Origin of the sequence: Rhizobium sp. Leaf384 (assembly GCF_001424065.1) — a bacterium.
In the GTDB taxonomy this organism is placed as follows: domain Bacteria; phylum Pseudomonadota; class Alphaproteobacteria; order Rhizobiales; family Rhizobiaceae; genus Ferranicluibacter.
The window spans coordinates 454,153-569,495 of sequence record NZ_LMQE01000001.1; the positions used below are offsets into that span (position 1 = coordinate 454,153).

The following is a 115,343-nucleotide window of genomic DNA, read 5'->3' on the forward strand; positions in this document are numbered from 1 at the left end:
GGGTTGCCCCTCACCCTAACCCTCTCCCCGCCTGCGGGGAGAGGGGACGAGCCTGCCTTGCCCATGGGAGAACCGAACCGGCGMACCACGTCTCTTCTCCCCGCAGGCGGGGAGAAGATGCCGGCAGGCMGATGAGGGGCTACGCCGCCMAACAAACGGCCRTGCCMTCGGTCAGCGCCGCCGTGCCCTGGTCCAGCTTTWCRACGACCCTTTGCGCSTGCGGGYTGCCCCTCACCCTAACCCTCTCCCCGCCTGCGGGGAGAGGGGACAAGCAGGCCTTGCCCATGGGGAAACAAAGCAGGGAACCGCGTCTCTTCTCCCCGCACGCGGGGAGAAGATGCCGGCAGGCAGATGAGGGGCTACGCCGCCAAACAAACGGCCGCGCCATCGGTCAGCGCCACCGTGCGCTGGTCGAGCTTTACGACGGCCCTTTGCACGTGCGGGCTGCCCCTCACCCTAACCCTCTCCCCGCGTGCGGGGAGAGGGGACGAGCGTGCCTCGTCCTTTGGGGGAAACGAAGCGGCGCACCAACGTCTCTTCTCCCCGCCTGCGGGGAGAAGATGCCGGCAGGCAGATGAGGGGCTACGCCGCCAAACAAACGGCCGCGCTTCCGGGAAGCGCGGCCGTCGAGGGGTCGGGAGGATGAGGTCGAACGAGAGGGGACGTTACTGTGCCACGCCGCCGTCGAGGCCGTCGGTGACGGGTTCGATGCCGGTGGTGGTCTGCAGGGCCAGTTCCTGTTCGCCGTCCATCTGGTAGATGTCGTCGCGGAACTGCACGACGCCGTCCTTGGCGGCCCAGGCGGTGATGTACTTGAAGTACACCGGCACTTCGACCGAGAGCTTGATCGGGTTGTTCTGGCCCGAGCGGATGGTCGCCTCGATCTGCTGGCGGCTCCAGCCGGGCGTTTCCTTCAGGAGCCAGGTCGTGAGATCGCGCACGTTCTGCACGCGCACGCAGCCCGAGCTCTCGAAGCGCGCGAGCTTGTTGAACAGACCCTGCGAGGGCGTGTCGTGCATGTACTCGTTGTTCGGGTTGTGGAAGTTGATCTTGGTCGATGCCATGGCGTTGATCTTGCCCGGATCCTGACGGAACGTCAGGTTCGGCGCCTTGTCGGCATTCCAGTCGATCGTCTCCGGCGACACCTCGTTGCCCTGCCCGTCGATCAGGCGAATGGCATTCTTCTTCAGATATTCCGGATCCTTGCGCATCAGAGGCACGATGTCCTTCTCGACGATCGAGCGCGGTGCGGTCCAGTACGGGTTGAGAATGACCTCGTAGATCTTGGAATTGATGATGTGCGTCGGGCGCGACAGGCGGCCGACGATGGCCGTGTGGCGCTGGACGACGCGGCCGTTCTCCACCGCCTCGATCAGGGCCGCAGGGATGTTGACCACGACGTGGCGCATGCCGAGATCGCCCGACATGGACTGCAGGCGCACGAGATTGGTGTTGAGCTGCTGCAGGCGCACATTGGCGGAGATGTTCAGCGCCTTCAGCGAATATTCACCGAGAACGCCATCCGGCGGCAGGCCGTGGCGGGCCTGGAAGCGCTTGACCGCGCCGTCGACATAGCTGTCGAAATTGTCCGACATGCCGGCCGACTGCTCGAGATCGCCCGATGCCATCAGATGCTGGCGCAGCGCCCGCACCGCCGGGTCGGACACGCCGAGCTCCAGACGCTGCGACGGATTGACCTCGGGCCAGCCGCCGGCAGACACGATCCGCTGATACTGGCCGATCGCCGTCTGGGTGTTGTAGATGGTGTCCATGCTGAAGATCGGCGTGTTGGACGAAACGGCCAGCGCCGTGCGCGAAGCCTGCGCGTCGAACTGGTCGTCCCACACGCCGCGACGCGGTGCATTGATGATGTCCACCAGAGCGTCCTGCGCGAACGCGCCACCGGCCCAGGCTGCCGCACCGAGCGTGGCGGCGGAGCGCAGGAAGGCGCGGCGGCTGTGAGCATCAATTCCGTTTTTCTTCGACATGATCCCTACCATCAGATGCTGCGAGGCAATTCCGCCCTCAGCGCTATCACGATTACGGTTAACCAAAGCCAAACCGGCCCGCGGCGGGAAAGGCCTGACGGACCCGATCAGACCCCGATCGAACCCGCCGGAGCCCGCCATCGGCGGATCCCGGACATGCCGCCCGCGCGGACAGGCCTTGGCTTGAGCGTGCAGGCCCCAGACATGTCTGAGACCTTGCGGGCCTTTCCGGCCGCCCCGGCCCTGCGCGGTCGCGCCGAAACCGGTGTCCGACCCGCCTTGACAGGCCGGTTTTTTCTCCGTTTGACCTCCCATATCAATATGGCCAAACGGTGTCACACAACCAGAGGCAAAGCCCATCGACAGGCCGGGAATCAAGGCACTGCGTCCTTCCTGCCACAGCCCCACAACCGCCTTCCCCGATCCGGCACCGGTCCGGCGCGCCCCTGCCCCGCAGGGCCCGAATAGTACAGATTGGCCCGGCCCGAACCTGGCGGGCAGGACGACGGGCGCCCGAGCGACGTCGACACCCGAGGCCGCGGGCCGGATACCGGGCCGGACACCGGGCCGGACACGATCGCGTGACATCGCTCCTGAGCGCCTTGGGGCTTTCGACCGCCCGGAAGGCGCCGCCACCCGCTCGTCTGCGCCCTCGCTTACCCTTTGATCTGAATCAAGGACGTTCGCGCGCGTCCGCGCTACCGTCGGACCGCGCCAAAGAGCGACCGATGACGCACCGCAACAGCCGGCCTGCAGCCTTCATGACGACGCCGTCCCTGCGCCGCCGGATTTGTCTCCCGGACTGTCGCAAATCTGCGAATCCCGCCGCCGACGGCATCTCCGCCCGGCCGCGCGTTTACAAAGACTTTACTAATGCATAATATTTTTACCGATAGATCAGGATAGGAAAATGGCACACACATCACAGAATACCCTACATTCTTTTGAAGACGATCCCACCCGAATGGACAGTATCCTCCGCCTCCGGCTGGAGATGTGCAATGTAAACGCATTGCTGGCCTACGCCACCGTTCTTCTCTTGAATTTGCAGCTCTCTAATGAGGGTGGCGCGGATTCTCCAAATGCGCATCAGACAGCTGCGCATCAGACGTCTACTTTCTAACGCATCAGACGCATCGATCTTTTTCAAAACAAAATTCAAAAACACGTGCCTGAATTCCGACCGGACGCGGCATCTCGCCAAGATGCAGGCCGGACGTCGCATCCAGACCCTGCCCGTCACCGCTCTCGTGTCGACGCCATAGGGACTCTTCCACCTTATACTCGGATTCCGCAGATGACTGCGGCCTTGGAAACCTCGCTCATGACGGGCAAGAAAGGGTTCCTCGTCGTCAAACGATGGAGCAAGTCTTGTTGGACATGAGCAGCCCTCGGCGCGGACATGCGCCTTTTCGCCCCCGCCATCGGCCGGACCTTGACCGCCGTCGATCGGCCGGCGTCTCGGGGAATTGCAGCCTCCCCGCTGTCGCCTCGCCGCCGCTCGGGTGATTGATCCGCGTACGCCTTGAACCACGGCCTGTGCACGGGCCGACCGTAAGGTCGCGCGTGCACCTCAGGGGACGCGCGAGCGTCCCTCTCCCACCTTCTCCCGACATCGCCACCACTGCTGATCCCCGCCTTGAACCGAGGCCGGGCAGCCAACCCATGCGAGGATGACATGCAATTTCGATCCATCCAGATGAAGATAGCGTTGCTTTCGGGCATCTGCGTCCTTGCGGCGACAGGTGCTCTCGTCGGCTACAGCGTCGTTGCCGCCGGCAACAGCAAGGATTTCGTCGCCCGGTCGGTGAGCGACCTCACCGAACAGAAGACGAAGGACAGCCTGGCGACGCTGGCGTCCACCCAGGCCGGCGTCATCCGGTCGTCGCTCGACAGCGCCTTCGATTCCGCCCGCAACATGGCCCGGATGTTCGAGGTGGCCGCATCCGGCCTTCCCGCCGCGACGCCCGCGCAGGCAAGGCGAGCGCAGTTCAACGGCATTCTCCTCAACGTTCTCAAGGACAATCCGCGCTTCAACGGCACCTACAGCGCCTGGGAGCCCAACGCCCTCGACGGGCAGGACGAGGCCTTCCGGAACAACCGGAAAATGGGGTCGGATGCAACCGGCCGGTTCCTGCCCTACTGGACGCGTGACGCGGCGGGGACCGTCGATGTCCAATCGCTGGTGGAGTATGACAGCCACGAGCTGCATCCCAACGGGGTGATGAAGGGCGGCTGGTATATCGGCCCGCAGAACGACGGCGGCGAGAGCATCCTCGATCCCCTTCCCTACATCGTGCAGGGAAAGAACGTCTACCTCGCGACGATGTCGGTCCCGATCATGATCGACGGCAAGTTCGCCGGCGTCGCCGGCGCCGATTTCGACCTCGCCTTCGTCCAGCAGCTCGCCGAACAGGTCAAGGCGTCGATCTTCGGCGGCAAGGCCGGCGTCGAGATCGTCAGCTACAAGGGGCTCGTCGTCGCCTCGAGCGAACATCCCGAAACCATCGGCCAGCCGTTCGACAAGACCGATCCGACGCTGACCCAGTTCCTGCCGATCGTCCAGGGCGGAAACAGCCATGTGAAAGCCGATGGGCACTCCTTCACGGCCTTTGCGCCGATCCTCGTCGGACGGACGAAGACGCCGTGGTCCGTCCTGATCGATGTTCCCACCACCGTGGCCATGGCCGAGGCGACGGCGCTGGACAGCGCGCTCTCCACGCGCAACCACAATGACAGTCTGTTGCAGATCATCGTCGCCGTCGCCATTGCCGTCGGCGGTGTGCTTGCCATGTGGTTCGTCGCACGCAGCATTTCCCAGCCGATCCGCGCCATGACGACAGCCATGACACGTCTCGCCGGCAACGACACCAGCATCGAGATCCCCGGCCGTGACCGCATCGACGAGATCGGCGCGATGGCGGAGACCGTGTCCGTCTTCAAGGACAATGCGATCGCCAAGGCGACGATGGAGGCGGAGGCGGACGCCACCCGGACGATGAGCGAGGCCGAGCGCCGGGAGCGCGATGCCCAGAAGGCGCGGGACGCTGCCAACATACAGACGGTCGTCGATGCGCTGGCCACCGGTCTCGGCCGGCTTGCGGACGGCGATGTCGCCTACCGGATCTCGACGCCGTTCGTCGCCCCGCTCGATGCGCTGCGAACCGATTTCAACAACTCCGTGACCAAGCTTCATGAAGCGCTGCAGACCGTCCACGGCAATGCCCGGGCCATCGACAGCGGCGCAAACGAGATCCGCTCGGCGGCCGACGACCTTGCCCGGCGGACGGAACAGCAGGCAGCGTCCGTGGAGGAAACCGCCGCGGCGCTCGAGGAGATCACCACGACCATGAAGGACTCCACCAAGCGCGCCGAGGAAGCGGGAAATCTCGTGTCGAAAACGCGGGTGGGCGCGGAAAAGGCGGGAGACGTCGTCCGCTCCGCCGTCAACGCGATGCAGCAGATCGAGCGATCGTCGGGCGAGATCAGCAACATCATCGGCGTGATCGACGAGATCGCCTTCCAGACCAACCTCTTGGCGCTGAACGCCGGGGTGGAAGCCGCCCGCGCCGGAGAAGCCGGCAAGGGTTTTGCCGTGGTCGCACAGGAGGTCCGGGAACTGGCCCAGCGGTCGGCCACGGCCGCCAAGGAGATCAAGGCCCTGATCGTCACCTCCGGCGAACAGGTGCGGGTCGGCGTGTCGCTTGTCGGCGAGACGGGCAGATCGCTCGGCCTCATCGTCGACGAGGTCAACCAGATCAGCCAGCATGTCAGCGCCATCGTGGAGTCGGCGCGCGAACAGTCGGTCGGCATCCAGGAGATCAACACGGCCGTCAACACGATCGACCAGGGCACCCAGGAGAACGCGGCCATGGTCGAGCAGTCCACCGCGGCAAGCCATAGCCTTGCCGGGGAGGCCGAAGCGCTGAACAGGCTGATCGCGCAGTTCAATCTGGGCGCATCCTCCTCTGCGTCATCGGCCCATGCCCCGCAGGCGCGGCTCGCCACCGAACAGGCGCGGCCCGTGAACTCGCCGGCACGCGCGCTCGGCCGCAAGATCGCCAGCGCCTTCGGCGGCGCCGGCAACACCGCGACCGCATCCTGGCAGGACTTCTAGCGCTTCGCCGCAGAGATCCGGAACCATCACCCGGCAGAACAGACCCGGCGGACCCGCGTTCGCCGGGTCTGCTTGTTTGCGGCAAGGCGTGGGCAAGGGGCTTGGGTATGGGGCATGGACTTGGACTTGGGTATCGGCTGCGAGGTGTGCGAAGGCCGGAGGGGCCAGAAGCGGACATGCGAAAGGCCGGACGCCATTCCGCGTCCGGCCTTTTCAAGAGGATCGTCCTGTCCTGCCTTACATGCGGTAGGCGATGCTGTCGTTCCAGAAGCGGTCGAGGCGCTGCAGCAGCTTGTTCATCTGGCTGAATTCGTCCGTGCCGATGCCGCCGACCTTGTGGATCGAGCCGATGTGGCGTTCATAGAGCTTGGCGACCGTTTCGGCGATGTGCTGGCCGTCTTCCGTCAGGCTGATGCGGACCGAGCGACGGTCGATGCGCGAGCGCTGGTGATTGATGAAGCCGAGGTCGACGAGCTTCTTGACGTTGTAGGAGACGTTGGAGCCGAGATAGTAGCCCCGCGAGCGCAGCTCGCCTGCCGTCAGTTCGGAATTGCCGATGTTGAACAGCAGGAGCGCCTGGACGGCGTTGACGTCGGAGCGGCCCTGCCGGTCGAACTCGTCCTTGATGACGTCGAGCAGGCGACGGTGCAGGCGCTCGACGAGGTGCAGCGATTCCATGTAGAGGTTGCGGATCGCGTCTTCCTGCGGGTCCTTGTGGACGATCGTGTTGGCGGCAGACGTGGCGGAAGCGTGAGCCTTGAGCTTGGTGTTCATGATGACGGTCTCTCTCTGTTTGGGTGGCGGTGGTTATGTTTTCCCGCCTTGAGGAGACACTATCGAATACGTATAAAATTCTACTTAAACCGCAGCCTTAACATGAGCTTACCATTGGCGACTGCTGTGTCAGGGTGAATCAAATCTTGCAATACGTCCCTTACGCATGCGCTGATAGAGAATGAGAGCGCGGAAAAACACGAAGGTCAGGGCCGCGCCGCCGTGCAGGACGAGGATCGACGGCTTGGCGCCGAAGAGCTCGGGATAGAAGCCGAACATGACGATTTCGGTCGCTGCCGCCACCACCCAGATGACCGGCCCCCAGGACACGAGAAGCCACAAACCCAGGGCTGCCACGGGATAGGCCACCGCCAGCGTGGCCGCCGCGACGCGCCAGGGAACGGTCAGAAGATCGAAGCGGCCGGATCCGTTGAAGGAATAGCCGATCAGCAGCGCCCAGTAGTTCAGGCCGAACCAGAAGCACGAGATGGCCACGAGCCGCAGGAAGATGCCGAACAGCGTCTCCGTCACGGAAATCTTGGGGACATGGACAGAATCATCGGACATGACGGCGACCATAAGCGCGGATGCGGGCGACGGCCAGAGGAGGAACGCGCGGACGGCGCGCGCGAAGGCCGCGCAGAGCCGGCGGGCAACGTTCGGCGCGGGACGATCGGCGCGGCAGGCGGCAAGCGCCGGGCCGCCCCTCGAGATCGTTCGCGCCAGCGGCCCCCGAAAAAAAACGCCCTTTCTTTTCCCCGTTTCTTTTCCACGCCGGTTTTTCCGCCGCCATACTGGCCGCGTCCCGTTATCGGATGCACCGGAAGGCGTTCCGGCGAAGCGGGGCCGGTGCCGGCGATGGGGGGATGACGCATATCCCCGCCGCCGGGCTCGCGAAAAGGCCGTCCGCCGTTTGAGCTTGTAAGGCCGGCGGTGTGGCGATGACACAGAAGAGGCGGCGATCGTTGAAACCGCGATCGTCCTGTGAAACCCGGCAAGGCGGCGGCAAGCCGCGTCGTGACTGCCGGACGCGCTCCCGGGTAAAGCCGGGGGAATCCTCTTCGGGATGGCCGGGCTGCGGGAAAAACCACCGAACGAGGTGCTGGAAGATGTCGTCTTCCCTTCTACCCTTCACGTGGCAGCTTCCAGCGCCTCGTCCGAATGCCTGTCTCCACGGCGCGTCCCGCGTGCGTGGGTCTCGGCGCGTCCGCTGTTTACGTCCGTTCAGCGTGCATCACGTCAGCCCGCCCCCTCGCGTGACGACACGCCGCACCGACCCGATTTTGCCATGTCCGACAGCCATGCTAGAAGGCGCCGACATCCGGAAGGCAGCCGCGTGACGGCGGGATCCGCCTGCTGCCCGTCGCGGGACATGCGCGCGGTCGCGGCCCCACACGCCGCCACCGATCTCCGGCCTCGCACCTGCCCCGCCATCTTGGGGGCCGAGCCTTTGAAAGACGAGAGATGACCGACAAAACCGACATCGTGGACCTGATCACCGGACACCGCCGCATGCGCCGCAACCGCAAGGCGGACTGGACGCGGCGGATGGTGCGCGAAACGCAGCTGACGGTGGACGACCTGATCTGGCCGATCTTCGTCGTGCCCGGGACCAACATCGTGGAGCCGATCGCGGCCATGCCCGGTGTCATGCGCCTCAGCGTCGACAAGGCGGTCGAGGCCGCGCGCGAAGCCGCCGATCTCGGCATTCCCGCGCTTGCCACCTTTCCCAATGTCGACATGGCGCTGCGCGACGAAACCGGGTCCCACAGCCTCGACGCCGACAACCTGATCAACCGGGCGACGCGCGCCATCAAGACCGCGGTGCCGGGCATTGGCGTCATCACCGATGTGGCGCTCGACCCCTTCACCAGCCACGGCCATGACGGCATCCTGCGCCACGGCGAGATCGTCAACGACGAGACCGTATCCCAGATCGCCCGCGCGGCCGTGTCGCAGGCCGATGCGGGCGCCGATATCATCGCGCCCTCCGACATGATGGACGGCCGGATCGGCGTCATCCGCCAGGCGCTCGACGCGGCCGGTCATCAGAATGTCGGCATCATGGCCTATGCGACCAAGTTCGCCTCCGCATTCTATGGCCCCTATCGCGAAGCCATCGGCACCAGCGGGCTGCTGAAGGGCGACAAGAAGACCTATTACATCGACCCCGCCAACGGCACAGAGGCCCTGCGCGATGCGGCCCTCGACGTGGAGGAAGGGGCCGACATGATGATGGTCAAGCCCGGCCTGCCCTATCTCGATATCTGCTGGCGCATGAAGGAGGCCTTCGGCCTGCCGGTGTTCGCCTATCAGGTGTCCGGAGAATACGCGATGATCAAGGCCGCCGGCGCCAACGGCTGGATCGACGAGCAGCGCGTGATGATGGAAACCCTGCTCGCCTTCAAGCGCGCCGGCTGCGACGGCATCCTCAGCTATTTCGCGCTCGACGTGGCACGGTTGCTGGCCCGCAAGGGCTGACGGCGGCGGTCCTGCCACCGGACGACAGTGGTCGTGACAGCGCTTGAATCCGGATCGGTCCATCCCGATATGAGACTGGACCACTGGAGACCGACATGACCGTAAGCCATGATGACATTCGCTTCCCGAGCACCGACTGGCGCGCCTATCGAGGCGTCCTCAGCCGTCGGGTCATCGCGTTCTGCGTCGACTATCTGTTCGTCGCGCTGTTGTGGATTCCCGCAGCCGTCGTCGTGTTCTTCCTCGGCATCCTGACGCTCGGCTTCGGCTTCCTGCTCTATCCCGCGCTGTTTGCCATCGTGGCCATGCTCTATTTCGGCGTCACGGTGGGCGGCCGGTCGCAGGCCTCGCCGGGCATGACGATGATGGGTCTCGCCATCGCGCGGACCGACGGGCGGCCGATGGATTTCATGACGGCGATCGTGCACCTCGTGATCTTCTGGATCGCCAATGCGTTCCTGACGCCGTTCATCGTGCTGATCGGCCTCTTCACGGATCGCGGACGCCTGCTGCATGATTTCCTGATCGGCACCGTGACCGTGCGGCGCGACAGCTATCCGCTGCGCTGACAGCGCCCTTGCGGACACACCGCCGCATCAATCCGTCGTGTTTTCGACCGGCCGCGTTAACGGCCGGTTGACCTTTTCCATTCTTGGGCCATGCTAATGCATTATCGGAGATCGGAGTCGATCTCGGCAGGAGACGATGCAGCCGGCCTGCAAGCAAGATGCGGCCGGTCTGCAGCAGAGATGAAGGTGCGACGGCACGCCGGAGCGTCCCCAGGGACAACGGCACCGTCGCAATCCGTATGGTCTTGAACCCGTATGGTCATGAAGTGTGATTGCCGCCCCAGATGAACATGAACACCCACACAGCTCCGTCTCCGCAGTTCTATCTCACGGCACCGGCGGCTTGCCCCTACCTGCCGCAGGAGATGGAGCGGAAGGTGTTCACCCACATGGTCGGCGAGCGGGCGCCCGAGCTGAACGACCTCCTGACCCAGGGCGGCTTTCGCCGATCGCAGAATATCGCCTATCGTCCCGCCTGCGAGAGCTGCCGGGCCTGCGTGTCCGTGCGCATCGTGGCCGGCGAGTTCACGCCGACCCGCTCCATGAAGCGCGTGCTGGCCGAGAACACCGACGTCGTGTCCACCGAATATCCGGCCGAGCCGTCGAGCGAGCAATATGCCCTGTTCCGCCGCTATCTCGATCATCGTCACCAGAAGGGCGGCATGTCCGACATGTCGGTGCTCGACTATGCGATGATGGTCGAGGACACCCATGTGAACACCAAGATCATCGAATATCGCCTGCGCATCGAAGGCGACGGGATTGCCGGCCGGGCAAACGGCCCGCTGATCGCCGCCGCCCTGACCGACAAGATGGGCGACGGCCTGTCGATGGTCTATTCCTACTTCGACCCCGCCTTTTCCACGCGCTCGCTCGGCACCTTCATGATCCTCGATCATATCCGCAAGGCACGGGACCGCGGCCTGCCGCACGTCTATCTCGGCTACTGGGTCAAGGGATCGCGCAAGATGGACTACAAGACCAAGTTCCTGCCCCAGGAACATCTGATGGCGCGCGGCTGGGAGCGTTTCGCCGGGCCGGACGGCGCGGACGTTGCGGGCTGACGACACGCTCGGACGCGGCCAGCGAACCGTTGGCCGGACCCTCTCAAGACGGCCTCACCACGACCGACTCATGACCTAAGGTTCGTCGGCAACGCCCGTCCGACTCGCAGAGTCAGAACAGAAAGCCGCGGAGGTTGCGTCACATCGGTAAAACTCAGAGATCCGCGCCGGGCACCTGCTTCGGAACAGTTGCAAACGAGAGCCGCTGACGCATTGCCGGTCCAGTGACGAGTTGCCGGTCCAGAAAGACGGCGCTCGGCGTGGCTTGGGGACATGCCGAGGGAGACGATGCCCGATCTCTGCGCCCCGGCTCTCTCTGTCGGCGATTTTGCGAACGCAAGCGAAGGGCTCGCCGTCAACGACGAGGCCCCACCACGCCCCTCACCCCCCGAACTTCCCGCTCCGCGGAAAGCCCTTCGGCACAAGGCGACCGGCCGTGCCGCGGTCGCCGATCCATTCGGTGAGTTCGGCTGCGGATTTGGTGAAACTGCGGCCGGCGCTGTCGCTCCAGGTGAGGCCGTCGGCCAGCGCAAAGCAGCGGATGTCGGAAACGCCGCCATCCTTGTAGCGCTGCAGGCGCACGCCCTTGCCGCGGGTCATTTCCGGGATCTGCTGCAGCGGGAAGACGAGCATCTTGCGGTTTTCGCCGATGATCGCGACCTGGTCGCCCTTGGCGGTCACGACCATCTTGGCCTCGTCCGGCATGGCGACGTTGAGGATCTGCTTGCCCTTGCGGGTGTTGGCGACCATCTCGCTTTCCGCGATGACGAAGCCGTTGCCGGCGGCCGAGGCGATCACCACCTTGCGGGCGGGATCGTGGACAAAGGCGGTGAGCACGTCCTGGTCGTTTTCCATGTCGACCATGATGCGCAGCGGCTCGCCATGGCCGCGCCCGCCGGGCAGCTTGTCGCCCCCGAGCGTATAGGCCTTGCCGCCCGTGGTCACGATCAGGATGCGGTCGGTCGTCGAGGCCGGGAAGGCGAACTTCAGCGCATCGCCTTCCTTGAACTGCAGCGTCGCGGTGTCGGAAATGTGCCCCTTCAGCGCCCGGATCCAGCCCTTCTGGGACAGGACGACCGTGATCGGCTCCTTCTCGATCATCGCCTGCTGGATCGCCTCGTCGTCCGTTTCCGGCGCATCGGCAAACAGCGTGCGGCGGCGGCCGAGCTCCGTCGCCTTGGCGAACTTTTTCTTCACCTCGCCGATTTCCCAGGCGACCGTCTGCCACTGCTTGTCGTCGGAGGCGAGCAGCGCATCGATCTCGGCCTTTTCGGCGGTGAGCCCGTCGAACTCCTTGCGGATCTCGAATTCCTCCAGCTTGCGCAGCGAGCGCAGGCGCATGTTGAGGATCGATTCGGCCTGAAGGTCGGTGAGCGCGAACCGTGCCATCAAGGCAGGCTTCGGCTCGTCCTCCTCCCGGATGATGCGGATCACCTCGTCGAGGTTGAGATAGGCGATGAGGTAGCCGCCGAGAATCTCCAGCCGGCGCTCGATGGCCGCGAGGCGGAAGCGCGACCGCCGCTGCAGGACCTCGCGGCGATGCTGCAGCCACTCTGTCAGGATGTCGAAGATCGACATGACGCGCGGCACGCGCCCCATCGACAGGACGTTCATGTTCAGCGGAAACCGGTTTTCGAGATCCGTCAGCCGGAACAGCGATTCCATCATGATGGTGGGATCGACGCTGCGGCTCTTCGGCACCAGCACGACACGCACGTCTTCGGCCGATTCGTCGCGCACGTCTTCCAAGAGCGGCAGCTTGCGGGCGATCAGCAGTTCGGCGATCTTTTCGATCAGCCGCGATTTCTGCACCTGATAGGGAATTTCCGTGACGACGATCTGCCAGACGCCGCGGCCGAGATCCTCGACGGCCCATTTAGCCCGCACGCGGAAGCCGCCGCGCCCGGTCCGGTAGGCCTCGGTGATCGCAGCCTTGTTGTCGATGATGACGCCGCCGGTCGGAAAATCCGGGCCGGGTACCAGCTCCACCAGTTCCTCGATCGAGGCGTCGGGCTTGCGGATCAGGAGCAGCGCCGCATCGCACAGCTCATGCGCGTTGTGCGGCGGAATGGAGGTGGCCATGCCCACCGCGATGCCGGAGGCGCCGTTGGCGAGCAGATTGGGAAACGCGCCCGGCAGGACGACCGGCTCCTCGTCCTCCTCGTTGTAAGTCGCGCGGAAATCGACGGCGTCCTGGTCGATCCCCTCGAGCAGCAGCGCGGCGACCTCCGTCATGCGCGCTTCGGTGTACCGGTAGGCGGCGGCATTGTCGCCGTCGATATTGCCGAAATTGCCCTGGCCGTCGACCAGCGGATACCGCTGGGAGAAATCCTGCGCGAGCCGCACCAGCGCGTCATAGACCGACTGGTCGCCATGCGGGTGGAACTTACCGATGACGTCGCCGACGATGCGGGCGCATTTCTTGAAGGCGGTGTTCGGACGGATGCCCATCTCGCTCATCGCGTGGATGATGCGGCGATGCACCGGCTTCAGGCCGTCGCGGACGTCCGGAAGCGCGCGGTGCATGATGGTGGACAGCGCGTAGGCAAGGTAGCGCTCTTCCAGCGCCGCCTTGAGATCGACGGGTTGAATGTGATCGTCCCCGCCCGACGGCGGCAAAAGGCTCTGTCCCATGGGTCGTAGCTACCTCAACAAACCGTGAACATCAAGTTCTCTCGCCGGCCCTATCCCCAGCAATCTCTGCCCGGCCATCCGCCCGTCGCCTGCCCGTCGCCTGCCCAGCGCCTGGCCAGCGCCTGCCCATCGCCCACCGCGCCCCTGCGCTCGGCGGGAGACGGGCGACCCTTTTTCCCGGCGGCCAAATAATGCGTGATGCCGGCCTGACATTTGCGCGTCGCCCGCATATATTCCCGCCCCAATTGCCTTGGAGATATCGACCCCGATTTCAGAGGCTTTGCAAGGACCCATGATGATGCAGTTTCCAAGACTTCGCTTTCTGCTGGCGGGCGTTGCCTTCGCCGCCCTCGCCTCCCCCGCCTTCGCGCTCGACGGCACGGATTTCGTTGAAAAGCTGAATGCCGCCTATGCCATCAACGGGGCGACGCTCGCCTACGAGGATGTCGACGTCAACGACGACAGCGTGGTCCTGAAGGGCGCCAGCATCAAGAGCACCATGCAGAAGGCGGACGAGCTGCAGATCGGCGATCTCACCTTCGACGGCGTCGAGGAACTCGCCGACGGCGGCTACACGGTCGAAACCGTGGCCTTTCCTGACATCGATAAGACGTCCGACGGCGCGCGCCTGACCGCCAAGGACATCTCGATCGCCGGCCTGCGCGTTCCCGCCAAGGCGGGCGCCGGCGGCATCGACGACCTGCTCTACTACGAGTCCGCGGGAACTGGCCCGGTCGCGGTGGAGATCGGCGGCAAGACCGTGTTCTCGATCGAGAAGTCGGAGAGCAATCTGAGCCGTCAGGACGGCGACAAGGGCATCGATTTCGACGGCATCGTCAGCGGCGTGAAGGCGGACCTGTCCGAGGTCAAGGACGCCAAGACGAAGATGGCGATCGACAAGCTCGGCCTGCAGAAGCCGACCGGCGAATTTACCATGGAAGGCAGCTGGGACCTCGCCTCCGGCGTGTTCGACATTCGCGACAACTCGATCAATGTCGACAATGTCGGCCGCCTGTCGATCGGCCTCAACGTGTCGGGCTACACCCTCCAGCTCCTGAGCGCGTTCCAGGAAGCCTTCAAGGCTGCCGAAGCCAACCCGAACAAGGACGCCGCCAACCAGGCGCTCGGCCTGTCGGCCATGGGCCTCATGCAGCAGCTGAGCTTCACCTCTGCGTCCATCCGCTTCGAGGATGCCTCGATCACCAAGCGCCTGCTCGACTATTTCGGTGCGGAACAGGGCGTGACGGGCGAGCAGCTCGCACAGTCGATCAAGGGCCTCGCCCCGATCATGATCGCCCAGCTCAACCTTCCCGACCTGCAGAACCAGCTGACGGCGGCGATCAACACCTATCTGGACGCGCCGAAGAACATCACGATCACGGCCGAGCCGGCAAAGCCCGTGCCCTTCCCGATGATCATGGGTGCCGGCATGGGCGCGCCGAACACGCTGCCGAGCGTGCTGGGCGTCAAGGTCACTGCAAACGACTGACGCAAGCGCGCGTCCACCACGACAAAGCCCGCCGGCCTCCCAGAAACGGGCGGCCGGCGGGCTTTTTTATCGATCCGCGCCGTTAGGCCAGACGAAAGGCCCGGAAGGCGAGACGTGCCTCATGCATGTCGCCCGAACGTGTCCAGCCGTTTTCACGCAACGCGCTTTAATGCGAGGCCTGCGGCAGGGCCGGCGCGTCCGGCTTGTCGTGGACGGCAAAGCGGTCGAGCATGGTCGCGCTCGCCGCGTTGAGGCCGATCACCTCGACGGGCACGCCCGCGCGACGGAACTTCAGGACCACCTTGTCGAGGGCACCCACGGCCGTGATGTCCCAGAAATGCGCCGCGGACACGTCGATCGTGACGCTTGCGGCCGGCTCGGCGAAGTCGAAGGCGGCGATGAAGCTGTCGGCGGAGGCGAAGAAGACCTGGCCTTCGACGCGGTAGACCCGCGGCGTCACATCCCCCGAAGACACCACGCGGAACAGCTTGGCCACCTTGCCGGCGAAGAACACGCCCGACAGGAGCACACCGACGATGACGCCCTTGGCGAGATCGTGCGTCGCGACGACCGTGACGACCGTCGCCAGCATGACCACGGACGATGGCAGCGGGTTGGTGCGCAGATCGAGGATCGAGCGCCAGGAGAAGGTGCCGATCGAAACCATGATCATCACCGCGACGAGAGCGGCCATCGGGATGATGCGCACGATGTCGTCGAGGACGAGGATGAGGAAGAGAAGGAAGGCACCGGCGACGAAGGTCGAGAGCCGGCCGCGGCCGCCCGAAGACACGTTGATGACCGACTGGCCGATCATGGCGCAGCCGCCCATGCCGCCGATCAGCGCAGAGGCAATGTTGCCCGCGCCCTGGCCGACGCATTCCTGGCTCTTGTTGCTCGGCGTATCCGTCATGTCGTCGACGATCTGCGCCGTCAGCAGCGATTCGAGCAGTCCGACCGCGGCCAGCGTGACGGAATAGGGAAAGATGATGCGCAGCGTTTCCCAGGTCAGCGGCACGTCCGGCAGGCCGAAGATCGGCAGGCTGGAGGGCAGCTCACCGAGATCGCCGACCGTGCGCAGGTCGAGGCCGCCGAAGACGGTCACGGCCGTCAGCACCGCGATGGCGACAAGCGGCGATGGAATGGCCTTCGTCACGTAGGGGAAGAGGTAGATGATGCCGAGACCGACGGCGATCATCACATAGGTCAGGGCCGGCACGCCGAGCAACTCGGGCAGCTGCGCCATGAAGATGAGGATGGCCAGCGCATTGACGAAACCGGTGATAACCGAGCGCGACACGAAGCGCATGAGCCGGCCAAGCTTCAGAAAGCCGCCCGCAATCTGCAGGATGCCCATGAGGATGGTGGCGGCGAAGAGATATTGCAGGCCGTGGTCGCGCACGAGGCTGACCATGACGACAGCGGTGGCGGCCGTGGCGGCGGAGATCATGCCGGGCCGTCCGCCGGTGAAGGCGGCGACGCAGGCGATGGCGAAGGAGGCAAACAGCCCCACCTTCGGATCGACGCCGGCAATGACTGAAAAGCCGATCGCCTCGGGAATGAGCGCCAGCGCCACGACAATGCCGGAGAGAATGTCGCCGCGAATGTTGGAAAACCATTCATGGCGATAGGAGGACAGTGAGATCATGGAGGGTACGTTTCGCAAACAGGAATGCACCAGCCGGGACGAGGTCCCAAGCGGTCGGAAGGGCTGATGCTTTGCGTTGTCCGGCGGATCGGCGGCCGGAAGAGCCACCCGGGGATCGCACCCGGGTCCGTTGTGATGAACGTCTTGTAGCGATTGTGGACCAGCCTGACAATCGCGTGCCGACGTTTTTGCGCCCGAACGTCGACCTGGCCCCTATCGAGCTCACCGAGATCCTGCTGCCGATGGCCTCTGAGCAGCACGGGATATGGTTGCGGCGTTCGCTCCCGCCAACCCTCTCCCGACGGCGTGACGCGATCGCCGCGATGCGCTGAACGCAAAAGGGGCCGGCGTTGCACGGCCGGCCCCTTTTCGATTTTCGGCGTTGTGCCCTCAGTCCTTTTTCGGCTGCGGCACGACGCGCAGCGCCAGTTCGCGCAGCTGCGTCGGCGTGGCTTCACTCGGCGCGTTCATCAGCAGATCCTGGGCCTGCTGGTTCATCGGGAACAGCGAGATTTCGCGCAGATTCTTGGCACCGACGAGCAGCATGACCACGCGGTCGATGCCGAAGGCGCAGCCGCCATGCGGCGGGGCGCCGTACTGGAAGGCGCGGTACATGCCGCCGAAGCGGTCTTCCACGTCCTGCTTGGACAGTCCCACCAGTTCGAACGCCTTGACCATCAGCTCGGGCGACTGGTTGCGGATGGAGCCCGACGCGATCTCGAAGCCGTTGCAGACGGCGTCGTACTGATAGGCCTTGATCGTCAAGGGATCCTGGGTTTCCAGCGCCTCGAGCCCGCCCTGCGGCATGGAGAAGGGGTTGTGGGCGAAGTCGACCTTTTTTTCCTCCTCGCTCCATTCGTAGAACGGGAAATCCACGATCCAGCAGAGCTCAAACCGGTCGCGGTCGACGAGGTTCAGCTCCTCGCCGGCCCGCGTGCGGGCTTCGCCGGCAAACTTGTAGAACTTGGCAGGATCGCCGGCGACGAAGAAGCAGGCGTCGCCCGCTTCAAGGCCGAGCTGCACGCGCAGCGCTTCGGTGCGCTCGGGGCCGATGTTCTTGGCGAGCGGGCCGGAGCCTTCGACCGTTTCACCTTCGGCGCGCCAGAAGATGTAGCCGAGGCCCGGCTGGCCGGTGGATTGCGCCCAGGCGTTCATCCGGTCGCAGAAGGCGCGCGAGCCGCCGGTCTTGGCCGGGATCGCCCAGACCTCGACCTTGGGGTTGGACGCGATCATGTTGGCAAAGACCTTGAAGCCGGAACCGGCGAAATGCTCGGTCACGACCTGCATCTCGATCGGGTTGCGCAGGTCGGGCTTGTCGGAGCCGTATTTGCGGATCGCGACGTCGTAGGGAATGCGCGGCCAGTCCTTGGTCACCGGCTTGCCGTCGGCGAATTTCTCGAACACGCCCGTGATGACGGGCGCCATCGTGCTCCAGACGTCTTCCTGCTCGACGAAGCTCATTTCCACGTCGAGCTGGTAGAATTCGCCCGGAAGGCGGTCGGCGCGCGGGTCTTCGTCGCGGAAGCAGGGCGCGATCTGGAAGTAGCGGTCGAAGCCGGCCACCATCAGCAGCTGCTTGTACTGCTGCGGGGCCTGCGGCAGCGCGAAGAAGGTGCCGGGATGGATGCGCGACGGCACGAGGAAGTCGCGCGCACCTTCCGGCGAGGACGCCGTGAGAATCGGCGTCGTGTATTCGGCAAAGCCTTCCGCGTTCATGCGGTTGCGCATGTCGGCGATGATCTGCGTGCGCTTGACGATGTTGCGGTGCAGTGTCTCGCGGCGCAGGTCGAGGAAGCGGTACTTGAGACGCACGTCCTCGGGATAATCCGGCTCGCCGAAGATCGGCAGCGGCAGTTCCTTGGCCGCGGAGAGAACCTCGATGCCTTCGGCATAAAGCTCGATCTCGCCGGTCGGCATCGTCTTGTTGATCGTTTCGGCGGTGCGGGCCTTCACCCGGCCGTCGATGCAGATGACCCATTCGCCGCGCACGGCTTCGGCCGTCTTGAAGGCCGGGCTGTCGGGATCGACCACGACCTGGGTCAGGCCGTAATGGTCGCGCAGGTCGATGAACAGCACGCCGCCATGGTCGCGGACACGATGCACCCAGCCGGAGAGACGAACGTTTGCGCCGACATCGGTCTGGCGAAGGGCGGCGCAAGTGTGACTGCGGTAACGGTGCATGGGCGTTTCCTGGAACTGTCAATGTGCCGCACACGGGAAACCGTTCCACGGTCCCGGCGGCGTCGAAATCGCGCGGAAAAGCGCATGACAGGTCCGATTTGTCAAGGCCGGCAGGTCGGGGACAGCCGCCGCCGCACCTCTGCCGGAGCCGGCCGCGACCGGTGCGACGTCGCGGCCGGGCGGAAAGGCGGGCCCGCTGGGCGGAAAGGCGGGCGGGCAATTGCTGAACGGTGCAATCAAGTTTATGGAAGGGCGAAAATTGCCTGTGGACCGGATCATGCCTGCCCTCACCCGTCGAACGCTTCTCAAAGCCAGTGCCGCCACCGCCGCCTCCTTCGCGCTCGGCGCGGGCCTCGCCGCGCGTGCCGGCACGGCGGCACCCCTGGCGCTCAACGCCCGGTTCGGCACAGCAAAGCTTGTGGAGGGCGGCGCGGAGACGCGCGTCATGACCTGGGCGCTCGGCGACGAAGCCGCGCCATCCGGCGCACCGCCGATCCTGCGGATGCGGAAGGGCCAGCCGTTTGCGGTCCGCCTGCGCAACGAACTCGACGAGCCGACCACCGTGCACTGGCACGGGCTGCGCATCCCGAATGCGATGGACGGCGTGCCGGAGATGACGCAGGCCTACGTCTATCCGGGCGACGCCTTCGACTATGCCTTCACCCCGCCCGATGCCGGCACCTTCTGGTATCATCCCCATTGCAACACGTTGACCCAGATGGGCCACGGCATGACCGGCGTCATCGTGGTCGAGACGCCGGATGATCCCGTCTTCGACGCGGAGATCGTGCTCAATCTGCGCGACTGGCGGCTTGGCGCCGACGGAGCGTTCATCGCACCGTTCAAACCCCGCGACGCGGCGCGCGGCGGCACCTATGGCACGGTGCGCACCGCCAACTGGCAGCGCGCCCCGCAATTCGAGGCACCGGCCGGCGGACTGGTGCGGCTGCGGATCGCGGCAACCGACGTCACGCGCATCTATACGCTCGGCATCGACGCGCCCGCCGCCATTCTCGCGCTCGATTCCAATGCGCTTGCGGCCCCGCGGCTGCTCGATACGCTGGACCTCGGGCCGGGCCAGCGGGCGGATATCGTCGTGCGCATGCCGGACGGCGAAGGGCAGGTCGTCACGATCGGCAACCTGCGCGGCTCCAACCCCTGGACCATCGCGACGCTGGTCGCGCGCGGTGCGTCGCTGAAACGCGACCAGCGCGATGCCGGGCCGCTCGCGGCCAACCCGATCGCGCATCCGGACATCGCGTCCGCGCAGCGCATTCCGCTCGACGTCACGGCAACGGCCGAGCACACCGCCGGGACCAGCATCTGTGGCTCGCTCGGCTATACGTTCTGGGCCATCAACAAGGTGCCGTGGCCGGGCGATACGCCGGACCCGGTCGCGCCGCTCGCGGAGTTGAAGCTTGGACAGAGCTACGTCTTCGAGATCGCCAACCGCACGCCGCATGCGCATCCGATCCACCTGCACGGGCTGACGTTCCACATCCTGTCGTCGAACAAGCGCACCATCCTGCCGCCGCCGACGGACACGATTTTGCTGCAGCCGGACGAGCAGGCGGAACTTGCGCTGGTTGCCGACAATCCCGGGGACTGGATGCTTCATTGCCACATCATCGAGCATCAGAAGACGGGCATGTCCTCGTTTCTCCGGATCGTCTGACGGCAGGTCGGCGCCTGCCGAATCGCGGCTTTTTCATGTCGCTTGGTTGACATCCCCGCATCAAAAGAGAAGAGAAAGAAAACCCGCCTCCACATCCCCGGAGATCCGATGGACATTATCGATACGACTGCGGCGCTGCAGGCAGCCTGCGACACGCTGGCGACGGCGCCTTATCTGACGATCGACACAGAATTCCTGCGCGAGACGACGTTCTGGCCGCAGCTCTGCCTGATCCAGATGGCGGGCCCGGATATCGCCGTGATCGTCGATCCGCTCGCCAAGGGCCTCGACCTCGCCCCGTTCTTCGCGCTGATGGCCAATCCCGAGATCATCAAGGTGTTTCATGCCGCGCGGCAGGACATCGAGATCATCTTCCATCTCGGCGGCCTTATTCCGCATCCGATCTTCGACACGCAGGTGGCGGCGATGGTCTGCGGCTTCGGCGACAGCGTTTCCTACGACCAGCTCGTCAGCCGCATCAAGGGCGAGCATATCGACAAGTCCTCACGCTTCACCGACTGGAGCCGCCGGCCGCTGACGGACAAGCAGCTCGACTATGCCTTGGCCGACGTCACCCATCTGCGCGACGTCTACCACCACCTCAAGGCCGAGCTGGAGCGCGAAGGCCGCTCGCTGTGGCTGACGGAAGAGATGGCAGTGCTCGAATCGCGCGAGACCTACGACATGCATCCGGACGATGCCTGGCAGCGGCTGAAGATGCGGCTGAAAAAGCCGATCGAGCTTGCCGTGCTGCAGCGCATCGCCGCCTGGCGCGAACGCGAGGCGAGATCCCGCAACGTGCCACGCGGCCGCGTGCTGAAGGACGACGCGCTCTACGAGATCGCCCAGCAGCAGCCGAAGGACGCCGAGGCCATGTCGCGGCTGCGCACGGTGCCCAAGGGCTGGGAACGCTCCAGCGCGGGCGGCGCGATCATCGAGGCCGTCAACGAGGCGCTCGCCTTGCCCAAGGCCGACATGCCGCGCCTGCCCCGCCAGAACCAGACGAGCGAAGGCGCCGCCGCCGCGATCGAACTGCTCAAGGTCCTGCTGAAGCTCGTTGCCGAGAAACAGGGCGTCGCCGCCAAGATCATCGCCAACAGCGACGATATCGAACGCATCGCCTCCGAAGGCGAGAAAGCCGATGTCGGCGCGCTGAAAGGCTGGCGTCGCGAGCTGTTCGGCGACATCGCGCTGAAGCTGATCCAGGGCGATGTGGCGTTGCGCTTCGTGGACCGCAAGATCGAAGCCGTGGAACTCTGATCCACGGCCTTTGCGCCGGGCGGTCCTCCAATGCCGCGTGGGCGAGTGCCGCTCGGGTGGGTGCTGGCTGGACCAGTGCCGCTTGGGCCAGTGCCGCCTCTACGGGTGAAGCTTCGCGCCCTTGACGATCTTGTCGGCGATCTTCTTGTCGGCATGCAAGGCAAGGCCGACGACCTTGGCGCGGTCGGGTGCGAACGCTGCAAACGCCGCCCGGTTGGCCGCGTCGTGGCCGGTGGCAAACATCTCCTCGATATAGAGCGACGACCGGACGTCGCGCTCTAGCGTCCGGGCGAGGATGGTGCGCAAGAGGTCTGCCCCTGCCGACAGGACGATGATCGGCTGGACGCTCAATGCATTGTAGACGTTGCCGTCGGCATCGCGATAGGCTTCGCCGATCAGGTCGGGCTTTGCACCGACGATGCCGCTCGTCAGAAAAGCGGTGACGTTCAGCTTCTGCCAGACGGCGAGATCCTCGCGCAACACGATGACGAATTTGGTTTCGAACATGACGGCGAACTCCATTCTCGGATACAGGGCGCCGACTGCGCCCGCTGCGTCTCTAGCCGATGGCGCAGGCGGCGATCTTGAACGTTCGTGCGGATCGCCCACCGCCGCGCCGATGACGGACCGCATCCGCATCGCGCAAGGGACCGGCATCGAGCGCATCGAAGCCGCGTTTCGCGGCAATGCCTTTGCGCCCCACCGGCACGACACCTATGCGCTTGGTCTGACGCTGCACGGCGTCCAGACGTTTCGCTACCGCGGCGAGGTGCGCTACAGCGCACCGGGCAACATCATCGTCCTGCATCCCGACGAGGTGCATGACGGCGGGGCCGCGACGGAGGATGGGCTGCGCTACCGGATGCTGTATCTGCCGCCCGAACGGCTGATCGACGCGCTGGGCCGCCGCGATCTGCCGTTCGTGGCGTCGCCGGTCTTCTCGGATCCCGCGCTTTGGGCAAGCCTTGCGGATGCGATGCGCGACCTTGACGGCGAGCTCGACGATCTCCACTGCGCGGAACTCCTCAGCGCCGTCGCCGACGGACTGTCGCGGCACGCGAGACTGCGGCAGGCCGGCGGGGTCAGGGTCGACGAAACGGCCGTGCGGCGCGCCTGCGACTTTCTCCAGACCTGTCATGGCCAGCCCGTCACATCGGCGGATCTGGAAGCCGTGACCGGGCTCGGCCGCTTCGCCCTCGCCCGCCAGTTTCGCGCGCGCCTCGGCACGAGCCCGCATCGCTACCTGGTCATGCGCCGGCTGCAGAAGGCGCGCGCCCTCATCCGCGCGGGGCGACCGCTCGCCGACATTGCCCTGGAGACGGGGTTTGCCGATCAGGCGCACTTCACCCGGCATTTCAAGACGGCCCATGGCATGACGCCCGGCCGCTGGGCCGCCCTGTCGCGGGGTTGATGCCGGAGCCGGCCAGCGGGCCGGCCTCCATCCGACCGCGAGACGTCATGCATCCGTCATCAAACCGTCGCGGCGTTATCATTCGGTGCCTGTACGCGCTGTCTCGTTCGTTTCATGACCGAGGATACCGACATGCGATTTTCAGCCACCGCGACCCTGGCCCTCCTGCTGGCCTCTGCGGCCTTCGCGACAGCCGCCAAGGCAGAGGAGCGGCAGTTTCCGGCCACGCTCGCCGGACAGGCCGTCCTGCCCGCCGAGACCATCATCAAGGCGCCGGCGGATGCACCGGAGCACCTGCAGACGTCCGGCAAGTTCACGACCCCGGATCGCAAGCGCGCGTCCGGCCTCGCCACGGTTCCCGGCAAGGATGGCGTCCGCCCGACCGGGCTGTCGCTGCCGTTCGACGGCCAGCCGATGCAGGGCTTCTCCGGCATCAAGGCGGTCGGCGACGGCACGTTCTGGACACTGTCGGACAACGGCTTCGGGTCGAAGCTCAATTCGAGCGACGCCATGCTCATGCTCCACCATATCCGCATCGACTGGGCTGCCGGCACGGTCACTCCGCTGGAGACCGTGTTCCTGTCCGACCCCGACCGGAAAGCCCCCTTCCCGATCGTCATGGAAGGCGCGGCGAAGCGCTATCTGACCGGGGCCGATTTCGACGTCGAATCGATCCAGCCGGTGGCCGACGGTTTCTTCGTCGGCGAGGAATTCGGCCCATGGATCCTGAAATTCACGCGCGACGGACGCCTGACGGACGTGGTGCCGACGGTATCCGGGGACAAGCCGGTGCTATCGCCGGACAATCCCGTCCTCACGGTCCAGGCGGACCCGTCGAAGCCGATGCCGACGTTCAATCTGAAGCGCTCCGGCGGCTTCGAGGGGCTCGCCCTTTCGCCGGACGGCACGAAGCTCTACGGCCTGCTGGAGGGCCCGATCTGGACCGACGCCGCGACCGTCGAGCAGGCGGACGGGCATCCGGCGCTCCGCATCCTGGAACTCGATGCCGCCAGCAAGGCATGGACGGGTCGCAGCTGGCTCTATCCTCTGGCAAGCGGCGGCGAGGCGATCGGCGATTTCAACATGCTGGATGACAAAACCGCCCTGGTGATCGAGCGCGACAACGGCGCGGGAACGCCCGACAAGGCGTGCGCCGATCCGAAGGCACCGAAGCCGGACTGCTTTGCGACCCCGGCCAAGCTGAAGCGCGTCTACAAGATCGACATGAGCGCGGCGAATGTGGGCAAGGCCGTCCGCAAGATCGGCTATATCGATCTCCTCGCTATTGCCGACCCCGAGGGCAAGAACCGGCAGGGCGGCACCCCCGGCGTCTACGGCATGCCTTTCGTCACGATCGAGAACGTCGACCGGATCGACGACACCCACATCATCGTCGGCAACGACAACAACCTGCCGTTCTCGGCCGGCCGCGCCTTGGACAAGGCCGATGACAACGAATTCGTGCTGCTCGACGTGGCCGAGTTCCTCAAGGCCGAATAGGCCGGCGACCGGCCTTCGGCGACTTGCTGGCAAGATGGGCCGGCGAGTCGGGCCGGCAAGTCGGGCCCGCAAGACGGGGAGGATGGTTGCACCGCCCTCCCCGTCAAGATCGGGGACTACTGGAACCGGAAGGCGATGCGCTTGCCGGTCTGCTTGGCCAGCTGCTGCAGGCGGCCTTCGAGGCGCTCTCCGGCAAATTCGCTGTAGGCTGCCGGCACCACGAAATCGAGATCGATGTTCGGCGCCGTCGACGGCTGGATCGTGAGGTTCCGCACGACACCCGGCATCGAGGCCGAGAAGAGATAGGCCACGCGCAACAGCGCGCCGAGGATCTTGGCCTGTTCCAGCATGCGCGCCGGGGTGATGGTGGAGAGCGGGCTGGTGGCGCCGTTGTCGTTCAGCCCGTCATGCCGGTAATAATTGGCAAGCGCGATATAGGCGCGGCCGGCATGGGTGATGCCGGAGAAGGTGGAATGGGCGATGATGTTCAGCGCCTGCAGCCCGCGATAGTCGGGATGCGCCCGCCAGGAAATGTCGGCCAGCAGGCAGGCGGCCTGGCGGTAGCGCGCCTCTTCCTCGGTTTCCTCGACGCCGAAAACCGGCAGGACCCGCCCTGTCCATTGGGCCAGTTCGCGGGCATGCTCGGGCGATCGAGCCCTGAGGATGGCGAGTTCGGAGGCGGCCGTCAGCAGCGGATCGGCATTGCGGGCCTGCTCCGACAGCAGCGAGAACAGATAGCCTTCGCGCACGCCGAGCGCCGAGAACGAGATGCGCGCGGGCTTCAGAAGCGCGATCGTCTCCTGCAGCGCGATTGCGCCATACGGCAAGAGATTGCGGCGGCTGCGCGAAATCGCGGCAAAGGCGGGGATTTTGACGTCCTTGGGCTCGATCACCTCCGGCAGGAAGTTCATGGCCTCCTCGAAGCTCATCTCGTAGCCCTGCATCATGTGCAGCGGATAGTCGCTGAGCTCCATATGCAGCTTGGCGATGGAGCGCCAGGTGCCGCCGACGGCATAGAAATTGCGCCCGGCACCGCGTTTCAGAACGTCGACGTTCTTCACCGTCTTGCGAACATAGGCGCGGGCCCGCTCCAGCGATCCGCCGGCATGTTCCGACAGGCGGATGCCGCCGAGCGGCAGCGTGATACCGGTGCCGATCGTGCGGCCGACGACATCGACCAGCTCCAGCGAGCCGCCGCCGAGATCGCCAACAACCCCATCGGGATCATGGTAGCCGCTGACGATGCCGAGGGCGGAGAAATAGGCCTCTTCCTCGCCCGAGAGGACGCGGATCTTCTGTCCGAGAATGTGCTCGGCGCGGCGGATGAAGTCGGGACCGTTGGAGGCATCGCGCGCGGCCGCCGTCGCCAGCACGAAGCCGGTGGAAGCGCGCGCCTGGGTCGCCAGCGCCTTGAAGCGGTGCAACGCCTTCAGGGCCCGCTCGACGCTTTCGGCGTCCATCTGCCCGGTGGCGTCGATGCCCTTGCCAAGGCCGCACATGACCTTTTCGTTGAACAGGACCGCAGGCGAACGGTTGAGGCCCTCATAGATCACGAGCCGGATCGAGTTGGACCCGATATCGACGACGGAAACAGGAGCGATGCCAGGCAAGCGCCCCTGAGCTTCGGATTCTACCATACGGGTCCAGCTTTACTTTCTGCGGTCGCTGTCCCAGCCGGCGATAACCTTGGGCGCACTCGACTTCAGGGCCTCGCCCCGGCCGGACAGGCTGGGATTGGTCATGAAGTAGACTTGCGCATTGAACGGCTCGCTGTCCTTGGACACCGAGATCCGTCGCGAGGTGCCGTCCTCGAGAATTTCGTAGCTCTGCTGATTATCGATAAGATTTGCCAGCATGATCTGCGACAGGACCTGTTCGTGCACGGTCCGGTTGACGAGAGGTACGAGGGTCTCGACACGCCGGTCCAGGTTGCGCGGCATCATGTCCGCCGAGCCGATATACACAAGCGCATGCTCGGAGGGAAGAGCATGGCCATTGCCGAAACAGAAGATGCGGCTGTGCTCGAGAAAGCGCCCGACGATCGACTTGACGCGGATGTTATCCGACAGGCCGGGCACCTGCGGACGCAGGCAGCAGATGCCGCGGACGATGAGCTCGACCTCGACGCCGGCGCGGCTTGCGCGGTAGAGCGCGTCGATGATCTCCGGATCGACCAGCGAATTCATCTTCATCCAGATCGATGCCGGGCGACCGGCCCCGGCATGCGCGATCTCCTCCTCGATATGCTGGAGGATGCGCGGACGCAGCGTGTGCGGCGAGATCGCCAGCTTCATCCCGGCCTCGGGCTCGCCATAGCCGGTGATGAAGTTGAAGATGTTCGCCATGTCGTGGCCGACGACGGGCGAGCAGGTGAAGAAGGAGAGATCGGTATAGATCTTGGCGGTGACGGGATGATAGTTGCCGGTGCCGAGGTGGCAGTAGGTCCGCAGCCTCCCCTCCTCGCGCCGCACGACCATCGACATCTTGGCATGGGTCTTCAGCTCGATGAAGCCGAAGACGACCTGCACGCCGGCACGCTCCAGATCGCGCGCCCAGCGGATGTTCGCCTCCTCGTCGAAGCGCGCCTTGAGCTCCACCAGCGCCGTCACCGACTTGCCGGCATCCGCCGCGTCGATCAGCGCGCGCACGATCGGGCTGTCGTTGGAGGTCCGGTAGAGCGTCTGCTTTATCGCAAGGACGTCAGGGTCGCGCGCAGCCTGATGGAGGAACTGGACAACGACGTCGAAGCTCTCATAGGGGTGGTGAACCACCATGTCTTTTTCGCGGATGGCGGCGAAGCAGTCTCCCATGTGCTCTCGGACGCGCTCGGGAAATCGCGCATTGTAGGGCGCGAACCGCAGGTCCTCGCGCGGGGCCTTGGTGATTTCCGACAGCGTGTTCAGCGCCAGCAGGCCGGGCAGCACGGCCACGCGGTTTTCCGGCACGGCAAGCTCGGAGATGACGAAGCGGCGCAGCTCCAAGGGCATTTCCGAGTCGATCTCGATGCGGATGACCGAGCCGCGGCGACGGCGCTTCAGCGCGGTCTCGAAGAAGCGGACGAGATCTTCCGCCTCTTCCTCGACCTCGATATCGCTGTCGCGAATGATGCGGAACGTGCCCGCGCCCTTGACGTCGTAGCCGGGGAACAGGCGGCTGATGAACATGCCCACCACGTCTTCCAGCGTGATGTAGCGAATGGTGGCGTGCACGTCCGGCAGGCGCACGAAGCGATCGAGCGCGACCGGCAGGCGCAGCAGCGCCGTCATCGGCTCCCGGCCGGAGCGGCTGACCAGTTGCAGGCCCATGGTGAAGCCGAGATTGGGAATGAAGGGAAACGGATGCGCCGGGTCGATGGAGAGCGGGGTCAGGACCGGGAACATCGACTGGTCGAACGTCGTCTCCAGCCAGGCCCGGTCGTCGGCCGAGAGCGAGACCGGCCGAACGATGAGGATGTCCTCCTTGGCGAGATACTGCTGTAGCACGGCGAGCGAGGCCTGCTGCTCCATCTGCAGCGTGTTGATCTCCTTGAGGATGTCACCCAGCTGCTCGGCCGGCGTCTTGCCGTCGGGGCTGCGCACGACGACGCTCTGGCGGACCTGCGCCTCGAGGCCGGCAACGCGGACCATGAAGAATTCGTCGAGATTGGCCGCCGAGATCGACAGGAAGCGGACGCGCTCCAGCAGCGGATGGGCGGTGTTGAGCGTTTCCTCCAGCACGCGGCGATTGAACTGCAGCCAGGAAAACTCCCGGTTGATGAACCGTTCCGGGCTGTTCAGGAGGTCGATGCCGTCCTCGCCCACGCCGGCCGGGGTCGCTGTTTTCGCGCCCGCCGTCTTGTCGCCAGCGCCTTTGGCGGGGGTGGTCTTGTCGGTCGGGTTGGCCGGCGCCGTGCTCGTTTTTGCCGCAGCTGTCGTCGTGTCCATGTCCCGCTCCCTCATGCGCTATCCTGAAACGCTGCTAGACGAGTTTGACGACGGAACTGTGACAGTCAATCGTCCTCGCCGGGGATTTCCTGCGTATCCCCTGCATTACCAATTTTTTCAAGCACTTCGGCAGCCAGCGCCCGGCTGATCCGTGTCTGTCGGGCGAGCGCCAGCCGGTCCATCTCCGCGACGGTGCGATGGGCGGTTTCGAGCGAGCGCTCCATGCGGGCGACGAGATAGGCAATGAGCTTCTCCTCGGGGAAAAGCTGGCGATCGGCAAAGAGCTTCATCAGGACCTGGCCGAGCAGGTCGTCGTCCGGTTCGCCGGTCTCCACCACGGTGACCGCCTTGAGGCGCGAGGCGAGATCCGGCAGGCGGACGCCCCAGGCGGCAGGCCGGCTGCGGGCCGTGATCAGCAGCCAGGTTCCGTTCTCGCGCACGCTGTTGATGACGTGAAAGAGCGCCGTCTCGTCAAAGCCGCGCCGGTCGGCGTCCTCGTAGACGACGGGGCTTCCGGCGGCGATCTCGGGCGCCTGCGTGCCCGGCTGGAGGTCGATGGCCACGGCCTTGCACGTTCCGGCCCAGATGGCGGCGAGATGCGACTTGCCCGACCCGGGCGGGCCGACCAGCACCACCACCGGCGACGGCCATTGCGGCCAATGGTCGACGATCGCCACCGCCGCTTCCAGCGAGGACGAGACGAGCAGGTCGTCCCGGCTGATCTGCGGTGCGTGCCCGAGGGGCAGCGGCAACTGGTCGTCGCGGCGGTTCATGTCAGGCTGTGCGGTACGTTCGGTTGGGCCTCGATCGTCGCGTGCGTCGGCGGGCTGTGGTAGACGTCGCTTTCGAGATAGCGCGCCAGGGCGAAGCGCACGAGGACACCGAGCGCTGCGGCGGCGGGGACTGCCACCAGCAGGCCGACGAAGCCGAACAGCGAGCCGAAGGCGAGCAGCGCGAACATCAACCAGACCGGATGCAGGCCGACGCTGCTGCCGACGAGCTTGGGCTGCAGGATGTTGCCTTCGAGGAACTGGCCCGAGAAGAAGATGCAGGCGACGACGCCGACCCAGACATAGTCCGGCCAGAACTGCACGAGCGCCACGCCGACCGCGAGCACCAGGCCCACCATGGAGCCGACATAGGGCACGAAGCTGATGATGCCGGCGAAGAAGCCGATCAGCAGGCCGAAGTTGAGCCCGGCGACGGTGAGGAGGATGCCGTAGTAGAGACCGAGGATGATGCAGAGGGAGCCCTGCCCGCGAACGAAACCGGCAATGGAACTGTCCATATCGGTCGCGATCTGGCGGACGGTGGACAGCTGGCCGCGGGGGATCCAGCTGTCCACCTTGGCCACCATGCGGTCCCAGTCGAGCAGCAGGTAGAAGGCGACGACGGGCGTGACGACGAACAGCGAGATGATGTCCAGCAGCGCCACGCCGGAGTTCCAGAGCTGCTGCACCAGCGTACCGAGGAAGCTCGCCCCTTGCGCAAGCAGCCGCGCCGAGTTCTGCCGGATCGCCGGCAACTGGCTCTGCAGCCAGTCCGGCAGCAGATCGGCGTGCGGGCTTGCCAGGAAATCCTGGAAGCTTGCAACGTAATCCGGGATCTTGGCGATGAAATCGGAGGCCTGCGTGAAGATGATCGGGATCAGCAGGACGAGCGACAGCGCGAAGACGACGATGAAGCCGACGAGAATGACGATGGTCGCCATCATCCGGCTGAGGCCCCATTTCTCCAGCCGATCGGCGATCGGATCGAGGAAATAGGCAAGCGCCATGCCGGCGAGAAACGGCAGGAGGATGGAGGAGAAGACGAACAGGAAGGCGATGAACAGGCCGAGCGCGACCGCCCAGAAGACGGCCTGGCGGCGAAGTCCCTTCCCGCTGAACATGGTGGCCATCTGACGCTCCGATCCTTTGATGCCGCGGCGGCCCGGGTCCGCTTTCCCCCAGGGTCTCGCCTGCAGTGAGATAGGTGCGAGATAGGACGGTGCAAGGCGGCCGGTCAAGCGCCCGCGATCGGCTATCCCCGCGGCTATCCCCGCGGCTATCCCTGGGATGGGCTTGCGAACGCCATCCCGGGCGCGCATCCCGGGACGCGCGGGCCACGGAGGCGGATCGGGACGCGATCCGTGCGGGAAAAAGCCCCGCGCCGCGCCTTGCGCGCTTGCACTTGCCCGCACCACATGTCAATCGCAGGGCTTGAACGGGTGCGTGGAGAGCCAAACATGAGCCAGTCGGAAAAGAACGGTCTGACCTACAGCGATGCGGGCGTCGATATCGACGCCGGGAACCTGATGGTCGAGAAGATCAAGCCGCATGTCCGCTCCACCCGCAGGCCCGGCGCCGATGGCGAGATCGGCGGCTTCGGCGGCCTGTTCGACCTCAAGGCGGCCGGCTTCACCGATCCGATCCTCGTCGCGGCCAATGACGGCGTCGGCACCAAGCTGAAGATCGCCATCGACGCCGACACGCACGACACGGTGGGCATCGACCTCGTCGCCATGTGCGTCAACGACCTCGTGGTGCAGGGCGCGGAGCCGCTGTTCTTCCTCGACTATTTCGCGACCGGCAAGCTCGACCCCGATCAGGGTGCGGCCATTGTCGCGGGCATTGCGGCGGGATGCCGCGATGCGGGCTGTGCGCTGATCGGCGGCGAAACGGCGGAGATGCCCGGCATGTATTCGGGCGGCGACTACGATCTCGCGGGCTTTGCCGTCGGCGCCGCCGAGCGCGGCCGCCTGCTGCCGTCCGGCGACATCGCCGAGGGCGACGTGATCCTCGGCCTCGCCTCCTCGGGCGTCCACTCGAACGGCTATTCGCTGGTGCGCAAGATCGTCGGACTCTCGGGGCTCGCCTGGGACGCACCGGCCCCCTTCGGCGCCGGCACCGATGGCGCGACGCTCGCCGACGTGCTGATGACGCCGACGCGCATCTATGTGAAGCCGCTCCTGAAGGTCATCCGCGAGACCGCCAGCATCAAGGCACTCGCCCACATTACCGGCGGCGGCTTTCCGGAGAACATTCCGCGCGTGCTGCCGAAGCATCTGGCGGCCGAAATCGACCTTGCCGCCGTCAAGGCGCCGCCCGTGTTCGCCTGGCTTGCCCGCACCGGCGGCGTGGCGGCACCGGAAATGCTGCGCACCTTCAACTGCGGCGTCGGCATGATCGCCGTCGTTCCGGCCGACGCCGCCGACAGCGTCGCGGCAGCCCTTGCGGCCGAAGGCGAGACGGTTTTCCGCCTCGGCCGGATGATCGCCCGTGGCGAGGGCGCACCGGGCGTGGTCTACCAGGGAACGCTGGCGCTGTGAACGCAACGATCCCGCGCGAACCGCCGCCGCGAAAGCGCGTCGTCGTCTTCATCTCCGGCGGCGGCTCCAACATGCTCGCGCTGGCGGATGCCTGCGCTGCGGCCGACTATCCGGCCGAGATCGTCGGCGTGATCTCCGATCGCGCCACGGCCGGCGGGCTGGCAAAGGCAGCGGCCCGCGGCCTCCCCACCGCCGTCTTCGAGCGGCGCAACTTTGCCGACAAGGCAGCCCACGAGGCCGCCATTCTCGATTATGTCGATACGCTTCGGCCGGACCTCCTCTGCCTTGCCGGCTATATGCGCCTGCTCAGCAGCGCCTTCATCAGCCGTCACGACGGCCGGATCCTCAACATTCACCCGTCCCTCCTGCCGGACTTCCCGGGCCTGCACACGCACCAGCGCGCGCTGGACGCGGGACGCACCGAAGCCGGATGCACCGTGCATTTCGTCACCGAGGGCATGGACGAAGGTCCCGTGATCCTGCAGACGCGCGTTCCCGTGCTTTCCGACGACACGGCGGAAACGCTCGCTGCCCGCGTGCTCGCCGTGGAGCACCGCACCTATGCCGAGGCCCTGCGGCGGGTGGCATGCGGCGAGGTGCGGATGCACGGCTGAGGCCACCATTCGGGACGGGCGGCTGAGGCCGGCCATCCGGGATGGCGGTGCTTCTGGCATCACGACCGTTGCCGCGGGGCAAGGCGACGTCGGCATACTCGTCCGACACGCCGCGGCGTCTATCGCAGGCTCTCGCGGTTCATCGCCGCCCATTGCAGCAGCATGATCGTCTTGCCGTCGCAGATCTCGCCGGAGGCAATCATCGCCATCGCGGCATCGAGATCGAGCTCCACCACCTCGATGTCCTCGTCCTCGGAGGCGAGACCACCGCCATCCTCCACGCGATCCTCGATATCGATGACCGCGGCAAAGCAGTGGACGATTTCAGTGACGGCGCCGGGCGACATGTAGGCCTTGAAGAGCGAGCGGACGGCGCCGACGCGGTAGCCCGTTTCCTCCATGGCCTCGCGGCGGATCGCATCCTCCGGCGCGTCGCCATCCAGAAGACCGGCCGGCGTTTCGAGCATCCAGCCGCTGCCGCCATTGACATAGGTCGGCACGCGGAACTGGCGGACGAGGACCACGAGATCGCGCCGGGGATCGTAGAGCAGGATCGTCGCGCCATTGCCGCGATCGTAGGTTTCGCGCTTCAGCACCTTCGCACGGCCTTCGGCATCGGTGTAGCGGAAGGTGATGTTGCGCAGGTGGTACCAGTTCCTGGACAGGGTTTCGTCCTTCAGGATCTCGATCTGCGCGGTCTTGAACTTGCTCATGCAGGTGTTCTCGTCAGCGTGGCCGTGGCGTCGATCGGGGTCTCGTCGCGTCTCAGCCAGACACGGTTGTCGTGGAAGGCCGCGCCGCCATAGGGCGCGACGCTGTCCGCGCCGGTCAGCACATTGATGCCCTCGCCGTCGAGATGGGCAGCGTTCGGCCAGAGCCCCTCGGCGATGACGACGCCGGGACGCGCGCCTCCGCCAAGCCGGGCGTGAAGGCGGATCTCGCCCCTGACATTGCCGAGCCGAACGATGTCGCCCTCCGCAATCTCGAGGCGGGCGGCGTCCTGCGCATGGATCATCACCTCGGGCCGACCTTCCTTCTGCACCGAGCCGGGCGTTTCGGCAAAGGTCGAGTTGAGGAAGGAGCGTGCGGGCGAGGTCGCCAGGCGGAACGGGTGATCGGCATCGGCGGTCTCGATCAGATCCGCATGGTCGGGATAGATCGGCAGACCGTCGACCGGCCCGAGCAGACCGACGGCGGCCGGCGGGCGGTTGGGTGCGGGCGTGCCGGTCCAGTCGGCCCGGAAGCGGAAACGGCCGTCCGGATGACCGAACCCCTCGAGGAAATGCGCCGTGGCGAAATCCGGCTGCACATCCAGCCATTTCACCGCCTTCAGATGGGCATAGCCGCTGCCGTGATTGACCAGGATGCGGTCGATATGCTCGCGCTCGTCGAGCCCGAAGCCGGGCTGGTCGGCGACCCCGAGACGCTTTGCCAGTTCCTCGATGACAAAGAGGTTGCTGCGCACGGTGGGTGGCGGCTCGACGAGCTTCGGCCCGAGCAGGATATGCTGGTGGCCGCCGCCCCGGTAGAGGTCGTCATGCTCGAGGAACATGGTGGCCGGCAGCACGATATCGGCGAGCTTGGCCGTATCGGTCATGAACTGCTCGTGCACCGCGACAAACAGGTCATCGCGCAGGAAGCCGCGGGTCACCAGCCGCTGCTCGGGCGCGACGTTGACCGGGTTGGTGTTCTGGATCAGCAGCGCTGTGACCGGTCCGCGATGGCGCAGGGCTTCCGCGTCGCCGGTGAGGACGCGGCCGATCTGCGACTGGTCGAGCATGCGGATATCGGGATCCACCATGGCGGTGCCCATCAGCGCGCGCTTGTCGAAACGGAAGATGTCGTTGTTGGAGTGAAACGCGCCGCCGCCCTCGTGCTTCCAGGCGCCGAGCACCGTCGCCACGCTCGCGGCGGCGTGGATCGCGACCGCACCGTTGCGCTGGCGCGTGAAGCCGTAGCCGAGACGGAAATAGGTCTTCGGCGTCGTGCCGACCAATCGGGCGAAGGCCTCGATCTCCTCGACCGACAGGCCGGTGATCTCCGACGCCCAGGCGGGGTCGCGGCTCTGCAGATGCGCCTCCAGGCCCTCAGGGTCGTCGGAATGGGTGGCGAGATAGGCGCGGTCCGCGTGGCCGTCGCGAAACGCGATGTGCATGACGGCGCAGGCGAGCGCCGCATCCGTCCCCGGCCGCACGGTCAGCGCCATGTCGGCCTGTTTCATCGTCGGGTTGTCGTAGATATCGATGACAACGATCTTGGCCTTGCGCTCCTTGCGGGCGCGGATCGCGTGGGTCATCACGTTGACCTGGGTCGAAACCGCATTGGTGCCCCAGATGACGACGCAGTCCGACAGGGCCATTTCGCGTGGATCCGGACCCCGCAGGGCACCGGTGCCCATGGTGAAGCCGGTCCAGGCGGGATTGGTGCAGATCGACCCGAAAAAGCCGGAATAGCGCTTGGCATGGCGCAGACGCTCGATGCTGTCGCGCTGCACCTGCCCCATCGTGCCGGCATAGAAATACGGCCAGATGGCCTCCGAGCCATGCCGCGCCTCCGCCTTGAGAAAGGCCTCCGCGATCTCGTCGAGCGCAGCGTCCCAGGAGATCTCCTGGAACGTCCCGCCGCCCTTCCCGCCGGTCCGGCGCTGCGGCACGAGCAGGCGGCCTGGATGGTAGATGCGCTCGGAATAGCGCGCCACCTTGGCGCAGATGACGCCGGCCGTGTAGGTGTTGGCCGAGGCGCCGCGCAGCCGGCCGATCCGGCCGTCCGGGGTCAGGTCCACCTCGAGCGCGCAGGCCGAGGGACAATCATGCGGACAGACGGAATGTCCGACCGCGTTTTCCGCTTTGATGGGGGTCGCAAGGTTCATGGGTTTTCTATAGGACATCGCCCCAGCAGCACAAAGCGCTTTGCCCCGTGCATCTCAAGATTTCATCGAGGCGATCACCAGAGATCATGAATTACCGGCACATCTACCATGCGGGCAATTTCGCCGACGTGCTGAAGCATGCGGTGCTTGCCCGCCTCGTCACCTATCTGAAGCAGAAAGACAAAGCGTTCCGCGTGCTGGATACCCATGCCGGCATCGGGCTCTACGATCTCTCGAGCGAGGAAGCGCAGAAGACCGGCGAATGGCGCGACGGCATCGGCCGCCTGATGGCGGACCCACTCCCCGCTGCGGTCCAGCCGCTGCTTGCGCCCTATCTCGACGCGGTCGCCGCGCTCAATTCGGATCGCGGGCCAGATCTTGGGCCAGACGGCAGCCTTGCGCGGTATCCGGGCTCTCCGAAGCTGACCCGCATGCTGATGCGGCCGCAGGACCGGCTGTCGGCGATGGAACTGCATCCCGACGATTACGAGACCCTCCACCGTCTGTTCGACGGCGACTACCAGAGCCGCATCACCGAACTCGACGGCTGGCTGGCGCTGGGCGCGCATCTGCCGCCTAAGGAGAAGCGCGGGCTGGTTCTGGTCGATCCGCCGTTCGAAGAGGCGGGCGAATACGAGCGGCTGGAAAAGGGTCTCGCCAAGGCCTATCGCCGCTTTCCCGGCGGCACCTTCTGCCTCTGGTATCCGCTGAAGCAGGGCGCACCGATCGCCGCGTTTCATGAAAGCCTGACGGCCCTGAACATTCCGAAGATGCTCTGCTGCGAACTGACGGTCAAAAGCGACCGCGGCACCACCGGGCTGACCGGGACCGGCCTCATCATCGTCAATCCGCCCTTCACGCTGAAGGGCGAGCTGGACGTGCTGCTGCCCTTCCTGAAAGACCGCCTGAAGCAGGATCGCTTCGCCTCCGCCCGCGCCATCTGGCTGCGGGGCGAGGACCGCGACGTCGCGGCCGACGACGACGACGCCTGACCGAACCACGTCGGCGGCGAATGTTTCGCCGCGGCTTGACGCGATATACCGGGACGACGCAATCTCCGGCGACGCACAGAGGCGCGCCAGAGGCAGAGACGGGAGACGACGATGACGACGAATCCCCCACCGCCCGGCCGTCGCGCGCCGTGCCGTCCGGCATGCAGGACGGCCGCGTGAGCACGCGCTATTCCCTCCTCCTGGCGACGGCGACGCTCGTTGCGACGCTGCTGTTATCCGCCTGCGGCGAGGACCCTTCGGAGCCGCAGGCACCTGATGCGGGACGACCCGCTGCAGGACGACCGGCTGCAGGACAGGCGCCGGCCACGGCCACGGCGACGCCGCCCATCCTGCAGCAGGTGCCCGCGCGTTCGCCCGGATCGGGTCTACCGAAACAGGATGAGCGGAAAGCCGACAGGTCCGCACCCGGACAGACGCTGCCGGGTGCCCGGACGGTGCCCATCGGCAGCGGCTTCGATTTCTACGTCCTCTCGCTTTCCTGGTCGCCCACATGGTGCGCGCAGAACGACCGCGCGGGACGGACCGCGCAGTGCAACGGCGACCGCGATTACCGCTTCATCGTCCACGGGCTCTGGCCCCAGAACGAGCGCGGCTTTCCGGCCTTCTGCCCCTCGCGCGAAGGCGACCGGGTTCCCGATGCGCTCGGGCGCGGACTGTTCGACATCATCCCGTCCATGGGTCTGATCGGTCATCAGTGGCGCAAGCACGGCACCTGCTCGGGGCTCGGCCAGCGCGATTACTTCACCGTGCTGCGAGCCGCGCGCGAGCGGGTGCGCATCCCATCGACCATCGACGATGCCGATGCGCGGCGGCGACTGAGCCCGGCCGCCATCGAGACGGCCCTGGTCGCGGCCAATCCCGGCATGAGCGCGCAGGGTGTCGCGGTGACCTGCGGCGACGAGCGGCTGGACGAAATCCGCATCTGTTTCACCCGCGACCTGGCCTTCCGGGCCTGCCCCGACGTCGATCGCGGCGGCTGCCGGGCGCGCGACCTGACCATTCCCGCCGCAGCGCGCCGATGACGGGCGCGGCCTCGACCCTCTCCCAAACCCGAACCCTCTCGAGAACACCGATGGTGCACCCATGAAGATCCTCTATTCCCCCGCCTCGCCCTATTCCACCAAGGTTCGCATGGCCGCGCACTACGCCGGCCTGCCGGCCGAGAGCGTGCTGACCGATACGAACTCCAACCCGCCGGACCTGCTGGCGAGCAATCCGCTCGGCAAGATCCCGACGCTGCTGCTCGACAGCGGCCAGGCCATTTTCGACAGCAGTGTGATCATGCACTTCATCGATCGGGAAACGAAGGGCATGCTCTACCCGCGCAATCCCGAGAAGCGGGTCCAGGTCGAGGTGCTCGAAGCGCTTTGCGATGGGATCTGCGACAGCCTGCTCGCCATCGTCTATGAAAAGCGCTTCCATCCGCCGGAAAAGGTTCACGAACCCTGGATCGAGCGCCAGTGGGAGAAGGTCGAGCGCGCGCTCGACTTCCTCGACGCGAACCTGCCGAAGACCAGCGCCAAGCTCAACGCCGGCCATTTCGCGCTGGCGGCGACGCTGCGCTACATCGAACTGCGCTTTGCCGGGGAATGGCAGAAGGGCCGCTCGAAGCTGAAGAGCTGGCCGGAAAAGTTCGAAAAGCATTTCCCGGACTACAAGCTCTTCAAGGCCTGAGGCGCACGCTCGGCGCGCCGGACGCGCGCTGCGAGACGTCCCCCTGTCCTTCAGACATCGAACCCCGGCCCGCATCGGCGCGTCGGGGTTATTTGACGGCAGGTCAAATTTTGTCCGAAGCGGTCGATCTCCGGATTGTCGGGAGCGTGTTCCTCGCGTTTCTCGTTCTGATGCTCGTGGGCATCGCGATCCCCAGGGGGAACAGAGAACCCTAACGCGCAAACAGCCGCCCCGATGGTCGCGACGCGCGTCCGCCTTTGTCATTTCCCGATTGCCGACCGCCACGTGCGGGCATTTCACGCGAAAGGCGCCACCCTGCGAGGATGGCGCCTTTTTCCTATGCGACACGGCTGACGATCCAGTGCGAGGATCAGCTTTCCTCCTGGAACACCACCTCGCGCTTGGCCTTGATGCTCGGCAGGAAGACCACGACGAGGACCGCGGCGGCCAGCAGCAGGAGACCGGCGCTGATCGGCCGCGTGACGAAGGTCGAGGGATCGCCGCGCGACAGGATCATGGCGCGCCGGAGGTTCTCCTCGAGCAGCGGGCCAAGCACGAAGCCGAGCAGCAGGGGAGCCGGTTCGCAGCGCAGCTTGACGAGGAGATAGCCGGCGATGCCGAAGAAGGCGACCGCGTAGAGGTCGTAGACGTTGGAATTGACGCTGTAGACCCCGATGGCGCAGAAGGCCATGATGATCGGGAACAGCACGTAATAGGGCACGGTCAGCAGCTTCACCCAGAGGCCGATCAGAGGCAGGTTCAGCACCACCAGCATCAGGTTGCCGATCCACATCGAGGCGATGATGCCCCAGAACAGCGCCGGCTGCTCGACCGCGACGTTCGGCCCGGGCACGATGCCCTGGATGATCATGGCGCCGACCATGAGCGCCATGACGGGATTGGCCGGAATGCCGAGCGTCAGGAGCGGGATGAACGAGGTCTGCGCACCGGCATTGTTGGCCGATTCCGGGCCCGCGACCCCGGCAATGGCACCCTTGCCGAATTCCTCCGGATGCTTGGAGATGCGCTTCTCCACGGTGTAGGAGGCAAAGGCCGCGAGGATGGCGCCGCCGCCGGGCAGGATGCCGAGCGCCGAGCCGATGCCCGTGCCGCGCAGGACCGGCCCGACCATCTGGCGAAAATCGTCCCGGGTCGGCATGAGGCCGGTGACCTTGCTGATCAGGACGGTCCGGGTCATCTCCCCTTCGAGATTGCGCAGGATCTCGGCCACGCCGAAGACGCCGACGGCAACGGCCACGAAGTTCAGGCCGTCCGCATATTCCCGGATGCCGAGGGTGAAGCGCGGCGTGCCGGTATAGATGTCGGTGCCGACGAGGCCGAGCAGCAGGCCGAGCGAGACCATGGCCAGCGCCTTGACGATGGACCCGTGGGCCAGCGCGATCGAGGACACGAGGCCGACGACCATCAGCGAGAAGTACTCGGCCGCGCCGAACTGCAGCGCGACGGCGGTCAGCGGCGGGGCGAAGATGGCGACGAGGAAGGTGGACACGGTGCCTGCAAAGAAAGAGCCGAGCGCCGCGATGGCGAGGGCTGCCCCCGCCCTGCCCTGACGGGCCATCTGATAGCCGTCGATGGCGGTGACGGCGGACGAGGACTCACCCGGCATGTTGATGAGAATGGCCGTAGTGGAGCCGCCATATTGCGCGCCGTAATAGATGCCGGCCAGCATGATCAACGAGGAGACCGGCTCCAGCTGGAAGGTGATCGGCAGCAGCATGGCGATGGTGGCGGTCGCGCCGATGCCGGGGAGAACGCCGATCAGCGTGCCGAGCAGAACGCCGATGAGGCAGAAGAGAAGGTTTGCCGGCGTGCCGGCCGTCGCGAAACCGAGCGCGAGATTGCTGAAGAGATCCATGGTCGAAGATCCTTAAAACCGCAGCCAGGGGCCGAAGCGTTCGAACGGAAGGCCCAGCGCATAGCTGAAGACGGCGACGGAAAAGAGCGTGATCGCGATCGACAGGACGATCGCGCCGACAGGCTTCATCCGCTGCGAGGCGAAAGCCGCGATGAAAGCGGCCAGAAACAGGGACGGCACGAAGCCGAGGCCCCGGACCGTGAGGCCGAAGACGATGGGTGCCGAGAGAATGAACAGCATGCCGCGCCAGGCCAGAGGCTCCATCGGATCGCTCTGCGTGCGCATCGCCTGCACGAGGATGACGAGACCGAGGCCGGTCAGGAACAGAGCGAGGACCAGCGGGAAATAGCCCGGGCCCATGCGAAAGGTCGTGCCGAGATCGAGCGACAACGACTGCGCCACGAAGAAGAGGCCAAGGGCGATGAACAGAAGGCCGCAAAGCGCATTCGTCCGGTCGAGACTGCGTGGTTTCATGATCGTTCCCCAATGAGCCGAACGGGCGGCGCCCCCCAGGCGCTGCGATCGCCGGCGTTGCACACGGATGCGGCAGACCGCGCCCGGTCGCGCCATCCGATGAAGCCCTTTCCGCCGTCCATGCGGAAAGGGCGCGTCACGGTGCGTTCCGCGCGGATCAGTCGGCGTACTGTCCGGCTTTCTCGATGATCGGCTTCCAGCGGGCGATTTCGCCTTCGAGCTTGGCCTTGAGGGCGGCCGGCGTCGCGTCGGCCTCCGAGGACGGCTTGGTGCCGAGCTCGGCGAAACGGGCGACGACGTTCTGGTCCTTCAGCGCCTTCTGCAAAGAGCTTTCGAGCTTGGCGATGGCCTCCGGCGGCGTGCCCTTGGGGGTGTAGACGCCGTGCCAGATCCCGACCTCGAAGCCCGGCAGGCCGCCTTCGACAGCCGTCGGCAGGTCTGGGAAGATATCGAGGCGGGCCGGCGAGGTTACGGCGAAGGCCTTGATCGTGCCGCCCTGGATCTGCTTCGTCGTGTTGGTCGTCTGGTCGCACATGATGTCGACCTGGCCGCCCAGGAGATCGGTCATCGCCGGGCCGGTGCCCTTGTAGGGCACGGTGACGAGCGGCGTTTCGATGGCGCTCATGAACAGCATGCCGCAGAGATGGGAAGCCGCGCCGATGCCCGCATTGGCCACCGTCACCGTGTCCTTGTTGGCCTTGGCGTAGTCGACGAGCCCCTTGAGATCGGTCGGCTCCAGATCCTTGCGGGCGACGATGGTCATCGGCACCTCGGTGACGAGGCCGACATAGTCGAAGGCGTTCAACGTGTCATAGGCGAGCTTGCGGTAGAGCGTGGCGCTGGTGGCCATGCCGATATGGTGGAGCAGCACCGTGTAGCCGTCGGCATCCGCGCTTGCCACGCGACCGGCCCCCAGCGTTCCGCCGGCCCCGCCGACATTTTCCACGATGACCTGCTGACCGAGATCCTTCGACATGGATTCCGCGACGAGGCGTGCGACGGTATCGGTCGGTCCGCCTGCGGCGAACGGTACGACCATGGTGATGGTGCGTTCCGGATAGTCCGCCTGCGCAACGCCGGCGAAAAGGGTTGCGGCAAGCGTCGTGGCTGCCAGAAGCGACGTGATACGCGTCATGATGTCCTCCCGAGACATGATCGACATGCCGGCGGGGCTCCTCCCCCACCGGTCATGGAATGCGTGTCAGTCTCGCGTTCGGAGGCGTGCGTGCAACCGGATTATGCGGGCGATGCCGGCCGCTCGGCCGCTTTTGCGGTGCATCATGGGTGGAAACGGCCCCCTTGTGCTCGGCCATGGGTGGAAATCCACCCACCGTGCAGTCCATGCCGCGTCAGTCGGCGAAGGGCGGCCCGTCGTCGAAGGTCGCGCGTTTGTCGAGGCCGTACTTCTGCATCTTTTCGTACAGCGTCTTGCGGGAAATGCCGAGCTCCTCGTAGACGGGACGCAGCGCGCCGCCATAGGCAGCCAGCGTCCGGGCGATCAGGCCGCGTTCGAAGGCGGCGACGCGGGGTGCGAGGCGGCCGTCTTCCTCACGATCCTCGCTGACCGCTTCAAGGGCGCGGGCATCGAGCCCGAGAACCAACCGGTCGGCCGCATTGCGCAGTTCGCGGACATTGCCGGGCCAGCGCCGATGCGCGACTTCGGAGATCACGGCCGGCGGCACGTCCATGTCGTCACGTCCGTAGCGGGCCGACGCCTCGCGCACGAGCTGCAGAAAGAGCAAGGGGATATCGGCCCCGCGCTGGGCGAGCGACGGCACGTGCAGCGTCACCACATTCAGGCGATAGAAAAGATCCGCCCGAAAGCGGCCGGCCGCGACTTCCGCGCCCAGATCGACCTTGCTGGTCGCGATGAAGCGGACATCGAGCGGCACGATCTCGTTGGAGCCGAGACGGGTGATGGTGCGCTCCTGCAGGACACGCAGGAACTTCGCCTGGAGTTCGACCGGCATCGAGCCGATCTCGTCGAGCAGGATCGTCCCGCCGCGGGCGTGCTCGAACTTGCCGTAGCGGGCGCGGATCGCTCCCGGAAAGGCACCGGCCTCGTGGCCGAAAAGCTCGCTCTCGATCAGCGTTTCCGGCAGGGCTGCGCAGTTGATGGCGATGAAGGGCCGATTGGCCCGCGCGCTGATATCGTGCAGCGCACGGGCGGCGACCTCCTTGCCGACACCGGTCTCGCCGATGATCAGCGTGTCCGCATCGGTGGCGCCGATGGCGCGCAGGCGGTAGCGCAGATCGACCATGACGGGCGTGCGGCCGGGCATGCGCGCCTCGATATCGTCGCGTTTTCCGGCGACGGCGCGCAGGCGGCGGTTTTCGAGCACAAGGCCGCGGCGATCCTGTGCGCGGCGGATGATGCCGGCCAGCGCCTGCGCGCCGAACGGTTTCTCCAGGAAATCATAGGCCCCTTCCCGCATCGCTTTGACGGCCAGCTGCACGTCGCCATGGCCGGTGACGAGAATGACCGGGATTTCATGATCGATCTCGCGGATGCGCTGCAGCAGCGTCATGCCGTCCATGCCGCGCATGCGGATATCGCTGACGACGACGCCGGCAAAGCCGTAGCCGACGCGGGCGAGGACGTCCTCGGCGGCAGCGAAGGTTTCGACCGCGAGATCCTGAAGCTCCAGCGCCTGCGCCGTCGAGCGGCGCAGCTCCTCCTCGTCGTCGATCAGGAGCACGGTGGCCGCGTCACTCATCACTCTGCTGCCTCGCGTCTGTCGTCCATGCGCTCAAGTTCGATCCGGAACGTCGCGCCGCCGCCCGCCTGACGGTCCAGGGAGAGCCGTCCGCCGAAATCCTTGACGATATTGTAGGAAATGGAAAGCCCGAGACCAAGGCCCTTCCCCACACCCTTGGTGGTGAAGAACGGGTCGAAGATGCGCTCGGCGATCGCCTTGGGAATGCCCGGCCCGGCATCGCGCACGGTGATCGCGACGCGATCGCCGGTCGTCGTCGCGGTCAGGACGATGCGCCGGTCGTCGAGGCCTTCGACGGCGTCTGCCGCATTGGAAATGATGTTGACCAGCACCTGCTGCAGGCGGACGGAACCGGCCCGCACGCGCGGCGCAGGCTCGTCGAGCGCCACGACGAGCTCGGCATCCGCCGACGCCAGGCGGGCCGAGACGATCTCCAGCGTGTCGCGCAGCACGTCGTCCAGCGCGACGGGACCAAGCTTCTCGTTGGGCTTGCGGGCGAAATTGCGCAAATGGCGGCTGATCGACGCCATGCGGTCGATCAGCTTGGCGATGCGCTGGAGATTGTCCTTGGCCTCGTCGATCCGGTTGCGTTCGATCAGCAGCGCAGCACTCTCGGCATAGGTGCGGGCGGCGGCCAGCGGCTGGTTGAATTCGTGGCTGAGCGCGGCCGACATCTGCCCGAGGCCGGCGAGCTTCCCCGCCTGCACGAGGTCGGCCTGGGTGCTGCGCAGCCTGGCATTGACGTCGGCCAGGTCAGCCGTGCGCTCTTCGACGCGGCGCTCCAGCTCCGCCTTCGCCTCGACCTGCATCTGCATGCGCTCGTTGCGACGCTCGTGCCGCTGCAGGAGCACGGCCAGAATGAGACCGGCAAGGCAGAGAAACAGGAAGACGGCGGCCACAGCGACGTGGGTCTGGGACCGCACCCAGCTCATGTCCATCAGCACCCGGACCGTCCAGTCGGCGTCGCTGACATATTCGGAGAGAACGAGGTAATCCCGCGTAACGCCCTGGGAGGGAATCGCCATCAGGGTATGTTCGCCCACCTGCGACCTGACGACGCCGAGTTCCTTCAGGTCCGCCTCGGCGTAGCGCCGCGACGCTTCGGTGCGGCGCAGGCGCTCGGGCGTCAGCGGCAGGATGCTCGAGAACAGCCATTCCGGATTGCTGGTCATGAAGATCACGCCTTCCGGGTCGGACACGAAGATCTCGTACTCGCCGCCGCGCCAGGAGGACTCGATCATGTCGATATCGACCTTGAACACGATGACGCCCGCGACCCGACCATCGACGTCGATCGGCGCCGCAAAGAAATAACCGCGCTTGAACGAGGTCGTGCCACGGGCATAGAAGCGCGACCGCTTGCCCTCCGCCGCCTGGCGGAAATAGGGACGGTAGCTGAAATTCTCACCGACGAAGCTGGTCGCCCGATCGTAATTGCTGGCGGCGATGGTTTCCCCGTCGCGGGTCATGACGTAGATGTCGGACGAGCGCAGAAGCCCGTTGATGTCCTTCAGATAGCGATTGGCGCTGTCGCGAAGAGCCTGATCCTGCGGGTTGGCGACGAGACGGCGGATGTCGTCATGATCGGCAATCAGAGCCGGCAGCGCCTCGTAACGCCGGAGATGCCCAGACAATGCAGAAACGGCAAGGCGCAGCGCGGTCCCCGCCTGCAGCGATGCCTCAGCCATGAACCGGCGGGTCGCATAGGCATTGCTCCAAACGGCAAGCCCCGTGGCCACACCGACGACCAGCACGACCGGAAGGAGCAGACTGCGGCGCAGGCTCCTCAGCATTTCCTTGCAGCCCTCCCCAACGCGGCTCCCCCTGCCCTTGGCCCCTTGCCCCTTGCCCCTCGACCTCGGGATGAGCGGCGCCTGCGCCAACCGTACCCCATGCCGGACAGCCTACAGACCCGACGTGGGGTTTCCAAGGGGTCGGGGTTCACCGGGTTGCAGATCACCCGGTCGACGATCGGGCGATGCCACGCGGACGTCGCGAAAACCGCCGGCCGCGATGCCGTCGCAGAGCGCCTGCCATTCGCACCCCGTGCAGGCCGCCCGAAGGCTGCCGGTCGCAAAATGCGTCCGCAGCCGCGCAAGGTCGGTCGCTTCAAGCAACAGGGTGACACCGGCATGGATGTCCTGGCCGAGCAACGCCGCGACGTCGGCTGCTGCCTGCCGATCGCGTGCGACGACGCTGTCATTGTCGCAGTGCGGCGTCTGCGTCTGCAGCAGCGGCTGACAGATGTCGTCGGGTCCGTCCACGACGACGAGCGCCTCCCCCCGACGGATCCGCGCAGCGATGGCGTCGTAGTTGCGGATGAAGTCGGGGCTGTAGCCCTTGCCGACATAGGTCAGCATGCAGAGGAGATGATGCGGTCGCAGGCGAATGGTCATCGTTCGGCCGCTCCCCTCGGCACCGCTTCACGGGAAAGCGTCTGTTACCGAAGGCTCCTTACAAAAAAACCGCCTGCAGCGAAAGCTGCAAGCGGTCTCGATGGTCCAGATGTCGACCTTGCGGCCGGATCTGTCGATCAGAACTTCACGCCCATACCAACCTTGACGCTGTGTTCGTCGTAGCCGGAGGAGAAGTTGCTGCCGGGAACGTCGAAGTTTTCTTTGCCGTAGTCGGTGTAGCGGTATTCGACGCGCGCCGTGACGTTGTCGGTGACGAAAGCTTCGGCACCGGCACCGGCCGTCCAGCCGATCGCGGTCTTCTTGTCGGAGCCGCCCAGTTGGTTTGCCTTGAGGCTGGAGGCCGCCACACCGGCCGTGCCGTAGAAGAGGACCGGGTTCAGGTCGTAGCCGACGCGGCCGCGGATCGAGCCGTTGACGCCCTGTTCCATGCTGCGGCCCGGACGGCTCGTGTCGTTGTCGCCGTAGTTGACGTCAGCTTCAGCACCGTAGACGATCGGGCCGTTCTGCATGTTGTAGCCGCCGTAGAGACCGCCGCCGAAGCCGGCTGCGCTGCGGTCGCCCGTGCCGTTGAACTTGCCGTGGCCCCAGTTGGCGGTACCACCGACATAAGCGCCTGCCCAGTTCTTGACAGCGGGCGCCGTGTAGTCGGCAGCCGGTGCTGCGGGGACTTCATCGATCGCGTCCGCTGCGTTGACAGCCGAGAAAGCGATGAGAGACATGGCGGACGCCATGAGAGTTGTGACGAGAGTACGCATACTAGATCTCCTTATCAGACCGGCGCTGGACCGATTTCCTGTGTCCGATGCGGCGCCGGTAAATTCGTTCAACCCCGCTCGGTTGAGGTGAAATTGATGTCCAAATGCGGAATTCCAAGAGCCGAATTGTGAAATGATTGAGGCAACGGCATGGCTGAAAAACGATGTTGTTTCAATGCAACAGGGTTTTGATTAACCATGTTGGCAATATACTGCCGAGACTACTTTGTTCCGTGCATTTTCATCGAATTCGGCCTTTTTCGTTCACCCGGGATTAACGAATGATCCGGCGGTTTCGGCGTGCGTAAGCTGTTCTTTTATGATCTGGCATGCGTGCCGGTAAGAATCGTGGGGGACAGACGCGGGTGAGACATGTGTTAAAAACGGCACTGGTGACGGGCGGTGCAAAGCGGATCGGCCGCGCGATCGTCGAGGATCTGGCCCGGAACGGCTTTGCCGTCGCCATCCACGCGAACGGATCGCTTGACGAGGCGCGCGCCCTTTCCGCAAGCCTTGCAGCGGAGGGTGCGACCACGGTCGTCGTGCAGGCGGATCTCGCCGACACCTCGGCCCTCGGCCGTCTGGTGAGCGATGCCGCCGCGGTCATCGGTCCGCTCGGTCTCCTCGTCAACAATGCCTCCGTCTTTGCCAAGGACAGTCTGGAGACCTTCGACGAGAAAGTCTGGGACCGACATTTCGCGCTGCACGTCAAGGCGCCGTCGGTTCTCGCCGGCCATTTCGCCGCCCAGCTGCCGGCGGATGCGTCGGGGCTCATCGTCAACATGATCGACCAGCGTGTCTGGTCTCCCAACCCGCGATTTTATTCCTATATGTTGTCGAAGTCGGCGCTCTTGACGGCGACGGTAACGATGGCGCAATCGCTGGCGCCCGCCATTCGCGTCAACGGGATCGGGCCCGGCCCGACCCTGCCGAACGAGCGGCAGAACGAGGCCGATTTTCGGGCGCAGGTCGATGCGGTGATGCTGAAGGTCGGCCCTGCACTGGAAGATTTCGGCCGCACCATCCGGTATATGTTCGACACGCCGTCGATGACCGGACAGATGATTGCGCTGGACGGCGGCCAGCATCTGGCGTGGCAGACGCCGGATCAAATGGAGATCGTGGAATGAACGGACGGACGCCGCAGGATGGCGGCATCTTGTACGACGAGAATGCCAACGACGATGACGAGGATGCGATCGAGACGGTCGAGGCGCCCTCGCCCGTCGGCGATATCGACTGGGCTGAAACATCCGCCGTGCCGGACGGGCTGCGCGGCGCGGAGCTGATCCAGGCTTTCGTCAAGCTTCTGCCCAACAGTCCCGGCGTCTACCGCATGTTCAACGAGGCCGGCGACGTGCTGTATGTCGGCAAGGCGCGCAGCCTGAAGAAGCGCGTCAGCAACTACGCGCAGGGACGCGGGCACTCCAACCGCATTTCCCAGATGATCCGCCAGACGGCGAACATGGAGTTCGTGACGACGCGCACCGAGATCGAGGCGCTGTTGCTCGAAGCCAATCTGATCAAGCGGCTGCGGCCGCGCTACAATGTCCTCCTGCGCGACGACAAGTCGTTTCCCTATATTCTCGTGACGGGGGACAGCCGCGCACCTGCGCTCTACAAGCATCGGGGCGCGCGCAGCCGGAAAGGCCAGTATTTCGGCCCCTTCGCCTCGGCCGGCGCGGTGGGTCGCACGATCAATTCGCTGCAGCGCGCCTTTCTCCTGCGCACCTGTACCGACAGCGTCTTCGAGAGCCGGACGCGGCCCTGCCTGCTGCACCAGATCAAGCGCTGCTCGGGACCCTGCACCCGCGAGGTCAGCGACGAGGACTATTCGGAGCTCGTTGCCGAAGCGAAGGACTTCCTGTCCGGCAAGAGCCAGGCGGTCAAGGCGACCATCGCCGCGGCCATGAGCGAGGCCTCCGACAATCTCGATTTCGAACGCGCCGCGCTCTACCGCGACCGGCTGGCGGCGCTGTCCCATGTCCAGAGCCACCAGGGCATCAACCCGTCGGGCGTCGAGGAAGCGGACGTGTTTGCCATCCACCATGAAGGCGGCGTCTCCTGCATCCAGGTGTTCTTCTTCCGCACCGGGCAGAACTGGGGCAACCGCGCCTATTTCCCCAAGGCCGACCCGTCGCTGGCCCCCGCCGAGGTGCTGGCGGCCTTCCTGGCGCAATTCTACGACGACAAGCCGTGTCCGAAGCAGATCCTTTTGTGCGAAACCGTGGCCGAACAGGACCTGCTCGGACTGGCGCTCTCGGAAAAATCCGGATTCAAGGTCACCATTCTTGCGCCGCAGCGGGGCGAGAAGAAGGATCTGGTCGATCACGCCATGACCAATGCGCGCGAGGCCCATGGCCGCAAGCTCGCGGAAACCGCCTCGCAGGGTCGGCTGCTCGACGGTTTCATGCAGACCTTCAAGCTGGACCGCGTGCCGCGACGCGTCGAGATCTACGACAATTCGCACATCATGGGCACCAATGCGGTCGGCGGCATGGTGGTGGCAGGGCCCGAGGGCTTCGTGAAAAGCCAGTATCGCAAGTTCAACATCAAATCGACCGACATCACCCCCGGCGACGACTTCGGCATGATGCGCGAGGTGATGACACGCCGCTTCAGCCGGCTGCTGAAGGAGGAAGGCAAGCCGAACCGGAGCGTCGAACCGGGCGAGGATGCCGGCTTTCCGGCGTGGCCGGACGTGATCCTGATCGACGGTGGACAGGGTCAGATGACGGCCGTTCGCGCCATCCTGAAGGAGCTCGACATCGAGGACTGCGTGATCGCGATCGGCGTCGCCAAGGGTGTCGACCGCGAAGCGGGTCGCGAGCGGTTCTTCCCGCCGGTGCGCAAAGAGGGTGGGCTGACGGTCGGTCGCGACGGCTTCACCCTGCCGCCGCGCGATCCCGTGCTCTATTTCATCCAGCGGCTGCGGGACGAGGCGCACCGCTTTGCCATCGGCAGCCACCGGGCGCGGCGCAAGCGCGAAATGGTGAAGAACCCGCTCGACGAGATTGCCGGCATCGGCCCGACGCGCAAGCGCGCGCTGCTCCACCATTTCGGAACCGCCAAGGCCGTCTCCCGCGCCGGCATCAACGACCTCGTGGCCGTCGAAGGCATTTCGGAGGCCGTGGCAAAGCTTGTCTACGACCACTTCCACGAGGATGGCGCGACGGCATCGCGGAGCTGAAGCGCGTTGCGTGAAAAGGGATTCACGCAACGCGCTTCAAGGTCCTGCTGTGATGCATGTCGTTTCCCGAAGCTTCTGCACACCTTCGGGCGACATGCATGAAGGCCCCGGAGACCGCGGGCGTGCCATTGCTCCGGCCGGGCGGTCGCCCCGCCCTTCCCCGACGCGTCTCGCTAACCGTCGCTTCCGACGGTTTCGATATCGGCACCGGCGTCGTCGCCGTCCTCTTTGGCGGCATGGAAGCGGGCCTCGAATTCGCGACGCAGCGTGCGTCGAATATCGGCGGCGTTCTGGCGGCGTCGAGCGGCGGCATTGCGAGGGACCAGCGAGGGGACGGCGGCCGGACGGCCATCCTCGTCCACCGCGACCATGGTGAAGTAGCAGGAATTGGTGTGCCGTCTGACACCGGAGCGGATATCCTCCGCCTCCACGCGAATGCCGACCTCCATGGAGGTTCGGCCCGTCTGGTTGACGGAGGCGCGGAAGGTGACGAGTTCCCCGACGAGGATCGGCTGGCGAAACACGACCTGATCGACCGACAGCGTGACGGCATAGCGCTGCGAATAGCGCGAGGCGCAGGAGAAGGCGACACGATCGAGCAGGTTGAGCAAGGCGCCGCCATGAACCTTGCCGGAGAAGTTGGCCATGTCGGGCGTCATCAGCACGACCATTTCCAGCTCACCCTTCTCATGCGTCTCCTGCGTCTCGTCCATGGCGCGTCCTTTCCCGGCTGGTTTCTCTCACCGGTGACACTACAGCGCCCGCCGTCTTCCGCAACACGTCGTCTGCCCTGGGCCGTCCTTGCCGTGCGACGCCTTTTCGGGGGAAAGGTCGCAGATCAGGGTGGGCATGTCGCGGCGGTTCACGGCCCGTTCAGAAGAATTCCGCCACAATTGCCGCTCAATCATCAAAAACCGGTTGACCTCCGGGTCACGACGTCTTTCATCCCGCCTGTACGAATTGCGTACGAAGTCCAGAGACCGAGTTAACATGCGAACCGTGCCCGTCGCCTACAATATCCCCAATCTTCTGACATACGGGCGCATCCTCGCGGTTCCGCTGATCGTTCTCTGCTTCTTCATCGAGGGCAAGCTGCAAAGCTCCGATATCGCCCGCTGGACCGCGCTCGGCCTGTTCGCGGTGGCTTCGATCACCGACTTCTTCGACGGCTATCTCGCCCGCATCTGGAAGCAGACCTCCAATATCGGTCGCATGCTCGATCCGATCGCCGACAAGCTGCTGGTCGCCTCCGTCTTGCTGCTTGTTGCCGCCGACGGCACGATCGCCGGCTGGTCGATCTGGGCCGCGATCATCATTCTCTGCCGCGAGATCCTCGTCTCGGGCCTGCGCGAATATCTGGCGGCGCTGAAAGTCAGCGTTCCCGTGACGCGGATTGCCAAGTGGAAGACGACGATCCAGATGGTGGCGATCGCCTTTCTGCTCGCAGGTCCCGCGGGCGACAAGGTTCTGCCCTACACCACGGAGATGGGCATCGCCCTCCTGTGGATCGCCGCCGCCATCACGCTTTACACCGGCTACGACTATTTCCGCGCCGGGCTGAAGCATCTGGTGGACGAATGAGAGAGGTCCGGCTCGTCTATTTTGCCTGGGTGCGCGAGCGCATCGGCCTGAGTGACGAAATCGTGTCCCTGCCCGAGGCGGTCGTGACGGCGGGCGATCTGATCACGTGGCTCAAAGGTCGCGGCGAGGACTATGCCGCAGCGCTGGAGCACGAAAACGTTATTCGCGTCGCCGTCGATCAGGACCATGTGGAGCATGACGAACCGCTCGGATCGGCGCGCGAGATCGCCCTGTTTCCGCCGATGACCGGCGGCTGACGGCATGGCCCCGGCGCCTTCCCCCCTGACGGCACGTGCGAGCATCACCGTTCGCGTGCAGCCTGGCGACTTCGATACCGCTGCCGAAATCGATGCGCTCTCGGCCGGCCGCACGGATATCGGCGCGGTCGTGACTTTTTCGGGGCTCTGCCGCGAGGAAAAGGGCCAGCTGGCCGCCCTCGAGCTCGAGCACTATCCCGGGATGGCCGAGGCCGAAATTCGGCGGATCTGCGAGACGGCCGTCGCACGTTTCGACCTGCAGGGCGCAACCGCCATCCACCGATTCGGCCGGATCGCGCCCGGTGACCGCATCGTGCTCGTGATTGCGGCCTCCACTCACCGCCAGGCCGCCTTCGATGGCGCCTCGTTCATCATGGACTACCTGAAAACGGCAGCGCCCTTCTGGAAGAAGGAGCATCTGAAGGACGGCACGGCCCGCGGCTGGGTCTCGGCGAAGGATACCGACGACACCGCCCGCGACCGCTGGTCCTGACGACTGCCTGCCCGGCGGTCAGGGGACCGGCTGCTCACGGCGGCCGACGACGACGATGAAGACCAGCAGGGCAAAGACGAAGGGGTCGCGCCAGGCCAGAGGCCCGAAGGCGCTCCAGAGCGTTTCGGCCAGCCCGAGCAGCGCGGCGCCGGCCGCCGCGCCCAGCGGATGCCAGGCACCGCCGATGCCGGCGATCATCACCACCTTCAGGCCGAACACCATGCCCGCACCGAAATCCATGTTGCCGTAGTAGGACGTGGCGAGAATGCCGCTGAGGCCTGCGACAAGGCTGGCGACGACATAGGACCAGAGGAAGACGCGACGGGCATCGATGCCGCAGAGCTCGGCCGCGCGCGGATCGTCGTTGACGGCGCGCCAGTACCGGCCGAAGCGCCCGAAATGCAGAACGGCCGCGCCGAGGCCGACGATCGCCAGCATGAGCGCGGTGTTGCCGAGCTGGATCACCGTGAGATCGACACTGGATGTCCCGTCCGTCCAGAGCGTGACCGGCGTGTTGAGAAACGGCGGCAGCCAAAGGCTGCGCGTCTTTGCGGCGAGCCGTGCCATCTCCATCAGCGCGATCGACACGCCCAGACCGGCCACGATCAGCGCGTTTTGCGATGCGCGCAGCAGCGGCAGGAGAACGAAGCGTCCGACAAGGAGGCCCGCGCCGGCGGTGTAGGCCAGCGAAGCGGCTGCCCCGAGGGCGAGACAGGCAGGCAACACCAGCCAGAAACGGTTCCAGCCGACATCGGCAAAGAGCACGTAAACCTGGCCTGCGAAGGCGAAAAGCGCGCCGTAGACAAGGTCCACGCGCTTGGTGACGCCAAAGGCGATCGCGTAGCCGAAGGCAAGGACGGCATAGAGGGCAGCGACCGGCAGGGCATTGGCAAGCTGTTGCAGCAGGTACATGCGAGGCCCTCCATCCGCAAAAATATAACTGGTGAAATGCATTTTACCAGTTATATTTAGGCATGGAATTTACCTGGACCCCGCATCGCTTTTCCGGCGGCCTGCTCGCGCTCGACGTCGCCAACAGCGTCATTCTGCGCGCGGTTCCCGAGCGCTCGATCGACCGGTTCGCCGAGCCGGAGGCGCTTGCATCGTTTGCGGCCGCAGCGGCACTGTTCTGTGTCGAGCCCCTGCCCGGAGGCGCCTCGATGCCGGAGGCCTCGACACCCTGTCCTCTGGTGCCGCCGGCAGCGGCAGACCGGGCCGCGTTCTTCGCCTTGCGGGAAGCGATCGACCGGTATTTTCGCGCACGCGCCGAGGGCGTGGACGACACGCGCCTGCTGGCCGACCTTCTCGACGCGGCATCGCAGGCGCTGCGGAGGTCGCGGACGACGTTATCGGATAAGGGCGACCTCGCAGCTTCGACGGCACGCTCCGCCCTTCGGCTCGCCGCACGGTCGGATGACGGCCGGCTGAAGATCTGCGCAAATTGCGGCTGGCTGTTTTTCGACCGGAGCAAGAACCGGAGCCGGACCTGGTGCGACATGACGGTCTGCGGCAACCGTCGCAAGGCCAGCCGGCACTATCGCCGGGGGAAGGACGACGGCAAGAAGGAAGGTAGGGAGGAAGGCCGGGAGGAAGGCCGGGACGGAGGTACGGCGGAATGAAGCGACCTGGCGTCATTCTCGGCATGATCGGCGCTCTATCGATGGCCGGATGCCAGCGCGAGACCGGGCCGGGACCGACAGAGGTGTCCGGACGCCTCTTCGTCTTCAACTATCGCATCGCCCAGGCGCACTACATGATCACGCTTCGTCGCACGGCCCCCCTGCCCGATCCGGCGGTGGCCGTCACCACGTTCGAGGATCCGCGCGGCGGGGAACCGCTGGTGACACGCACAAAGATCTTTCCGTTCTGGGACACCATCGTGCTGGAAAGCCCGCCGATCCACTGCGTCAGGAAGGATCGCTCCTATAGGGTCGGCATCCGTATCCTCGATGGTGCGGACAGGCTGGTGCAGGCGATCGAGACCACGGCAGTGTCGACCGTCGACCAGACCGTGCTGACGGCCAAGCCGCTCGTCGTTGGACCGGGCTATGCTGTCAACCCGGACATTCTGCGGGCGGACGGCAGCGTGGATTACGCGCCGGAAACAGGTTGTCCGGCCTGAGCGCCCGATCGGCCCATGCCTGTCGCCCGAACGTGCGCAGCGGTTTCGGGACACGGCTTGCATCACAACAAGAATTTAAAGCGCGTTGCGGGAATCCTTTTTCACGCAACGCGCTTCAGGAGACCGTGGCACAGCAACGAAAGCCTATAGAAAAGGCCGGGGCGTTTCCACCCCGGCCTTTTCTCATTCCGTTCGTTCACCCGATCGCTTAAGCCGGATCAGCCGACGATTTCGGTGGCCGAGAACCAGTACTTGATCTCTTCGGCAGCGGTTTCCGGAGCGTCCGAGCCGTGAACCGAGTTTTCGCCGATCGACAGGGCGTGCGTCTTGCGGATCGTGCCTTCGTCGGCATTGGCCGGGTTGGTCGCGCCCATGATTTCGCGGTTCTTCAGGATGGCGTTTTCGCCTTCGAGAACCTGAACGATGGTCGGGCCGGAGGTCATGCCCTGAACCAGCTCGCCGAAGAAGGGACGATCCTTGTGGACGGCGTAGAAGCCTTCGGCTTCGCGCTGGCTCATCCAGACGCGCTTGGAGGCAACGACGCGCAGGCCGGCGTCTTCGATCATCTTGGTGATCGCGCCGGTCAGGTTGCGCTTCGTTGCGTCCGGCTTGATCATCGAAAAGGTGCGTTCAATCGCCATGGTGTCAAATCCCTAGGAGTTGCGTTCGTTTGGACGGTTCCTTACCGAGACGCCGCGCGCAAGACAAGGGGAATGCGCCGCACGGCCGATTTGAAAAAGCGGCGATGGCGGGATCACGCGGCCTCGGCCGTCCCGGCAGCAGGCATCCCGCGGCCGAGCCCGCCGTGAAGATCGAGGCAGCGCTCGAACCAGTCGGCGACCGCGTCGAGAGGATCGAGCAGCGGTTGAGGCGAGATGATCCGGGCCCATTGCAGGGCGCCGAAGACGATGTAGTCCGCAAAGAGCGGTGTGTCTCCGCCGATGAACGGCTGCTTCCTGAGCAGGGAACGCAGCGGCATGAGCTTGTCGGCGAAGGCGGATCGCTCTGCCGGCCCTGCGGCCGCGACCTCTTCGAGCGTCTTTCCGAAAGCCGCTTCCCGGCTCGTGCGGAAATAGGCGCGATCCCGGGGGGCCAGACGGTCATGGACGTCAAGAAGGATGATGCGGATGATGGCCGGATGCAGCACCGTCTGCGAAAAGGCCTCGACGAACCGTGCGGTTGCGCGTCCGCCGTCTCCACCAAAGAGCGTTGCCCGATCGGGATAGGCCGCGTCCAGATGCTGGGCGATCGCGAAACTGTCGACGACCGCGTGATCGCCGTCGACGAGATACGGCACCGTCTTCGTCGCGCCGCCCTCCACCTCGGGAATTTCCGTGAAGGCGAGCGGCACGACGCGACAATCGAGGCCCTTGTGTGCCAGGGCCATCTCGACCTTCCAGACATGCGGCGAAAACCGCCTGGCCCGGTCTTCGCCGCAAAGCCCGTAGAGCAGTCTCGTCATCGCAGGTCTCCGTATCCGGTGTCGCGCTTATCTGAACGCGGCACGCAGGGAAAAGCAAATCAGCAAATTTCATGCATCCCATCATCCCCATCGATCGCCCGGGAGAATAGGATACCGGTCTCGCCGTCTTCGGAGCTCCCATGATCGACCATTTCCGCATGTTTGCCGCCTATAACAGCTGGGCCAACCAGCGCATCTACGCCGCAGCGGCTGCGCTCGGCGACGAGGACCGCCGCAGGCAGACCGGCGCTGCCTTCGGCAGCCTGCACGGAACGCTGAACCATCTGCTGGCCACCGACCGGATCTGGATGAAACGGTTCACCGGAGAGGGCGAGGCACCGACCACGCTCGACGCCATCCTGTTTGAGGATTTCGAGGACCTGACCGTCGCGCGCGTGGCGGAAGACCGGAGAATTGCCGGCTGGATCGACGGCCTGACCGCGCAGGAGCTGAACGGCGTCTTCACCTATACGCCGATCAGCATTCCAGAGCCGATCAGCCAGCTACTCTCCCCGTGCCTTGCCCATCTCTTCAACCATCAGACGCATCACCGAGGCCAGTGCCACATGATCCTGACGAGCCTTAGACAGCCGAGCGTCGTGCTGGACCTCGTCTTCTTCCTGCGCAGCCGCAAAGCCTGATGCGTCAGAGCGTATAGATATGGAGCTGGGTGCGGCGGGCGTCGTCGACATCGAGAATGCGGTCGGCCGCGCGACCCGGCACCGTGAAACTGTTGCTGACGAAGAGCGTGCCCGGGCGCATCTCCGCCCGCGCCTTGTCGAACAGCCGCGCCATCGGCACGGGCGAGAGAAAGCAGTAGACCAGGTCATAGGCACCGAGATCCGCGTCCCACAGGCTGCGATAGACGATACGGGCATTGGCAAGGCGACTGAAGGCGATGCGCAGCTTGGATGCGGCGACCACCAGCGGCGCGGTTTCCAAGCCGCTCACCTCGACGTCCGGATGGGCGCGGGCAAGGAAGGTGACGACCCCGCCCATGCCGCTGCCGAGATCGACCACGCGCTTTGCCTGCGCGGCGGCCACGAGGTCGGACAGCGCCTGCCAGGTCCGCCGGTTGGTGAGATAAAGCGGCACCTGCTCGGATGCGCTGTTCCAGTAGACGAGCGCGCAGAGCACGAAGGCGGCAAGATAGGCCCAGGCCGGTACCGCATCGCCGTAGACCACGGCGACCGGCAACAGGAACTGGACCACAAGCCAGATGGGCGGCATCCGCAGGAGACGCCCGAGGGCGGCGGCCGCCGCACCCTGCCCGAGAAGGACCGGCAAGGTACCCGGCGTGATGAAGCGCGACAGCGACAGGACAGCCGCGAGGACCAGCGCCTGGCAGCCGAGAACCTTGATCCAGGGGACGATCTGGTTGCGCAGGACGCGCATGGCGAAGCTCCTTGTCATCACGGTCGCCACGTTTTTGCGTGTGACGCCGATCCCGCGCCTGATTCGCAGGCGATCGTGTTCATTCGGCAGCTATCGCAGGTTCTCCGGCCCCGGCGAAGGGAGACGTGCCGGATTCGTGTCCGCAGAGCGCCGGCATCGTCAACGGGCCGCCATTGTCGGTTTCGAACAAACATCCAGTGGTTGAACCTTGATTAAGTATTTTTGAATGTTTTAATCTATATGTCTGGCGGCAACAGCGGACGCGGGATAGGCATGGCGATGAAGGAACGGGTAAGGCACAGCGGCATGACGGCACGGTTGGACCGATCTGGTCCCGAGCCTGAAACCGGCATGGTCCAGCGCATTGCGCAGGCCATGGCGCAACGGGGCGTCCAGCCCCTGCCGCGCAATTACGAGCTGTTTTACGCGGCGCTTTCCGGAGGCCCGTCGAACCTCGGCAGCGACCTTGCCGCCTTGGGCAAGACGCCCTCGCAAACGGCGCTCGATGCGATCGGCCTCAGGCGCAAGTTGCCGGGTCATCTGGGCCAGGAGCTCTGCACGGCCCAGCAGGGGATCGTGACGGCCATCCAGACCATGTCGTCGGCGCTTTTGCGGGAAACCCGGCCGATGGCGGATGCGCTCGACACACTCGACGCTTTTCTGCAGAGGCTCGACGCGGACCCGGTGATGTCGATGTCGGATTTTGCCGAGGATGCGCGGGCGCTCCGACAGACGCTGTCCCAGCTCCGCGTCTGCGAAAAGCGCCTGGCGGACACCGTGCGGATGACGACGGCCACGCTCGGCGATGCGCAGACACAGATTGCGGCCGACCAGCGCGCCGTGCTGCGCGACGGGTTGTCGGGCCTGCCGAACGGCGCGGCCCTCTCGATGACGATCGCCGCTTTGTTCGACGGGGACGTGACGGCAAAGCCGGCCGCGTTGATTCTCGTCAGCGTGGAGCAGCTGCGCGCGCTCGCGGAACGGTACGGACCGGAGGTCGGCGCTAAGGCCGTCAAGAAATGTGCCGCCATTTTCCGCAAGTCGGTCAAGAAAAGCGATGTCGTGGCCCGTATCGGTTACGACGCGTTCGGCTTCCTGCTGCTCGACGTCAGCGAACAGAACGCGCAAGCCATCGCGACGCGGATCCGCGATGCCGTGCAGTCGCTCCAGATCCGTCTCCCCAGCCGCGATTTCGCCGCCCAGTCCCTGTCGCTGTCGGCCGGCATCGCGACGACCGCCACCGTCAGCGGCCCGCGGGACCTCATGCGTCACGCGGAGATGGCCCTGACGATGGTTCGGGCCGACGGACGCCAGGGCATCCTGCGCTGCACGCCGATGATGTGCGCGCAAATGGCCGAGCTGCAGGAGGCATGAGGGCGACACGCCGGAACACGCGGCTCCGCTTGCCTTCCGGCCTCACATCGGCCAAAACGCCGGCATGATTACGATATCCAATCTCTCGGCCCGCATCGCCGGACGCCTCCTGATCGACCACGCCAACATCTCGCTGCCGGAAGGCACCAAGGCCGGCCTCGTCGGGCGCAACGGCGCGGGAAAATCGACGCTGTTCCGCATTCTCACCGGGCAGATGGAAAGCGAGAGCGGATCCATCTCCATTCCGAAGAACGCCCGCATGGGTCAGGTCGCGCAGGAGGCGCCGGGCACGGAAGAGCCCCTGATCGAGATCGTGCTCAAGGCCGACAAGGAGCGCGAGGCGCTGCTTGCCGAAGCCGAGACGGCCACGGACCCGCACCGGATTGCCGATATCCAGATGCGGCTGGCCGATATCCAGTCGCATTCCGCCGAGGCGCGCGCCGCGTCGATCCTCGCCGGCCTCGGCTTCGACCACGAGGCGCAGTTGCGCCCGGCCTCGTCCTTTTCGGGTGGGTGGCGCATGCGCGTGGCGCTGGCAGCCATCCTGTTTTCGGAGCCGGACCTTCTGCTCCTCGACGAGCCGACCAACTATCTCGACCTTGAAGGCACGCTGTGGCTGGAGGACTATATCCGCCGCTACCCCCACACCGTCATCATCATCAGCCACGACCGCGACCTGCTGAACACCGCCGTCAATGCCATCATCCATCTCGACCAGCAGAAGCTCACCTTCTATCGCGGCTCCTACGACCAGTTCGAGCGTCAGCGCGCCGAGGCGAACGAGTTGCAGGCCAAGGCCAAGGTAAAGAACGACGCGGCGCGCAAGCACCTGCAGTCGTTCATCGATCGCTTCAAGGCAAAGGCGACCAAGGCGCGCCAGGCGCAGAGCCGCGTCAAGGCGCTGGAGCGCATGGGCACCGTCGCCTCCGTCATCGAGGACCATGTCCAGCCGATCACCTTCCCGGTCCCCGAGAAGCAGCCGGCATCGCCGATCATCCAGCTGCAGAACGCGTCCGTCGGCTATACGCCCGGCAAGCCGATCCTGAAGAACATCACGCTGCGGATCGACAACGACGACCGCATCGCGCTGCTCGGTTCGAACGGCAACGGCAAGTCGACCTTTGCGAAATTCGTCTCGGGACGGCTCGATGCGGATGGCGGCGACATCAGGCTGGCGCCGAATCTCAAGATCGGCTTCTTCGCCCAGCACCAGATGGACGATCTCGTGCCGGCGGATTCGCCCGTCGAACATGTCCGCCGTCTGATGCCCGGCATTCCCGAGGCCAAAGTCCGCGCCCGCGTGGCGCAGATGGGCCTTGCCACCGAGAAGATGTCGACGGCGGCCAAGGATCTGTCCGGCGGCGAGAAGGCGCGCCTGCTCATGGGCCTTGCGGCGTTTCACCATCCCAACCTGCTCATCCTCGACGAGCCGACGAACCATCTCGACATCGACAGCCGGCGCGCGCTGATCGAAGCGCTCAACGACTATGACGGCGCTGTCATCCTGATCTCCCACGACCGGCACCTGATCGAGGCGACCGTCGACCGGTTGTGGCTGGTCAACAATGGCACGGTGTCCAACTTCGACGGGGACATGGAGGAATATCGCAGCCTCATCGTCTCTTCGGGCAAAAAAAAAGACGAAAAACCTGAGGTGATCGAGGACGCGACGTCGAAGGCTGACCAGCGCAAGGCGAATGCCGAGAAGCGGGCCGCGCTTGCGCCCCTGCGCAAGAAGATCAACGATCTCGAGTCCTTGACGGCAAAGCTTGAGAAGCAGATTCAAGCGCTTGATGCAGAGCTTGCGGATCCCGTGCTCTACGAGAAGTTCCCCGCCAAGGCCGCCGAGAAGGTGAAGCAGCGCGGCGAGACGGCGGCAAAGCTCGGCAGCGCCGAAGAGCAATGGCTGGAGCTGTCCTCGCAATATGAAGAGGCGATGGCCGGCTGACGATCCGCCCCTCCCCTTTATCCCCTGAGACCGGATCCAACGGAAAGGCAGACGCCATGCACCTTTACCTCGAGACCGACGACGATGCCCGCACGCGCGACTTCGTGGCGCAGGAAAATGCCCGCTCGGACGCTGCACTGAGAACCGAGGCCTTTGCCGCGGATGCCGCAGCCTTCAAGGCCATGATGGAACGGGAAGACCGGCTGATCCACTTCGCGCGGCGCGGCGACTGGCTGACGACGTTTCGCAAGACGGCCGGCCATCCGATGGGCGTGTGGCAGAGGCTGCCGGCCGACCAGGCGCCGGTGCCGGAGGCCCCCTGGGAGACGATGTTTGATCTCGACGCCTACAACGCCGCTGAAGGCCGGACATGGATCTGGCGCGGTGCCGTCACCTGTCCCTGGGACCCTTCACGCGTGCTCCTGTCGCTGTCGGACGGCGGGTCGGATCTGCGCGTCTTCCGCGAGTTCGATTGCACGCGCTTCACCTTCGTCGAAGACGGCTTCTCGACACCGCTTGCAAGGTCGCATGCCACCTGGGAGAGCCTCGACCACATCCTCTATTTCGGTTCGATCGACCGGGCGTCCTCCACGCAGTCGAGCTGGCCGCGGGTCGGCCGGCGCATCGCGCGGGGGCAGGACGTCGCTGCGGCCGTGCCCGTCTTTGCCGCCGACGACAACGACGTCACCGGCTACGCGACGGTCTACGGTCCGCAGATGGCCGGTCTGTCCGGAAACGACCGGCTGTCGATCTTCACGGCGGTCCACACGATCGGCACGGCCAGCCATGTCGTCTCCCGGAACGCCGGACCGCCGGTGCCGCTCGACATCCCGCGCGAGAGCGATGCCAGCTTCAACCATCAGTTCTGCCTATGGCGGGCAAAGAAGGACGAGCGCGTTCCGAGCGGCGCCCTGGTCCTGCAGGCCTTGCCGGTCGATATGGGCGGCGACCATCCGCCGGCCGCGCCGCGCGTATTGTTTACCCCATCCGGCCGCCGGTTCTGCACCAATTTTATGCTCCTGCGCGACTGGTGCGTCTTCACCGTCGCCGACAACATGACGCCGCGGCTGTTCCTGCTCGACCTGCGCCACGCGGGTGCCGAGCCCGTCGCGTTCCCGTTGCCGGACGGGTTGGAAACCCTGTCCTATCATCCGCTTTACTCGGACCTGCATCTCGGCGACGACACGCTGATCGTGTCCGGCCAGGGCTTCCTGCAGCCGCCGACGCTCTACCGGCTCGACCTGTCCGACCGGTCGAAATCCTTTTGGCTTCAGCCCGTTGCAGCGTCCCCCGCCTATTTCGATGCAAGCGGCATGTCGAGCCTTTTGCTCGAAGCGACATCCGAGGACGGAACCCGGGTGCCGTACCGGCTGGTGCTGCCCGCAACGTTCGAAAAGGGCGCGCTCCCCGTGCTGCTCTACGGCTATGGCGGTTTCGAGGTGCCGTTGCAGCCTGGCTATTCCGGCATCATCGGACGCTGGCTCGAACAGGGTGGCGCCTACGTGCAGGCCTATATTCGGGGCGGCGGCGAATTCGGCGCCGACTGGCACCGCGCGGCCAAGCGCGACGGCCGGCACCGGGCCTTTGCGGACTTTGCCGCGATCGCCCGCGACCTCGTCGCCCGAGGCTACACGAAACCGCGGCATATCGCCTGCAATGGCGGCAGCAATGGCGGGCTCCTGACCGGCGTCATGCTGACGCGCTACCCCGCGTGCTTCGGTGCCGTCTGGTGCCAGGTTCCCGTGCTCGACATGCTGCGTTTCCACACCTTCCCGGCCGGACGCGCCTGGATGGACGAATATGGCGATCCCGACGTGGCGCAGGATCGGGAAGCGATGCTTGCCTATTCGCCCCTGCAGGCGGCGCGTCCGTCGTCGGAGGTCGCCTATCCCCCGATCTATATCGAGAGTTCGAGCAATGACGACCGGGTGCACCCCTCGCACGCCCGGCGCTTTGCCGCCCGGCTGCGCGAACTCGGCCATGACCCCCTGTTCCACGAGTTCACCTCGGGCGGCCATGGCGGCGAAGGCGACACATCGGCTTCCGCCGCGCGGATCGCGACGGGCTACAGCTTCCTCCGCCAGACGATCATGGCGCCGGAAGCCTGAGGCCTATCCGAGCTCGAAGGTCGTGATGCCGAAGATGCGGGCCAGGGGCAGGTCGGGAACATCGCCCCGATACATCCGGGCCGTCTCGAACACGGGCTTGAGATTGTAGCGGTCGCACAGCGCCTTTGCGGCCGCGTTCGGCTCGGGAATATCGAGGAAGATCTGACCGTCGCCCCCCATGTCGAGGCCGGTCGCGACCAGCTTGCGAAAGAGCAGATCGGCTCCGGTCTCCGTATCGGCAAAGAGCGGGCCGATCTTCTGGCCCGAGCGGCAGGTGCGGATCGTGCCATACCCCTGGACCTCGGTGCCGCGCAGCAGCGCAAGGCTCTGGCGCGTCGGCTGGGCCTTCAACCACTGCCCGAGGAAGACGTCGCGGCGCGCGGGCGAGAACCGGGCGTCGTAATCGACGATCAGCGGCAGATGCACGGGCGAGATCTCGACCAGATCCGTGCCGGGCGGCGGCGTCACCCGGGGCGTTCCGCCATAGCGCATGTTGGCATGCGCATAGGCAAAGCCCGAGCGCTGATAGCTTGCCTGCTGCGCGACGACGCCGTCGAGACCGACGACGCGGGACCCTTGCGCGGACAGCGCGGCCTGCCACAGGGCATAGCCAAGCCCCTGGCCGCGGAAGTCGGGATGCGCCATGTAGAAACCGAGGAAGGCATAGTCGGCGCCAAACCGGACGACCGAGATCGCCGCCGCAAGTGCGCCGCCCTCCTCCGCCACCCAGAAGCCGTCCGGATCGGCCGCGTAAAACGCGGCGGCGTCGTCGAGACCGGGATTCCAGCCTTCGCGCGCGGCCCATTCGACGATCTGGTCGATCTCCGGGCGGGTGGCAGTGCGTATCGTCGGGGCCATGCGGTCTCCTCTGTCTCTTCCTGCAAGCGGTTTCGCGCCAGCGATGTCCTGCACGGGGTTTCCAGCCCGTGCCGGCCCATCCCGTTCGGCATCCGTTTCGGCCGGGCCATAGGCCGTCATCATTGAGCGACCGGAGCGCCTTGCCCGTCCCGGCCTTTCTGGTACAAAGCCGGACATAAGTCATACAATCTGGCGGAACACCATGAACCCCATCTCTATTGCTGTCGTCGGCGTTGGCAAGATCGCACGCGATCAGCATCTGCCATCCATTCACAACAATCCCGGATACCGGCTGGTTGCAGCCGCAAGCCGGCATGGCAGCGTCGATGGCGTCGAGAATTTCACCGCGATCGAGGACATGCTGGCGGCGATGCCGGAGATCGAGGCGGTTTCGCTCTGCATGCCGCCGCGGGTTCGTTTCGACGCGGCGCACAAGGCGCTGGACGCCGGCAAGCATGTGTTCCTCGAAAAGCCGCCGGGCGCAACGCTGAGCGAGGTCGCCATCCTCGAGGCGCTGGCGAAGGAAAAGAACGTCACCCTCTTTACCAGCTGGCATTCGCGGTTCGGGCCTGCGGTCGAGCCGGCCCGGGCGTTTCTCGCCGACAAGACCATTTCGCGCGTCGATATCGTCTGGAACGAGGACGTGCGGCGCTGGCATCCGAACCAGGACTGGATCTGGGAAGCCGGCGGCCTCGGCGTCTTCGATCCCGGCATCAACGCCCTGTCGATCATGACGCATATCCTGCCGATGCCGGTCTTCGTCACCCGTTCGACCCTGCAGATCCCCGAAAACCGCGATGCGCCGATCGCCGCGCAGATCGACTTCCAGAGCGCTTCCGGAATTCCCGTGACCGCCGACATGGACTGGCGTCGCCAGTCGAGCGACGACCGCTGGGACATCATCGTGGAAACCGATGCGGGAACGATGATTCTCGGCAATGGCGGTGCGCGGCTCTCGGTCGACGGCGTCATGCGCGCCGACGAGCAGGAGACGGAATATCCGACGCTCTATGCCCGCTTCCATGACCTCGTCCGGGCCGGCCGTTCGGAGGTCGACGTGGCACCGCTGCGGCATATCGCCGATATCTTCATGCTCGGCAGCCGCAAGACGGTCGAAGCCTTTCACGATTGAGCTTGGGCAGCGCTGCGGTCCCGGCTGCCGTGCCGTCTCGGCGGCGTTGCTGTCGGTCGCGGTTCGATGCGCCGGTCGCCCGGGCCTGTCCCAAGGTTCAGTCCGCGACCTGGATATCGAAGACGGCATCGCCCCGCAGCGTGTTGCTGACGGTGCAGATCTCTTCCGCCGCCATCGCCAGATGACGGCGCGTCTCCGCGTCCAGATCGCCGGAGACGGTGAAGACCACGTTAAAGCGGGCAATGCGGCTCGGCTCGCCCACCGTCTTTTCCCCCGTGACCGCCGCCTCGATCTGCGTGATCCGGCCGAGAATGCCCATGCGGCTCGCAGCGATGCGGGCGCTGAGCACGAGACAGGCGGAGAGCGAGGCGTAGAGAAGATCGATCGGGTTGAAGCCGGGGTGCGACGCGCCGGTCACGATATCGAGCGTGCCGCCCGTAACGCTGGTCAGATGCGGAAAGCCGGTACGGCCGACGCCAGCCGTCACGCCCGTCGGGCGGGTGCGGGCCCGGATCGCGGACGGAGAACCCGGCGACGCGGCGTCGCCGTGCCTCGCTTCATCGGGCCTGTCTTTCTCCGTCACGCCTTCTTCTCCCACCGTCCCTCGCTGCTTTGCTGCCAGTAGGTCAGCGCATGGCCTTCCCCCTTCAGCCGCTTCCATTGTACGCGAGCACCCTCGAGCTGCGGCTGATCGTAGCCGTCGAACATGAAGACGACGCGGTCATACGCGCCGAGATCGGGAGGAACGGCGCCGTCCACCAGGAAGCGGACGGTCGCATTGTTGGCGTTTCCGGCGCCTGTCGTCAGCAGTACCGGCTGGTTTTCCGGCGACACGGCCGCGTGCGGGCCGTCGTCGGGAGCGTGCGGGAGGAAACTGTCCTCCCGCCAGGTCCACAGGTGTTCGTCCAGCCTGTCGCGCCGTTCCTCGTCCGCCGTCTGGACGACGACCCGCCAGCCGCGCTCGACACTTTTGTCGATCAACGGCGGAAGGGCATCCTCCAGCTTGGATTCGGTCAGGTGATAGAACAGGATGTCCGTCACGTCGGGTTCATGCCTTTCAAAGCGCGCCTCAGCTCTCGTAGTGGGCGCGCACCAGTTCGTTCAGCAGACGGACACCGTAACCGGACGCCCAGGACTGATTGATCTCGTCGTTCGGCGAGCCCATCGCCGTGCCGGCGATATCGAGATGGGCCCAGGGCGTGTCCTTGACGAATCGCTTGAGGAACTGTGCCGCGGTGATCGACCCGCCGTAGCGTCCGCCCGTGTTCTTCATGTCGGCGAACTTGCTGTCGATCATCTTGTCGTATTCCGGCCCGAGCGGCATGCGCCAGACCCGCTCCTGCGTGGCAAGACCGGCCTGCGTGATCTCGGCGGCAAGCGCGTCGTCGTTGCAGAACAGGCCGGCATGATGGCTGCCGAGCGCGACCATGATGGCGCCCGTCAGCGTGGCGAGATTGATCATGAAGCGCGGCTGGAAGCGCTCGTTGCAGTACCAGAGCGCATCGCAGAGCACGAGCCGGCCTTCGGCATCCGTGTTGATGATCTCGATGGTCTGTCCCGACATCGAGGTGACGATGTCGCCCGGCCGCTGCGCGTTGCCGTCCGGCATGTTCTCGACCAGACCGATGATGCCGACGACGTTCGCCTTGGCCTTGCGGGCAGCCAGCACGTGCATCAGGCCGGTGACGGCCGCGGCACCGCCCATGTCGCCCTTCATGTCCTCCATGCCGGCGCCCGGCTTGATGGAGATGCCACCCGAATCGAACACGACGCCCTTGCCGATGAAGGCGACCGGCTTTTCCTTCTTCGCTCCGCCGTTCCAGCGCATGACGACGAGCCGCGGCGGACGCACGGATCCCTGCGCGACGCCCAGCAGGGCGCCCATGCCGAGTTCCTTCATCTCGCTCTCGCCGAGAATCTCGACCTCGACGCCGAGGTCCTCGAGCGCCTTGGCCTTGGCGGCGAACTCGATCGGGCCGAGCGCATTCGGCGGCTCGTTCACGAGGTCGCGGGCGATGAACACGCCTTCCGACACGGCCTCGGACAGAGACAGGCCCTTCTTGGCCTCGGCTGCGATCGCGGTGATGATCGTCACCTTGGTGCGCTGCGGCGTCGGCTCCTCGTCCGGCTTCTTCGTCGTCTTGTAGCTGTCGAAACGATAGGCATTCAGCTCCATGCCGAGCGCGAAGTCGGCGGCTGCCTTCGGCGTGATCTCGACGCCCGGCGCGTCCAGGAACACCGTTGCCTCGCCCGCCCCGCGCAGCTTGGACGCTGCGGTGCCGCCGAGCTTCAGCCAGTCGTGCGCCGTCTGCTTCTGCGGATCGCCCAGCCCCAGAAGCAGCAGCCGGTCGGCCGGCGAACCTTCCGGTGCGAGAATGTCGAGCGTGGACAAGGCCCGCGCCTTGAATTTGCCGGCCTTGGCCGCGCGCGGGATGATGCCGGCGGGATCGACGGTCGCGGCGCCCGCCGCCTCGCGCTCGGCAGCGGCCAGGCACAGAACCGTGCCTTCCGTCTTCTTGCGCTGCTCCTTGAAGACAATCTCGAACATTCCGGCCATCGTCGCTCCAATCTTCCTGCGGGCGCCCGTCCGGGCCGGCCCTGCAGCGTCGTCTATTCATGAACTGCGTCTTCTATATGCACGTCGGGCTGCGAGGTGCAAAGGCCTTGCGATGACGCCAGCCCGTGCGCGCGCGTGCGAATCCATCGCGGGCGCGGCTGCCGGGACGCCGTCACCAAAAAGCCACCAAAGTGGAAAATCTGGCGGACACCGGACGGCGGCGCGTTGCGGGCCGACGCCAATTTGGCTACTGCGATACCGATGAAGATCGCGGCCCATTTGCGCAGGAACGCCACCACCCCCTGCCCGTCAGATCGGTGCGGGCTTTCCTGCGCCCGGAACAGGCTGCGATGACCATTCTCCAAAGCTATATCCTCCGGCGTGTCGTGCAGATGTTCCTGTCGGCGCTGCTCCCGGTTCTGGGCATCATCTGGACCACGCAGGCGCTGCAGCGCATCAATCTCGTGACCGACACGGGGCAGTCCATCGGCACCTTCGTGCAGCTTGCGACGTTGATTCTGCCCACCGTCATTCCGCTCGTCCTGCCCTTCGCGCTTGCCATCGGCATCACGCAGGCGCTGGCGACGATGAACAACGATTCGGAACTGACGGTGATCGAATCGGCCGGCGGCAGCCGCGGCATCATCCTGCGGCCGATTCTCGGCCTCGCGCTGGCCGTCAGCGCGGTGTCCTTCACGGTCGACAACTTCGTGGAGCCGGTGGTTCGCCAGCAGGTGCGACAGATGATCGCCAGCGCCAATGCCGATCTCCTGTCCTCGGTCGTGCAGGAAAACACCTTCCGCAAGATCGCGGACGGCCTCTACATCCAGATCGGCGGGCGGCGCGGCGGCGGTGTCCTGACCGGCATCTTCGTTGGCGATTCGCGCGATCCGAACGTCGAGTTCGTCTATTATGCTCGCGAGGGAGCCGTCGACGAGGCCTCCTCCGCCCTGGTGATGAAGGACGGCGAAGTTCACCGGAAGCTGCCGGACGGCGGTGTGTCGATCATCAAGTTCGACAGCTACGCCTTCGACCTGACCGAGATGACCCGCAAGGTCGGCGCGGCGACCCTGCGCGCCCAGGACCAGGACCTCTTCACCCTGCTGCACCCGGATCCCAACGACAGCACCTATCAGCGGCGTCCGCAGACCTATGTCGCCGAGTTGCACCGGCGGCTGACGGAGTGGACCTTCCCGATCATCTTCGCGCTGATCGGCCTTGTCGTCAGCAGCGATGCGCGCTCGCACCGCGAGGCCCGCCTGCACCCGACAGCAACTGCTTTGCTGCTGATGCTCCTCTTCCGCTGGATGACGTTCTATGCAGCGAACGGCGCCGAGGACAACCGGCTGTTCGTGCCGCTGATGTATCTCGTTCCCGCGCTCACCACGTTCCTGTGCATTCGCCAGCTGTCGAGCAACAAGCGGCTTGTGATTCCGAAGACGTTCCAGGAGAAGTTCGCCGAGATGACCGGCCGGATTCGCCTGCTGCGTTTCGGCAATTCTGATCGGGAGGCGCGCTGATCCGATGAGCACGCTCAAGATCTACTTCTTTCGCCGTTTCATGGTGACGATCGGCTGGTTCCTCATCGGCGTGTTCTCGCTCGTCTTCATCATCGACTTCAGCGAACTTTCCAATCGCATGTCCAACCTGCCGGGCTATTCGCTCGGCGGCGCGCTCCTGATGACGGCGATGCGCATTCCCATGATCATGCAGCAGACGGTGCCCTTCATCGCGCTGTTTGCCGGCATGGTGACGCTGATCGCGCTGAACCGCCGCTACGAGCTGGTCGTGACGCGGGCGGCCGGCATTTCGGCCTGGCAGTTCCTGCAGCCCTTCGTGCTGGGCGCCCTGCTCTTCGGCCTGCTCTCGGTGGCGATCCTCAACCCGATCGCGGCCTGGGGCGCGCGCAGCGCCGAACTGCTGGAAACCAACTGGGGCAGCTCGTCCTCGCGCGGCTCGAAGACCATTCCCTGGCTCCGCCAGATCTATGGCGACGACGACAGCATCATCGGCGCGCGCGCGGTCGAGGACGAGGGCCGGACCCTCGTCACGGTCACGGTGATCCATCTCGACAAGCAGGGCCGCATCCTCTTCCGGCAGGATGCACACAGTGCAAAACTCGAAGACGGTTACTGGTTGCTTAACGGCGTGACCGAGACACGCAACGGCGTCCTGCCGAAGCGTTACGAATCGGCACGACTGCCGACCAATCTGAAGGCGGAATTCGTTCAGGAATCGCTGGACAAAGCTGAATCCATTCCATTTTTCGAATTGCCACACAAAATTTCGATCGCGAAATCCTTCGGGTTTCCGACCTATGGCATGCAGACGCAGCTTCATTCGCTGCTGTCGCTGCCGCTTCTTCTCGTCGCCATGACGCTGATCGCTGCAAGCGTGTCGCTGAAATTCAGCCGCTTCCATCAGTCGCGTTCGGTAATTCTCGGTGGAATCCTGGCAGGCTTCGTGCTTTATGTCGTGACCGTACTGGTCAGAGCATTTGGGAGCAGTGGCATCTTGCCTCCGTTCGTTGCAGTCTGGTTGCCGGTTGTTGTTGCGATGGCGCTGGGGTCCACGATTTTGTTGCATCAGGAGGATGGCTAGTGGCGGGCTGTGACCGCAATCATACAAGGCTACTGGCGGCCGTACTGCTTTCCAGCGTTGCATGCCTTTTTGTCTCTCCCGGCGTATCCGGTTCGGCCTGGGCCCAGTCCGCGCCGACCACGCTTGCGCCGAAGCTGCCCGACGATGCCAAGATGGTGTTGTCGGCAAACGAGCTCGTGTACAATCGCGACGCCGAGCGCGTCATCGTGCGCGGCGCCGTTCAGATCAATTATGGCGGCTACCAGATGGTCGCCCAGCAGGTCGAATACAGCCAGAAGACCGGCCGCATCGTCGCGACCGGCCAGATCGAACTGATCGAACCGACGGGCAACAAGATCTATGCCGAGAAGATGGACGTCACGGACAATTTCGCCGATGGCTTCATCGAGACGATGCGCGTCGAGACGACCGACCTGACCAAGCTTGCCGCCGTCAACGGCGAGCGACGCAATGGCGACGAGATCATCCTCAACCAGGCCGTCTACACGGCCTGCACGCCCTGTGCGACCAATCCCGATTACCGCTCGCTCTGGCATATCAAGGCGCAGCGCATCGTCCAGAACGGCAAGACGCACACGGTGCGCCTCGAAAACGCGCGCTTCGAGCTGTTCGGCAAGCCGATCCTGTTCCTGCCGGTGCTCGAGGTCCCCGACGGAACCGTGAAGCGCAAGAGCGGCTTCCTGTTCCCGCGGTTCCGCTATACCCAGAAGCTCGGCGCCGGCGTCAGCGTCCCTTATTACTGGGCGATCTCGCCCACCATGGACGCGACCGTGACGGCGACGGGGCTCACGCGGCAGGGCTTCCTCTTGGAAGGCGAGTTCCGCCAGCAGTTCGAGACCGGGCAGCACGTCCTTCGCATGGCCGGCATCAGCCAGATGAACCGCAGCTCGTTTACGGATGGAACCGTGGACGCGCAGGAGACGGAGCGTGGTCTCATCGGCTCGCGCGGCGATTTCAAGATCAATCCGCGGTGGTCGTTCGGCTGGGATGTGCTCGTCCAGAGCGACAACAACTTCGCCAAGACCTACGAACTCTCGACGTTCGACGGCACGACGCATACGAACCAGGCCTATCTGACCGGTCTCGGCAAGCGCAACTATTTCGACCTGCGTGCCTTCTACTTCGACATCCAGGATGCCGATCCGGACAGCGTGGCCGAGAACAAGCAGGCCTATGCCCAGGTTCTCGACTATGACTATACCGCGCCCCAGGCGGTTGCCGGCGGCGAGCTTTCGGCTGCGGTCAACCTGACCAACGTCAACCGCAATCGGGAAGACTCCGTCGATGTGTTCGGCGTCGACCGGTTCCGCGGCCTCGAAGGCACGGCGCATCGCCTGTCGGCCGAAGCCGAGTGGAAGAAGAGCTTCATCGTGCCCGGTGGCCTGTCGCTGACCCCGCTTCTGGCGGCCCGCGGCGACATTCTCGGCCTGACGATGGACAATCCCGGCCCGGCCTATACCGGTGACTACAACGGGGACGACGCATCGACGCGCGGCATGGTCACGGCAGGGCTGGAGGCGCGCTATCCGATCCTGATGGCGACCGCCAACAGCACCCACATCTTCGAACCGATCGCCCAGGTCTATGTCCGGCCCGACGAGAGCAATCCGGGCGGCCTTCCGAACGAGGATGCGCAGAGCTTCGTGTTCGATGCGACGAACCTGTTCGAGCGCGACAAGTTCTCGGGCTTCGACCGTATCGAGGGCGGCTCGCGCGCCAATATCGGCATGCGCTATACCGGCACGCTCGGCAACGGCTACGGCGTCCGCAGCATTGTTGGCCAGTCCTTCCATCTCGGGGGCGTCAATTCGTTCGCAACGGACGATCTCGTCAAGGTGGGAGCCGATTCCGGCCTCGAGACGGACCGGTCCGACTATGTCGGCATGTTCGGCATCGATGCGCCCTCCGGCTTCACGGCCAGCCTGAGCGGGCGTCTGGACGAGCAGGATCTCGACCTGCGCCGGACGGACTTCGCGGTCGGCTACGAGGGCATCGCCTGGCAGACGGCCATCACCTATACCAGCATCAAGGCACAGCCGACCTACGGCTCGCCCTTCGATCAGGACGAAATCCAGACGGCCGCCGCGTGGCGCTTCCGCGAATACTGGTCGGTGTTCGGCTCGGTCACCTACGACATCAACAACAGCCTCGTGACCCGCAACGGTCTCGGCATCACCTATGACGATCAGGACACGCTGTTCTCGCTCGTCTACAAGAACGAGCGCGACCCGGACCAGGCGCTGGCCAACGATTGGTCGATCGGTGCGCGGATCTCCTTCCGTACGCTCGGCGACATCAATGTCGGTGACAGCTCGTTCAACGCGCTGGACTGACGGTCACGGGCGTGCACATGATCGTGTTTGCGGGCGCTGCGGCGCCTGCAAGCCGCGATCGTGCGGGCTTGTCATCATTCGGCCGCATGGTTTATGCATCCAGCGGGAAACAAGCGCGGCCGCTGGCAGGCGCTTCATGGAGCGTTGCGAGCCCCCAGACCGCGCGGCTCGCTCTGAAGGGGATGTCTGATGGGCTACAGGACCGCAGAAAAGCGATCGTCAGTGCGAGTGATGGCGGGACTTCTACGGGCGGGCCTGCTCGCGGGCGCGCTCTGCCTTCCGACCACCCTGCCCGCTGCCGCAGCCGCAGCCGGTTCAGGCACGGCGGTCGCCGTTGTCGTCAACGGCACGGTCATCACGACCGGAGATATCGCCAAGCGCGCGGCCTTCCTCAAGCTCCAGCGCCAGAACCCGAGCGGCGCACGCGAGCAGATGATCGACGAAGCCCTGAAGCGCGCCGAGGTCCTGCGCCTTCAGCAGTCCGTCAGCACCGAGGAAGTCGACGCCGCCGTTCAGCGTTTTGCCGCGGGTAACAAGCTCAGCATCGCGCAGCTGTCGCAGGTCCTCTCCCAAGCGGGCGTCGGCCTCGACCATTTCAAGGCCTTCGTTGCGGTCTCCATGAGCTGGCCGCGCGCCGTGCGCGTGCGCTTCGGCAGCGGTGGCGGACGGCTTTCCAACGAGGAACTGGTTCGCCGCATGCAGGAAAACGGCGGCACCAAGCCGGTGACGACCGAATACTTCCTGCAGCAGGTGATCTTCGTGGTGCCCGCCGCCAAGCGCAACGCCATCATCGGCAAGCGCCAGGCCGAGGCCAACGCGTCGCGCGCGTCCTATCCGGGCTGCGACGACGCCAAGACCTTCGCCGCGACCATGCGGGACGTCTCCATCCGCAATCTCGGCCGCATGATGGTGCAGGAAATTCCCGAGGACTGGCGTCCGCTGGTCGAGAAGGCAGGTGACGGCAAGACCACCGCGACCCGCGTCACCGAAAAGGGCGTCGAGTATCTCGGCATTTGCAAGAAGCGTCAGGTCTCCGACGATCTGGCCGCCGAAGTCGTCTTCCGCGCCGAGGATCTCGGCAAGCAGAAGGGCGGCGAAGATCCGAACAGCGTGAAATACATGGAAGAACTGCGCAAGCGTGCGCAGATCGTGACAAAGTAACCGGACCATCATGACAGACGAGACCCGGGCGCCGCTTGCCCTGACCATGGGCGATCCGGCGGGCATCGGGCTCGACGTGACGCTGGAAGCCTGGACCCGCCGCGAGAGCCTCGGGCTTGCCCCCTTTCTCTTCATCGGCGATCCCGAGGCACTGGCCGCCCGGGCGCGACTTCTCGGAATGCCTGTGACCCTGGCGGAAGCGGATCATCGGACGGCCGCCGGCCTCTTTGGCCACAGCCTGCCGGTGCTTCCCCTCGCCTGCCCGGCCCCCGTCGTCGCGGGCACGCCCGACAGCGCCAATGCGCCCGCCATCATCGGCGCCATCCAGACAGCCGTCCAGATGACGCTGGCGTCGGAAACCGCAGGTGTCGTGACCAATCCCATCGCCAAATCCGTGCTCTACGCCGCCGGCTTCCGCTTCCCCGGACATACGGAATTCCTTGCGGAGCTCGGAAGCGCTGCGCGCAGCAAGCCGCTGCTGCCGATCATGATGCTGGCCGGGCCGAAGCTGAAGGCCGTGCCCGTCACGATCCACATTCCGCTGAAGGACGTGCCCGCGCACCTGACGGGCGATCTCATCTACCGGACGGCTGTCATCACCGCCGCCGATCTCAAGGCCCGTTTCGGCATTGCCGCGCCGCGCCTGGCCATCGCCGGCCTGAACCCGCATGCCGGTGAAAACGGCGCGCTGGGGCTCGAAGATGACGCGGTGATCCGCCCGGTCGTCGAGCGGCTGCAGGCGGACGGCATCGATGCCGTCGGCCCGCTGCCGGCCGATACGATGTTCCACGACCGGGCGCGCGCCATGTACGACGTTGCGCTCTGCATGTATCACGACCAGGCCCTTATCCCGGCTAAGGCGCTCGGCTTCGACGACAGCGTCAACGTGACGCTCGGCCTGCCCTTCATCCGCACGTCGCCGGACCACGGCACCGCCTTCAGCATTGCCGGGCAGACGGCGGACGGGCGCAACGTCGCGCGGGCCGACAGCCTCGTGGCGGCCCTGCGCATGGCGCGGACGCTTGCAGATACCGAGCGCGCCGCCATCGAGAGCGTCTCCTGATGGCCGCGATCGACGGACTGCCGCCGCTGCGCGATGTGATCCAGCGGCATGGTCTGGATGCCAAGAAGGCACTGGGCCAGAATTTTCTTCTCGATCTCAATCTGACGCAGAAAATCGCGCGGACGGCCGGACCGCTCGACGATGCGACCGTCATCGAAGTGGGACCCGGCCCCGGCGGCCTGACTCGCGCGATCCTGTCGCTCGGGGTGCGCAAGCTGATCGCCATCGAGCGCGACAGCCGCTGTCTGCCGGCACTCGCCGAAATTTCGGACCATTATCCCGGACGCCTGGAGGTCATCGAGGGCGATGCGCTCAAGGTGGATTTCGCGGAGCTGGCGCGCCAAGCCGGCGCCGACGGACCGATCCGCATCATCGCCAACCTGCCCTACAATGTCGGCACGCAGCTTCTGGTGAACTGGCTCACGATGGAACCCTGGCCGCCCTTCTACGCCTCGATGACGCTGATGTTCCAGCGCGAGGTCGGCCTGCGCATCGTTGCGGACGAGACGAACGACCACTACGGCCGGCTCGGCGTCTTGGCCGGCTGGCGGACGGAGGCGCGCATGGCCTTCGACGTGCCGCCGCAAGCCTTCACGCCGCCGCCCAAGGTCACCTCGACCGTCGTGCACCTGGAGCCGCGCGAAAATCCGATTCCCTGTTCGATCGCCGCACTGGAGCGCGTGACGCAGGCTGCCTTCGGCCAGAGGCGCAAGATGCTGCGCCAAAGCGTCAAGCCGCTCGGCGGCGAGACGCTGCTGGCCAAGGCGGCGATCGATCCGCAGCGCCGGGCGGAGACGCTGTCTGTCGAAGAGTTCTGCCGGCTGGCGAACTGTCTGTAACCGTCAGAGGTTCGGCGTTTCCGTCAGCAGACCCTGGACGAATTCGAACAGGCCCGGGCGGCGATCGCGGCGGAGGCGCTCGGCCTCGACGATGGCGCGGACGGCGGCAAAGGCCGTGTCGAGATCCTCGTTGACGACGATGTAGTCATATTCGAGCCAGTGCTCGATCTCGGCGCGAGAGTTGGCAAGGCGCGTGGCGATGACCTCATCGGTGTCTTCGGCCCGGCGGTGCAGGCGCGACTGCAGTTCGGCCATGGTGGGCGGCAGGATGAAGATCGAGACGACGTCCCCGGCCATCTTGTCCTGCAGCTGCTGGGCACCCTGCCAATCGATGTCGAACAGCATGTCGCGGCCTTCCGACATGGCTTCCTCCACCGCATCGCGGGGCGTGCCGTAGAAATTGCCATGCACCTCCGCCCATTCCAGCAGGGCATCCGTCTGGCGCAGACCCTCGAATTCGCGGATCGACTTGAAATGATAGTGGCGGCCGTCGATCTCGCTCGGGCGGCGCTTGCGGGTGGTGACGCTGACGGAGATGCTCATCTCCGCATCCGCCTCCAGCAAATTGCGGGCGATCGTCGACTTGCCTGCGCCCGACGGCGAGGAGATGACGAGCATCAGGCCGCGGCGGGCAATCCCGGAGGCCTTCTTGGGGGTTTCGGCAGGGCGCATGATTACTCCAGATTCTGGACCTGTTCGCGGAACTGGTCGATGACGACCTTGAGATCGACGCCTGCGGCCGTGACGGCGGCGGAGGTCGATTTCGAGCAGATCGTGTTGGTTTCGCGGTTGAATTCCTGGCAGAGAAAGTCGAGCTTGCGACCAATGGGGCCGCCCTTGGACAGAAGCGTACGCGCCGCTGCGATATGGGCCCGCAGCCGGTCGATCTCTTCCCGTACGTCGGCCTTGGCAGCCAGAAGCGCTGTCTCGGCATGCAGGCGATCGCGGTCGAGTGCGGCTGTCTGGCTGGTCAGCCAGTCGATCTGCTGCACGAGCCGATCGGCGATCGCCGATGGCCTGCGTGACGGGTCGGCCTCGATGGTCGCGAGCAGCGCTTCCATCTCGTCGATCTGGCGGATCAGGACCTGCTCGAGCGCCGCGCCTTCGCTCTCGCGCATGGCGGCAAGATCGGCGAGCGCGAGATCGAGGCCGGCGAGAACCGCCGTTTCCCGCGCTGCCTTGTCGGCCTCGCTCTCTTCCGGCTCCTTGAAATCGATGACGCCGCGGATCGCGAGCAGCGTGTCGAGCTTCAGCGGCGCGGGATCGATCACGTCGGACAACTGCGCCCGCAGCGACAGGACGGAGGCAAGCGCCGTCTGGTTGATGGTCGACTGGATCTGGGTTTCCCCGGCATTGAGGCTGAGACCGACCTGCATGTTGCCGCGCGAAAAGCAGGCGGCGATCCGTCGGCGGATGTCGGCATCGAGCGCCTCCAGTCCGCCCGGCAGGCGCAGCTTGACGTCAAGACCCTTGCCGTTGACCGAACGCAGTTCCCAAGCCCAGCGGCTTCGGCCGGACGTACCCTCCCGGCGGGCAAATCCGGTCATGGATTGCAAGGGCATGAGGACTCCTCGGGGAAATGCCGCAGGGACGAGCGAGCATCCTGTTTAAGGCCGCAACGACCATGCCTGCAAGGCCTATTGCAGATGCGGGCCCCGCGCCCTGATGTCATCCACAAGGCGAGATCGCGAGCGCACCCACGCCCGCCGTGACGGACTGACGGACCGGTATCGCTTCGGGCTTGCCGTGCCGATCAGTTCTGGACAGGCGTTTCCGCAGCATCGGCCTGCGGACCCGTTGCGCCAGCAGCCTTGGCGGCACTCGCCTTTTCCGCTTCCATCTTGCGCCAGCGACGCACATTGGCGTTGTGATCGTCCAGCGTGTTGGCGAAGACGTGCCCCCCAGTACCGTCCGCCACGAAATAGAGGTCGGCGGTTCGCGACGGATTGGCGACAGCCTCGAGGGCAGCACGGCCGGGATTAGCGATCGGCGTGGGCGGCAGGCCCTTGATGACATAGGTGTTGTAGGGTGTCTTCTTCTCGAGGTCGGAGCGCAGGATCGGTCGATCCGCCGGCTTCCCCTCGCCGCCGAAGATGCCGTAGATGATCGTCGGATCGGATTGCAGGCGCATGCCCTTGTCGAGGCGATTGAGGAAGACGGAAGCGACGCGCGAGCGCTCGTCGGCGATGCCGGTTTCCTTCTCCACGATCGAGGCAAGCGTGACGAACTCTTCGCGCGTTTTGATCGGAAGGTTCGGATCGCGCTTCGCCCAGATCTGGTCGACGATCGTCTTCTGTGCCGCGGTCGCCTGGGCAACGATCTCTGCGCGCTTCGTGCCGCGCGAGAACTTGTAGGTATCCGGCCGCAGCGTGCCTTCGGCCGGGAGGGTCGCCGGCAGGTCGCCCTCGAGAATCGGGTCGTCCTGCAGCTTGCGGAACATCTGCTTGACGGTCAGTCCCTCGGGAAGCGAGGCGGAATAGAGGATCGACTTGCCCGACTTCAGGAGTTCCATGATCTCCTGCATCGAGGCGCCGGCCTTGATCTCGTATTCGCCCGCCTTGAGGGTTTCGTCATCGAGATAGGCCTCAGACATGAAGCGGAAGACGCGACCGTCGGAGACGATCTGGTTCCGCTCGAGGCTGGACGCGATTTCGGCGATGCCGGCGCCGTTGCGGACGATGAAGTTGGAGTTGGCAGACAAGGGTCCGCGTGCCTCGTAAGCCGTCATGGCGTAATAGGCCGTGCCGGCGGCCGCCAGCGTCAGCACCACGATGACCGTCATCAGAAAGTTCAGGAAAATCACGACCTGGCTGCGCGCCTTGCGAGAACGCTTGGGCGGCTGCGGAACCTTTTCGGGGCGCAGGGCCTCGATCGGCGATTTCGGAATGATCGGCCCCTTGGTGCCGCTCTCGTTCCGGCCGCTCGCAGCCGTGTTGTTGTCTTGTCCGTCGCTCACGCCTGTCCTGCATCCGGAGTTCGCATCTTGCACGCCCCGCCTCCCGATGCGAACTCCGGAAGAGATTCGGGATAGCGAAATCATCGATTGGAACGATCAACCTTGGGGAAGGCCTCGTCCATATGTCGGGAAGACCGTGCGCTCGCCTGGCCTCCCCGACAGCGCCCAGCAAGACATTGCCGGTTCGCCGTCGCGCCTTGACCCTCCTCCAGGATCGCGCCCGACATCGAAACCGACAGGGACGTCTGCAGTAGCATGTCCCTCGCCGAAAGACGACACCGACCTGAAACGTCCCACTCACGGCAACGTTATCACGCCGACCTGTTTGCGGCAGGTGCGCTCGGAGGTGGATCAGACAGCTGTTTTGTAACGACCAATGCGGCAAAAACAGGATCGAACCGGGGTCAGCGGACAATATCGCCGAATGAAGGCGCCGGCCGGTCGACGGGCCTGCGCCGAACGCGTCAGGCGTAGCGCCGGATGATCAGCGTCGCATTGGTGCCGCCAAAGCCGAAGGAGTTTGACAGGGCGACGTCGATCGACTTCTTGCGCGCCGTGTGCGGCACGAGGTCGATGGCCGTTTCGACCGAAGGGTTGTTGAGATTGAGCGTCGGCGGCGCGATATTGTCGCGAATGGCGAGCGCACAGAAGATCGCCTCGACGGAGCCGGCCGCGCCGAGCAGATGCCCGATCGCCGACTTGGTCGAGGACATGGAGATCCGGGACGCGCTCTCGCCGACAACGCGTTCAACCGCACCGAGCTCGATCGTGTCGGCCATGGTCGATGTGCCGTGGGCGTTGATGTAGTCGATATCCGACGGCTTGAGGCCTGCGCGCTTGAGCGCCATGTTCATGCAGCGAAACGCGCCGTCGCCATCCTCGGACGGCGCGGTAATGTGAAAGGCATCGCCCGAGAGGCCGTAGCCGACGATTTCGGCATAGATGTTCGCGCCGCGCGCCTTGGCGTGCTCGAGTTCTTCCAAGACGACGATACCGGCGCCCTCGCCCATGACGAAGCCGTCGCGATCCTTGTCATACGGGCGCGAGGCCTTGATCGGATCGTCGTTGTGCTGTGTCGAGAGCGCCTTGCAGGCGGCGAAGCCGGCGAGCGCGATCCGCGAGATCGGCGATTCCGTGCCGCCCGCCACCATCACGTCGGCATCGCCCAGCGCGATCAGCCGGGCGGCATCGCCGATGGCGTGCGCGCCGGTCGAACAGGCCGTCACGACCGAGTGGTTGGGACCGCGCAACTTGTGGCGGATCGAAACCTGGCCCGACGCGAGGTTGATCAGACGGCCGGGAATGAAGAACGGGGAAACGCGGCGGGGACCCTTGTCGCGCAGCGTGTAGCCACCCTCCACGATGCCTTCCAGCCCGCCAATGCCGGATCCGATCATCACGCCGGTGGCGATCTGGTCGTCGTCGGTCTTCGGATGCCAGTCCGCATCGTTCAGGGCCATGTCGGCCGCGGCCATCGCGTAAATAATGAAGGGGTCGACCTTGCGCTGTTCCTTCGGTTCCATCCAGTCATCGGCATTGAACGTGCCGTTGGAACCGTCCCCGAAAGGAATGCGGCAGGCAATCTTGGCCGGGAGATCGGAAACGTCGAATTCCGTGACGGTACGGGCTGCGTTTTCGCCGGCGATCAGTCTCGCCCAGCTGGCTTCCGTTCCGCAGCCCAACGGCGATACCATGCCGGTACCGGTGATAACGACACGTCTCATGAACCGCGATCCATCCTCGTAAGTCTCGATATGCTCCGTCGCGGACGTTCGCTGCCGATCGATGGAGCCGGCCCCGTGGCAGGGGCCTCGTCGCATCCGCTTCCGCCTGTCGCGGCCTTGTCGCGCCGCCGGAGAGCGCTTTCAGGCCCGGATACCGGACCCGACCCTGCAGCCGCGCCCCGAGGCGGCATCACAGAGCATGGGCGGGCGGGCTCATTTTCGCGCCCGCCGCAACCCGTTCGATCGCCTGTGGCCGTTAAGCCTGGGCCTTCTCGATGAACTTGACGGCATCGCCGACGGTCAGGATCGAGTCTGCCGCGTCGTCCGGAATTTCAACGCCGAATTCTTCTTCGAAGGCCATGACCAGTTCGACCGTGTCGAGCGAGTCCGCGCCGAGATCGTCGATGAAGCTTGCGCCTTCAGTTACCTTTTCGGCATCGACGCCAAGATGATCAATGACAATTTTCTTTACGCGTTCTGCGATGTCGCTCATGTCGGATTCCTCGACCTTCGTTTTCTCTTTATCAGGGATGCCCGAAGGCGATCCCTTGCCAAAGCCTGTTAAACCACTGCGGTTCAACCGGCAATCCTTCAAACCGGGAGGCCTCGCCTTCAAACGGGCGTGCCCCGCCTTGAAACCGGGAGAGGCTGGAGCGGTGCCGGCAGGCCGGCATCCGCATCGTCTCCGTGATCCGTTCGGACCGTCCGGCAAGGGCAAAAACCCCATGCCGTCCGGACCACCACGGCCCGATTAACACGGTTTAACGGCCGCGCAAAGTCCGAATTTGGGACGCCAATCCTTGCTCAACAAGCATTTACGGGCAATTTGGCCGCGCTGGATCGACCCTCCTGCACCCGACTCAGATCATCGCCATGCCGCCATTCACGTGAATGGTCTGGCCCGTGACATAGGCAGCCTCGTTGGAGGCAAGATAGGCCACGGCGCTCGCAACCTCGGCGCCCGTGCCCATGCGCTTCATCGGAATGGCGCCCATGATGGCGTCCTTCTGCTTGTCGTTGAGCTTGCCGGTCATGGCACTCTCGATGAAGCCCGGCGCGACGCAATTGACCGTGACGTTGCGGGTGGCAATTTCCTGGGCGAGCGACTTGGAGAAGCCGATCATGCCCGCCTTGGCGGCGCAGTAGTTCGCCTGGCCGGGATTGCCGGTAACGCCGACGATGGAGGTGATGTTGATGATACGGCCGTGACGGCGCCGCATCATCGGATGCGTCAGCTCGCGGGTCAGCCGGAACACGGCGGTCAGGTTGACCTCGAGCACCGCATCCCAGTCCGCGTCGCTCATGCGCACGAACAGGCCGTCCTTGGTGATACCGGCATTGTTGACGAGAATGTCGACACCGCCGAGTTCGCTCTCCGCCTTCTCGCCGAGCGCCTTGACCGCGTCGCGATCCGACAGGTTCGCCGGGAACAGATGCACACGCTCGCCGAGCCCGTTGGCGAGCTCTTCCAGCTTCTCGACCCGGGTGCCGTGCAGCCCGACGGTTGCGCCCTGGGCGTGCAGCATGCGGGCAATCTCTTCGCCGATGCCGCCGGAGGCGCCGGTTACCAGGGCTTTGCGGCCTGTCAGGTCGAGCATGATCATCTTCCTTTCTCGTCACGTCCGAAGGCGGCACGGTGGCCGGCTCTCAGGATCCAGTGCCTGCGATTGCAGGGGTTAGAGCACAGCCGCAAGGACAGCCTCGATATCGGCCGGCGCATTCACAGCAAGCCCGGTCACGGACTTGTCGATGCGGCGGGCGAGCCCGGTCAGCACCTTGCCGGAGCCGACCTCGTAAAGGGTCGTCACGCCATTGGCGCCGAACCATTCCACCGTTTCCCGCCAGCGCACCTGTCCGGTCACCTGCTCGACGAGGAGATCGACGATCGCATCGGCCGAGGTGACGGAGGTCGCGCGGACATTGGCCACCAGCGGCACGACCGGGTCGCGACGGGCGACGGTGGCCAGCGCCTCGCGCATCGCTTCGGCAGCCGGCGCCATCAGTGCGGAGTGGAACGGTGCCGAGACCGGCAGAATGATGGCGCGCTTGGCGCCCGTGTCGCTCGCCTGCTTGGCGGCCTTCTCAACCGCGTCCCTGTCGCCGGAAATGACGATCTGCCCGCCGCCATTGTCGTTGGCAATCTGGCACGGGCCGATTTCGGACATCTCGGCGCACAGGGCCTGCACGGCCTCATGATCGAGCCCGATGATTGCGGCCATCGCGCCCTGGCCGACCGGCACGGCAGCCTGCATGGCATTGCCGCGGATGCGCAGAAGCCGCGCGGTATCGGCGAGCGAGAAGGTGCCCGCAGCGCAGAGGGCCGAATATTCGCCGAGCGAGTGACCGGCGACGAAATCGATATGCTTTGCCAGATCGAGGCCGCGCGCCTCCAGAACACGGATCGCCGCCAGCGAGACGGCCATCAGCGCCGGCTGGGCATTCGCCGTCAGCGTCAGCCGATCTTCCGGTCCGCTCCACATGACGTCGGACAGCTTTTCCCCGAGCGCGTCGTCCACTTCGGCGAAAACGGCGGACGCTTCCGGAAAAGCTTCCGCCAGATCCCGACCCATGCCGACAGCCTGGCTGCCCTGCCCCGGAAACGTAAACGCGATCGCCATGAAGCATCTCCTCTATTTTGCTTCTCCATTCACATTACGGCTCGGGAAGTCAAGGAGCCAACGGAAATGGGGAGGCGGGAAACGGGGGCCTGCACGGCCTGCAGGATCCCGATCCGACGGGCCTCGAAGCGCTTGACCTCGGTCCCGTGCCGATTATGTTGCGTCGCAGCAGGGGCGCCAGCCTCTTTTCGCGGATCACGAAGGCCGGAACTTCGGTCTCGTCTGACAAGGTCAATCCTTCATGCAGTACAAACAGCTCGGCCGCACCGGCATCGAGGTCTCCACCATCTGCCTGGGGACCATGACCTGGGGATCGCAGAACACGCAGGACGAGGCTTTCGCCCAGCTCGATGCGTCCCTGGAAGCAGGCGTCAACTTCATCGATACGGCGGAACTGTATCCGACGACGCCCCTGTCGGAGGCGACCTATGGCGGGACCGAGCGGATCATCGGCGCCTGGATGACGGAGCGCGGCAACCGCGACCGGATCGTGCTGGCGACGAAGATTGCGGGCTCCGGACGCACCTATATCCGCGGCGGGGGACCGATGACCGCCGACGGCATCGTGACGGCGCTCGATGCAAGCCTCGCGCGGCTGAAGACGGATTATGTCGACCTCTACCAGCTGCACTGGCCGAACCGCGGCCATTATCACTTCCGCAACGCCTGGAGCTACGATCCGAGCAAGCAGGATACCGACAAGGTCGTCGAGGATCTCGGCGCGCTGCTCCATGCGCTGGACACACAGGTGAAGGCGGGCAAGATCCGCGCGATCGGCGTCTCCAACGATACCGTCTGGGGTACGCAGAAGCTGATCGACCTTGCCGAACGTCACGGCCTTCCACGCGTCGCATCGGTGCAGAACGAGTACAATCTTCTGTACCGGCCGCACGATCTCGACTTTGCCGAGCTGTCGCACCACGAGCAGGTCGGGCTTCTCGCCTATTCGCCGCTCGCAGCCGGGCTCCTTTCCGGCAAGTATATTGGCGGCTCGCGCCCGGACGGCAGCCGGCTGTCGATCAACGGCGATCTCGGCGGCCGCTTCACGCCGCATCAGGAACCGGCGGTCGAAGCCTATGTGGCGCTCGCCCGAGATCACGGCATCGACCCCTCGCAGCTCGCGCTCGCCTTCGTGCTGTCGCGCCCCTTCACCACGGCGGCCATCATCGGGGCGACGACGATGGAGCAGCTCGCGGTCAATCTTAGCGCCGCCGATCTCGTGCTCACGCCGGAACTGGTGAACGGCATCCGCCGGATCCATCGCCTCTACCCGATGCCGATCTGATCGATCCCCGGAACAGGGCAGAGCTCCCCGGGGGTGTTTCGTCCCCGGGCCTTGCAATCCCCGGGAATCCGCGTATAAGCCGCCGTGTTCGAAACACCCGGTCATCAGGCTGGTGGCTGAACGGAGGGCCGGCGCTCTTGTGGCGCCTGTCGGGATCCTGAAGGGATCCAGCCTCCCGTGTCTCCGCTCTCGACCGTCTCGAAACAACACTTTCTTGCCGACGCCTCGCGTCTTTAAGAACAGTCGTTGAGGCTTAGCGCCGTTGCCGGGTGACGTTAAACGCAAGAAAGGTAAGCCAATCATGGCTCTCTATGAACATGTGTTCCTGGCTCGCCAGGACGTGTCCGCACAGCAGGTCGAAGCCCTCGTTGAACAGTACAAGGGTGTGATCGAAGCCAATGGCGGCAAGGTCGGTCGTGTGGAAAACTGGGGCCTCAAGTCCCTCACCTACCGCATCGCCAAGAATCGCAAGGCGCATTACGTGCTCATGGACATCGATGCTCCGGCACCGGCCGTCCACGAAGTCGAGCGTCAGATGCGCATCAACGAAGACGTTCTTCGTTACATGACCATCGCTGTCGAAAAGCATGAGGACGGCCCGTCCGCCATGATGCAGAAGCGTGATCGCGACGACCGTCCGCGCCGTGACGGCGACCGTCCGGACCGTGGCTTCGGCGACCGTCCGCGCCGCGATGGCGACCGCGAGGATCGCCCGCGCCGTCCGCGCGAAGACCGCGCTTGAAGTTTGAAGGGATTATAGACAATGGCTGACATCTCCTCCGCTCCGGCTCGCCGCCCCTTCCATCGCCGCCGCAAGACCTGCCCCTTCTCGGGCGCAAACGCGCCGCGGATCGATTACAAGGACGTTCGTCTCCTGCAGCGTTACATTTCCGAGCGCGGCAAGATCGTACCGTCGCGCATCACCGCCGTTTCCCAGAAGAAGCAGCGCGAACTGGCCCAGGCCATCAAGCGCGCCCGCTTCCTCGGCCTCCTGCCCTACGTTCTGTCGTAAGCCAGGCTTTCATTGACGAAGGCGGCCGGTTTTCAATCGGCCGCCTTCTCCCTTCCGCGATGGGCCCGGATCGGAACCATCGCTTGCGAGCGATCAAACCCATGTTGGGGACGGCTTCGACCCTCCTCTAACTGCCGACGAGCAGGACAGCGACACGTGACAGCCATCAACAGGACATCGTTGCTGACCGGCATTCTGGCCGGCGTGACCGCGGCGTTCCTGTCGTTCGGCGCCACCACGCCCTCTTCTCTCGCCATCGTTCTTTATGCCGCCTCGGCACTGCCGATCCTGATCGCCGGGCTCGGCTGGGGCAACGGGGCCGCCATCGTCGCCGTCGTCGTTGCGGGATTTCTCGCGGCCGTTGCCGTGTCTCCCTATTTCGCGCTGCTGATTCTCGTCGTCACGCTCATTCCCGCAGCCTGGCTGTCGCATCTGGCAAACCTGGCGCGTCCGGCAAGCGAGATCGGTGGCCCTGAGGATGCCCTGGCCTGGTATCCGCTGTCCGACATCCTGACGCATCTCGCGGGCCTCGTGACCGCCGGCATGCTGATCATCGGCGTGGTGCTCGGCTACAGCGCCGAAACCGCTGCCGGCATGGTCGACATCGTCATCGAAGCGCTGAAGACCCAGGAGCCAACCTACAATCCGGATCCCGCCGCTCTCGCACAGATCAAGGGCGTGTTCAGCGTGGCCCTGCCGATGGTCCAGGGCGCGCTCTGGGTGCTGATGCTGTTTGCGGCCTATTACGCGGCGACGCGGATCGTCCAGATGTCCGGTCGCAGCCTGCGTCCGCGCGAGGACATCCCGTCGACACTGCGGATGCATCGCTTCGCCATCTTCGCCTTTCTCGGCGGGCTGGTGCTGACCTTTGCCGGCGGTGCGGCGGGCGCCGTCGGCGCGCTCGTGTGCGGCACGTTCGGCGCGGGCTTCCTGCTCTCCGGCTTTGCCGTCTTTCACTTTCGCACCCGCGGCAAATCCTGGCGGCTTCCGGTCCTCTGGATCGGCTACCTGGCCGTGCTGCTCTTCACACTGCCCGCCCTCTTCTTCCTCCTGTCGGGTCTCATGGATACACGCCGAGCCATCGCGCTGTCTCCGACCGGGAAACCGACGGGAAAGACGCCTCAATAACCACTCCAGACACAGACACCTGAAAGGACACTACCATGGACGTCATTCTTCTCGAACGCGTTGCCAAGCTCGGCCAGATGGGCGAAACCGTCAAGGTCAAGGACGGCTTTGCCCGGAACTACCTGCTGCCGCTCGGCAAGGCGCTGCGCGCCAACGCTGCCAACAAGGCCCGTTTCGAAAGCGAGCGCGCAACGCTCGAAGCCCGCAACCTCGAGCGCAAGTCGGAAGCCCAGACGGTTGCCGAACAGCTCGACGGCAAGAGCTTCAACGTCGTCCGCTCCGCCGGCGAAACCGGCCAGCTCTATGGTTCGGTCGCCGCGCGCGACGTTGCCGAAGTGCTTGCAGCCGAAGGCTTCAATGTCGGCCGTAACCAGGTCGACCTGAACAACCCGATCAAGTCCATCGGCCTGCACCAGGTGAAGATCCACCTGCATGCCGAAGTCGAGATCACGGTCACGATGAACGTTGCCCGTTCGGCCGACGAAGCCGAGCGCCAGGCCAAGGGTGAAAACCTCAACTCCGCCGACGCCATCTACGGCGTCGACGAAGATGCCCTGCGTCCGGAAGACTTCTTCAACCCGGAAGCCGAATTCGACAACGACGAAGAATAAGCCTTCGCGATCGAACAACAAAAAGCCCCGGAGCGTCAGACGCTCCGGGGCTTTTTTCGTATCGGTGCCTTGCGTGTCCTAAAGCGCGTTGCGAGAAAAGGATCACGCAGCGCGCCTACGTTCTTGTTGTGATGCATGTCGTTTCCCGAAACCGCGGCACACGTGTCGGCGACATGCATGAGGGCTCTCCCGTTTCGGCGGGGCTGCCGCAGACGTCACTCCGCGTCGGCGATCTTCGGATCGGGATCGAGCGACTTGTCGATGCGCACAACCACCGAGAGGCCGGGGGCAAGTCGTTCGGCCGCAGCCTGGCCGGGATCGATGGAGATCCGGACACCGACGCGCTGGGCGATCTTCGTGAAGTTCCCGGTGGCGTTGTCCGGGCGGATGACACTGAACTCGGAGCCGGTGGCCGGCGAAAAGCGCTGGACGTGGCCGGTCAGCGTCTGGTGCTCGAGCGCGTCGACGGTAAAGGTCACGGGCTGGCCGACCTTCATGCCGTCGAGCTGCGTTTCCTTGTAGTTGGCCACCACCCACAGTTCGCGCGGCACAACGGACATCAGCTGGGTTCCCGCCGTGACATACTGGCCAAGGCGGACGCCGACCTCCCCGAGATGGCCGTCGCGCGGCGCGCGGATCGCCGTGTTGGCAAGATCGATTTCCGCCAGCTCGACCGCGGCCTCCGCACCGGCGACGGCGGCCTGCAGCGAGCCGCGGTTGACGATGATGGTGGCGAGCGACTGGCGATTGACCTCGACGGCGGCTTCGGCCTGCGCCTCGGCGGCCTTGGCCTGCTCGAAGGTCGCCTGGGCCGCCTCGACCTCGCTGGTGGAGGCGACGCTGCGGGCGGCGAGCTGGTTCACGCGCTCGGCGGCAAGCTCCGCCCGGCGCAGAGCGGCCTTCGTGCCCAGCACCTGCGCCTCGCTGGAGGCGATGGTGGCCTTTGCGGAGGCTTCCTGCTGGCGGGAATTGTCGAGCGCCGCCTTCTGTCCGGCCAGCGTCGCACGCGCCTGCGCCAGCTTCTGCTGATAGATGCGTTCGTCGATGCGCACGAGCACATCGCCTTCCTTCACGGCCTGGTAGTCGCGCACCGGCACGGCCACGACATAACCCGCCACCTGCGGGCTCATGATGGTGACATAGCCTTTGACGTAGGCATTGTCCGTGGTTTCCACCGCTGTGACGAAGGGCGGCAGTCGCCAGGCATACAGCACGAGCAGAACGCCGACGACGCCGGCGATGAGGACGAGAAGGGTGACGGGGGAACGGGTGAGCTTGGACATGGAAAACTCTGCTTGAAAAGGGCTTGAACGACGAACGGCGAAACGCGAGCCGGGGAATGAAGGCGCGGGAACGGGGCCCGTCAAATCAGGCCGGGGCCACGGCCGCGTCGGGTGGTGCGACGAGCCGGCGCCAGATGAGATGGCCAACGAGGATCGCCAGGGAGATGGCGCAGCCGATGAAGATGACGAAGAAGGCATCGTTATAGGCGAGGACATAGGCTTCGCGGCTGACCTGCTGCGTGAGGAGCTGTAGTCCCTCGGTGTTCAGCAGCGTCTTGTCGATGATGACCTTGCCGTAGGATCCGGCGAGCTGCGCCACGCGGTTCGCGACGAGCGGATCCGACAGCATGATTTGCTCGGCAAGAAGGTTGGAATGGAATTTCTCGCGGATGGTCACGAAGCTGCCGAGCGCGGCGGAGGCCATCAGGCTGCCGAGGCTCTGGGTGAAGAGAAAGATGACGATGAAGTTGACGACGTAGATCGGACCCTTGGCAAGGGCCGCGCCAAACCCCGTCGTCATCACGGGCGGCAGGAACATGGCGGCGCCGGCCCCCACCAGGGCCTGGCTCAGGAACATCTGCTCCGGCCGCGTCAGATTGGTCGACTGGCTGTCGAGCCACGCACCGGCACCGATCAGGACCAGCGCGATGACATGGGCGAGATCGAGCTGCTTCTTCACCATGAGAAAGGTACAGAACAGCCCGCCCGCCACCGAGGCGGCGAGCACGATGGCATAGAGCGTCATCGTCTGGTCGTTCTGGAGGCCGATCTGCTGGTAGAAGCCGGATACGGTGGCCGTCTGCTCCGATGAGACCGTGCGAAACAGGATGAGGACACCGGCCATGTGGATGTTCGGCCAGGAAAAGATCCAGCGCAGATCGAGCATCGGCTGGGACCGGTTGATCTCGATGGCGACGAAGACCGAGAGCAGACCGACCGCGCAGGCCAGCAGCACGCCGAGCCACGGCGCCTCGAACCACCAGTAGAAGCGGCCGAGCGACAGGATGATCGCCAGACAGCCGAAACCGCCGGCCAGGATGAGATAGCTGAAGATGTCGAGCGTCTGGATGACCTTGGCGCGCGGTGGCGCGGTGACCGGCAGGAGGTAGATGAAGGGCAGTGCGATGAGCGCCAGCGCGACCTCGAACGTGTAGAGCGCTCTCCAGCCGCCATATTCCATCAGCGCCGGCGAAAGGATGCGGGCGAGCGGGGCCGACAGCAGCGTGTTCGTGACGGCAAGGCTCAGCCCCATGGAAAGCTTCTTCTCGGGCGGGAAAGCCTCGAGCATGTAGAGAATGCCGATGGTGGACAGCGGCGCGGCCGCAATGCCGTTGACGAAGCGGATGATCAGCGCGGAGTGCAGGTCCGACACGAACAGATTGGCAAAAGCGGCAAAGACGAAGCAGAGAATGCCGAGTTCCGCAAAGCGCCGGAGGCCGTATTGCGTGCGGATCTTGAACAGCGCCACGGACAGGCTGGCATAGGGTGCCATATAGGCGGCCGACAGCCAGGCAAGCTCGTTGACGGTGGCCGAGAAGGCGCCCTGCAGCTGGTAGAGATTGGCGTTCAGCAGGTTCATGCCGAGGCCCTGTGTCAGGAACATCAGCACGGAGGTGAACATGTAGAGCGAAGCGCGGCCGCGCGAGAGATGCACGGCCGGTTGCGGCGGGCTTGCCGGCCGGGTTTCCACCGGGGGCGTTTCCGGTGTCTCCGGCTCGGGTGTCGCACCGTCTTCGATCGAACGCGGAAAGCTGTTGGTCACGAGATGGTCTCCCGGCCGATCTGCATCATGTTGTCCGCCATCGTCGTCATGACCGAAAGCGCGGTTTCCTTGTCCTCAAAGCTGACACCGGCGAGAAGATCGGCACGAATGCCGCAGGCGATGATCTCGATCTCCTGCGCCAGTGCCCGGCCCTTCGGCGTCAGGTGGATCTGCTTGGCGCGCCGGTCGGACTTCTCCACCCGACGCTCGATGAAGCCCTGAGCCTCCATGCCATCGAGAAGCCGGACGATGGTCGGCGTTTCGATCGCGAGTTCCTCGGCAAGCTCGCGCTGGTTCTGTCCGTCGCGACGCGCCAGAGCGAAGAGCGCGCGCGCCCGGGACAATGTGAGCCCACGCTCCCGGACCCGCGCATCGAAGACGGCACGGAGCTTCCGGTTGACGGATTGCAGGGCGTCGAACAGGGATCGATTGGCAAGATCGCTCAACTGATACTCTTTCCATAATAGTAGTATGCTAACTATGTGTGGTCGAAGTAATGCAGTCTGATGGTCATTTCAAGCTTTCATATCGACGTCCGTGCGTTTCATGCGGCTGACGTTTCGCGTATCCTGCGCGAGCGATTCGCTGCCGTGACGATGCGCGCGGTCGGTCAAGCAGAGATGGCGCGGACGGGCCCGATTTCCACTGGACGCACCATGCGGCTGTGGACACCGGTGACACCCGGCCCCCGCACCCCGGCCTGTCACCGCGACGGGTTGACACCACGCCCCGGTCAGCCAATCACAGGACCGTTCCGCGAAGAAGACGAGAGAGAGCCATGAATGAAGCAGCGCGCAGAGTGGCGGCGATGAACCAGCAGCCCATGGAGCCCCAGTACCGGGAGGCACCGAGCAACATCGAGGCGGAGCAGGCCCTGCTGGGCGCGATTCTCGTCAACAACGATGCCTTCTATCGCGTCTCGGACTTCCTGAAGCCGGTTCACCTGCACGAGCCGCTGCACCGCAAGATCTACGAGGTCGCGGGCGACATCATCCGCATGGGCAAGACCGCCCATCCCGTGACGGTCAAGACATTCCTCGCGCCCGACCAGAAGGTCGGGGACATGACGATCTCGCAATATCTCGCGCAGCTTGCCGCCAATGCGGTGACCATCATCAATGCCGAGGACTATGGCCGGGCGATCTACGATCTGGCGCTGCGCCGCTCGCTGATCACCATCGGCGAGGACATGGTCAACATCGCCTTCGACGCACCGCTCGACATGCCGCCGCAGGGGCAGATCGAGGACGCCGAGCGGCGGCTGTTCGAACTGGCCGAAACCGGCCGCTATGACGGCGGCTTCCAGGCCTTCAACGATGCCGTGGCGCTGGCCATCGACATGGCCGGCCAGGCCTTCGAGCGCGACGGGCACCTCTCCGGCATCTCGACCGGCATTCACTCGCTCGACGGCAAGATGGGCGGTCTGCAGCGGTCCGACTTGATCGTGCTTGCCGGTCGCCCAGGGATGGGCAAGACCTCGCTCGCCACCAACATCGCCTACAACATTGCCGCCTCCTACGAGCCGGAGATCCAGGCGGATGGCTCCTACAAGGCCAAGAACGGCGGCGTCGTCGGGTTCTACTCGCTCGAAATGTCCTCCGAGCAGCTGGCAACGCGTATCATTTCCGAGCAGACAGAGGTCTCCTCCTCCAAGATCCGCCGCGGCGAGATCACCGAGCACGACTTCGAGAAGCTCGTCGCCTGCGCCCAGATGATGCAGAAGGTGCCGCTCTACATCGACCAGACCGGGGGTATCTCGATCGCCCAGCTGTCGGCACGCGCGCGCCGCCTCAAGCGCCAGCGGGGGCTCGACTGCCTTGTGGTGGACTATATCCAGCTGATGACGGGCGCCGGAAAATCCGGTGAGAGCCGCGTGCAGGAGATCACCCAGATCACCACCGGCCTCAAGGCGCTGGGCAAGGAGCTGAACGTTCCGATCATCGCGCTGTCGCAGCTGTCGCGTGCGGTGGAAAGCCGCGAAGACAAGCGTCCGCAGCTCTCCGACCTTCGTGAATCCGGCTCGATCGAGCAGGACGCCGACGTCGTGCTCTTCGTGTTCCGCGAAGAATATTACGTGAAGAACATGGAGCCCCGCGACGAGTTCGATCCGAAATATGAGGAGTGGAAGCAGACCTTCGAAAAGGTCAAGGGCACCGCCGACGTGATCATCGCCAAGCAGCGTCACGGGCCGACCGGAACGGTCAAGCTCGCGTTCCAGTCGGAATATACCCGCTTCACCGACCTCGCCGACCCCTCGTTCACGCAGTACGAGGAACATTGATCGCCTGAAGCCGCAGCGCTATGTTGGAGTGGCCGACACGCCCGGACGGCGTCGCTGTTTGCAAACAGGCTTGCTCATTCCGCATATTCCGAGGCTCCCCATGGACGACGTCTTTTCCGCAGCGGCGAACCGCCTGACCATCGACCTGCAGGCGCTGGCCGACAACTGGCGCCAGATGAAGGCCCGATCCGGACGTGCGCGCGCGGCCGCCGTTCTCAAGGCGGACGCCTACGGGGTGGGGATCGAGGCGGCGGCCGAGACGCTCTACCAGGCGGGCGCGCGCGATTTCTTCGTGGCGAATGCCGAGGAAGGCGTGAACCTGCGGCCGCTGGTGCCGGAAGGCCGCATTTATGTTCTCGCCGGCCTCTGGCCGGGCATCGAGCCGCTGTTCTTTGAAAACGGGCTGGTGCCGGTCATCAATTCCGAGGAGCAGCTTGCCTTCTTCATGGCCGCGCTCTCCGAGCACGGCGAGCACCCTTGCGTCCTGCATGTGGATACCGGCATGAACCGGCTCGGCCTGTCGCTCGACGAGGCGATGGCGCTGGCCTCCGATCCGGCACGCCCGGCAAGCTTTGCGCCGATGCTGGTGATGAGCCACCTCGCCTGCGCCGACGATCCCGCACACCCGCTGAACGGTCAGCAACTGGAGGCCTTCCGCACGGTTCGCACCGCCTTCGACGGCGTCGAGGCAAGCCTGGCCAATTCCGCAGGCATTCATCTCGGGCCGGACTATCACTTCGACCTCACCCGGCCCGGCATTGCCACCTATGGCGGCGAGGCCGTGAACGGCATGGCCAACCCGATGACGCCGGTCGTCACCGCGGAAGCCCGCATCATCCAGGTGCGTTCGATCGCCAAGGGTGGATCGGCAAGCTACGGTGCCACCGCGACCTTTGCCCGCGACAGCCGCATCGCCATTGCCTCGGTCGGCTATGCCGATGGCTATCACCGCTCGGTGTCGGGCAGCGGCGTGACGCTGCGGCAGGCGCAGCCTTCGGGCGCCCACGGCTTCCTGCACGGCCGCAAGGTGCCGCATGTCGGCCGCGTCACGATGGACCTCAGCCTGTTCGACGTGACGGACCTGCCCGAGACCAGCGTCCGGGCCGGCGATTACATCGAACTCTTCGGCCGCAACATTGCCCTCGACGACGTCGCACGGGCTGGCGGGACCATCGGCTACGAGCTGCTGACAAGCCTCGGTCATCGTTATGACCGCGCCTATATCGAGGCCGATACGGAAGTTTGAAACCGCATCTTGGAAAGCGGGCGCAGATAGCGTAAACGAGAACAAAACGAGAATACCTTACCGAAAGCGATCCCGTCTGCATGGCCAAGGCCAGAACCAATTTCATTTGCCAGAACTGCGGCACCGTCACATCCCGCTGGGTGGGAAAATGCGAAGGCTGCGGACAGTGGAACACCATTGTCGAGGAAGATCCGCTCGGCGGCATCGGCGGTGGGCCCGGAAAGACGCCGAAGAAGGGGCGGCCGGTCACACTGACCACCCTTTCGGGCGAGACGGAGGATGCACCCCGCATCACCACCGGCATCTCGGAGCTGGATCGCGCGACCGGCGGCGGCTTCGTGCGCGGCTCGGCCGTCCTCATCGGCGGCGATCCCGGCATCGGGAAATCCACGGTGCTGATGCAGGCTGCAGCCGCCCTGTCGCGCAACGGCCACCGCGTCATCTACGTCTCAGGCGAAGAGGCCGTGGCCCAGGTGCGTCTGCGGGCGCAGCGGCTCGGCGCCGCCGATACCGACGTGCTGCTGGCTGCGGAGACGAACGTCGAGGACATTCTGGCCACGGTGTCGGAGGGAAAGCGGCCGGATCTCTTCATTGTCGACTCCATCCAGACGCTGTGGAGCGACGTCGTCGATTCCGCGCCGGGCACCGTCACGCAGGTACGAACCGGCGTGCAGGCGATGATCCGCTTTGCCAAGCAGACCGGCGCAACCGTCGTTCTCGTCGGCCACGTGACCAAGGAAGGCCAGATTGCCGGGCCGCGCGTGGTGGAACACATGGTCGATGCCGTTCTCTACTTCGAGGGTGACCGCGGGCATCACTATCGCATCCTGCGCACCGTCAAGAACCGCTTCGGCCCGACGGACGAGATCGGCGTGTTCGAGATGTCGGACAAGGGCCTGCGGGAAGTGACCAATCCGTCCGAGCTGTTCCTCGGCGAGCGCAATGCGAAATCTCCGGGCGCCGCCGTTTTTGCCGGCATGGAAGGGACGCGCCCGGTGCTGGTGGAGGTCCAGGCGCTGGTGGCGCCGACCTCGCTGGGAACGCCGCGCCGGGCCGTGGTCGGCTGGGATTCGGCGCGCCTGTCGATGATCCTCGCCGTCCTGGAAGCGCATTGCGGCGTGCGCCTCGGGCAGCACGATGTCTATCTCAACGTGGCCGGCGGCTACCGCATCGCGGAGCCTGCGGCCGATCTTGCCGTGGCTTCCGCACTGGTTTCCTCGCTTGCCGGTCTTGCCCTTCCCACCGATTGCGTTTATTTCGGCGAAATCAGCCTGTCCGGGGCCATCCGGCCGGTTGCGCATACGTCCCAGCGCCTGAAGGAATCCGAGAAACTCGGCTTCTCGCAAGCTGTCCTGCCGTCCGCCTCCCCCGACCTGCCCAAGGGCTCCGGGATGGCGTGGAGCGAGATGGAAAGCCTGCCGGATCTGGTCGCGCGCATTGCCGGCTCCAAGGGCGCCCTGCGGCAGACGGACGAGGACGACTGACCCGAAGGCGGACACCGCCTTTCGGCAAAGCGTCTCTCGTCGAGCGATATCGGGGCAAAGCATATCGGGACACGGCCGCCGTTTCGGTATACATGCTCCCACCGGCCTCGCGAGAGACCGGCGACGGCGCCACGAGCGGTGACTGCAGATGCCCCGGTGCGGACCCCGCCTGGCGCTTGTACGGAGTAAGACGACCATGCCCATAACCATTCTCGACGGGATCGTGATCGGTGTCGCGCTGTTCTCGGCCGTCCTGGCCATGGTGCGCGGCTTCTCGCGCGAGGTGCTTTCGGTCGCCAGCTGGCTCGGCGCGGCGGCGGCGGCCTATTTCCTCTATCCCTATCTCAAGCCCTACGCGGCGCAGTACACGACGAGCGATGCCATCGCCACGGCCGGTTCGGCCGGCGTCATCTTCCTTGTCGCCCTGATCATCATTTCCTTCATCACGATGCGGATCGCCGATTTCATCATCGACAGCCGCATCGGCGCGCTCGATCGCACGCTCGGCTTCCTGTTCGGTGCGGCGCGCGGCATCCTGCTCATCGTCGTTGCGATGCTGTTCTTCAACTGGATCGTGAAGCCCGAGCAGCAGCCGACCTGGGTCATCCAGGCAAAATCGAAGCCGCTGCTCGACAATCTCGGAACCAAGCTGGTGGCGCTGCTGCCGGAGGATGTCGGCACGACGGTGGTCAACCGCCTGACCGGCAAGCCGACACCCGAGGGCGAGCTGGACGGCACCACGCCGCCGAGCGAGCCGGTTCCCTCCGACGACGCGCCGGCCCTTCCGCCCGCCGCGCCAACGACCAACAACTGACGCAACAGCGCCAGACCTGCCAGCCCGCTTTGCGGGCTGTTGTCGTTTCATCGATCTTCCGCCGGTATGGCTGGTTGAAGCCGTGATGACGCGCTACGATATGCCAACCGCACCCGCCGAGACAAAGGTGATACCGCGATGACCTTGCCCCATTCTCCCGCATCTTCCGCCACAAGCCCGCGTGCCGTGGAGATCCACGACGAAATGGACGGCGATACGCTGCACGAAGAGTGCGGCGTGTTCGGCATCCTCGGACATGAAGACGCTGCCACGCTCACCGCGCTCGGACTGCACGCGCTCCAGCATCGTGGACAGGAAGCGGCCGGCATCGTCACCTTTGACGGCCGCCAGTTCTATACCGAAAAGCGCATGGGCCTCGTCGGCGATCACTACACGGACCCCGCGACGCTCGCCAAGCTTCCCGGCTTCAGCGGCATCGGCCACACGCGCTATTCGACCACCGGTGAAGTGGCGCTGCGCAACGTGCAGCCGCTTTTTGCCGAACTCGAGGTCGGCGGCATCGCCATCGCGCACAACGGCAACCTGACCAATGGGCTTACGCTGAGAAGGCAACTCATTGCGGACGGCGCCATCTGTCAGTCGACGTCGGATACGGAGGTCGTGCTGCACCTCATCGCGCGTTCCAAGCATGCCGGTTCCGGCGAGCGTTTCGTCGATGCGATCCGCCAGGTCGAGGGCGGCTACTCCATGCTCGCCATCACCCGCACCAAGCTGATGGCGGCGCGCGATCCCTACGGCATTCGCCCACTCGTCATGGGCGAACTCGACGGCAAGCCGATCTTTGCTTCGGAAACCTGCGCGCTCGACATCATCGGCGCGAAATTCGTCCGCGATGTCGAGAACGGCGAAGTGGTGATCTGCGAGATCCAGCCCGACGGATCGATCAGCATCGAGTCGCGCAAGGCGGAGACACCGATGCCGGAGCGGCTGTGCCTCTTCGAATATGTCTATTTCGCCCGCCCGGATTCAGTCGTCGGCGGTCGCAACGTCTATGTCGCGCGCAAGAACATGGGCATCAACCTTGCCAAGGAAGCGCCGTGCGCGGCCGATGTCGTCGTGCCTGTTCCAGACGGCGGCACCCCGGCGGCGATCGGCTTTGCCCAGGCGAGCGGCATCCCGTTCGAACTCGGCATCATCCGCAACCATTATGTCGGGCGCACCTTCATCGAGCCGACGCAGCAGATCCGCGCGTTCGGCGTGAAGCTGAAGCACTCGGCCAACCGCGCCATGATCGAGGGCAAGCGCGTCGTCCTGATCGACGATTCCATCGTGCGCGGGACGACGTCGCTGAAGATCGTCCAGATGATCCGCGAGGCCGGTGCGCTCGAGGTGCACATCCGCGTCGCCAGCCCGATGATCTACCATCCCGATTTCTACGGCATCGATACGCCGGACGCCGACAAGCTGCTGGCCAACCAGCATGCGGACCTGGCCTCGATGTGCGCCTTCATCGGTGCGGATTCGCTGGAGTTTCTGTCGATCGATGGGCTCTACCGAGCCGTCGGGGGCGAGCCGCGCGATCCGAAGGCGCCGCAGTTCACCGATCACTATTTCACCGGCGACTATCCCACGCGTCTTCTCGACCGCGAAGCGACCAGCAATGTGCGCAAGCTGTCCGTCATGGCGAGCAACGGTTGAAACATGAATGCCATTGATCTGAAGGGGCGCATCGCGCTCGTCACCGGCGCCTCGCGGGGAATCGGCTATTTCACCGCACTTGAACTGGCACGGGCCGGCGCGCAGGTTATCGCCTGCGCCCGCACCGTTGGCGGACTCGAAGACCTGGACGATGCCGTCAAGGCGGCCGGCGGGCTTCCCGTGACGCTGGTGCCGTTCGACCTTGCCGATATGGACGCGATCGACCGGCTGGGCGCCGCAATCCACGAGCGCTGGGGCCGGCTCGATATCCTCGTTGCCAATGCCGGCATTCTCGGCACGATTTCGCCGATCGGCCATTTCGAAGCCAAGGTGTTCGAGAAGGTGATGACGATCAACGTCACTGCGACCTGGCGGCTGATCCGCACGGTGGAGCCGCTGCTGGTGCGCTCGGACGCCGGCCGCGCACTGATCATTTCCTCGTCGGCTGCGCACAAATGCAAGCCGTTCTGGGGCGCGTATTCCGCGTCCAAGGCGGCCGTCGAGGCACTGGCGCGGACCTGGGCCGGGGAAACCCAGCGTTTGCCGTTGCGGATCCTCTCGGTCGATCCCGGCGGCACCCGCACGGCCATGCGGGCGCTGGCCATGCCGGGCGAGGATCCGGAAACCGTGCCGCATCCCTCGGAGGTCGCGCGAACCCTGCTGACCCTCGTCGGACCGGACCAGACGCAGACCGGAAAGCTGTTCCAGGTTCGCGAGAACCGGCTCGTCGATTATCGTCTGCCGGATTAGCCTCTACAGCCCGATCACCAGTCGGGCACCGATCGCGACCATCACCACGCCGATGATCGCCTCCAGGACACGCCAGGCGGCCGGCTTCTCGAACAGCGGCCGCAGCCATCGGGCGCCATAGCCGAGCGAGAAGAAGAACAGGACCGAGGCGCACATCGCGCCTGCGGCAAAGGCCGCCTGGGCGCCCGGAAACCGGGTGGAGATGGTCCCGAGCAGCACGACGGTGTCGAGATAGACGTGCGGATTGAGCCAGGTCAGCGCGAGGCAGGTCGCCAGCGTGACGCCGAGGCCGCGACCTGTCTGTCCCGATATGTCGAGCGCGCTCGAAGCCCGGAGAGCCGACCACAGGCTCCGTGCACCGTAGACGAACAGGAACGCCGCGCCGCCATAGCGCATGATCGGATCGATCCCGGGAAGGATCTGCGCGATCTGCCGGAAACTCGTCACCCCCAAAGCGATCAGCGCCGCATCGGACACGGCGCAGGCGAGACAGACGGCAAAGACATGCTCGTTGCGCAGGCCCTGCCGCAGAACGAAGGCATTCTGCGCGCCGATGGCGACGATCAGCGTCAGCCCCATCGCAAGGCCGGTCGTGAACGCCGTGGAGGCCGTCTCATCGAGAAAAGCGAGCATTCCTGTCCTCCTGTTGCGGATATCTCGATAGCGCCTCAGTCGGATTTAGCCTACTTAATGATGCTTACCGTGATGAAGGAGCGCTAACGTGCTGGATTATGCCTCCCTGCGCGCTGTTGCCGCCGTGGTTCAGACGGGCAGCTTCGAAAAGGCAGCGCGACGGCTGCATGTTACGCCGTCCGCCGTGTCACAGCGCGTCAAGGCGCTGGAGGAACGCCTCGGCACAGCCCTCGTCGTCCGGAGCACGCCCTGCACGGCGACGGAGAAGGGCGCTTGGCTCTGCCGGCATATGGAGACGGTGGGCATGCTGGAGAGCGAGTTGCTGACGCACCTGCCGGCGCTGGTCGACCCGCTTTCGCCGGACGATCGCGTAACCCTCCCGATCGCGACCAATGCCGACAGCCTCGCCACATGGTTCCTTGGGGCGATCTCGACCTTTTCCAAAGGGTCGCGCCATCTTCTCAACATCGCGGTGGATGACCAGGATCATACGGCCGACTGGCTTCAGCAAGGTCGCGTCATTGCCGCCGTGACATCGCTGGAAAAACCCGTTTCCGGCTGCCGCAGAACGCCGCTCGGCGCCTTGCGCTACCGGGCCACGGCCAGTCCCGACTTTGTGGAACGATATCTTGCCGATGGCATGACGCTCGCTGCCTTTTCACAGGCGCCGTCGCTGACGTTCAACCAGAAGGACCGGCTTCAAAGCCGATGGCTCCGGGACACGCTCGGCGCGGAGCCTGCGTGTCCCACCCACTGGCTGCCGTCGACGCAGGGCTTCGTCGAGGCGAGCCTGGCTGGAATGGGGTGGGGCATGAACCCGGAAATGCTGGTGGAGGCGCATCTGGCGAACGGGCGGCTGGTCGAGCTGGTGCCCGATACGCCGCTGGACGTGCTCCTCTTCTGGCAGATCAACCGGCTCGCAGCCGACCAGCTGACGGCCCTGACGCGGGCCGTCGTCGACGTGGCGCACAAGGCGCTCCGGCCGCCTGCCTGAGCGCGCCAACGCCGTCATCCACAGACGCCGATCGAGCGCGCGACCGGGATCTAGTGTCCGGGCAGGCCGTCGTCGCGCATGCCTTCCGGATGCTCCGGCCATTTGCTGCCGTACTTCCGCTTCCAGGCGCGGGCGCCGAAAGGCAGCGACGCGAGGTAGACGATGGCGGTGATTACCATGGTTTCCCATGTGTAGCTCATCAGGGTCGCGACATAGATGACGACGGCCAGGATGACCGGGAGGACGAGATCGCGGCGGACGCGATTCTCAGATTTGCCGGACCAGACCGGCAGGCGGCTGACGAGCAGAAAGGCGATGAGCAGTGTATAGGCCGAAAAGATCAGGCCCATGGTGCGGCTCGGCTCGACGCCGAGCAGGCCAAGATAGACCGGAAGGAGAACGAGCATGGCCCCGGCCGGCGCAGGCACGCCGACAAAATATTCCGACTGCCACTTCGCCTTGATGTCGCGTTCCGCCATGACGTTGAAGCGCGCCAGTCGGAGACCCGCGGCGATGACATAGATGAGGGCGGCGATCCAGCCGATCGACTTGGCTTCATCCAGCACGAACGCGAAGAGAACCAGCGCCGGTGCGACGCCGAAATTGACGATGTCGGCGAGCGAATCCATCTGGACGCCGAATTTCGACGTCGCCTTGAGCAGGCGGGCAATGCGGCCGTCGACCCCGTCGAGAAACGCGGCCACGAGAACCATGGCGACGGCGAGTTCGAACCGTCCCTCGAAGGCGAGCCGCACGCCCGTCAAGCCGGCGCAGATCGCAAGCACCGTGATCAGGTTGGGAACGAGGAGCCGCAAGGGGATCTCCCGCAGCCGCGGACCCCGCGCCTCGTCGTCATGGGGCCCATTCGGTTCGTACGGGGGAAACGGCGTCGTATCCATGGCGCTTGGTCCTTGGGGCACAGGCGGGACGATGCGTCCCTGCGGGGGTCTCTAGATCTCGATATAGCGCTGCGCCGGACAGGTTCCAGCGCAGCCGCTCCGCGTTGCAATCACCTCGGCCCGGTCACGACCATGCCGGTACTGGCATCTGGTGACGGGCGCATCAATCGCGGCGGCCGAGGGTCGGGCCCTTCTCGGAGCCGAACTCCGCCAGCACCGTCTCGCCGGCGATCGCAAGCTGCCCAAGGCTCACGCGCGGTTCGGCGCCTGCCGGCAGAAACACGTCGAGGCGCGAACCGAAGCGGATCAGGCCAAAACGCTGGCCGGCCTGCAGCTGCTCGCCCTGCGACGCCCAGCAGATGATGCGGCGGGCCACCAGCCCCGCGATCTGCACGGTGCCGATCGCGCCATGGGCCGTCTCGATGACCAGACCATTGCGCTCGTTCTCGCTGCTGGCCTTGTCGAGTTCGGCATTGACGAACTGTCCGGCGCGGTAGGCGATGCGGGTGATGGTGCCGCGCATGGGCGCGCGGTTCACATGGCAATTGAAGACGTTCATGAAGACGGAGATGCGCAGCATCGGCTCGAAGCCGAGGCCGAGCTCTTCCGGCGGCACGATGTAGGCGACCGACGAGACGCGACCGTCGGCAGGGCTGATGACGAGATCGTCATCGACCGGCGTCACGCGTTCGGGGTCGCGGAAGAAATAGGCGCACCAGGCCGTGAGGAGAAAGCCGATCCAGAGCAGCGGCTCCCACAGGAAACCGAGAAGGAGTGAGACGACGAAGAACACGGCAATGAACGGGTAGCCGGCTTTATTGATCGGCACCAGCGTGTTGCGAACGGACGTGATCAGGCTCATGAGGGCAGCGTCTCCATTAAACTCCGACCCTGCACCTATAGGGAATCGTCCCGGGCGGCAACAAGGGCGGCTTGCAGGAGGATATGGGATGCGGCGCGCAAAACGCGAGGGCCAAGCGGCCCAAAACGCACGCCGCCGGGCAAACAGCCGTTGCTGCCATTGACCTCGCATGAGCGATATTTATAACAGGTTGTTCTTAAATGTAAGAGGACGGGCATGCTGGCATGTTGCATTGACCGGAACTATGCCGAGCTTGCGGCTGTCATGCTGCGGTCTGCGCATCTCAATGGCAATATTCCCGATGTGGAATTCTGTATTCTGGGCGACGGCCTCAGGACGCGGGACAAGGACCGGATTCAGCAGTCCGTCGGGCGCCCCATCACCTTCATCGACATCGACGAAGCGATGCTGCGCGACATTCGATACCTGAGGACGACGAACGCCTGGAGCCGCGCGACGTATGCGAGACTGCTCCTGCCGGACTATGTCGGCGAGCGGCATTCGCGCATCGTCTATCTCGACGCCGACACGCTGGTGCTCAGGGATATGTCGCATCTTTTCACGGTGCCGCTCGGCGATCATCTCATTGCCGGAGTGCAGGCACGAGGCCAAACCTCTCTTCGGGACATGAACAGACGCCTCGTGCGGAGCGATGAAGAGTTCTACTTCAACGCAGGCGTTCTGGTCATCGACGCCGTGGCCTGGAGAAACGAGAAGGCGAGCGACAGGTGCTTTGCGCTTTTGCACTCGGGGCAGTTTTCGTTTCTTGACCAGGATGTCCTCAACCTGCTCGTCAGCGGGCGCGCCTTGCAGCTTGGCTGGCAGTGGAACGCGCAAATGGAGGACGACTATGCGGGTGCGGTGATCGTGCACTTCATCCATGCCAAACCGAACTCCGAAGAATGCCGCCATCCGCAGCAACGTGCATACCTTGCGTTGCGTGCGGATACGGCCTGGGCGAACGCGCCTTTGCGCTCGAAACGCCAGCGACACTGGAAGCGCATCGGCCATTCGATCCGGAAAAGGTGGCTAGCTGTCCGACGCCGCTTCGAAGCGGCCCGGTCCCTGCCCTGAGCGACGCCCGGGCGGGGGTATGTCCCCAACCGGACGCCCCGCCGGTCAGCCCGCCTCACACGGCCGGCGGGCGACGCGTGACGATGCCGAGATCGTCTTCCTCCTGGACCTTCTTCAACTGCTCGGCCGCCTGGGTCGCCTCGCGTTGGCGGCTCCACATCGAGGCGTAGAGGCCTTCGCGGTCGATGAGTTCGCCATGCGTGCCGCGTTCGGCGATGACGCCGTCCTTCAGCACGATGATCTCGTCGGCCTGGATCACGGTCGAGAGGCGGTGGGCGATGACAAGGGTCGTGCGGTTGCGCGAGACGATATCGAGGGCGGCCTGGATTTCCTGCTCCGTCCGCGTGTCGAGCGCCGAGGTCGCCTCGTCGAGGATCAGGATCGGCGGGCTTTTGAGAACCGTCCGCGCGATGGCGACACGCTGCTTCTCGCCGCCCGACAGCTTCAATCCACGCTCCCCGACCATGGCGTTGTAGCCTTCCGGCAGCGTCTTGATGAAGGTGCCGATCTGGGCGATCTCGGCGGCCGCCTCGACCTCGTCGTGAGAGGCGGAGATGCGGCCGTAGCGGATGTTGTAGGCGATCGTGTCGTTGAAGAGCACGGTATCCTGCGGAACCATGCCGATCGCGGCGCGCAGGCTCTTCTGGGTCAGGCTCCGAACGTCCTGACCGTCGATGGTGATCGCACCTTGCTGGACGTCATAGAACCTGTAGAGCAAGCGTGACAGCGTCGACTTGCCGGCACCCGACGGGCCGACCACGGCGACGGTCTTGCCGGCAGGGACCTCGAAACTGATGCCTTTGAGAATGGGCCGCGCCGCGTCATAGGCGAAATGCACGTCCTTGAAGACAATGGCGCCCTTGTCGATCGCCAGGGCCTTGGCGTCGGGCGCATCGACCACCTCCGCCTGCACCTGGAGCAGATCGAACATCTGTTCGATGTCCGTGAGACCCTGACGGATTTCGCGGTAGACGAAGCCGATGAAATTGAGCGGAATCGAGAGCTGCATCAGCATGGCGTTGATGAAGACGAAATCGCCGATCGTCTGTTCGCCGCGCTGCACGGCGAGCGCCGACATCACCATCATGATCGCCGTGCCGAGACCGAAGATCAGCGCCTGACCGAAGTTCAGCCAGCCGAGCGAGGTCCAGACCTGGGTTGCCGCCTTCTCGTACCGCGCCATCGACTGATCGAAGCGGGTCGCCTCCATCTGCTCATTGCCGAAATACTTGACGGTCTCGAAGTTCAGCAGCGAATCGATCGCCTTGGTGTTGGCGTCGGTGTCGCTGTCGTTCATCGAGCGCCGGATGGAGATCCGCCAGTCGCTGGCCTTCACCGTGAACCAGATATAGACCGCGACCGTGACGGCGGTGACCAGCAGGTACGAGAAACCGTAGCCCCACCAGAAGATCGCGGCGGTCAAGAGGAACTCGATCAGCGTCGGCACCGTGTTGAGAATGGTGAAACGGACGATCGTCTCGATGCCCTTGGTGCCGCGCTCGATGATGCGCGACAGGCCGCCGGTGCGGCGTTCCAGGTGGAAGCGCAGCGACAGCTGATGCATGTGAACGAAGGTCCGGTAGGCCAGCTGGCGGACCGCATGCTGGCCGACGCTCGCAAACAGCGCGTCGCGCAGCTGGTTGAGCCCCGCCTGCAGCAGGCGGGCCAGATTGTAGGCCACGACCAGCATCAGCGCGCCGGTCATGGCGGCGGGGAGAATGCCGGTCATGTCGGCGCGGCCGTTCAGCGCATCCGTCGCCCATTTGAAGAAATAGGGCACGAGCAGCAGCACGATCTTGGCAACGAGCAGGATGACCGTCGCCCAGACCACGCGCATCTTGAGGTCGGCACGATCGCTCGGCCACATATAGGGCCAGAGGTTGAGGATGGTCTGCAGCGGATTGCCGGCATCCGCCGACACGGTCTTCTTCTGGTCCGTCATGATGTCTTCGCGTTTCCAGCCGGCAGGGACATGCGGCCGACAGAGGGAGCGCCGGTCGAACATGCAAACGGCGCCCCCTGCGGAAGGCGCCGTTCGCGTTGCTATCACATAGGCTCCCTCGCCCGCCGCGGCAATGGCCTGCAGCCCGACAGCTGCGCCCTGCCGCCGTGCGGCGCGACCTTACGGCGTGTGCTGCATGTGTCGGCGGTGGATTTCCTGCGACTCCGCGTCCGGCAGCGCCTTGTCCGGCACGCCGAAGACCTGGCCCGGCAGGATGCGGTCGGGATCGAGGATCTGGTCCTCATTGGCGACATAGATCGTGGTGTAGCGGACCCCTGCCCCGTATACGCGGCGCGAGATCTGCCACAGCGTATCGCCGCGGCGGATGATGACCGAGCTCTTGCTCTGCTGCAGAGGCGCCTGCTGCACCGTCTGCGGTTCCCCACCGGCCGTCTGCGAAGACTGCGTCGCGGCAGAGCCGGCGACAGGCTGATCCGGCGCGACCGGGGCGATCCCGGTGGTCTCGTTCGCCTGGGTCTTCTGTGCAGCCGCGCTGTCCAGCTGAGCGTTTGCTGCCCGATCGTTTGTCACCTGATCGACGGGTGCAGGCGCCGTCACCCTGGCCGAACCGTTTGCGGCCAGAGCGGGCGCCGTTTCCAGCACGCGGGCCATCGCGATGTCGAGGCGACCCAGTACGGCACCGACGGCGGCGGCATCGCGGGGCACGGGCTTCAGGATTGCCAGCGCCTCGGCGGCCGCCTTGGTGGTGGTGGTGACGCGATCGGCAACGCTTGTCTGCATGCCGGCGACCGGCTTGACGCCGGCAAGCGACGTCAGGGCGATTTCCGTGGCGGAGCGGGCTGCGGCCAGCTGGTCGAGACCCGGCAGCTTGCCGTCGGCAAAGAGAGCCTTCAGCAAGGCGAAGGCCTTGGCCGCCTCCATGCGCGAGGCGTCGAAGATGGCGCCATCGAAAGCCGGATCGGCGCCGCTGGCGGGTGTCTGCGCGACAGCCGCGATTTGATCGCCTTCCGGACGTTCGAACGGCACGGCGGCGCGCAACTGAACCTTTCCATCCGCACCGATCATGTCGACCCGGATCACGTGCTGGCCGACGGACAAGGCGAGCTCGCCATCGATGACGAAGCGGCCCTGCGCGTCCGCCTTGCCCTGGCCGACCAGCTGGTCGTCCGCATAGATGCGCACGGTCGCGTTCGGCCGCGCGGTGCCGGCGACAAAGAGCTTGCGGCCCTCGATCTCGACCGCGGACACGGCGACCGGCGACGTCGGCGCTGCCTCGGACGTGGCTGGCTGTGGACCGTTGGCCCCAGAAGCGGCGCTTGGGACTACCCCGGGGGCAGACGCGGCAGGCGCCTGCACTGCGGCCTGGTCGCTTGCAGACGGCGCAGCCGAGGACGGAGAGGTCGCCGCGGGCGTCCCGGCTGCGGCAGGCGCGGTCAGGATGCGGCTGGCCTCTCCCGGCTTCGTGACCATGGCGAGGAGCTGCCCGTTGTCGACCTTGGGAATGGAAACCGTGGCAACTTCCTCCGAGGCGGTGACGGTGCCGGCGGGCGTCGTGCTGCGCAATGTCAGCTGATAATCACCGGGTGCGAGCGGCTTGTCGAACACCGCCGCGAAATCGCCGGATCCCCCGACATCCGCCGTGCCGACGACGACGTTGCCATTGACGATCTCCAGCTTGCTGTTCGGCGCAGCGCGGCCGGCAATGACGGTCGAGCCGTCCGGCTCCACGCGCAACACGTCGAAGCTCGGTGCCGGGGCGCCGTCAGCAGCAACGGTCGAGCCTGCGGCAGGGGCGGTGGTGGCAGACGGCGCAGTCCCGCCTGGCGCCGCCGGCGTCAGCGACGTGTTCGGCTGACCGCCTGCCTGAGTTGCGCCTGCCTGAGTTGCGCCTGCCTGATTTGCGGCTGCCTGACCCGGAGTGGCCTGATCGGCGGTGCCCGTGCCCGCCTGATCCGACGTCGGCTGGCCTGCCGGTGTCTGATTTGCCGGTGTCTGATCTGTTGGTGTCTGGCCGGCCGGTATCTGGTCCGCCGATGCCGCGCCTGCGTTCGGCTGAGATTGAACACCCGCGTCTGCCGGATTTGCAGCATTGCCGGCGCCGGGCCGATTGCCCTTCGCTTCGACCGTCGTGGTATCGCCGCTGCCTGAAAGCGCGCCGGGCGTTCCGGGGGCTCCGTCTGCCGGCGCCGGGCTTCCTGCGCCCGCACTCTTGGCATCCGTCGACGGTGCCTTGTCACCGACATTGGGCAAGACGACGAAGATCATCAAAAGCGTGGCGACTGCCAGCACGACGAGCGCGACCAGACCTGCCGTATTCTTCCTCATGCAACTCTCCACCACGGGCGTTTCGACCGACCGTGTTCAACGAAAACGCTTGCCGTGCTCATCGGCCTTGATGACGGGCCGGACCGTCGCGCGCGCATGGGACGTCGCCCAGCGCGCATCTCTTGAAATTGCTAGCGATATCCAGCCCACTCCACAAGCAGGGATGCATGTTCTGGCGCCTTTGCAAGCGCCTTTTTACATGTTTAGCCTGGTGCATGCCTTGACGCGCCGGCAGACCGGATGTCTGCTTCGGGTATGAGCGATCAACCTGTTCCGATTCGATCCATCTGCGTCTACTGCGGGTCCCAGCCGGGGCGCGAGCCCGAGTTCATGGATGCGGGCCGCAGGCTCGGCCAATCCATCGCCGAACACCACCTGCATCTCGTCTATGGCGGCGGCACCAAGGGCATCATGGGGGCCGTGGCCAGCGGCGTGCTGGCCAAGGGCGGCCGCGTGACGGGGATCATACCGCAGTTCCTCATGGACATGGAGGCGACCCGGCATTCCCTCGGTCAATTGAGCGAACTCGTCGTCACCGCCGACATGCACGAGCGCAAGCACAAGATGTTCGAGCGGGCGGATGCCTTCGTGACGCTGCCGGGCGGCATCGGCACGCTAGAGGAGATCGTCGAGATCATGACCTGGGCGCAGCTCGGGCGGCACCGAAAGCCGATCGTGCTCGTCAACATCAACGGCTTCTGGAACCCGCTGATGAAGCTGATCCACCACATGGCCGACAGCGGGTTCATCCACACGGCGCATCTCGTGCAGCCCCTCGTCATCGACGATCCGGACGAGGTGGTCCCGGCGCTCAAGGCTCATTGGGCCGGTACGGTCGACCGTGGCGGCGAGAGCGACATTATCGACAGGATGTAGGCGAAAGCCCATTTCCCGGCGTGGCGGGGTGCGGTTCTCTCCGCACCGAACCTCTCCGGATGGGCACATTCTCCGTCCATCCGGCATTGCCTCGTTCCATCAGGCATTGCCACCTTGCATCAGGCACTGCGCAGCGCGGCCGCCTGACGGGCCTTGCGGCTCTCCACCAGCATGGACCCGGTATAGATCACCAGCGCCATCCAGATGAGCCCGAAGGCCATCAGCTTCACCATGCCGAAGGGTTCGTGGAACAGGAAGACCGCAATGAGAAAGACGATGCTCGGCGCGATATACTGCATGATGCCGATGGTGGAGAGACGCAGCAGCTTGGCGCCGTTGGCATAGAACAGCAGCGGCACGGCGGTCACGACGCCGGACGAGACGAGCCAGGCCACGTCAGTCATGCCGGTATCGGTGAAATGCCCCTGCCCCGACGCTTCGAGATACAGGATGTAGGCGAGCGACGGGACCGAGAGCAGCATCACCTCCAGAAAGAAGCCCTGGTTCGGCCCGACCGGCAGCGTCTTGCGGAAGAAGGCATAGAAACCCCAGGACACGCAGAGGCCGAGCGACACCCAGGGCAGCCCGCCGGCGTCGAAAGCGATGATGGCAACGGCAGCGACGGCAAAACCGATCGCGACCAGCTGTGCCCGGTTCAGCTTTTCCTTCAGCAGGACCGCGCCGAGAAAGATCGAGAACAGCGGATTGATGTAATAGCCGAGCGCCGCCTCGAGCGTCCGACCCGCACCGATCGCCCAGACATAGATGCCCCAGTTGAACGTCACCAGGATCGCCGTGAGCGAGGCCATCAAAAGCATGCGCGGCGAGCGCAGAGCCAGCTTCAGATCTGCCGTGCGACCGAGCCACAGGATGAAGCCGCCGACGAGCGGGACCGACCAGACGATGCGATGGGCCACGACCTCTGCTGCCGGAATGTGCCCGATGCCCTTCATGAAAAGCGGCAGGACGCCCCAGAAGAGATAGGCGATGGTGGCCAGCAGGAAGCCGCGGCGGCTGTCGCCATTGCCGGGAACAGAGGCTGTCGCCATCGGCTTGGATGTCACGTCGGCCATGTCGAGGCCCTCCTCCGGCCTTGTCGCGCAGACATGCGCAACCCCTGCCAGGGTGCAGCCTGTCTCCCGCACGTCGCGTCAAGCCTGCGGCTTACGCGAAAAGACCGGGCGGCTCCAATTCATTTCCCTGAACGATCAACGAATTCTGGTGACACACGACCGTCGCTTTTGCCTGCAAGGTGGAGAGCGGCGGGCTTTCCCGCCCAGAGCAGGCCGGATTGCCGGAGGGGATCGCAACGAGGATCGTCCGGCACGGGATCCGGCTTGAGAAGAACCGGCACGAAAGGAACGTCATGTCCTCCCCCTCAGCGCCCGTCTGCCCGTCCGAGGGCCGCCCATCCCCAACCCGCCTGTCCCAAAGCCGCCTGCCCCAGGGCCGTGCAAACCTGACCGGAACAAACGCCGGCGTCAGCCGCCGCACCTTTCTCGGGGGACTTGCTTCGGCATCCGGGCTTGTGATGCTCCATCCCTTCGCCGCCCGCGCGGCCGCCAATCAGGCGCATCTGCGCATCATGGAGACGACGGACATCCACGTTCACGTCTACCCGTACGACTATTACGGCGACAAGCCGAACGAGACGCTCGGCCTGTCGCGCACGGCCTCGATCATCGACGCGATCCGCGCAGAAGCCGGCAATTCTTTTCTGGTCGACAACGGCGACATCCTGCAGGGCAATCCGATGGGCGACTTCATGGCCTATCAGAAGGGTCTGAAAGCCGGCGACGTCCATCCCGTCATCAAGGCCATGAACCTGCTCGGCTACGAAGCCGGCACGCTCGGCAATCACGAGTTCAACTACGGGCTCGACTACATGGAGAAAGCGCTGGGCGGCGCGAATTTTCCTTACGTCTGCGCCAACCTGACGAAGGGAATGCTGGCCGAGGACCCGACCCGGGACGCGCTGTTCTTCAAGCCCTATACGATCATCGAGAAGACCGTGACGGACGGCACCGGCGCGGCGAGCCCGCTGAAGATCGGGCTCATCGGCTTCGTTCCGCCGCAGATCATGCTCTGGGACATCAAGAACCTCGAAGGCAAGGCGCAGACGCGCGACATCGTGGAAGCCGCCCGCGCCTGGGTTCCGGTGATGAAGGAAGACGGCGCCGACATCATCGTCGCCCTGTCGCATTCGGGCATCGACGGCACGGGCCAGACCGACCGCATGGAAAACGCCTCGCTCTATCTGGCCGGCGTCGAGGGCATCGACGCCGTGCTGACCGGGCATCAGCACCTCGTTTTCCCCGGCCCCAAGAGCTTTGACGGCATTGCGGGCGTGGATCCGGTCAGGGGCACGCTGCAGGGAAAGCCTGCGGTCATGGCCGGCTTCTGGGGCTCCCATCTCGGGCTTATCGATCTTCTGCTGGAGCGCGACGGCCGGCGCTGGAAGATCATCGACTTCACCACCGAGGCGCGGCCGATCTATCACCGCGAGGACAAGAAGGTCGTGGCCGACGTCAATGACCGGGCCGATATCCTGACCGCCGCCAAGGACGAACACGAGGCGACGCTGGCCTATGTCCGCACGCCCGTCGGCAAGACATCCGCGCCGCTCTACTCCTATTTTGCGCTGGTGGCCGACGATCCGTCCGTTCAGATCGTCGCCCAGGCGCAGACCTGGTACGTCAGGGACATGCTGAAGGAGACGGCGTGGAAGGATCTGCCCGTTCTCTCGGCGGCCGCTCCCTTCAAGGCCGGTGGCCGCGGCGGCGCGGATTACTACACCGACGTGCCGGCCGGCGACATCGCCATCAAGAACGTGGCCGATCTCTATCTCTATCCGAACACCGTCCAGGCGGTGGTCATCACCGGGGCACAGGTGAAGAACTGGCTGGAAATGTCGGCGGGCATGTTCAACACCCTCATACCCGGACAGACGGACCAGCCGCTCCTCAATGCCGGCTTTCCCTCGTACAATTTCGACGTCATCGACGGCGTGACCTACGAGATCGATCTGTCCCAACCACCCCGCTTCGACACGGACGGCAGGCTTGTGAACGAGGCGTCCCACCGGATAAGAGACCTGACGTTCGACGGAAAACCCATCGATCCGGAAGCGACGTTCGTCGTCGCCACGAACAATTACCGAGCTGGCGGCGGGGGCAAGTTCCCCGAGATCGCCAGCGACAAGGTCGTCTTCGCGGCCCCCGACACCAACCGCGACGTCATCGTCCGCTACATCCACGCCGAGGGCACGATCAACCCCGCAGCCGACGCCAACTGGCGCTTCAAGCCAATGCCGGGAACGACGGCACTCTTTGAGACGGGACCGAAGGCACGGCCGTTGCTCGGCGAGGTCAAGGCCGCGCGGATCGAGGATGCCGGCGACGGTGGCGACGGGTTTGCCAAGTTCCGACTGGTGCTCTGAAGCCTCCCGAAGCGCGCTTCGGCGCGCGCCGCGCTTTCCTGCGGCGCGCATCCTCCGGCGGTGTTCGCTCGAAACACCCGCCCGGACTGTCTTATGGCAGCGACGTCTGCAGGAAGACCCTACTCTGCCGCGGCCGCCACCACCTCGTCGCGGTTCTTCAAAAGCTTGAAGACGATACTGTCCATCAGGGCCTGAAACGAGGCGTCGATGATGTTGTCGGAGACGCCGACGGTCCACCATCGTGCACCGGTGCCGTCGGTGGATTCGATGAGCACGCGGGTCACGGCCTCCGTGCCGCCATTGAGGATGCGCACCTTGTAGTCCGCAAGCTCGAGATCGCCGATCTCGTTCTGGTACTTGCCGAGATCCTTGCGCAGAGCGAGATCGAGCGCGTTGACCGGGCCGTGACCTTCCGCAACCGACAGGGTCTCCTCGCCGTCGATGGTCACGCGGACGACTGCTTCCGACACGGTCTTCAACTGGCCGTTGGCGTCGAATCGCCGCTCCACCATCACCCGGAAGCTCTCGACATGAAAGAAGTCGGGCACATGACCAAGCGTTCGGCGGGCCAGGATGGCAAAGCTCGCATCAGCGCCTTCATAGGCGTAGCCGGTCGCTTCGCGCTCCTTCACGATGGAGATCAGCTTGTCGAGCCGCGGATCGTCCTTGCCGACCACGATGCCGCGACGTTTCAGGGCGTTGATAAAATTCGCCTTGCCACCCTGGTCCGACACCATGACCTTGCGCAGGTTACCGACGCTTTCCGGCGTGACATGCTCGTAGGTGCGCGGATCCTTCAGAAGCGCCGACGCGTGGATGCCGGCCTTGGTGGCGAAGGCGGAGGCGCCGACATAGGGCATCTGATGGTCCGGCGAGCGGTTGAGCAACTCGTCGAAAGCGTGGGAGAGCTTCGTCAGTTCCTGCAGGCGGTCCGTATCGATGGCCGTCTCGAAGCGGGCGGAGAAGACGTGCTTCAGCGCCAGTGTCGGGATGATCGTGACGAGATTGGCATTGCCGCAACGCTCGCCGATACCGTTGAGCGTTCCCTGGATCTGGCGGACGCCGGCCTCGACCGCGGCAAGCGAATTGGCGACGGCCTGCCCCGTATCATTGTGGGCGTGGATGCCGAGACGCTCGCCGGGGATGCCGGCGGCGATGACCGACGCGACGATGGCGCGGATCTCTTCCGGCTGCGTGCCGCCATTGGTGTCGCAGAGCACGATCCAGCGGGCGCCGGCATCATAGGCGGCGCGTGCGCAGGCGAGCGCATAGTCGGCATTGGCCTTAAACCCGTCGAAAAAGTGCTCGCAATCGACCATGGCCTCGCGACCGCTGATCACCACGGCGTCCACGGATGCCGTGATGTTGTCGAGGTTCTCCTGGTTGGTGCAGCCGAGCGCCACGGCCACGTGGTAGTCCCAGCTCTTCGCCACGAGACAGATCGTGTCGCTTGCCGACTGGAGAAGCGCGGCCAGCCCGGGATCATTGGCGGCGGACACCCCCGTTCGCTTCGTCATGCCGAAGGCGACGAACCGGGCGTTGCGGGTCCGGCGCTTGGCGAAGAAGGCGGTATCGGTCGGGTTGGCACCGGGATAGCCGCCCTCGACGTAGTCGATGCCGAAATCGTCGAGCATCGCGGCGATGGCGATCTTGTCCTCGACGGAGAAATCGACGCCGGGCGTCTGCTGACCGTCGCGCAGGGTGGTGTCGAACAGGAAGATGCGCTCGCGCGTCATGGTCAGGCGTCCTTTCCGGCAAAGCTGTCGGTCGCGCGGATCAGCCGGTCGAGGATGCCGGGCTCGTTCATGGCGTGACCGGCGCCTTCGACCAGGTGGAACTCTGCCTGCGGCCAGGCCTTGTGCAGGGCGTAGGCGTATTTCGCGGGACACGGCATGTCGTAGCGCCCCTGGATGATGACGCCGGGAATGCCCTGCAGCCGATGCGCATCGCGCACGAGCTGGCCCTCGTCCATCCAGCCGCAATGCACGAAATAGTGCGTTTCCAGCCGGGCGAACGCGTCGGCGAAATCGTCCTCGGCAAACTTGCCGCTGGTGTCGGGCTGCGGCAGAAGCGTGATCGTCTCGCCCTCCCATGTGCTCCAGATCTTGGCGAGCCTGCGACGCAACGCGATATCGTCGCCGGTCAGGCGGCGGTAATAGGCCTGCATCATCTCGTGCCGTTCCTCGGGCGGGATGGGCGCGACGAAGCGCTCGTATTTGTCGGGAAACATTTCGGAGACGCCGAACTGGTAGTACCACTCGAGCTCGGCCTTCGTCAGCGTGTAGATGCCGCGCAGGACGAGCTGCGAGACCCGCTCGGGGTGGGTTTCGGCATAGGCAAGCGCCAAAGTCGAGCCCCAGGAACCGCCGTGGACCAGCCATGTCTCGACCCCGACCATTTCGCGCAGCCGCTCGATGTCGGCCACCAGATGCCAGGTCGTATTGGCTTCAAGCCCCGCATGCGGCGTGGACCTGCCGCAACCGCGCTGGTCGAAAAGGAGCACGTCATAGAGCGCAGGGTCGAACAGGCGGCGATGGTTCGGTCCGCTGGTGCCGCCCGGTCCGCCATGCAGGAACACGGCGGGCTTCGCCCCGGGGGTGCCGGCGCGTTCCCAGTAGACCCTGTGCCCGTCGCCGACATCGAGATGGCCGGATGCATAGGCTTCGATCGGTGGGTAAAGGCCGCGCAGGCTGGTGTCCGTGTCGTGCTCTGGGGTCATAGGCTTAGTCCGTGGGTCGGCCAATCGGCGGTCTCGTGATCGGGGTGCTGGAAGGAAATGACGGCTTCCTGCTGCGCATAATAGTCCGGGTCCGTGTGGACCGGCTGGTCGAAGATGGTGGTGACCCAGGGAAGCCGGGCCTTCACGTTCACCTGGATCTGCGGCGCGAGATCCGCCCGGTCATCGAAGGCGCCGATGGCGATCTCGAGACCGCCGGGATGGCGATAGGCCAGCGGCGTGCCGCAGGCGGCGCAGAAGCCGCGCGCGATGTTGACGGAGGACTGGAACCAGGCCGGCTCGCCCCGGCTCCAGACGAAACCGTCTTCGGGAACCGTGACCAGCGGGCCGAAGAATCCGCCGAACGCCTTCTGGCACATGCGGCAATGGCAGATCGACGGGCGGCCGAGCTTGCCGTCGACACGGAAGCGCACGGCGCCGCACTGGCAGCCGCCCGTCCTTTCGCGGCCCGTTGTTTCGCCGCCTGTTGTTCCGCCGCTTGGCGGGGTCTGGTCCGGGATGATGGCCTTGCTCACTGCGGTCTCTCCTGCGGCGGCCATTGGTCGGTCTCGTGGTCGGGATGCTGGTAGGACACCAGGGACTCCAGGAACGGCGCTGCCGTGATATCGGCCATCGTGTCCTGTTCGGGCAGATCGCGGATGCCATCGACACAGGGCAGCTTTGCCTCGGTGCCCCACTGGATGACGGGCCTGATCGCTCCCGGGTCGTCGAAGGTGGCGATGGCGAGCGCGATACCGTCGGGCGCCTCGTAGGTCAGCGGCGTGCCGCAATCCGCGCAGAAGCCGCGCTGCACATGGTTGGACGACCGGAAATGCCTTGGCTGCCCGCGTGTCCAGGCGAGCCGGGCCGAACGCGCCGAAACCAGCGGCAGATAGTACCCGCCGCACGCCTTCTGGCACATCCGGCAATGACAGACGGAGGCATCGCCGAGCGGACCTTCCACCCGGAAACGCACCGCGCCGCACTGGCATCCGCCTGCACGCATGTCATCCGTCATGCTGCGAACTCTCCTTGGTTGCGCCCTACAGAAAATCCTATGAACATCAGCGACATGGTGCCCGCCGCTCCCAAACGGAGTCCGGAGGCTGACGCGTCGCATGAAGGAAAGATCCATTGCCTGTCGTGCTGCGCAAAAATGCCTTCCATCCTGTACGCTCGCGTTTCGTTTTGCATTTCATGTCGATCGTCGCCGGATAGCAAGGCCGGCGCTCGCTTGACGCCTCTAGCGCCGGATCTCCCAGGTCGTCACACGCTCTCCCGTTTCCGCGTCCTTGCCGTCCTTCAGCTGGATGCCGTCGGTCAGAAGCTCGTCGCGGATGCGATCGGCCTCGGCGAAGTTTCGCGCCTTGAGAAGGTCGAGCCGCTGCGCGATCCGCCGGTTGACCTCGGACCGCGTCTCCTCGTCGTCATGACCGGAGGCGCGATCGTTTGCCTGCTGGCTCAGGTGCTCGATCGCCTCGAAGCCCATGAGGTCGAGGAGCCCGAGAAAGGCGGCCGCAGCGTCCAGATCGCCCTTGGCCGCTTCGGCAGCGAGCTGATTCATGCCGGTGATGACCGGGTAGAGGTTGAGATCATCGAGAACGGGGCTGTCGGCCGGCAGCGTCCAGGCGCGCGCGTCGGGCCGACCGGCCAGAACGGCTTCGACCCGCGGCTTGGCGTCGGCCCAGCGACGCATGATGCCCTGGGCCTCTTCGAGCCGCTTGAGGCTGAAGTCGATCGGCTGGCGATACTGCGTCATCAGCATGGCCAGCCGCAGAACTTCGCCCGGCCAGGCCCGGCCGCCGAACTCCTCCGTGTGGAGAAGCGCGTGAATCGTGACGAAATTGCCGTCCGATTTCGACATTTTCCGGCCTTCGATCTGCACGAAGCCATTGTGCATCCAGACGTTCGCCATCGCGCTGGTGCCATGCGCGCAGCGCGACTGGGCAATCTCGTTCTCGTGGTGCGGAAAGATCAGATCGAGCCCGCCGCCGTGAATGTCGAAGGTTTCGCCAAGATAGCGGTGGCTCATCGCCGAGCAT

At 65.2% G+C, this 115,343-nt stretch carries 98 protein-coding genes and 1 other annotated feature (1 of these 99 running past the window's edge); of the genes, 47 read left to right on the plus strand and 51 right to left on the minus strand.

Annotation, left to right across the window (positions count from 1 at the left end):
* Positions 1-665: 665 nt before the first annotated feature.
* Positions 666-1,988 (minus strand): L,D-transpeptidase family protein, encoded by a 1,323-nt coding sequence (locus tag ASG25_RS02250; RefSeq protein ID WP_062468672.1) that lies wholly within the window; start codon positions 1,986-1,988, stop codon positions 666-668.
* Between the two features lie 1,678 nt (positions 1,989-3,666).
* Between ASG25_RS02250 and ASG25_RS02265 the strand changes: the two genes are divergently transcribed.
* Positions 3,667-6,105, plus strand: a complete 2,439-nt coding sequence (locus tag ASG25_RS02265) for a methyl-accepting chemotaxis protein (RefSeq protein ID WP_156379638.1) — start codon at positions 3,667-3,669, stop codon at positions 6,103-6,105.
* A gap of 237 nt (positions 6,106-6,342) precedes the next feature.
* Here the strand turns inward: ASG25_RS02265 and ASG25_RS02270 are convergent, their stop codons facing one another.
* Positions 6,343-6,879, minus strand: coding sequence for a MarR family winged helix-turn-helix transcriptional regulator (locus ASG25_RS02270; protein ID WP_062468683.1), 537 nt, complete (start codon positions 6,877-6,879; stop codon positions 6,343-6,345).
* Positions 6,880-7,008: 129 nt separating this feature from the next.
* Positions 7,009-7,446, minus strand: coding sequence for a DUF6163 family protein (locus ASG25_RS02275; protein WP_062471913.1), 438 nt, complete (start codon positions 7,444-7,446; stop codon positions 7,009-7,011).
* Between the two features lie 897 nt (positions 7,447-8,343).
* On the opposite strand from ASG25_RS02275, the gene hemB reads away from it, so the two are divergent.
* From hemB to ASG25_RS02290, 3 genes are all read left to right on the plus strand, one after another.
* Positions 8,344-9,360: a porphobilinogen synthase gene (gene hemB / locus ASG25_RS02280; protein ID WP_062468686.1), complete on the plus strand. Its 1,017-nt coding sequence runs from the start codon at positions 8,344-8,346 to the stop codon at positions 9,358-9,360.
* Between the two features lie 95 nt (positions 9,361-9,455).
* A complete protein-coding gene (locus ASG25_RS02285; RefSeq protein ID WP_062468689.1) occupies positions 9,456-9,929 on the plus strand; it encodes an RDD family protein in 474 nt (157 codons plus the stop codon).
* 290 nt (positions 9,930-10,219) lie between these two features.
* Entirely contained in the window at positions 10,220-10,993 is a 774-nt protein-coding gene (locus tag ASG25_RS02290; RefSeq protein ID WP_062471916.1) for an arginyltransferase, read from the plus strand.
* 381 nt (positions 10,994-11,374) lie between these two features.
* On the opposite strand, the gene parC is transcribed toward ASG25_RS02290, so the two are convergent.
* On the minus strand, positions 11,375-13,627 hold the full coding sequence (gene parC / locus ASG25_RS02295) for a DNA topoisomerase IV subunit A (protein WP_062468692.1): 2,253 nt from the start codon (positions 13,625-13,627) through the stop codon (positions 11,375-11,377).
* Positions 13,628-13,922: 295 nt separating this feature from the next.
* Between parC and ASG25_RS02300 the strand changes: the two genes are divergently transcribed.
* Complete coding sequence (locus ASG25_RS02300; RefSeq protein ID WP_062471919.1) at positions 13,923-15,116, plus strand: hypothetical protein; 1,194 nt, start codon at positions 13,923-13,925, stop codon at positions 15,114-15,116.
* A 166-nt stretch (positions 15,117-15,282) separates the two neighbouring features.
* On the opposite strand, the gene ASG25_RS02305 is transcribed toward ASG25_RS02300, so the two are convergent.
* Both ASG25_RS02305 and aspS read right to left on the minus strand, forming a co-directional pair.
* A complete protein-coding gene (locus ASG25_RS02305; protein WP_062468696.1) occupies positions 15,283-16,764 on the minus strand; it encodes a SulP family inorganic anion transporter in 1,482 nt (493 codons plus the stop codon).
* Positions 16,765-16,838: 74 nt separating this feature from the next.
* Positions 16,839-16,896 (minus strand) — a sequence feature (sul1 is cis-regulatory element that is thought to sense ions involved in sulfur or methionine metabolism; They are found in Alphaproteobacteria).
* Positions 16,897-17,154: 258 nt separating this feature from the next.
* Positions 17,155-18,945 (minus strand): aspartate--tRNA ligase, encoded by a 1,791-nt coding sequence (gene aspS / locus ASG25_RS02310; protein WP_062468699.1) that lies wholly within the window; start codon positions 18,943-18,945, stop codon positions 17,155-17,157.
* Positions 18,946-19,222: 277 nt separating this feature from the next.
* On the opposite strand from aspS, the gene ASG25_RS02315 reads away from it, so the two are divergent.
* Both ASG25_RS02315 and rnd read left to right on the plus strand, forming a co-directional pair.
* On the plus strand, positions 19,223-20,620 hold the full coding sequence (locus ASG25_RS02315; protein ID WP_062471922.1) for a multicopper oxidase family protein: 1,398 nt from the start codon (positions 19,223-19,225) through the stop codon (positions 20,618-20,620).
* Between the two features lie 114 nt (positions 20,621-20,734).
* Entirely contained in the window at positions 20,735-21,880 is a 1,146-nt protein-coding gene (rnd, locus tag ASG25_RS02320) for a ribonuclease D (protein WP_062471925.1), read from the plus strand.
* A gap of 99 nt (positions 21,881-21,979) precedes the next feature.
* Here the strand turns inward: rnd and ASG25_RS02325 are convergent, their stop codons facing one another.
* Positions 21,980-22,387, minus strand: a complete 408-nt coding sequence (locus ASG25_RS02325; RefSeq protein ID WP_062471931.1) for a DUF2000 family protein — start codon at positions 22,385-22,387, stop codon at positions 21,980-21,982.
* A gap of 112 nt (positions 22,388-22,499) precedes the next feature.
* Here ASG25_RS02325 and ASG25_RS02330 point away from each other — a divergent pair, with 112 nt between their 5' ends.
* Both ASG25_RS02330 and ASG25_RS02335 read left to right on the plus strand, forming a co-directional pair.
* Positions 22,500-23,291 (plus strand): AraC family transcriptional regulator, encoded by a 792-nt coding sequence (locus ASG25_RS02330; protein WP_062468703.1) that lies wholly within the window; start codon positions 22,500-22,502, stop codon positions 23,289-23,291.
* 132 nt (positions 23,292-23,423) lie between these two features.
* On the plus strand, positions 23,424-24,791 hold the full coding sequence (locus ASG25_RS02335; protein ID WP_062468706.1) for an esterase-like activity of phytase family protein: 1,368 nt from the start codon (positions 23,424-23,426) through the stop codon (positions 24,789-24,791).
* A gap of 116 nt (positions 24,792-24,907) precedes the next feature.
* On the opposite strand, the gene ppx is transcribed toward ASG25_RS02335, so the two are convergent.
* The 4 genes from ppx to ASG25_RS02355 all read right to left on the minus strand — a co-directional run bounded on the left by ppx (position 24,908) and on the right by ASG25_RS02355 (position 30,614).
* A complete protein-coding gene (gene ppx / locus ASG25_RS02340) occupies positions 24,908-26,428 on the minus strand; it encodes an exopolyphosphatase (RefSeq protein WP_062468709.1) in 1,521 nt (506 codons plus the stop codon).
* Positions 26,429-26,440: 12 nt separating this feature from the next.
* Positions 26,441-28,591, minus strand: coding sequence for an RNA degradosome polyphosphate kinase (locus tag ASG25_RS02345; protein ID WP_062471933.1), 2,151 nt, complete (start codon positions 28,589-28,591; stop codon positions 26,441-26,443).
* A 188-nt stretch (positions 28,592-28,779) separates the two neighbouring features.
* The gene (gene hdaA, locus ASG25_RS02350; protein WP_062468712.1) at positions 28,780-29,487 is read right to left on the minus strand and encodes a DnaA regulatory inactivator HdaA; all 708 of its coding nucleotides are present in this window, start codon (positions 29,485-29,487) and stop codon (positions 28,780-28,782) included.
* Positions 29,484-30,614 (minus strand): AI-2E family transporter, encoded by a 1,131-nt coding sequence (locus ASG25_RS02355; RefSeq protein WP_062468716.1) that lies wholly within the window; start codon positions 30,612-30,614, stop codon positions 29,484-29,486. Before ASG25_RS02355 ends, hdaA begins: the two co-directional genes overlap by 4 nt.
* 327 nt (positions 30,615-30,941) lie before the next feature.
* Here ASG25_RS02355 and purM point away from each other — a divergent pair, with 327 nt between their 5' ends.
* Together purM and purN are read left to right on the plus strand one after the other, a co-directional pair.
* Positions 30,942-32,024, plus strand: coding sequence for a phosphoribosylformylglycinamidine cyclo-ligase (purM, locus tag ASG25_RS02360; protein ID WP_062468721.1), 1,083 nt, complete (start codon positions 30,942-30,944; stop codon positions 32,022-32,024).
* The gene (purN, locus tag ASG25_RS02365) at positions 32,021-32,638 is read left to right on the plus strand and encodes a phosphoribosylglycinamide formyltransferase (protein ID WP_277996157.1); all 618 of its coding nucleotides are present in this window, start codon (positions 32,021-32,023) and stop codon (positions 32,636-32,638) included. The genes purM and purN overlap by 4 nt, the downstream gene beginning before the upstream one ends.
* A gap of 119 nt (positions 32,639-32,757) precedes the next feature.
* Here purN and ASG25_RS02370 read toward each other — a convergent pair whose 3' ends face one another.
* Together ASG25_RS02370 and ASG25_RS02375 are read right to left on the minus strand one after the other, a co-directional pair.
* The gene (locus tag ASG25_RS02370; RefSeq protein WP_062468728.1) at positions 32,758-33,351 is read right to left on the minus strand and encodes an NUDIX domain-containing protein; all 594 of its coding nucleotides are present in this window, start codon (positions 33,349-33,351) and stop codon (positions 32,758-32,760) included.
* On the minus strand, positions 33,348-35,525 hold the full coding sequence (locus tag ASG25_RS02375; RefSeq protein WP_062468733.1) for a molybdopterin oxidoreductase family protein: 2,178 nt from the start codon (positions 35,523-35,525) through the stop codon (positions 33,348-33,350). The genes ASG25_RS02370 and ASG25_RS02375 overlap by 4 nt, the downstream gene beginning before the upstream one ends.
* Before the next feature lie 68 nt (positions 35,526-35,593).
* Here ASG25_RS02375 and ASG25_RS02380 point away from each other — a divergent pair, with 68 nt between their 5' ends.
* The 3 genes from ASG25_RS02380 (at position 35,594) to ASG25_RS02390 (ending at position 38,194) form a co-directional block, all read left to right on the plus strand.
* Positions 35,594-36,499 carry a 23S rRNA (adenine(2030)-N(6))-methyltransferase RlmJ gene (locus ASG25_RS02380; protein WP_062468737.1) on the plus strand — a complete coding sequence of 302 codons (906 nt, stop codon included), beginning with the start codon at positions 35,594-35,596 and terminating at the stop codon, positions 36,497-36,499.
* A 176-nt stretch (positions 36,500-36,675) separates the two neighbouring features.
* On the plus strand, positions 36,676-37,542 hold the full coding sequence (locus ASG25_RS02385) for a ribonuclease (protein ID WP_244479294.1): 867 nt from the start codon (positions 36,676-36,678) through the stop codon (positions 37,540-37,542).
* A gap of 61 nt (positions 37,543-37,603) precedes the next feature.
* Positions 37,604-38,194, plus strand: coding sequence for a glutathione S-transferase (locus ASG25_RS02390; protein ID WP_062468740.1), 591 nt, complete (start codon positions 37,604-37,606; stop codon positions 38,192-38,194).
* Positions 38,195-38,564: 370 nt separating this feature from the next.
* Here ASG25_RS02390 and ASG25_RS02395 read toward each other — a convergent pair whose 3' ends face one another.
* The 7 genes from ASG25_RS02395 to ASG25_RS02425 form a co-directional block, all read right to left on the minus strand.
* Entirely contained in the window at positions 38,565-40,070 is a 1,506-nt protein-coding gene (locus ASG25_RS02395; protein ID WP_062468744.1) for a tripartite tricarboxylate transporter permease, read from the minus strand.
* Positions 40,071-40,082: 12 nt separating this feature from the next.
* Positions 40,083-40,544, minus strand: coding sequence for a tripartite tricarboxylate transporter TctB family protein (locus tag ASG25_RS02400; RefSeq protein WP_062471945.1), 462 nt, complete (start codon positions 40,542-40,544; stop codon positions 40,083-40,085).
* A gap of 157 nt (positions 40,545-40,701) precedes the next feature.
* Positions 40,702-41,679: a tripartite tricarboxylate transporter substrate-binding protein gene (locus tag ASG25_RS02405; RefSeq protein ID WP_062471948.1), complete on the minus strand. Its 978-nt coding sequence runs from the start codon at positions 41,677-41,679 to the stop codon at positions 40,702-40,704.
* A gap of 214 nt (positions 41,680-41,893) precedes the next feature.
* Positions 41,894-43,261: a sigma-54 dependent transcriptional regulator gene (locus tag ASG25_RS02410; protein ID WP_062468747.1), complete on the minus strand. Its 1,368-nt coding sequence runs from the start codon at positions 43,259-43,261 to the stop codon at positions 41,894-41,896.
* Entirely contained in the window at positions 43,261-45,054 is a 1,794-nt protein-coding gene (locus ASG25_RS02415; RefSeq protein WP_062468753.1) for a sensor histidine kinase, read from the minus strand. The genes ASG25_RS02410 and ASG25_RS02415 overlap by 1 nt, the downstream gene beginning before the upstream one ends.
* A 111-nt stretch (positions 45,055-45,165) precedes the next feature.
* Positions 45,166-45,657 (minus strand): DUF1284 domain-containing protein, encoded by a 492-nt coding sequence (locus tag ASG25_RS02420; RefSeq protein WP_062468756.1) that lies wholly within the window; start codon positions 45,655-45,657, stop codon positions 45,166-45,168.
* A 137-nt stretch (positions 45,658-45,794) separates the two neighbouring features.
* Positions 45,795-46,433, minus strand: coding sequence for an outer membrane protein (locus ASG25_RS02425; RefSeq protein ID WP_062468759.1), 639 nt, complete (start codon positions 46,431-46,433; stop codon positions 45,795-45,797).
* A gap of 365 nt (positions 46,434-46,798) precedes the next feature.
* On the opposite strand from ASG25_RS02425, the gene ASG25_RS02430 reads away from it, so the two are divergent.
* Complete coding sequence (locus tag ASG25_RS02430; protein WP_062468762.1) at positions 46,799-47,563, plus strand: SDR family oxidoreductase; 765 nt, start codon at positions 46,799-46,801, stop codon at positions 47,561-47,563.
* Positions 47,560-49,623, plus strand: a complete 2,064-nt coding sequence (uvrC, locus tag ASG25_RS02435) for an excinuclease ABC subunit UvrC (RefSeq protein WP_062468765.1) — start codon at positions 47,560-47,562, stop codon at positions 49,621-49,623. Before ASG25_RS02430 ends, uvrC begins: the two co-directional genes overlap by 4 nt.
* Before the next feature lie 173 nt (positions 49,624-49,796).
* On the opposite strand, the gene ASG25_RS02440 is transcribed toward uvrC, so the two are convergent.
* Positions 49,797-50,336, minus strand: coding sequence for an acyl-CoA thioesterase (locus ASG25_RS02440; RefSeq protein ID WP_062468768.1), 540 nt, complete (start codon positions 50,334-50,336; stop codon positions 49,797-49,799).
* 277 nt (positions 50,337-50,613) lie between these two features.
* Between ASG25_RS02440 and pgsA the strand changes: the two genes are divergently transcribed.
* Genes pgsA through ASG25_RS02455 form a run of 3 tightly spaced genes read left to right on the plus strand, consistent with a single transcriptional unit; the run spans position 50,614 to position 51,954 of the window.
* Complete coding sequence (gene pgsA, locus ASG25_RS02445; protein ID WP_062468772.1) at positions 50,614-51,204, plus strand: CDP-diacylglycerol--glycerol-3-phosphate 3-phosphatidyltransferase; 591 nt, start codon at positions 50,614-50,616, stop codon at positions 51,202-51,204.
* Positions 51,201-51,461: a molybdopterin converting factor subunit 1 gene (gene moaD / locus ASG25_RS02450; protein ID WP_062468774.1), complete on the plus strand. Its 261-nt coding sequence runs from the start codon at positions 51,201-51,203 to the stop codon at positions 51,459-51,461. The genes pgsA and moaD overlap by 4 nt, the downstream gene beginning before the upstream one ends.
* Before the next feature lie 4 nt (positions 51,462-51,465).
* Positions 51,466-51,954, plus strand: a complete 489-nt coding sequence (locus ASG25_RS02455; RefSeq protein ID WP_062468777.1) for a molybdenum cofactor biosynthesis protein MoaE — start codon at positions 51,466-51,468, stop codon at positions 51,952-51,954.
* A gap of 18 nt (positions 51,955-51,972) precedes the next feature.
* Here the strand turns inward: ASG25_RS02455 and ASG25_RS02460 are convergent, their stop codons facing one another.
* The gene (locus ASG25_RS02460; RefSeq protein WP_062468780.1) at positions 51,973-52,866 is read right to left on the minus strand and encodes a branched-chain amino acid ABC transporter permease; all 894 of its coding nucleotides are present in this window, start codon (positions 52,864-52,866) and stop codon (positions 51,973-51,975) included.
* Between the two features lie 62 nt (positions 52,867-52,928).
* Here ASG25_RS02460 and ASG25_RS02465 point away from each other — a divergent pair, with 62 nt between their 5' ends.
* Both ASG25_RS02465 and ASG25_RS02470 read left to right on the plus strand, forming a co-directional pair.
* Positions 52,929-53,573 carry a CGNR zinc finger domain-containing protein gene (locus ASG25_RS02465; protein ID WP_082479836.1) on the plus strand — a complete coding sequence of 215 codons (645 nt, stop codon included), beginning with the start codon at positions 52,929-52,931 and terminating at the stop codon, positions 53,571-53,573.
* Positions 53,570-54,076 (plus strand): hypothetical protein, encoded by a 507-nt coding sequence (locus tag ASG25_RS02470; RefSeq protein ID WP_062468783.1) that lies wholly within the window; start codon positions 53,570-53,572, stop codon positions 54,074-54,076. Before ASG25_RS02465 ends, ASG25_RS02470 begins: the two co-directional genes overlap by 4 nt.
* 218 nt (positions 54,077-54,294) lie before the next feature.
* On the opposite strand, the gene ndk is transcribed toward ASG25_RS02470, so the two are convergent.
* The gene (gene ndk / locus ASG25_RS02475) at positions 54,295-54,717 is read right to left on the minus strand and encodes a nucleoside-diphosphate kinase (RefSeq protein ID WP_062468786.1); all 423 of its coding nucleotides are present in this window, start codon (positions 54,715-54,717) and stop codon (positions 54,295-54,297) included.
* Positions 54,718-54,830: 113 nt separating this feature from the next.
* Complete coding sequence (locus ASG25_RS02480; RefSeq protein WP_062468789.1) at positions 54,831-55,538, minus strand: glutathione S-transferase family protein; 708 nt, start codon at positions 55,536-55,538, stop codon at positions 54,831-54,833.
* 140 nt (positions 55,539-55,678) lie between these two features.
* Between ASG25_RS02480 and ASG25_RS02485 the strand changes: the two genes are divergently transcribed.
* Positions 55,679-56,179 (plus strand): DinB family protein, encoded by a 501-nt coding sequence (locus ASG25_RS02485; RefSeq protein ID WP_062468792.1) that lies wholly within the window; start codon positions 55,679-55,681, stop codon positions 56,177-56,179.
* Between the two features lie 4 nt (positions 56,180-56,183).
* Here ASG25_RS02485 and ASG25_RS02490 read toward each other — a convergent pair whose 3' ends face one another.
* A complete protein-coding gene (locus tag ASG25_RS02490; RefSeq protein ID WP_156379639.1) occupies positions 56,184-56,951 on the minus strand; it encodes a methyltransferase in 768 nt (255 codons plus the stop codon).
* A 288-nt stretch (positions 56,952-57,239) separates the two neighbouring features.
* Here ASG25_RS02490 and ASG25_RS02495 point away from each other — a divergent pair, with 288 nt between their 5' ends.
* From ASG25_RS02495 to ASG25_RS02505, 3 genes are all read left to right on the plus strand, one after another.
* Positions 57,240-58,307 carry a GGDEF domain-containing protein gene (locus ASG25_RS02495; protein ID WP_162242156.1) on the plus strand — a complete coding sequence of 356 codons (1,068 nt, stop codon included), beginning with the start codon at positions 57,240-57,242 and terminating at the stop codon, positions 58,305-58,307.
* Positions 58,308-58,371: 64 nt separating this feature from the next.
* Positions 58,372-60,255, plus strand: a complete 1,884-nt coding sequence (locus ASG25_RS02500) for an ABC-F family ATP-binding cassette domain-containing protein (RefSeq protein WP_062468801.1) — start codon at positions 58,372-58,374, stop codon at positions 60,253-60,255.
* Positions 60,256-60,311: 56 nt separating this feature from the next.
* Positions 60,312-62,363 carry a prolyl oligopeptidase family serine peptidase gene (locus tag ASG25_RS02505; RefSeq protein WP_062468804.1) on the plus strand — a complete coding sequence of 684 codons (2,052 nt, stop codon included), beginning with the start codon at positions 60,312-60,314 and terminating at the stop codon, positions 62,361-62,363.
* A gap of 3 nt (positions 62,364-62,366) precedes the next feature.
* Here ASG25_RS02505 and ASG25_RS02510 read toward each other — a convergent pair whose 3' ends face one another.
* On the minus strand, positions 62,367-63,221 hold the full coding sequence (locus tag ASG25_RS02510) for a GNAT family N-acetyltransferase (protein WP_062468807.1): 855 nt from the start codon (positions 63,219-63,221) through the stop codon (positions 62,367-62,369).
* Between the two features lie 202 nt (positions 63,222-63,423).
* Between ASG25_RS02510 and ASG25_RS02515 the strand changes: the two genes are divergently transcribed.
* On the plus strand, positions 63,424-64,353 hold the full coding sequence (locus ASG25_RS02515; protein WP_062468810.1) for a Gfo/Idh/MocA family oxidoreductase: 930 nt from the start codon (positions 63,424-63,426) through the stop codon (positions 64,351-64,353).
* 97 nt (positions 64,354-64,450) lie between these two features.
* Here ASG25_RS02515 and ASG25_RS02520 read toward each other — a convergent pair whose 3' ends face one another.
* From ASG25_RS02520 to ASG25_RS02535, 4 genes are all read right to left on the minus strand, one after another.
* Positions 64,451-64,867: an OsmC family protein gene (locus tag ASG25_RS02520; RefSeq protein ID WP_062471951.1), complete on the minus strand. Its 417-nt coding sequence runs from the start codon at positions 64,865-64,867 to the stop codon at positions 64,451-64,453.
* A 65-nt stretch (positions 64,868-64,932) separates the two neighbouring features.
* Positions 64,933-65,394: a DNA polymerase III subunit chi gene (locus tag ASG25_RS02525; protein ID WP_062468813.1), complete on the minus strand. Its 462-nt coding sequence runs from the start codon at positions 65,392-65,394 to the stop codon at positions 64,933-64,935.
* Positions 65,395-65,422: 28 nt separating this feature from the next.
* Complete coding sequence (locus ASG25_RS02530) at positions 65,423-66,910, minus strand: leucyl aminopeptidase (RefSeq protein WP_062468816.1); 1,488 nt, start codon at positions 66,908-66,910, stop codon at positions 65,423-65,425.
* A 53-nt stretch (positions 66,911-66,963) separates the two neighbouring features.
* Complete coding sequence (locus ASG25_RS02535; protein WP_156379640.1) at positions 66,964-67,275, minus strand: hypothetical protein; 312 nt, start codon at positions 67,273-67,275, stop codon at positions 66,964-66,966.
* Here ASG25_RS02535 and lptF point away from each other — a divergent pair.
* From lptF to rsmA, 6 genes are all read left to right on the plus strand, one after another.
* The gene (gene lptF, locus ASG25_RS02540) at positions 67,261-68,430 is read left to right on the plus strand and encodes an LPS export ABC transporter permease LptF (protein WP_062468823.1); all 1,170 of its coding nucleotides are present in this window, start codon (positions 67,261-67,263) and stop codon (positions 68,428-68,430) included. The genes ASG25_RS02535 and lptF overlap by 15 nt on opposite strands.
* 4 nt (positions 68,431-68,434) lie before the next feature.
* Complete coding sequence (lptG, locus tag ASG25_RS02545) at positions 68,435-69,511, plus strand: LPS export ABC transporter permease LptG (protein ID WP_062468830.1); 1,077 nt, start codon at positions 68,435-68,437, stop codon at positions 69,509-69,511.
* A complete protein-coding gene (locus ASG25_RS02550; protein ID WP_062468833.1) occupies positions 69,511-71,844 on the plus strand; it encodes an LPS-assembly protein LptD in 2,334 nt (777 codons plus the stop codon). Before lptG ends, ASG25_RS02550 begins: the two co-directional genes overlap by 1 nt.
* Positions 71,845-72,075: 231 nt before the next feature.
* A complete protein-coding gene (locus tag ASG25_RS02555; protein ID WP_244479295.1) occupies positions 72,076-73,005 on the plus strand; it encodes a peptidylprolyl isomerase in 930 nt (309 codons plus the stop codon).
* Positions 73,006-73,015: 10 nt separating this feature from the next.
* On the plus strand, positions 73,016-74,068 hold the full coding sequence (gene pdxA, locus ASG25_RS02560) for a 4-hydroxythreonine-4-phosphate dehydrogenase PdxA (protein ID WP_062468840.1): 1,053 nt from the start codon (positions 73,016-73,018) through the stop codon (positions 74,066-74,068).
* On the plus strand, positions 74,068-74,907 hold the full coding sequence (gene rsmA, locus ASG25_RS02565) for a 16S rRNA (adenine(1518)-N(6)/adenine(1519)-N(6))-dimethyltransferase RsmA (RefSeq protein ID WP_062468843.1): 840 nt from the start codon (positions 74,068-74,070) through the stop codon (positions 74,905-74,907). The genes pdxA and rsmA overlap by 1 nt, the downstream gene beginning before the upstream one ends.
* 3 nt (positions 74,908-74,910) lie before the next feature.
* On the opposite strand, the gene gmk is transcribed toward rsmA, so the two are convergent.
* The 7 genes from gmk to fabD form a co-directional block, all read right to left on the minus strand.
* The gene (gmk, locus tag ASG25_RS02570; RefSeq protein ID WP_062468847.1) at positions 74,911-75,579 is read right to left on the minus strand and encodes a guanylate kinase; all 669 of its coding nucleotides are present in this window, start codon (positions 75,577-75,579) and stop codon (positions 74,911-74,913) included.
* Between the two features lie 2 nt (positions 75,580-75,581).
* A complete protein-coding gene (locus ASG25_RS02575) occupies positions 75,582-76,469 on the minus strand; it encodes a YicC/YloC family endoribonuclease (RefSeq protein ID WP_062468849.1) in 888 nt (295 codons plus the stop codon).
* A 191-nt stretch (positions 76,470-76,660) separates the two neighbouring features.
* On the minus strand, positions 76,661-77,863 hold the full coding sequence (gene mltG, locus ASG25_RS02580) for an endolytic transglycosylase MltG (protein WP_062468852.1): 1,203 nt from the start codon (positions 77,861-77,863) through the stop codon (positions 76,661-76,663).
* 464 nt (positions 77,864-78,327) lie between these two features.
* On the minus strand, positions 78,328-79,587 hold the full coding sequence (gene fabF / locus ASG25_RS02585) for a beta-ketoacyl-ACP synthase II (RefSeq protein WP_062471955.1): 1,260 nt from the start codon (positions 79,585-79,587) through the stop codon (positions 78,328-78,330).
* 256 nt (positions 79,588-79,843) lie between these two features.
* The gene (locus ASG25_RS02590; RefSeq protein ID WP_062468856.1) at positions 79,844-80,080 is read right to left on the minus strand and encodes an acyl carrier protein; all 237 of its coding nucleotides are present in this window, start codon (positions 80,078-80,080) and stop codon (positions 79,844-79,846) included.
* A gap of 367 nt (positions 80,081-80,447) precedes the next feature.
* Positions 80,448-81,185: a 3-oxoacyl-[acyl-carrier-protein] reductase gene (gene fabG, locus ASG25_RS02595; protein WP_062471959.1), complete on the minus strand. Its 738-nt coding sequence runs from the start codon at positions 81,183-81,185 to the stop codon at positions 80,448-80,450.
* A 78-nt stretch (positions 81,186-81,263) separates the two neighbouring features.
* Positions 81,264-82,205, minus strand: a complete 942-nt coding sequence (gene fabD / locus ASG25_RS02600) for an ACP S-malonyltransferase (RefSeq protein WP_062468859.1) — start codon at positions 82,203-82,205, stop codon at positions 81,264-81,266.
* A 241-nt stretch (positions 82,206-82,446) separates the two neighbouring features.
* Here fabD and ASG25_RS02605 point away from each other — a divergent pair, with 241 nt between their 5' ends.
* The 5 genes from ASG25_RS02605 to rplI all read left to right on the plus strand — a co-directional run bounded on the left by ASG25_RS02605 (position 82,447) and on the right by rplI (position 86,241).
* Entirely contained in the window at positions 82,447-83,490 is a 1,044-nt protein-coding gene (locus ASG25_RS02605) for an aldo/keto reductase (protein ID WP_062468862.1), read from the plus strand.
* 301 nt (positions 83,491-83,791) lie between these two features.
* Positions 83,792-84,232, plus strand: coding sequence for a 30S ribosomal protein S6 (gene rpsF / locus ASG25_RS02610; RefSeq protein WP_062468864.1), 441 nt, complete (start codon positions 83,792-83,794; stop codon positions 84,230-84,232).
* A gap of 21 nt (positions 84,233-84,253) precedes the next feature.
* Positions 84,254-84,502, plus strand: a complete 249-nt coding sequence (gene rpsR, locus ASG25_RS02615) for a 30S ribosomal protein S18 (protein ID WP_062468866.1) — start codon at positions 84,254-84,256, stop codon at positions 84,500-84,502.
* Between the two features lie 156 nt (positions 84,503-84,658).
* Positions 84,659-85,630 (plus strand): hypothetical protein, encoded by a 972-nt coding sequence (locus tag ASG25_RS02620; RefSeq protein ID WP_062468869.1) that lies wholly within the window; start codon positions 84,659-84,661, stop codon positions 85,628-85,630.
* A 35-nt stretch (positions 85,631-85,665) separates the two neighbouring features.
* On the plus strand, positions 85,666-86,241 hold the full coding sequence (rplI, locus tag ASG25_RS02625) for a 50S ribosomal protein L9 (protein WP_062468872.1): 576 nt from the start codon (positions 85,666-85,668) through the stop codon (positions 86,239-86,241).
* A gap of 215 nt (positions 86,242-86,456) precedes the next feature.
* Here rplI and ASG25_RS02630 read toward each other — a convergent pair whose 3' ends face one another.
* The 3 genes from ASG25_RS02630 to ASG25_RS02640 form a co-directional block, all read right to left on the minus strand.
* Positions 86,457-87,524 (minus strand): HlyD family secretion protein, encoded by a 1,068-nt coding sequence (locus tag ASG25_RS02630; RefSeq protein WP_062468875.1) that lies wholly within the window; start codon positions 87,522-87,524, stop codon positions 86,457-86,459.
* Between the two features lie 85 nt (positions 87,525-87,609).
* On the minus strand, positions 87,610-89,145 hold the full coding sequence (locus ASG25_RS02635) for an MFS transporter (RefSeq protein ID WP_082475691.1): 1,536 nt from the start codon (positions 89,143-89,145) through the stop codon (positions 87,610-87,612).
* A gap of 137 nt (positions 89,146-89,282) precedes the next feature.
* Positions 89,283-89,732: a MarR family transcriptional regulator gene (locus ASG25_RS02640; RefSeq protein WP_062468878.1), complete on the minus strand. Its 450-nt coding sequence runs from the start codon at positions 89,730-89,732 to the stop codon at positions 89,283-89,285.
* Positions 89,733-90,064: 332 nt separating this feature from the next.
* Between ASG25_RS02640 and ASG25_RS02645 the strand changes: the two genes are divergently transcribed.
* The 6 genes from ASG25_RS02645 (at position 90,065) to ASG25_RS02670 (ending at position 97,520) form a co-directional block, all read left to right on the plus strand.
* Positions 90,065-91,567, plus strand: a complete 1,503-nt coding sequence (locus ASG25_RS02645; protein ID WP_062468880.1) for a replicative DNA helicase — start codon at positions 90,065-90,067, stop codon at positions 91,565-91,567.
* 100 nt (positions 91,568-91,667) lie between these two features.
* A complete protein-coding gene (gene alr, locus ASG25_RS02650; protein ID WP_062468883.1) occupies positions 91,668-92,813 on the plus strand; it encodes an alanine racemase in 1,146 nt (381 codons plus the stop codon).
* Between the two features lie 80 nt (positions 92,814-92,893).
* Positions 92,894-94,297, plus strand: coding sequence for a DNA repair protein RadA (gene radA / locus ASG25_RS02655; protein WP_062468886.1), 1,404 nt, complete (start codon positions 92,894-92,896; stop codon positions 94,295-94,297).
* Between the two features lie 196 nt (positions 94,298-94,493).
* The gene (locus ASG25_RS02660) at positions 94,494-95,111 is read left to right on the plus strand and encodes a CvpA family protein (protein WP_062468889.1); all 618 of its coding nucleotides are present in this window, start codon (positions 94,494-94,496) and stop codon (positions 95,109-95,111) included.
* A gap of 204 nt (positions 95,112-95,315) precedes the next feature.
* Positions 95,316-96,770 (plus strand): amidophosphoribosyltransferase, encoded by a 1,455-nt coding sequence (gene purF, locus ASG25_RS02665; protein WP_244475225.1) that lies wholly within the window; start codon positions 95,316-95,318, stop codon positions 96,768-96,770.
* A gap of 3 nt (positions 96,771-96,773) precedes the next feature.
* Positions 96,774-97,520 carry an SDR family NAD(P)-dependent oxidoreductase gene (locus tag ASG25_RS02670; RefSeq protein WP_062468894.1) on the plus strand — a complete coding sequence of 249 codons (747 nt, stop codon included), beginning with the start codon at positions 96,774-96,776 and terminating at the stop codon, positions 97,518-97,520.
* Positions 97,521-97,523: 3 nt separating this feature from the next.
* Here the strand turns inward: ASG25_RS02670 and ASG25_RS02675 are convergent, their stop codons facing one another.
* Entirely contained in the window at positions 97,524-98,153 is a 630-nt protein-coding gene (locus ASG25_RS02675; RefSeq protein ID WP_062468897.1) for a LysE/ArgO family amino acid transporter, read from the minus strand.
* An 88-nt stretch (positions 98,154-98,241) separates the two neighbouring features.
* On the opposite strand from ASG25_RS02675, the gene ASG25_RS02680 reads away from it, so the two are divergent.
* On the plus strand, positions 98,242-99,147 hold the full coding sequence (locus ASG25_RS02680; RefSeq protein WP_062468900.1) for a LysR family transcriptional regulator ArgP: 906 nt from the start codon (positions 98,242-98,244) through the stop codon (positions 99,145-99,147).
* 50 nt (positions 99,148-99,197) lie between these two features.
* Here ASG25_RS02680 and pssA read toward each other — a convergent pair whose 3' ends face one another.
* Positions 99,198-100,046: a CDP-diacylglycerol--serine O-phosphatidyltransferase gene (gene pssA, locus ASG25_RS02685; RefSeq protein WP_062468903.1), complete on the minus strand. Its 849-nt coding sequence runs from the start codon at positions 100,044-100,046 to the stop codon at positions 99,198-99,200.
* 163 nt (positions 100,047-100,209) lie between these two features.
* Positions 100,210-100,908, minus strand: a complete 699-nt coding sequence (locus ASG25_RS02690) for a phosphatidylserine decarboxylase (RefSeq protein WP_062468905.1) — start codon at positions 100,906-100,908, stop codon at positions 100,210-100,212.
* 216 nt (positions 100,909-101,124) lie between these two features.
* On the opposite strand from ASG25_RS02690, the gene ASG25_RS02695 reads away from it, so the two are divergent.
* The gene (locus ASG25_RS02695) at positions 101,125-101,982 is read left to right on the plus strand and encodes a glycosyltransferase family 8 protein (RefSeq protein WP_062468908.1); all 858 of its coding nucleotides are present in this window, start codon (positions 101,125-101,127) and stop codon (positions 101,980-101,982) included.
* A 55-nt stretch (positions 101,983-102,037) separates the two neighbouring features.
* On the opposite strand, the gene ASG25_RS02700 is transcribed toward ASG25_RS02695, so the two are convergent.
* Together ASG25_RS02700 and ASG25_RS23320 are read right to left on the minus strand one after the other, a co-directional pair.
* Positions 102,038-103,924 carry an ABC transporter ATP-binding protein/permease gene (locus ASG25_RS02700; RefSeq protein ID WP_062471965.1) on the minus strand — a complete coding sequence of 629 codons (1,887 nt, stop codon included), beginning with the start codon at positions 103,922-103,924 and terminating at the stop codon, positions 102,038-102,040.
* A 180-nt stretch (positions 103,925-104,104) separates the two neighbouring features.
* A complete protein-coding gene (locus ASG25_RS23320; protein WP_062468911.1) occupies positions 104,105-106,270 on the minus strand; it encodes a LysM peptidoglycan-binding domain-containing protein in 2,166 nt (721 codons plus the stop codon).
* A gap of 255 nt (positions 106,271-106,525) precedes the next feature.
* Between ASG25_RS23320 and ASG25_RS02710 the strand changes: the two genes are divergently transcribed.
* Positions 106,526-107,146 (plus strand): TIGR00730 family Rossman fold protein, encoded by a 621-nt coding sequence (locus tag ASG25_RS02710; RefSeq protein WP_062468914.1) that lies wholly within the window; start codon positions 106,526-106,528, stop codon positions 107,144-107,146.
* Between the two features lie 119 nt (positions 107,147-107,265).
* On the opposite strand, the gene rarD is transcribed toward ASG25_RS02710, so the two are convergent.
* On the minus strand, positions 107,266-108,195 hold the full coding sequence (gene rarD, locus ASG25_RS02715) for an EamA family transporter RarD (protein ID WP_062471968.1): 930 nt from the start codon (positions 108,193-108,195) through the stop codon (positions 107,266-107,268).
* A 482-nt stretch (positions 108,196-108,677) separates the two neighbouring features.
* On the opposite strand from rarD, the gene ASG25_RS02720 reads away from it, so the two are divergent.
* Positions 108,678-110,585: a bifunctional 2',3'-cyclic-nucleotide 2'-phosphodiesterase/3'-nucleotidase gene (locus ASG25_RS02720; protein ID WP_244479337.1), complete on the plus strand. Its 1,908-nt coding sequence runs from the start codon at positions 108,678-108,680 to the stop codon at positions 110,583-110,585.
* Positions 110,586-110,704: 119 nt separating this feature from the next.
* Here the strand turns inward: ASG25_RS02720 and cimA are convergent, their stop codons facing one another.
* The 5 genes from cimA to cysS form a co-directional block, all read right to left on the minus strand.
* The gene (cimA, locus tag ASG25_RS02725) at positions 110,705-112,321 is read right to left on the minus strand and encodes a citramalate synthase (protein ID WP_062468916.1); all 1,617 of its coding nucleotides are present in this window, start codon (positions 112,319-112,321) and stop codon (positions 110,705-110,707) included.
* 2 nt (positions 112,322-112,323) lie between these two features.
* The gene (pip, locus tag ASG25_RS02730) at positions 112,324-113,304 is read right to left on the minus strand and encodes a prolyl aminopeptidase (protein WP_062468921.1); all 981 of its coding nucleotides are present in this window, start codon (positions 113,302-113,304) and stop codon (positions 112,324-112,326) included.
* A complete protein-coding gene (locus ASG25_RS02735; RefSeq protein WP_062471974.1) occupies positions 113,301-113,822 on the minus strand; it encodes a GFA family protein in 522 nt (173 codons plus the stop codon). The genes pip and ASG25_RS02735 overlap by 4 nt, the downstream gene beginning before the upstream one ends.
* 11 nt (positions 113,823-113,833) lie before the next feature.
* Positions 113,834-114,319 (minus strand): GFA family protein, encoded by a 486-nt coding sequence (locus ASG25_RS02740; protein ID WP_062468924.1) that lies wholly within the window; start codon positions 114,317-114,319, stop codon positions 113,834-113,836.
* A gap of 225 nt (positions 114,320-114,544) precedes the next feature.
* Positions 114,545-115,343, minus strand: partial view of a cysteine--tRNA ligase gene (gene cysS, locus ASG25_RS02745; protein WP_062468928.1) — the 3' portion only. Its footprint extends 659 nt past the window's final position; the window shows 799 of its 1,458 coding nt (coding positions 660-1,458); its start codon lies off the right edge, out of view; its stop codon occupies positions 114,545-114,547.

What these genes read in the sequence shown, in the direction of transcription:
- aspS (WP_062468699.1), bottom strand. Translation starts at nt 18,945, where the DNA reads ATGCACCGTTACCGCAGTCACACTTGCGCCGCCCTTCGCCAGACCGAT.
- ASG25_RS02395 (WP_062468744.1), bottom strand. Translation starts at nt 40,070, where the DNA reads ATGGATCTCTTCAGCAATCTCGCGCTCGGTTTCGCGACGGCCGGCACG.
- ASG25_RS02315 (WP_062471922.1), top strand. Translation starts at nt 19,223, where the DNA reads ATGCCTGCCCTCACCCGTCGAACGCTTCTCAAAGCCAGTGCCGCCACC.
- ASG25_RS02670 (WP_062468894.1), top strand. Translation starts at nt 96,774, where the DNA reads ATGAATGCCATTGATCTGAAGGGGCGCATCGCGCTCGTCACCGGCGCC.
- ASG25_RS02355 (WP_062468716.1), bottom strand. Translation starts at nt 30,614, where the DNA reads ATGGCCACCATGTTCAGCGGGAAGGGACTTCGCCGCCAGGCCGTCTTC.
- ASG25_RS23320 (WP_062468911.1), bottom strand. Translation starts at nt 106,270, where the DNA reads ATGAGGAAGAATACGGCAGGTCTGGTCGCGCTCGTCGTGCTGGCAGTC.
- ASG25_RS02515 (WP_062468810.1), top strand. Translation starts at nt 63,424, where the DNA reads ATGAACCCCATCTCTATTGCTGTCGTCGGCGTTGGCAAGATCGCACGC.
- uvrC (WP_062468765.1), top strand. Translation starts at nt 47,560, where the DNA reads ATGAACGGACGGACGCCGCAGGATGGCGGCATCTTGTACGACGAGAAT.
- ASG25_RS02500 (WP_062468801.1), top strand. Translation starts at nt 58,372, where the DNA reads ATGATTACGATATCCAATCTCTCGGCCCGCATCGCCGGACGCCTCCTG.
- ASG25_RS02645 (WP_062468880.1), top strand. Translation starts at nt 90,065, where the DNA reads ATGAATGAAGCAGCGCGCAGAGTGGCGGCGATGAACCAGCAGCCCATG.
- ASG25_RS02300 (WP_062471919.1), top strand. Translation starts at nt 13,923, where the DNA reads ATGATGCAGTTTCCAAGACTTCGCTTTCTGCTGGCGGGCGTTGCCTTC.
- ASG25_RS02250 (WP_062468672.1), bottom strand. Translation starts at nt 1,988, where the DNA reads ATGTCGAAGAAAAACGGAATTGATGCTCACAGCCGCCGCGCCTTCCTG.
- rplI (WP_062468872.1), top strand. Translation starts at nt 85,666, where the DNA reads ATGGACGTCATTCTTCTCGAACGCGTTGCCAAGCTCGGCCAGATGGGC.
- cimA (WP_062468916.1), bottom strand. Translation starts at nt 112,321, where the DNA reads ATGACGCGCGAGCGCATCTTCCTGTTCGACACCACCCTGCGCGACGGT.
- pip (WP_062468921.1), bottom strand. Translation starts at nt 113,304, where the DNA reads ATGACCCCAGAGCACGACACGGACACCAGCCTGCGCGGCCTTTACCCA.
- ASG25_RS02635 (WP_082475691.1), bottom strand. Translation starts at nt 89,145, where the DNA reads ATGTTCACCTCCGTGCTGATGTTCCTGACACAGGGCCTCGGCATGAAC.
- ASG25_RS02325 (WP_062471931.1), bottom strand. Translation starts at nt 22,387, where the DNA reads ATGTTCGAAACCAAATTCGTCATCGTGTTGCGCGAGGATCTCGCCGTC.
- ASG25_RS02555 (WP_244479295.1), top strand. Translation starts at nt 72,076, where the DNA reads ATGGCGGGACTTCTACGGGCGGGCCTGCTCGCGGGCGCGCTCTGCCTT.
- alr (WP_062468883.1), top strand. Translation starts at nt 91,668, where the DNA reads ATGGACGACGTCTTTTCCGCAGCGGCGAACCGCCTGACCATCGACCTG.
- ASG25_RS02700 (WP_062471965.1), bottom strand. Translation starts at nt 103,924, where the DNA reads ATGACGGACCAGAAGAAGACCGTGTCGGCGGATGCCGGCAATCCGCTG.
- ASG25_RS02485 (WP_062468792.1), top strand. Translation starts at nt 55,679, where the DNA reads ATGATCGACCATTTCCGCATGTTTGCCGCCTATAACAGCTGGGCCAAC.
- ASG25_RS02480 (WP_062468789.1), bottom strand. Translation starts at nt 55,538, where the DNA reads ATGACGAGACTGCTCTACGGGCTTTGCGGCGAAGACCGGGCCAGGCGG.
- ASG25_RS02330 (WP_062468703.1), top strand. Translation starts at nt 22,500, where the DNA reads ATGACGGACCGCATCCGCATCGCGCAAGGGACCGGCATCGAGCGCATC.
- ASG25_RS02465 (WP_082479836.1), top strand. Translation starts at nt 52,929, where the DNA reads ATGGAATTTACCTGGACCCCGCATCGCTTTTCCGGCGGCCTGCTCGCG.
- pdxA (WP_062468840.1), top strand. Translation starts at nt 73,016, where the DNA reads ATGACAGACGAGACCCGGGCGCCGCTTGCCCTGACCATGGGCGATCCG.
- ASG25_RS02510 (WP_062468807.1), bottom strand. Translation starts at nt 63,221, where the DNA reads ATGGCCCCGACGATACGCACTGCCACCCGCCCGGAGATCGACCAGATC.
- ASG25_RS02405 (WP_062471948.1), bottom strand. Translation starts at nt 41,679, where the DNA reads ATGACGCGTATCACGTCGCTTCTGGCAGCCACGACGCTTGCCGCAACC.
- ASG25_RS02380 (WP_062468737.1), top strand. Translation starts at nt 35,594, where the DNA reads ATGAATTACCGGCACATCTACCATGCGGGCAATTTCGCCGACGTGCTG.
- ASG25_RS02710 (WP_062468914.1), top strand. Translation starts at nt 106,526, where the DNA reads ATGAGCGATCAACCTGTTCCGATTCGATCCATCTGCGTCTACTGCGGG.
- ASG25_RS02335 (WP_062468706.1), top strand. Translation starts at nt 23,424, where the DNA reads ATGCGATTTTCAGCCACCGCGACCCTGGCCCTCCTGCTGGCCTCTGCG.
- rarD (WP_062471968.1), bottom strand. Translation starts at nt 108,195, where the DNA reads ATGGCGACAGCCTCTGTTCCCGGCAATGGCGACAGCCGCCGCGGCTTC.
- ASG25_RS02375 (WP_062468733.1), bottom strand. Translation starts at nt 35,525, where the DNA reads ATGTCCTATAGAAAACCCATGAACCTTGCGACCCCCATCAAAGCGGAA.
- ppx (WP_062468709.1), bottom strand. Translation starts at nt 26,428, where the DNA reads ATGGTAGAATCCGAAGCTCAGGGGCGCTTGCCTGGCATCGCTCCTGTT.
- purM (WP_062468721.1), top strand. Translation starts at nt 30,942, where the DNA reads ATGAGCCAGTCGGAAAAGAACGGTCTGACCTACAGCGATGCGGGCGTC.
- rpsF (WP_062468864.1), top strand. Translation starts at nt 83,792, where the DNA reads ATGGCTCTCTATGAACATGTGTTCCTGGCTCGCCAGGACGTGTCCGCA.
- ASG25_RS02530 (WP_062468816.1), bottom strand. Translation starts at nt 66,910, where the DNA reads ATGGCCGGAATGTTCGAGATTGTCTTCAAGGAGCAGCGCAAGAAGACG.
- gmk (WP_062468847.1), bottom strand. Translation starts at nt 75,579, where the DNA reads ATGCGCCCTGCCGAAACCCCCAAGAAGGCCTCCGGGATTGCCCGCCGC.
- ASG25_RS02460 (WP_062468780.1), bottom strand. Translation starts at nt 52,866, where the DNA reads ATGTACCTGCTGCAACAGCTTGCCAATGCCCTGCCGGTCGCTGCCCTC.
- ASG25_RS02275 (WP_062471913.1), bottom strand. Translation starts at nt 7,446, where the DNA reads ATGTCCGATGATTCTGTCCATGTCCCCAAGATTTCCGTGACGGAGACG.
- fabG (WP_062471959.1), bottom strand. Translation starts at nt 81,185, where the DNA reads ATGCTCGACCTGACAGGCCGCAAAGCCCTGGTAACCGGCGCCTCCGGC.
- ASG25_RS02400 (WP_062471945.1), bottom strand. Translation starts at nt 40,544, where the DNA reads ATGAAACCACGCAGTCTCGACCGGACGAATGCGCTTTGCGGCCTTCTG.
- purF (WP_244475225.1), top strand. Translation starts at nt 95,316, where the DNA reads ATGGACGGCGATACGCTGCACGAAGAGTGCGGCGTGTTCGGCATCCTC.
- rsmA (WP_062468843.1), top strand. Translation starts at nt 74,068, where the DNA reads ATGGCCGCGATCGACGGACTGCCGCCGCTGCGCGATGTGATCCAGCGG.
- ASG25_RS02495 (WP_162242156.1), top strand. Translation starts at nt 57,240, where the DNA reads ATGACGGCACGGTTGGACCGATCTGGTCCCGAGCCTGAAACCGGCATG.
- rpsR (WP_062468866.1), top strand. Translation starts at nt 84,254, where the DNA reads ATGGCTGACATCTCCTCCGCTCCGGCTCGCCGCCCCTTCCATCGCCGC.
- ndk (WP_062468786.1), bottom strand. Translation starts at nt 54,717, where the DNA reads ATGGCGATTGAACGCACCTTTTCGATGATCAAGCCGGACGCAACGAAG.
- ASG25_RS02270 (WP_062468683.1), bottom strand. Translation starts at nt 6,879, where the DNA reads ATGAACACCAAGCTCAAGGCTCACGCTTCCGCCACGTCTGCCGCCAAC.
- ASG25_RS02265 (WP_156379638.1), top strand. Translation starts at nt 3,667, where the DNA reads ATGCAATTTCGATCCATCCAGATGAAGATAGCGTTGCTTTCGGGCATC.
- ASG25_RS02410 (WP_062468747.1), bottom strand. Translation starts at nt 43,261, where the DNA reads ATGAGTGACGCGGCCACCGTGCTCCTGATCGACGACGAGGAGGAGCTG.
- ASG25_RS02575 (WP_062468849.1), bottom strand. Translation starts at nt 76,469, where the DNA reads ATGCCCTTGCAATCCATGACCGGATTTGCCCGCCGGGAGGGTACGTCC.
- hdaA (WP_062468712.1), bottom strand. Translation starts at nt 29,487, where the DNA reads ATGAACCGCCGCGACGACCAGTTGCCGCTGCCCCTCGGGCACGCACCG.
- pssA (WP_062468903.1), bottom strand. Translation starts at nt 100,046, where the DNA reads ATGGATACGACGCCGTTTCCCCCGTACGAACCGAATGGGCCCCATGAC.
- ASG25_RS02690 (WP_062468905.1), bottom strand. Translation starts at nt 100,908, where the DNA reads ATGAGCCTGATCACGTCCGTTCGCAACACGCTGGTGCCGATCAATAAA.
- ASG25_RS02630 (WP_062468875.1), bottom strand. Translation starts at nt 87,524, where the DNA reads ATGTCCAAGCTCACCCGTTCCCCCGTCACCCTTCTCGTCCTCATCGCC.
- ASG25_RS02425 (WP_062468759.1), bottom strand. Translation starts at nt 46,433, where the DNA reads ATGCGTACTCTCGTCACAACTCTCATGGCGTCCGCCATGTCTCTCATC.
- parC (WP_062468692.1), bottom strand. Translation starts at nt 13,627, where the DNA reads ATGGGACAGAGCCTTTTGCCGCCGTCGGGCGGGGACGATCACATTCAA.
- ASG25_RS02695 (WP_062468908.1), top strand. Translation starts at nt 101,125, where the DNA reads ATGCTGGCATGTTGCATTGACCGGAACTATGCCGAGCTTGCGGCTGTC.
- ASG25_RS02305 (WP_062468696.1), bottom strand. Translation starts at nt 16,764, where the DNA reads ATGATCTCACTGTCCTCCTATCGCCATGAATGGTTTTCCAACATTCGC.
- pgsA (WP_062468772.1), top strand. Translation starts at nt 50,614, where the DNA reads ATGCGAACCGTGCCCGTCGCCTACAATATCCCCAATCTTCTGACATAC.
- ASG25_RS02590 (WP_062468856.1), bottom strand. Translation starts at nt 80,080, where the DNA reads ATGAGCGACATCGCAGAACGCGTAAAGAAAATTGTCATTGATCATCTT.
- ASG25_RS02505 (WP_062468804.1), top strand. Translation starts at nt 60,312, where the DNA reads ATGCACCTTTACCTCGAGACCGACGACGATGCCCGCACGCGCGACTTC.
- ASG25_RS02290 (WP_062471916.1), top strand. Translation starts at nt 10,220, where the DNA reads ATGAACACCCACACAGCTCCGTCTCCGCAGTTCTATCTCACGGCACCG.
- ASG25_RS02420 (WP_062468756.1), bottom strand. Translation starts at nt 45,657, where the DNA reads ATGACCATTCGCCTGCGACCGCATCATCTCCTCTGCATGCTGACCTAT.
- moaD (WP_062468774.1), top strand. Translation starts at nt 51,201, where the DNA reads ATGAGAGAGGTCCGGCTCGTCTATTTTGCCTGGGTGCGCGAGCGCATC.
- ASG25_RS02370 (WP_062468728.1), bottom strand. Translation starts at nt 33,351, where the DNA reads ATGAGCAAGTTCAAGACCGCGCAGATCGAGATCCTGAAGGACGAAACC.
- ASG25_RS02285 (WP_062468689.1), top strand. Translation starts at nt 9,456, where the DNA reads ATGACCGTAAGCCATGATGACATTCGCTTCCCGAGCACCGACTGGCGC.
- ASG25_RS02720 (WP_244479337.1), top strand. Translation starts at nt 108,678, where the DNA reads ATGCTCCATCCCTTCGCCGCCCGCGCGGCCGCCAATCAGGCGCATCTG.
- ASG25_RS02740 (WP_062468924.1), bottom strand. Translation starts at nt 114,319, where the DNA reads ATGACGGATGACATGCGTGCAGGCGGATGCCAGTGCGGCGCGGTGCGT.
- ASG25_RS02605 (WP_062468862.1), top strand. Translation starts at nt 82,447, where the DNA reads ATGCAGTACAAACAGCTCGGCCGCACCGGCATCGAGGTCTCCACCATC.
- ASG25_RS02490 (WP_156379639.1), bottom strand. Translation starts at nt 56,951, where the DNA reads ATGACAAGGAGCTTCGCCATGCGCGTCCTGCGCAACCAGATCGTCCCC.
- lptG (WP_062468830.1), top strand. Translation starts at nt 68,435, where the DNA reads ATGAGCACGCTCAAGATCTACTTCTTTCGCCGTTTCATGGTGACGATC.
- ASG25_RS02440 (WP_062468768.1), bottom strand. Translation starts at nt 50,336, where the DNA reads ATGGACGAGACGCAGGAGACGCATGAGAAGGGTGAGCTGGAAATGGTC.
- lptF (WP_062468823.1), top strand. Translation starts at nt 67,261, where the DNA reads ATGACCATTCTCCAAAGCTATATCCTCCGGCGTGTCGTGCAGATGTTC.
- fabD (WP_062468859.1), bottom strand. Translation starts at nt 82,205, where the DNA reads ATGGCGATCGCGTTTACGTTTCCGGGGCAGGGCAGCCAGGCTGTCGGC.
- ASG25_RS02660 (WP_062468889.1), top strand. Translation starts at nt 94,494, where the DNA reads ATGCCCATAACCATTCTCGACGGGATCGTGATCGGTGTCGCGCTGTTC.
- ASG25_RS02675 (WP_062468897.1), bottom strand. Translation starts at nt 98,153, where the DNA reads ATGCTCGCTTTTCTCGATGAGACGGCCTCCACGGCGTTCACGACCGGC.
- radA (WP_062468886.1), top strand. Translation starts at nt 92,894, where the DNA reads ATGGCCAAGGCCAGAACCAATTTCATTTGCCAGAACTGCGGCACCGTC.
- ASG25_RS02390 (WP_062468740.1), top strand. Translation starts at nt 37,604, where the DNA reads ATGAAGATCCTCTATTCCCCCGCCTCGCCCTATTCCACCAAGGTTCGC.
- fabF (WP_062471955.1), bottom strand. Translation starts at nt 79,587, where the DNA reads ATGAGACGTGTCGTTATCACCGGTACCGGCATGGTATCGCCGTTGGGC.
- ASG25_RS02455 (WP_062468777.1), top strand. Translation starts at nt 51,466, where the DNA reads ATGGCCCCGGCGCCTTCCCCCCTGACGGCACGTGCGAGCATCACCGTT.
- ASG25_RS02470 (WP_062468783.1), top strand. Translation starts at nt 53,570, where the DNA reads ATGAAGCGACCTGGCGTCATTCTCGGCATGATCGGCGCTCTATCGATG.
- hemB (WP_062468686.1), top strand. Translation starts at nt 8,344, where the DNA reads ATGACCGACAAAACCGACATCGTGGACCTGATCACCGGACACCGCCGC.
- ASG25_RS02415 (WP_062468753.1), bottom strand. Translation starts at nt 45,054, where the DNA reads ATGCTGAGGAGCCTGCGCCGCAGTCTGCTCCTTCCGGTCGTGCTGGTC.